Source organism: Streptomyces sp. TLI_185 (genome assembly GCF_003814765.1).
Lineage (GTDB): Bacteria > Actinomycetota > Actinomycetes > Streptomycetales > Streptomycetaceae > Streptomyces.
The window spans coordinates 9,414,195-9,526,903 of sequence record NZ_RKRB01000001.1 but is presented as its reverse complement, the minus strand read 5'-3'; the positions used below and the strand labels follow the sequence as shown (position 1 = coordinate 9,526,903).

The 112,709-nt window shown below is 70.2% G+C and carries 105 protein-coding genes and 5 pseudogenes (2 of these 110 cut by a window edge); 38 read left to right on the top strand and 72 right to left on the bottom strand.

Annotated elements, in window-relative coordinates:
* Positions 1–43 carry the final stretch of a LysR substrate-binding domain-containing protein gene (locus EDD92_RS43815; protein ID WP_311736802.1) on the top strand. The gene continues 935 nt to the left of window position 1, outside the view, so 43 of the gene's 978 nt are visible here — the last part of the coding sequence; its start codon lies off the left edge, out of view; its stop codon occupies positions 41–43.
* 334 nt (positions 44–377) lie between these two features.
* A complete protein-coding gene (locus EDD92_RS43810; RefSeq protein ID WP_260327171.1) occupies positions 378–1,433 on the top strand; it encodes a menaquinone biosynthetic enzyme MqnA/MqnD family protein in 1,056 nt (351 codons plus the stop codon).
* Positions 1,434–1,442: 9 nt separating this feature from the next.
* Here the strand turns inward: EDD92_RS43810 and EDD92_RS43805 are convergent, their stop codons facing one another.
* The 6 genes from EDD92_RS43805 to EDD92_RS43780 all read right to left on the bottom strand — a co-directional run bounded on the left by EDD92_RS43805 (position 1,443) and on the right by EDD92_RS43780 (position 8,448).
* Positions 1,443–2,213, bottom strand: coding sequence for a transposase family protein (locus EDD92_RS43805; protein ID WP_123969409.1), 771 nt, complete (start codon positions 2,211–2,213; stop codon positions 1,443–1,445).
* 216 nt (positions 2,214–2,429) lie between these two features.
* Positions 2,430–2,774, bottom strand: coding sequence for a DoxX family protein (locus tag EDD92_RS43800; RefSeq protein WP_123969408.1), 345 nt, complete (start codon positions 2,772–2,774; stop codon positions 2,430–2,432).
* Positions 2,771–4,738 (bottom strand): acetoacetate--CoA ligase, encoded by a 1,968-nt coding sequence (locus EDD92_RS43795; protein ID WP_123969407.1) that lies wholly within the window; start codon positions 4,736–4,738, stop codon positions 2,771–2,773. Before EDD92_RS43795 ends, EDD92_RS43800 begins: the two co-directional genes overlap by 4 nt.
* Positions 4,735–6,321, bottom strand: coding sequence for a bifunctional 3-(3-hydroxy-phenyl)propionate/3-hydroxycinnamic acid hydroxylase (locus tag EDD92_RS43790; RefSeq protein WP_123969406.1), 1,587 nt, complete (start codon positions 6,319–6,321; stop codon positions 4,735–4,737). The genes EDD92_RS43795 and EDD92_RS43790 overlap by 4 nt, the downstream gene beginning before the upstream one ends.
* Before the next feature lie 19 nt (positions 6,322–6,340).
* Entirely contained in the window at positions 6,341–7,279 is a 939-nt protein-coding gene (locus EDD92_RS43785) for a fumarylacetoacetate hydrolase family protein (RefSeq protein ID WP_123969405.1), read from the bottom strand.
* 26 nt (positions 7,280–7,305) lie between these two features.
* Positions 7,306–8,448, bottom strand: a complete 1,143-nt coding sequence (locus tag EDD92_RS43780; protein WP_123969404.1) for a VOC family protein — start codon at positions 8,446–8,448, stop codon at positions 7,306–7,308.
* 134 nt (positions 8,449–8,582) lie between these two features.
* On the opposite strand from EDD92_RS43780, the gene EDD92_RS43775 reads away from it, so the two are divergent.
* Positions 8,583–9,218 (top strand): TetR/AcrR family transcriptional regulator, encoded by a 636-nt coding sequence (locus tag EDD92_RS43775; protein WP_185124322.1) that lies wholly within the window; start codon positions 8,583–8,585, stop codon positions 9,216–9,218.
* Between the two features lie 5 nt (positions 9,219–9,223).
* Here EDD92_RS43775 and EDD92_RS43770 read toward each other — a convergent pair whose 3' ends face one another.
* Positions 9,224–10,006 carry a DUF2993 domain-containing protein gene (locus EDD92_RS43770; protein WP_260327170.1) on the bottom strand — a complete coding sequence of 261 codons (783 nt, stop codon included), beginning with the start codon at positions 10,004–10,006 and terminating at the stop codon, positions 9,224–9,226.
* Between the two features lie 39 nt (positions 10,007–10,045).
* Positions 10,046–10,684, bottom strand: coding sequence for a TetR/AcrR family transcriptional regulator (locus tag EDD92_RS43765; protein ID WP_123969403.1), 639 nt, complete (start codon positions 10,682–10,684; stop codon positions 10,046–10,048).
* A 186-nt stretch (positions 10,685–10,870) separates the two neighbouring features.
* Here EDD92_RS43765 and EDD92_RS43760 point away from each other — a divergent pair, with 186 nt between their 5' ends.
* The gene (locus EDD92_RS43760; protein ID WP_123969402.1) at positions 10,871–12,484 is read left to right on the top strand and encodes an MFS transporter; all 1,614 of its coding nucleotides are present in this window, start codon (positions 10,871–10,873) and stop codon (positions 12,482–12,484) included.
* A 402-nt stretch (positions 12,485–12,886) separates the two neighbouring features.
* Positions 12,887–13,387 carry a hypothetical protein gene (locus EDD92_RS43755; protein ID WP_123969401.1) on the top strand — a complete coding sequence of 167 codons (501 nt, stop codon included), beginning with the start codon at positions 12,887–12,889 and terminating at the stop codon, positions 13,385–13,387.
* 296 nt (positions 13,388–13,683) lie between these two features.
* Here the strand turns inward: EDD92_RS43755 and EDD92_RS43745 are convergent, their stop codons facing one another.
* The 4 genes from EDD92_RS43745 to EDD92_RS43730 all read right to left on the bottom strand — a co-directional run bounded on the left by EDD92_RS43745 (position 13,684) and on the right by EDD92_RS43730 (position 17,489).
* Positions 13,684–14,310 (bottom strand): TetR family transcriptional regulator, encoded by a 627-nt coding sequence (locus EDD92_RS43745; RefSeq protein ID WP_123969400.1) that lies wholly within the window; start codon positions 14,308–14,310, stop codon positions 13,684–13,686.
* A 101-nt stretch (positions 14,311–14,411) separates the two neighbouring features.
* A complete protein-coding gene (locus EDD92_RS43740) occupies positions 14,412–15,500 on the bottom strand; it encodes a catalase family protein (protein ID WP_123969399.1) in 1,089 nt (362 codons plus the stop codon).
* Positions 15,501–15,526: 26 nt separating this feature from the next.
* Positions 15,527–16,867, bottom strand: a complete 1,341-nt coding sequence (locus EDD92_RS43735; RefSeq protein WP_123969398.1) for a Dyp-type peroxidase — start codon at positions 16,865–16,867, stop codon at positions 15,527–15,529.
* Between the two features lie 13 nt (positions 16,868–16,880).
* Positions 16,881–17,489, bottom strand: a complete 609-nt coding sequence (locus EDD92_RS43730; RefSeq protein ID WP_123969397.1) for a hypothetical protein — start codon at positions 17,487–17,489, stop codon at positions 16,881–16,883.
* A gap of 275 nt (positions 17,490–17,764) precedes the next feature.
* On the opposite strand from EDD92_RS43730, the gene EDD92_RS43725 reads away from it, so the two are divergent.
* The 3 genes from EDD92_RS43725 to EDD92_RS43715 are packed head-to-tail and all read left to right on the top strand — an operon-like array spanning position 17,765 to position 20,645.
* The gene (locus EDD92_RS43725) at positions 17,765–18,937 is read left to right on the top strand and encodes a DUF4331 family protein (protein ID WP_123969396.1); all 1,173 of its coding nucleotides are present in this window, start codon (positions 17,765–17,767) and stop codon (positions 18,935–18,937) included.
* Positions 18,934–20,022, top strand: a complete 1,089-nt coding sequence (locus EDD92_RS43720) for a lipopolysaccharide assembly protein LapB (protein WP_123969395.1) — start codon at positions 18,934–18,936, stop codon at positions 20,020–20,022. The genes EDD92_RS43725 and EDD92_RS43720 overlap by 4 nt, the downstream gene beginning before the upstream one ends.
* Positions 20,023–20,051: 29 nt before the next feature.
* Positions 20,052–20,645, top strand: coding sequence for a TetR/AcrR family transcriptional regulator (locus EDD92_RS43715; RefSeq protein ID WP_123969394.1), 594 nt, complete (start codon positions 20,052–20,054; stop codon positions 20,643–20,645).
* A 504-nt stretch (positions 20,646–21,149) separates the two neighbouring features.
* Here the strand turns inward: EDD92_RS43715 and EDD92_RS43710 are convergent.
* The 8 genes from EDD92_RS43710 to EDD92_RS43675 form a co-directional block, all read right to left on the bottom strand.
* Positions 21,150–21,422 carry a hypothetical protein gene (locus EDD92_RS43710; RefSeq protein ID WP_123969393.1) on the bottom strand — a complete coding sequence of 91 codons (273 nt, stop codon included), beginning with the start codon at positions 21,420–21,422 and terminating at the stop codon, positions 21,150–21,152.
* The gene (locus EDD92_RS43705) at positions 21,419–21,784 is read right to left on the bottom strand and encodes a hypothetical protein (protein WP_123969392.1); all 366 of its coding nucleotides are present in this window, start codon (positions 21,782–21,784) and stop codon (positions 21,419–21,421) included. Before EDD92_RS43705 ends, EDD92_RS43710 begins: the two co-directional genes overlap by 4 nt.
* A 244-nt stretch (positions 21,785–22,028) precedes the next feature.
* Complete coding sequence (locus tag EDD92_RS43700) at positions 22,029–22,943, bottom strand: alpha/beta hydrolase (RefSeq protein ID WP_123969391.1); 915 nt, start codon at positions 22,941–22,943, stop codon at positions 22,029–22,031.
* Between the two features lie 21 nt (positions 22,944–22,964).
* On the bottom strand, positions 22,965–23,993 hold the full coding sequence (gene dmpG / locus EDD92_RS43695; RefSeq protein ID WP_123969390.1) for a 4-hydroxy-2-oxovalerate aldolase: 1,029 nt from the start codon (positions 23,991–23,993) through the stop codon (positions 22,965–22,967).
* A complete protein-coding gene (locus EDD92_RS43690) occupies positions 23,990–24,964 on the bottom strand; it encodes an acetaldehyde dehydrogenase (acetylating) (RefSeq protein WP_123969389.1) in 975 nt (324 codons plus the stop codon). The genes dmpG and EDD92_RS43690 overlap by 4 nt, the downstream gene beginning before the upstream one ends.
* Positions 24,961–25,758 carry a 2-keto-4-pentenoate hydratase gene (locus tag EDD92_RS43685; protein WP_123969388.1) on the bottom strand — a complete coding sequence of 266 codons (798 nt, stop codon included), beginning with the start codon at positions 25,756–25,758 and terminating at the stop codon, positions 24,961–24,963. The genes EDD92_RS43690 and EDD92_RS43685 overlap by 4 nt, the downstream gene beginning before the upstream one ends.
* Positions 25,759–25,763: 5 nt before the next feature.
* Positions 25,764–26,702 carry a 3-carboxyethylcatechol 2,3-dioxygenase gene (locus tag EDD92_RS43680; protein WP_123969387.1) on the bottom strand — a complete coding sequence of 313 codons (939 nt, stop codon included), beginning with the start codon at positions 26,700–26,702 and terminating at the stop codon, positions 25,764–25,766.
* Between the two features lie 12 nt (positions 26,703–26,714).
* Complete coding sequence (locus EDD92_RS43675; protein ID WP_123969386.1) at positions 26,715–27,698, bottom strand: zinc-binding dehydrogenase; 984 nt, start codon at positions 27,696–27,698, stop codon at positions 26,715–26,717.
* Positions 27,699–27,952: 254 nt separating this feature from the next.
* Here EDD92_RS43675 and EDD92_RS43670 point away from each other — a divergent pair, with 254 nt between their 5' ends.
* On the top strand, positions 27,953–30,319 hold the full coding sequence (locus EDD92_RS43670; RefSeq protein WP_123969385.1) for a SpoIIE family protein phosphatase: 2,367 nt from the start codon (positions 27,953–27,955) through the stop codon (positions 30,317–30,319).
* Positions 30,320–30,892: 573 nt separating this feature from the next.
* On the opposite strand, the gene EDD92_RS52590 is transcribed toward EDD92_RS43670, so the two are convergent.
* The 8 genes from EDD92_RS52590 to EDD92_RS43630 all read right to left on the bottom strand — a co-directional run bounded on the left by EDD92_RS52590 (position 30,893) and on the right by EDD92_RS43630 (position 38,838).
* Positions 30,893–31,174, bottom strand: coding sequence for a hypothetical protein (locus EDD92_RS52590; RefSeq protein WP_123969384.1), 282 nt, complete (start codon positions 31,172–31,174; stop codon positions 30,893–30,895).
* Positions 31,175–31,312: 138 nt separating this feature from the next.
* Positions 31,313–32,104, bottom strand: a complete 792-nt coding sequence (locus EDD92_RS43660; protein WP_099933277.1) for a GntR family transcriptional regulator — start codon at positions 32,102–32,104, stop codon at positions 31,313–31,315.
* Between the two features lie 82 nt (positions 32,105–32,186).
* On the bottom strand, positions 32,187–32,591 hold the full coding sequence (locus EDD92_RS43655; protein ID WP_099933276.1) for a nuclear transport factor 2 family protein: 405 nt from the start codon (positions 32,589–32,591) through the stop codon (positions 32,187–32,189).
* Between the two features lie 67 nt (positions 32,592–32,658).
* Positions 32,659–33,939, bottom strand: coding sequence for an amidohydrolase family protein (locus EDD92_RS43650; RefSeq protein WP_099933275.1), 1,281 nt, complete (start codon positions 33,937–33,939; stop codon positions 32,659–32,661).
* The gene (locus EDD92_RS43645; RefSeq protein WP_123969383.1) at positions 33,936–34,868 is read right to left on the bottom strand and encodes an alpha/beta hydrolase; all 933 of its coding nucleotides are present in this window, start codon (positions 34,866–34,868) and stop codon (positions 33,936–33,938) included. The genes EDD92_RS43650 and EDD92_RS43645 overlap by 4 nt, the downstream gene beginning before the upstream one ends.
* Before the next feature lie 2 nt (positions 34,869–34,870).
* Positions 34,871–35,752 (bottom strand): fumarylacetoacetate hydrolase family protein, encoded by an 882-nt coding sequence (locus tag EDD92_RS43640; protein ID WP_123969382.1) that lies wholly within the window; start codon positions 35,750–35,752, stop codon positions 34,871–34,873.
* Positions 35,739–37,409 (bottom strand): MFS transporter, encoded by a 1,671-nt coding sequence (locus EDD92_RS43635; protein WP_260327169.1) that lies wholly within the window; start codon positions 37,407–37,409, stop codon positions 35,739–35,741. Before EDD92_RS43635 ends, EDD92_RS43640 begins: the two co-directional genes overlap by 14 nt.
* 148 nt (positions 37,410–37,557) lie before the next feature.
* Positions 37,558–38,838, bottom strand: coding sequence for an NAD(P)/FAD-dependent oxidoreductase (locus EDD92_RS43630; RefSeq protein WP_123969380.1), 1,281 nt, complete (start codon positions 38,836–38,838; stop codon positions 37,558–37,560).
* A gap of 417 nt (positions 38,839–39,255) precedes the next feature.
* Here EDD92_RS43630 and EDD92_RS43625 point away from each other — a divergent pair, with 417 nt between their 5' ends.
* The gene (locus EDD92_RS43625) at positions 39,256–40,182 is read left to right on the top strand and encodes a fumarylacetoacetate hydrolase family protein (protein WP_099933270.1); all 927 of its coding nucleotides are present in this window, start codon (positions 39,256–39,258) and stop codon (positions 40,180–40,182) included.
* 116 nt (positions 40,183–40,298) lie between these two features.
* A pseudogene (locus EDD92_RS50230) lies at positions 40,299–41,223 on the top strand (transposase); the annotation flags it as partial.
* Between the two features lie 9 nt (positions 41,224–41,232).
* Here the strand turns inward: EDD92_RS50230 and EDD92_RS43615 are convergent.
* From EDD92_RS43615 to EDD92_RS43575, 9 genes are all read right to left on the bottom strand, one after another.
* Positions 41,233–41,733 (bottom strand): GNAT family N-acetyltransferase, encoded by a 501-nt coding sequence (locus EDD92_RS43615; RefSeq protein ID WP_123969379.1) that lies wholly within the window; start codon positions 41,731–41,733, stop codon positions 41,233–41,235.
* 7 nt (positions 41,734–41,740) lie between these two features.
* Positions 41,741–43,318, bottom strand: a complete 1,578-nt coding sequence (locus tag EDD92_RS43610) for a long-chain fatty acid--CoA ligase (RefSeq protein ID WP_123969378.1) — start codon at positions 43,316–43,318, stop codon at positions 41,741–41,743.
* 50 nt (positions 43,319–43,368) lie between these two features.
* Complete coding sequence (hcaB, locus tag EDD92_RS43605; protein ID WP_185124320.1) at positions 43,369–44,208, bottom strand: 3-(cis-5,6-dihydroxycyclohexa-1,3-dien-1-yl)propanoate dehydrogenase; 840 nt, start codon at positions 44,206–44,208, stop codon at positions 43,369–43,371.
* A gap of 3 nt (positions 44,209–44,211) precedes the next feature.
* Positions 44,212–45,078 carry an alpha/beta fold hydrolase gene (locus EDD92_RS43600; RefSeq protein ID WP_123969376.1) on the bottom strand — a complete coding sequence of 289 codons (867 nt, stop codon included), beginning with the start codon at positions 45,076–45,078 and terminating at the stop codon, positions 44,212–44,214.
* 24 nt (positions 45,079–45,102) lie between these two features.
* On the bottom strand, positions 45,103–45,666 hold the full coding sequence (locus tag EDD92_RS43595) for a 3-phenylpropionate/cinnamic acid dioxygenase subunit beta (protein ID WP_123969375.1): 564 nt from the start codon (positions 45,664–45,666) through the stop codon (positions 45,103–45,105).
* Between the two features lie 95 nt (positions 45,667–45,761).
* Positions 45,762–46,982: an NAD(P)/FAD-dependent oxidoreductase gene (locus EDD92_RS43590; RefSeq protein ID WP_123969374.1), complete on the bottom strand. Its 1,221-nt coding sequence runs from the start codon at positions 46,980–46,982 to the stop codon at positions 45,762–45,764.
* Positions 46,979–47,326, bottom strand: coding sequence for a bifunctional 3-phenylpropionate/cinnamic acid dioxygenase ferredoxin subunit (locus EDD92_RS43585; protein ID WP_099923667.1), 348 nt, complete (start codon positions 47,324–47,326; stop codon positions 46,979–46,981). The genes EDD92_RS43590 and EDD92_RS43585 overlap by 4 nt, the downstream gene beginning before the upstream one ends.
* Positions 47,323–48,693, bottom strand: coding sequence for an aromatic ring-hydroxylating dioxygenase subunit alpha (locus tag EDD92_RS43580; RefSeq protein ID WP_123969373.1), 1,371 nt, complete (start codon positions 48,691–48,693; stop codon positions 47,323–47,325). Before EDD92_RS43580 ends, EDD92_RS43585 begins: the two co-directional genes overlap by 4 nt.
* Complete coding sequence (locus tag EDD92_RS43575) at positions 48,690–49,718, bottom strand: 2-keto-4-pentenoate hydratase (protein ID WP_123969372.1); 1,029 nt, start codon at positions 49,716–49,718, stop codon at positions 48,690–48,692. The genes EDD92_RS43580 and EDD92_RS43575 overlap by 4 nt, the downstream gene beginning before the upstream one ends.
* Before the next feature lie 187 nt (positions 49,719–49,905).
* On the opposite strand from EDD92_RS43575, the gene EDD92_RS43570 reads away from it, so the two are divergent.
* Entirely contained in the window at positions 49,906–50,751 is an 846-nt protein-coding gene (locus tag EDD92_RS43570; RefSeq protein WP_123969371.1) for an IclR family transcriptional regulator, read from the top strand.
* Positions 50,752–51,147: 396 nt separating this feature from the next.
* Here EDD92_RS43570 and EDD92_RS43565 read toward each other — a convergent pair whose 3' ends face one another.
* The gene (locus EDD92_RS43565; RefSeq protein WP_095855700.1) at positions 51,148–51,768 is read right to left on the bottom strand and encodes a TetR/AcrR family transcriptional regulator; all 621 of its coding nucleotides are present in this window, start codon (positions 51,766–51,768) and stop codon (positions 51,148–51,150) included.
* 169 nt (positions 51,769–51,937) lie between these two features.
* On the opposite strand from EDD92_RS43565, the gene EDD92_RS43560 reads away from it, so the two are divergent.
* The 5 genes and pseudogenes from EDD92_RS43560 to EDD92_RS43535 all read left to right on the top strand — a co-directional run bounded on the left by EDD92_RS43560 (position 51,938) and on the right by EDD92_RS43535 (position 55,955).
* Positions 51,938–52,567 (top strand): TetR/AcrR family transcriptional regulator, encoded by a 630-nt coding sequence (locus tag EDD92_RS43560; protein ID WP_123969370.1) that lies wholly within the window; start codon positions 51,938–51,940, stop codon positions 52,565–52,567.
* 148 nt (positions 52,568–52,715) lie between these two features.
* Positions 52,716–52,868, top strand: a pseudogene (locus EDD92_RS51715) (IS256 family transposase); the annotation flags it as partial.
* Positions 52,869–52,938: 70 nt separating this feature from the next.
* The gene (locus EDD92_RS43550) at positions 52,939–53,322 is read left to right on the top strand and encodes a VOC family protein (protein WP_311736801.1); all 384 of its coding nucleotides are present in this window, start codon (positions 52,939–52,941) and stop codon (positions 53,320–53,322) included.
* 137 nt (positions 53,323–53,459) lie between these two features.
* Positions 53,460–54,521, top strand: coding sequence for an IS110 family transposase (locus EDD92_RS43545; protein ID WP_221268201.1), 1,062 nt, complete (start codon positions 53,460–53,462; stop codon positions 54,519–54,521).
* Positions 54,522–55,400: 879 nt separating this feature from the next.
* Entirely contained in the window at positions 55,401–55,955 is a 555-nt protein-coding gene (locus tag EDD92_RS43535; protein ID WP_260327168.1) for an IclR family transcriptional regulator, read from the top strand.
* Between the two features lie 338 nt (positions 55,956–56,293).
* On the opposite strand, the gene EDD92_RS43530 is transcribed toward EDD92_RS43535, so the two are convergent.
* From EDD92_RS43530 to EDD92_RS43450, 17 genes are all read right to left on the bottom strand, one after another.
* Positions 56,294–56,905, bottom strand: coding sequence for a helix-turn-helix domain-containing protein (locus EDD92_RS43530; protein WP_123969368.1), 612 nt, complete (start codon positions 56,903–56,905; stop codon positions 56,294–56,296).
* A gap of 9 nt (positions 56,906–56,914) precedes the next feature.
* Positions 56,915–57,727, bottom strand: a complete 813-nt coding sequence (locus tag EDD92_RS43525) for an alpha/beta fold hydrolase (protein WP_260327167.1) — start codon at positions 57,725–57,727, stop codon at positions 56,915–56,917.
* A gap of 20 nt (positions 57,728–57,747) precedes the next feature.
* A complete protein-coding gene (locus EDD92_RS43520; RefSeq protein ID WP_123969367.1) occupies positions 57,748–58,989 on the bottom strand; it encodes a thiolase family protein in 1,242 nt (413 codons plus the stop codon).
* 1 nt (position 58,990) lies between these two features.
* The gene (locus EDD92_RS43515) at positions 58,991–59,635 is read right to left on the bottom strand and encodes a CoA transferase subunit B (RefSeq protein ID WP_099933255.1); all 645 of its coding nucleotides are present in this window, start codon (positions 59,633–59,635) and stop codon (positions 58,991–58,993) included.
* Positions 59,636–60,391: a CoA transferase subunit A gene (locus tag EDD92_RS43510; protein ID WP_185124319.1), complete on the bottom strand. Its 756-nt coding sequence runs from the start codon at positions 60,389–60,391 to the stop codon at positions 59,636–59,638.
* A complete protein-coding gene (gene catC / locus EDD92_RS43505; RefSeq protein ID WP_123969366.1) occupies positions 60,391–60,687 on the bottom strand; it encodes a muconolactone Delta-isomerase in 297 nt (98 codons plus the stop codon). The genes EDD92_RS43510 and catC overlap by 1 nt, the downstream gene beginning before the upstream one ends.
* Positions 60,688–60,705: 18 nt before the next feature.
* Positions 60,706–61,575, bottom strand: a complete 870-nt coding sequence (catA, locus tag EDD92_RS43500; RefSeq protein WP_123969365.1) for a catechol 1,2-dioxygenase — start codon at positions 61,573–61,575, stop codon at positions 60,706–60,708.
* Positions 61,576–61,622: 47 nt separating this feature from the next.
* A complete protein-coding gene (locus tag EDD92_RS43495; protein WP_123969364.1) occupies positions 61,623–62,726 on the bottom strand; it encodes a mandelate racemase/muconate lactonizing enzyme family protein in 1,104 nt (367 codons plus the stop codon).
* Positions 62,727–62,735: 9 nt separating this feature from the next.
* Positions 62,736–63,788, bottom strand: coding sequence for an NADH:ubiquinone reductase (Na(+)-transporting) subunit F (locus EDD92_RS43490; RefSeq protein ID WP_123969363.1), 1,053 nt, complete (start codon positions 63,786–63,788; stop codon positions 62,736–62,738).
* 80 nt (positions 63,789–63,868) lie between these two features.
* Entirely contained in the window at positions 63,869–64,189 is a 321-nt protein-coding gene (locus EDD92_RS43485; protein WP_123969362.1) for a phenol hydroxylase subunit P4, read from the bottom strand.
* 1 nt (position 64,190) lies between these two features.
* Positions 64,191–65,735 (bottom strand): YHS domain-containing protein, encoded by a 1,545-nt coding sequence (locus EDD92_RS43480; protein WP_123969361.1) that lies wholly within the window; start codon positions 65,733–65,735, stop codon positions 64,191–64,193.
* 1 nt (position 65,736) lies between these two features.
* Positions 65,737–66,024, bottom strand: coding sequence for an MmoB/DmpM family protein (locus EDD92_RS43475; RefSeq protein ID WP_123969360.1), 288 nt, complete (start codon positions 66,022–66,024; stop codon positions 65,737–65,739).
* On the bottom strand, positions 66,021–67,037 hold the full coding sequence (locus EDD92_RS43470; RefSeq protein ID WP_123969359.1) for a phenol 2-monooxygenase: 1,017 nt from the start codon (positions 67,035–67,037) through the stop codon (positions 66,021–66,023). The genes EDD92_RS43475 and EDD92_RS43470 overlap by 4 nt, the downstream gene beginning before the upstream one ends.
* A gap of 51 nt (positions 67,038–67,088) precedes the next feature.
* Positions 67,089–67,487 (bottom strand): hypothetical protein, encoded by a 399-nt coding sequence (locus tag EDD92_RS43465; protein WP_123969358.1) that lies wholly within the window; start codon positions 67,485–67,487, stop codon positions 67,089–67,091.
* Between the two features lie 213 nt (positions 67,488–67,700).
* Positions 67,701–68,858 (bottom strand): acyl-CoA dehydrogenase family protein, encoded by a 1,158-nt coding sequence (locus tag EDD92_RS43460; protein WP_123969357.1) that lies wholly within the window; start codon positions 68,856–68,858, stop codon positions 67,701–67,703.
* A gap of 172 nt (positions 68,859–69,030) precedes the next feature.
* Entirely contained in the window at positions 69,031–69,936 is a 906-nt protein-coding gene (locus EDD92_RS43455) for a LysR family transcriptional regulator (RefSeq protein WP_099933247.1), read from the bottom strand.
* A gap of 50 nt (positions 69,937–69,986) precedes the next feature.
* Positions 69,987–71,153 (bottom strand): CdaR family transcriptional regulator, encoded by a 1,167-nt coding sequence (locus EDD92_RS43450; RefSeq protein WP_123969356.1) that lies wholly within the window; start codon positions 71,151–71,153, stop codon positions 69,987–69,989.
* A 153-nt stretch (positions 71,154–71,306) separates the two neighbouring features.
* Here EDD92_RS43450 and EDD92_RS43445 point away from each other — a divergent pair, with 153 nt between their 5' ends.
* Positions 71,307–72,800 (top strand): long-chain fatty acid--CoA ligase, encoded by a 1,494-nt coding sequence (locus EDD92_RS43445; RefSeq protein WP_123969355.1) that lies wholly within the window; start codon positions 71,307–71,309, stop codon positions 72,798–72,800.
* A gap of 92 nt (positions 72,801–72,892) precedes the next feature.
* Here EDD92_RS43445 and EDD92_RS43440 read toward each other — a convergent pair whose 3' ends face one another.
* From EDD92_RS43440 to EDD92_RS43430, 3 genes are all read right to left on the bottom strand, one after another.
* The gene (locus EDD92_RS43440; RefSeq protein ID WP_123969354.1) at positions 72,893–75,238 is read right to left on the bottom strand and encodes a LuxR C-terminal-related transcriptional regulator; all 2,346 of its coding nucleotides are present in this window, start codon (positions 75,236–75,238) and stop codon (positions 72,893–72,895) included.
* A gap of 589 nt (positions 75,239–75,827) precedes the next feature.
* Positions 75,828–76,583, bottom strand: coding sequence for an SDR family NAD(P)-dependent oxidoreductase (locus tag EDD92_RS43435; protein ID WP_123969353.1), 756 nt, complete (start codon positions 76,581–76,583; stop codon positions 75,828–75,830).
* 227 nt (positions 76,584–76,810) lie between these two features.
* Entirely contained in the window at positions 76,811–79,405 is a 2,595-nt protein-coding gene (locus EDD92_RS43430) for an alpha/beta hydrolase fold domain-containing protein (RefSeq protein WP_123969352.1), read from the bottom strand.
* A gap of 254 nt (positions 79,406–79,659) precedes the next feature.
* Here EDD92_RS43430 and EDD92_RS43425 point away from each other — a divergent pair, with 254 nt between their 5' ends.
* Complete coding sequence (locus EDD92_RS43425) at positions 79,660–81,681, top strand: NADPH-dependent 2,4-dienoyl-CoA reductase (RefSeq protein WP_123969351.1); 2,022 nt, start codon at positions 79,660–79,662, stop codon at positions 81,679–81,681.
* A 70-nt stretch (positions 81,682–81,751) separates the two neighbouring features.
* Here EDD92_RS43425 and EDD92_RS43420 read toward each other — a convergent pair.
* Together EDD92_RS43420 and EDD92_RS43415 are read right to left on the bottom strand one after the other, a co-directional pair.
* Positions 81,752–82,668, bottom strand: a pseudogene (locus EDD92_RS43420) (ATP-binding SpoIIE family protein phosphatase); the annotation flags it as partial.
* Between the two features lie 887 nt (positions 82,669–83,555).
* The gene (locus tag EDD92_RS43415; protein WP_123969350.1) at positions 83,556–84,521 is read right to left on the bottom strand and encodes a pirin family protein; all 966 of its coding nucleotides are present in this window, start codon (positions 84,519–84,521) and stop codon (positions 83,556–83,558) included.
* A 111-nt stretch (positions 84,522–84,632) separates the two neighbouring features.
* Here EDD92_RS43415 and EDD92_RS43410 point away from each other — a divergent pair, with 111 nt between their 5' ends.
* The 3 genes from EDD92_RS43410 to EDD92_RS43400 all read left to right on the top strand — a co-directional run bounded on the left by EDD92_RS43410 (position 84,633) and on the right by EDD92_RS43400 (position 86,022).
* Complete coding sequence (locus tag EDD92_RS43410; protein ID WP_123969349.1) at positions 84,633–85,118, top strand: MarR family winged helix-turn-helix transcriptional regulator; 486 nt, start codon at positions 84,633–84,635, stop codon at positions 85,116–85,118.
* Positions 85,119–85,120: 2 nt separating this feature from the next.
* Entirely contained in the window at positions 85,121–85,594 is a 474-nt protein-coding gene (locus EDD92_RS43405) for a MarR family winged helix-turn-helix transcriptional regulator (protein WP_123969348.1), read from the top strand.
* An 80-nt stretch (positions 85,595–85,674) separates the two neighbouring features.
* Positions 85,675–86,022 (top strand): tetratricopeptide repeat protein, encoded by a 348-nt coding sequence (locus EDD92_RS43400; protein WP_123969347.1) that lies wholly within the window; start codon positions 85,675–85,677, stop codon positions 86,020–86,022.
* Between the two features lie 84 nt (positions 86,023–86,106).
* On the opposite strand, the gene EDD92_RS43395 is transcribed toward EDD92_RS43400, so the two are convergent.
* Positions 86,107–87,519 carry a PepSY domain-containing protein gene (locus EDD92_RS43395; RefSeq protein ID WP_123969346.1) on the bottom strand — a complete coding sequence of 471 codons (1,413 nt, stop codon included), beginning with the start codon at positions 87,517–87,519 and terminating at the stop codon, positions 86,107–86,109.
* Between the two features lie 146 nt (positions 87,520–87,665).
* Here EDD92_RS43395 and EDD92_RS43390 point away from each other — a divergent pair, with 146 nt between their 5' ends.
* Together EDD92_RS43390 and EDD92_RS43385 are read left to right on the top strand one after the other, a co-directional pair.
* Positions 87,666–88,319, top strand: coding sequence for a peptide deformylase (locus EDD92_RS43390; protein WP_123969345.1), 654 nt, complete (start codon positions 87,666–87,668; stop codon positions 88,317–88,319).
* A 300-nt stretch (positions 88,320–88,619) separates the two neighbouring features.
* Positions 88,620–88,961: pseudogene (locus tag EDD92_RS43385) on the top strand (ATP-binding cassette domain-containing protein); the annotation flags it as partial.
* A gap of 18 nt (positions 88,962–88,979) precedes the next feature.
* On the opposite strand, the gene EDD92_RS43380 reads toward EDD92_RS43385, so the two are convergent.
* On the bottom strand, positions 88,980–90,413 hold the full coding sequence (locus EDD92_RS43380) for an NAD(P)/FAD-dependent oxidoreductase (RefSeq protein WP_123969344.1): 1,434 nt from the start codon (positions 90,411–90,413) through the stop codon (positions 88,980–88,982).
* Between the two features lie 121 nt (positions 90,414–90,534).
* Between EDD92_RS43380 and trxA the strand changes: the two genes are divergently transcribed.
* Positions 90,535–90,921 carry a thioredoxin gene (trxA, locus tag EDD92_RS43375; protein ID WP_030937375.1) on the top strand — a complete coding sequence of 129 codons (387 nt, stop codon included), beginning with the start codon at positions 90,535–90,537 and terminating at the stop codon, positions 90,919–90,921.
* 9 nt (positions 90,922–90,930) lie between these two features.
* Here the strand turns inward: trxA and EDD92_RS43370 are convergent, their stop codons facing one another.
* Genes EDD92_RS43370 through EDD92_RS43360 form a run of 3 tightly spaced genes read right to left on the bottom strand, consistent with a single transcriptional unit; the run spans position 90,931 to position 94,644 of the window.
* Positions 90,931–92,367 carry a benzaldehyde dehydrogenase gene (locus tag EDD92_RS43370; RefSeq protein WP_123969343.1) on the bottom strand — a complete coding sequence of 479 codons (1,437 nt, stop codon included), beginning with the start codon at positions 92,365–92,367 and terminating at the stop codon, positions 90,931–90,933.
* A 31-nt stretch (positions 92,368–92,398) separates the two neighbouring features.
* Complete coding sequence (locus tag EDD92_RS43365) at positions 92,399–93,577, bottom strand: 4-hydroxybenzoate 3-monooxygenase (protein WP_123969342.1); 1,179 nt, start codon at positions 93,575–93,577, stop codon at positions 92,399–92,401.
* 17 nt (positions 93,578–93,594) lie between these two features.
* Entirely contained in the window at positions 93,595–94,644 is a 1,050-nt protein-coding gene (locus EDD92_RS43360; RefSeq protein ID WP_123969341.1) for a LacI family DNA-binding transcriptional regulator, read from the bottom strand.
* Between the two features lie 95 nt (positions 94,645–94,739).
* On the opposite strand from EDD92_RS43360, the gene EDD92_RS43355 reads away from it, so the two are divergent.
* Entirely contained in the window at positions 94,740–95,414 is a 675-nt protein-coding gene (locus EDD92_RS43355; RefSeq protein WP_123969340.1) for a TetR/AcrR family transcriptional regulator, read from the top strand.
* Between the two features lie 16 nt (positions 95,415–95,430).
* A complete protein-coding gene (locus tag EDD92_RS43350; protein WP_123969339.1) occupies positions 95,431–96,564 on the top strand; it encodes an NAD(P)/FAD-dependent oxidoreductase in 1,134 nt (377 codons plus the stop codon).
* Positions 96,565–96,571: 7 nt separating this feature from the next.
* On the opposite strand, the gene EDD92_RS43345 is transcribed toward EDD92_RS43350, so the two are convergent.
* On the bottom strand, positions 96,572–97,252 hold the full coding sequence (locus EDD92_RS43345) for a TetR/AcrR family transcriptional regulator (RefSeq protein ID WP_185124318.1): 681 nt from the start codon (positions 97,250–97,252) through the stop codon (positions 96,572–96,574).
* Positions 97,253–97,354: 102 nt separating this feature from the next.
* On the opposite strand from EDD92_RS43345, the gene EDD92_RS43340 reads away from it, so the two are divergent.
* Positions 97,355–97,918 (top strand): NAD(P)H-dependent oxidoreductase, encoded by a 564-nt coding sequence (locus tag EDD92_RS43340; RefSeq protein ID WP_123969338.1) that lies wholly within the window; start codon positions 97,355–97,357, stop codon positions 97,916–97,918.
* Between the two features lie 80 nt (positions 97,919–97,998).
* Here the strand turns inward: EDD92_RS43340 and EDD92_RS43335 are convergent, their stop codons facing one another.
* The gene (locus EDD92_RS43335) at positions 97,999–98,931 is read right to left on the bottom strand and encodes a LysR family transcriptional regulator (RefSeq protein ID WP_123969337.1); all 933 of its coding nucleotides are present in this window, start codon (positions 98,929–98,931) and stop codon (positions 97,999–98,001) included.
* A 114-nt stretch (positions 98,932–99,045) separates the two neighbouring features.
* On the opposite strand from EDD92_RS43335, the gene EDD92_RS43330 reads away from it, so the two are divergent.
* Positions 99,046–99,264 carry a hypothetical protein gene (locus EDD92_RS43330; RefSeq protein WP_123969336.1) on the top strand — a complete coding sequence of 73 codons (219 nt, stop codon included), beginning with the start codon at positions 99,046–99,048 and terminating at the stop codon, positions 99,262–99,264.
* Here the strand turns inward: EDD92_RS43330 and EDD92_RS43325 are convergent.
* The gene (locus tag EDD92_RS43325; protein WP_123969335.1) at positions 99,240–100,121 is read right to left on the bottom strand and encodes an LLM class F420-dependent oxidoreductase; all 882 of its coding nucleotides are present in this window, start codon (positions 100,119–100,121) and stop codon (positions 99,240–99,242) included. The two genes, EDD92_RS43330 and EDD92_RS43325, sit on opposite strands and share 25 nt — an antisense overlap.
* A gap of 129 nt (positions 100,122–100,250) precedes the next feature.
* Entirely contained in the window at positions 100,251–101,246 is a 996-nt protein-coding gene (locus EDD92_RS43320) for a TerC family protein (protein WP_123969334.1), read from the bottom strand.
* 219 nt (positions 101,247–101,465) lie between these two features.
* On the opposite strand from EDD92_RS43320, the gene EDD92_RS43315 reads away from it, so the two are divergent.
* Both EDD92_RS43315 and EDD92_RS43310 read left to right on the top strand, forming a co-directional pair.
* Entirely contained in the window at positions 101,466–102,440 is a 975-nt protein-coding gene (locus EDD92_RS43315; protein WP_123969333.1) for an alpha/beta hydrolase, read from the top strand.
* Positions 102,441–103,239: 799 nt separating this feature from the next.
* A complete protein-coding gene (locus tag EDD92_RS43310) occupies positions 103,240–104,262 on the top strand; it encodes a helix-turn-helix domain-containing protein (RefSeq protein WP_123969332.1) in 1,023 nt (340 codons plus the stop codon).
* A gap of 18 nt (positions 104,263–104,280) precedes the next feature.
* Here the strand turns inward: EDD92_RS43310 and EDD92_RS43305 are convergent, their stop codons facing one another.
* Both EDD92_RS43305 and EDD92_RS43300 read right to left on the bottom strand, forming a co-directional pair.
* On the bottom strand, positions 104,281–104,634 hold the full coding sequence (locus tag EDD92_RS43305) for a hypothetical protein (RefSeq protein WP_123969331.1): 354 nt from the start codon (positions 104,632–104,634) through the stop codon (positions 104,281–104,283).
* A 125-nt stretch (positions 104,635–104,759) separates the two neighbouring features.
* Entirely contained in the window at positions 104,760–105,293 is a 534-nt protein-coding gene (locus tag EDD92_RS43300) for a 2'-5' RNA ligase family protein (RefSeq protein ID WP_030937339.1), read from the bottom strand.
* A 135-nt stretch (positions 105,294–105,428) separates the two neighbouring features.
* Here EDD92_RS43300 and EDD92_RS43295 point away from each other — a divergent pair, with 135 nt between their 5' ends.
* From EDD92_RS43295 to EDD92_RS43285, 3 genes are all read left to right on the top strand, one after another.
* A complete protein-coding gene (locus EDD92_RS43295) occupies positions 105,429–105,887 on the top strand; it encodes a MarR family winged helix-turn-helix transcriptional regulator (protein ID WP_123969330.1) in 459 nt (152 codons plus the stop codon).
* Between the two features lie 171 nt (positions 105,888–106,058).
* Positions 106,059–107,270 carry an MFS transporter gene (locus tag EDD92_RS43290; protein WP_123969329.1) on the top strand — a complete coding sequence of 404 codons (1,212 nt, stop codon included), beginning with the start codon at positions 106,059–106,061 and terminating at the stop codon, positions 107,268–107,270.
* A 29-nt stretch (positions 107,271–107,299) separates the two neighbouring features.
* Positions 107,300–108,118 (top strand): aldo/keto reductase, encoded by an 819-nt coding sequence (locus EDD92_RS43285; RefSeq protein ID WP_123969328.1) that lies wholly within the window; start codon positions 107,300–107,302, stop codon positions 108,116–108,118.
* Positions 108,119–108,178: 60 nt separating this feature from the next.
* Here the strand turns inward: EDD92_RS43285 and EDD92_RS43280 are convergent, their stop codons facing one another.
* Positions 108,179–109,099: a LysR family transcriptional regulator gene (locus EDD92_RS43280; RefSeq protein WP_123969327.1), complete on the bottom strand. Its 921-nt coding sequence runs from the start codon at positions 109,097–109,099 to the stop codon at positions 108,179–108,181.
* A gap of 142 nt (positions 109,100–109,241) precedes the next feature.
* On the opposite strand from EDD92_RS43280, the pseudogene EDD92_RS43275 reads away from it, so the two are divergent.
* From EDD92_RS43275 to EDD92_RS43260, 4 genes and pseudogenes are all read left to right on the top strand, one after another.
* Positions 109,242–110,485 (top strand): annotated as a pseudogene (locus EDD92_RS43275) (MFS transporter).
* A gap of 150 nt (positions 110,486–110,635) precedes the next feature.
* A complete protein-coding gene (locus EDD92_RS43270) occupies positions 110,636–110,932 on the top strand; it encodes a hypothetical protein (RefSeq protein ID WP_123969326.1) in 297 nt (98 codons plus the stop codon).
* Positions 110,933–111,189: 257 nt separating this feature from the next.
* Positions 111,190–112,404, top strand: a complete 1,215-nt coding sequence (locus EDD92_RS43265) for an MmgE/PrpD family protein (RefSeq protein ID WP_123969325.1) — start codon at positions 111,190–111,192, stop codon at positions 112,402–112,404.
* Positions 112,401–112,709 carry the beginning of a CaiB/BaiF CoA-transferase family protein gene (locus EDD92_RS43260; RefSeq protein WP_123969324.1) on the top strand. The gene runs 882 nt beyond the window's last position, so only the first 309 of its 1,191 coding nucleotides appear in the window; it begins with the start codon at positions 112,401–112,403; its stop codon lies off the right edge, out of view. The genes EDD92_RS43265 and EDD92_RS43260 overlap by 4 nt, the downstream gene beginning before the upstream one ends.

The window sequence follows — 112,709 nt, the reverse complement described above, 5'->3', positions numbered from 1 at the left end:
CGCAGAACTGTTCATCGAGACCGCCGGGACCCTGCGTTCCTAGACACGCGTTCCGCGGCGTGACGGCCGGCGACCGCCGCCGTCCCGCGGGGCATGCCCAGGACCCGTGGCTGCCGAGCTGCTCGGGCCGATTGCCGCACACAGTCAGAGTCGGATGAAGGAGGCCCGGGACTGTTCGAACGGCAGGTTCGTCATGCCTGCGCCCACACGGGCACGTGGTGCCTTCTCGTAGAGCGGCAGACGATCCTCTGTTCGTGGTGGCGGTCACGTGGGCGTCGGACGGATGCCTTCGCTCAACCCGGTGTGTACGCCGCAGCGAAGAGCGGCGTCGGCCAGCGTTCTTGTGACCGCCACCACGAACGAAGAAGTCGACGGTTGTGATCGCGCTGACGGCGGGCGTCGCCCTGCCCGCGGCGCTGCTGGCCCTCGCGGCGCTGCGGCCCTCGGCCACACACCGGTCCAGCACGTGCGGGGCACTGGCAGCCGGGGTGCAGGAAGACGGCCGCCGGGCGTTCGGAGCGGGACTTAAGATGATCTGCATGACGTCCTCCGGCCAGATCCGTGAACCGACGAGGCGACCGCGGGTCGGGCGCAGTGCATTCCTGGCATGCACCCCCCTGTATTGGGGCTTGGCGCGGAGCACCGCCCTGTTGGACATCGACCTTGTCCAGGACACACCGGACCGGCTGACGGGACGGTTGCTCTCCGGCGACCTGGACCTCAGCTCGATCTCATTGGTCGAGTATCTGCGGCACAGCGATGACCTCGTGATGCTGCCCGACATCGCCGTCGGAAGTGACGGGCCGATCCAGTCCTGTGCGATCGTCACGAAAGTGCCGCTGAGCGCGTTGGATTGCCGCACGGTCGCACTCGCCGGGACCAGTCCCACCTCCGCACAGATGTCCCGGCTGCTGTTGGAGCAGCACTACGGGGTCACTCCGAGGTATGTAACGCGGCCGCCTGATCTTGAGGTCATGCTGGATTCTGCCGATGCCGCCGTTCTGACCGGGGACGCCGCCCTGGCGGCGACGATGAACCGGCCCGTCTCTCCCGGCGTTCGGGCGTACGACCTGGGTGAGCTGTGGAGACGCTGGTCAGGGCTGCCTTTCGTACTGGCCGTGTGGGCGGTACGGAAGGAGACAGCGGCGCGGCGGCCGGACATCGTCGGCATGGTGCACCGCAGTCTGCTGGCCGCGCGCGGCCTCGCGCGGAGTGAGTCCCGCGAGCTTGCCGACCGGGTGGCCGTCTGGGAGCCCTTCACCGCCCCGATGCTGCAGGACTTCTTCACCCGGACCCTCGCCTTCTCCCTCGGGAAGCGGGAACGGCTGGGGCTGAGCGAATTCGCGCGCCGTTCGGGATATGTCACGCCGGCTCTCCCCTCTCAAAGCGTGTTGCAGAAGGCCGTGAACAGGCAGCCTGATCTGGACTGTTGACGCATCCGGTCATGCGGCGAGGGCGAGGTTGTGCATGCGGGCGCCGGCCTGGACGGCGTGATGGAGGCCGTCGCCGCGTTGCCGGCAGTCACGAAGGATCTTGTAGTTCTTCATCCGGCCGATCACGTGCTCTACGCGGGCGCGGACCTTGCGGTGCGCGGCGTTGTCCTCCTTCTCGCCCTTGAGCAGCGGCCGGCCGGGCCGTTTGCGGTGCGGGACGATCAGGCCGATGTTGATGCAGGCGCCGTCGCCGAGCACGGTGACGCCCTGGCACTGCTCGGCCAGACGCGAATCCCGCCAGGCTTTCGCATCCGCGGTCGTGCCCGGCACCAGCCGGGCGGCAGCCACCACCAGGCGCGTGTCCGCGTCCACGATGACCTGCACATTCGCCGAGAAGCGGTAGTTACGTGAGGACGTGCCCACCGTGCCGTCGCGGACCGGAATGAGGGTGCCGTCCACGATCCACAACCGCTCGATGGCATCCTGCGGAGCGCGGACGGGCTCAAGCGCGAGCAGCGGGCCAAGGCGCTGGATCACCCGGCAGAAGGTGGCCGGCGAGACGCCGAACAGCGGGGCCAGCTGCCGCATGGTCAGGTTCGTGCGGTAGTAGACCGCCACCAGCAGCACCCGCTCGGCCAGCGTCAGCCGCCACGGCCGCCCCCATCCACAGCCATCCCCACCACGCGCACGCACCGCCCTCAGCAACCGCCCGAACTGATCGATCCGCAGCCCCCTGGACGCTTCCACCCACACCCGCTCGGCCCTCAACACCCCAGCCATACAACGTAGATGCCCTGTTCACGGCCTTCTGCAACACACTTTAAGCACGTCCGAGGCCTGTCGAGCCCAGCGTCTCGCAGGCCCCGGACGTCGGCGCGGGCCACCCCGGCCTCGGGGGGAGGGGAAGGCCGGTGTGCGATGACAGCCCGCGCGGAGCCGGGAGGGGCGGCCGCCACCCTCACAGGGGGCCGCCCGTGCCCGGCCGTACAGGACGCGTCAGCCAGCGGTCATCGCCGTTGCCGCGTATGTCAAGGAGATCAGGGCCAGTACTGCGGCCGGGACGGCCCGGACCGGCGGGTCGCCGTGGCGCAGGTGGACCACCGCCGCGGCGGCCATCAGCAGGGCGAGACCTGTCGCGGCGGCCACGCCCAGCGGCGTCCAGGTCAGCCCCGTCAGCAGACCGGCGACGCCGGCCACCTCCAGCGCGCCGACGACGCGATAGAGCCGTACCGACATGCCGAGATGGGCCGCCGCCTGGCGCATGAACGGCGCCGAGGCGAGCTTCGCCAGCCCCAGCGGAAGGAAGACCAGGGACAGGGCGACAGCGAGCACGGTGGTCATGAGGCGGACCTGCCCTTGCGGCGCTCGGCGCCCAGCCGGACGTAGTGGTCGATGAGGTCGGGGCTGTCCACAGTGGCCGGATTGACGACCTGCTCCACCGCGGCGCCCTGGAGCAGTCGCTTGATCGGGACCTCCAGCTTCTTGCCGGTGCGGGTGTGCGGGATGCCCGGCACTTCGAGGATCTCGTCGGGGACGTGGCGGGGTGAGGCGCCGGTGCGGACGGCGTCGCGGATCTTCTCGCGCAGGGAGTCGTCCAGGGTCACCCCGGCCGCCGGGACCACGAACAGCGGCATCCAGTAGCCGCCGTCCGGCTCCTCCGCGCCGATGACGAGGGCCTCGGCGATCTCGGGGAGACGTTCGACGACATCATGGATGTCGGCGCTGCCGAGCCGTACACCGTTGCGGTTGAGCGTCGAGTCGGAGCGGCCGTGGATGATCACCGAGCCGTGCCCCGTGACCGTGATCCAGTCGCCGTGTCGCCACACCCCGGGGTACGCCGAGAAGTAGGCGTCGCGGTAGCGGGTGCCCTCCGGGTCGTTCCAGAAGTACAGCGGCATCGAGGGCATGGGGCGGGTGACGACCAGCTCGCCGACCTGGTCGATGACGGGGAAGCCCTCGGCGTCGTACGCGGCCAGCGCCACGCCCAGGTGCGGTGCGGACAACTCGCCTGCCCAGACCGGGGCGTTGGGGGCGCTGCCGGCGAAGCCGGAGACGATGTCGGTGCCGCCGCTGATGGAGGCCAGCAGAACGTGCTCGCCAACGTGCTCGCGGACCCAGGGGTAGGCGGAGGCGGGCAGGGCGGAGCCGGTGCAGCCGACTACGCGGATCGAGGACAGGTCGTGCGCGGACGGGTCGATGCCGAACTTGGCCATGCCCAGCAGGTATTGGGGGCTGGTGCCGAAGACGGTGACCCGGTGGCGGGCGGCCAGATCCCACAGGACGTCGAGCTTGGCGAAGGGCGCCGGGCTGCCGTCGTACGTACAGGTCGTCGCGCCGGTCAGGAGAGTGGAGGCGACAAGGTTCCACATCATCCAGTGGGTGGTGGTGTACCAGAGGAGGCGGTCGCCGGGGCCCAAGTCCGAGTGCAGCCCCAGGGTTTTCAGGTGCTCCAGCAGCACGCCGCCGTGGCCATGGACGATGCCCTTGGGCAGGCCGGTGGTGCCGGAGGAGAACACGACCCACAGCGGATGGTCGAACGGGACCGGTACACAGGCGAGTTCCTCGGTACGGGTGGAGGCATCCTCCCAGGGGACCACCAGCGACGGGTACGCCTGCAAGGGCCAGGGCAGGCCCATGTGGTCCACCAGCAGGGTCGCCTTCAACGTGGGGAGGGCGTGGGCGAGTTCGAGGACGGCGTCGCGGCGGTCGTGGGTAGTGCCGTTGAAGAGATAGCCGTCGGCGGCGATCAGGACGATGGGTTCGAGCTGGGCGAAGCGGTCGGCTGCGGCCTTGGGCGCGTAGTCCTGACCGCACACCGACCACACGGCGCCCAGGCTCGCGGCGGCGAGGAACGTGACGATGGCGTGCGGGGTGTTGGGCAGATAGCCGACGACCCGGTCACCCTTGCCGACGCCGAGGTCGCGCAGGGTGGCGGCCACCGACGCGACCAGGGCACGCAACCGGGCGCCGGTCACCTCGTATCCGGCACCGGTCTCGTCGAGGGCAATGATCGCCACGTCGTCGTCGGCCAGGTTGCGCAGGGCATGGTGGGCGTAGTTGAGGGTGGCGCCGGGGAACCAGCGGGCGTCCGGCATCCGCTCCTCGGCCAGCACCTGCTCGTAGGGGGTGTCGGCGTTGATGTCGAAGTACTCCCACACCGCGCCCCAGAAGCCCTCCAGGTCGGTGACCGACCACTGATGCAGGGTGGCGTAGTCCTCCGGGTCCATGCCCTGGAGCCGGGCGAAGTCCGCGATGCGACTGGCGGCCGCCGTCTCCGGTTCGGGTGTGAAGAAGGGCGTGCTCATCGCGTCGTACTCCTCAACAGGCTTTTCGGGGCCGTCCGTTCGGAAGGGACAGGGCTTCGTGTGGTGTGCAGGAGGGGTGCCCAGGCGGCGGTCGAGGTGAAGTCGCGGCCGCCTGCCGGGACGATGTCCATGACGACGCGGTCGGGCCGTAGCAGGACCGCATCTGCGTGTCCGGCGCGCAGCCAGGCGGCGAGGGTGCCGTCGTCGCCGAGGTCGGTCACCGGGACGGCGTGAACGCCGAGACTGTGGGCGAGCGCGGTCAGGGAAGGGCCGGGCTCGGTGGCGGTCAGTACGGCGAAGGAGTCGCCGAGCGCCTCGTCGAGCCGGGTGGGCCGTCCACCGACGCTCACCCATGGTTGGGGGCAGTGTGTGCCCGCCAGCCTTCGGCGGACACTGCGCCGCACCAGCGGTCCGGCGGTGAGGGGTGGGCTGAGGTCGCGGCCGGCCAGCTCGGTCAGGCCGGGTATGCGGCAGGCGGCGGCCAGGGCCCTGCGGCGGAGCGCGGCGGCGCCGTCCTGGCCGCCGGTCATGGCCCAGCCCATGGCGACCGCGAGGCGGACCACACGCCGTGCGTGCGGCCTGCGTTCGCTCTCATAGCTGTCCAGCAGCCGTTCGTCGCCGCCCTGCTGGAGGACGCGGGCGAGTTTCCAGGTGAGGTTGTAGGCGTCCCGCAGTCCCGAGCACAGTCCCTGTCCGATGAACGGCGGGGTGAGGTGGGCGGCGTCGCCGAGCAGGAAGACCCGTCCGCTGCGCCAGCGGTCGGCGACGCGGGCCCGGAAGGTGTACTGCGTCTCGCGGACCACCTCGAAGTCCCCGTCGTAGGAGGGCGGCAGCCACGGGGCGATCAGTTCGCGGACCGTCTCCTGCCCTTCTCCTTCACGGAGCCGGAACTCCCAGCGGTAGCGGGTCTCGTTCACCCGCATGAAGGTCCCCGGCTGGTCCGGGTCGCAGACCTGGTCGACGCCCTCCCAACAACGGACGGGGCCCGTGGTCTCGGCGTCGATGACGGTCCACTTCTCCTCGAAGTGCAGGTCCTCCCAGGCGCCGCCGATGGTTTCGCGGGTGAGGCTGTTGGCGCCGTCGCAGCCGAGGACTGCGTCGGCCCATAGCTCGTGATCGCCGGTGTCGTCGCGGTAGGTGACGCGTACGGGGCCGGTGGAGTCCGGGCCGACGCCGGTGACCTCCACGCCGCCGCGCAGTTCGCACTCGGGGCGCCGGGCCAGGGCGTCGCGCAGCACGCGTTCCAGCTCGGGCTGGTCGAACATGCTGGACTGCGGATACCCGTGGTGCCCTTGCGGGGAGCGCCGGAACTCGGCCATCACCCGGTGCCGGGCATCCAGCAGCCGTAGTCCGTTCGCCGGGCGGGAGATCGCGGTGAACTCCTCGCCGACTCCGGCGGCCTGGAGGATCCGGTGGATCTCGTCGTCATTGGCGACGGCGCGCGGGAGCGGATAGACATCCCGGTGGCGTTCGAGGACGACACTGCGGACTCCGCGCCGGGCCAGCAGAAGGGCGGCGGTCACGCCCACCGGTCCGGCCCCGACGATCACGACGGGCACGCGTGCGGCTTCATCGACGGTCATGTGCGGCTCACCTCGGGTATTAGTTCGCGTCCGCGACGGGCGTGCGCTGCTCGCCGAGGCAGATGCGGCCGTCGGGGGTCGCGATCGTCGCCGTGATCACGTCGCCCGGGTTCAGGTAGTGCGGGTTCTTCGCCTGGCTCTTGAAGAACGCCTTCCACTTCACAGCCGGCGGCAGCAGCGCGCCGATCTTCTCGACGGCCTTCGGCGGGGCCTTCAGGGCCGTGCCGCCGGGGGTGCCGGTGAGCAGCAGGTCGCCGGCGTCCAGGGTCTGGAAGCGGGCCAGCAGGGTGAGTGCCTGTGCCGGGCGGACGATCATGTCGGCGAGGGTGCGGTCCTGGCGCAGCTCGCCGCTGACGCTCAACTTCAGCCGCAGGTCAAGGAGATGGGCGAAGTCCTCCGGCTCCAGCAACGACAGGTACGGACCGGTCGGGGTGAAGGTGGGGTAGGACTTGCTCTCGTAGAACTGCGTCTTGGTCAGCTGCACCTCGCGGGCGCTGATGTCGTTGGTGATCACCAGTCCGGCGACGTACGACGGCAGGTCCCGCTCCTCGACGACGGTGCCGACGGGCAGGGGCGCGCCCATGACGAGCCCGAGTTCGATCTCGTAGTCGAGGAACTTCACGTGGGAGGGGCGGACGACGGCCTCGCTGGGACCGCTGACCGAGCCGGATGCCTTGCGGAAGAAGGCGGGCGGGATGTCGCCCTTGAAGCCCGAATCGCGGGCGTGGCTACGGTAGTTGACCATCTGGGCGACCACCCGGCAGGGCGTGGTGACCGGGGAGAGCGCGACCAGATCGGCGACCGGAGTGCCCGGCCCGCCGGAGGCAGCGGCCTCCCGGACGGCGTCCCGGTCGGCCAGCAGCTCGGCGGTGGTCACGGCCTTGGTCTCGACGGGGACGGCCCGGTCGCCTCGGACGACCCACCAGCCGTCGGCCGTGCGCAGGACATTGGTGCTCATGTCAGTGCCTTCTTCAGAGGGACGGGTCAGGAGTTGGCGGCCTTGAGCAGGCCGAAGAGCCGCGCTGGGTCCATCTCGTTGTCACCGCGCAGGGCCTCGATGACGTCGCGGACCCGCTGCGGCGAGGGGCTCGCGCCGAGGAAGTCGCGGGTGGCCGGCGGGCCCCACTGGGCCAGTCCGCTGGTCGACATGGGCGCCCAGCCGGGCTCGACGTCGCAGGAGAACAGGTCCCCGTCGGCGAAGTGCTCCAGCATGAAGCGGTCGGGGTCGCGCCAGTAGTCGAAGAGCTGGCTGCCCTGGATGTGCCGGCCGATGCCCCAACTGCGCTTGTATCCGCGCTCCTTGAGGTATTCGCCGCCGGCGGCGATGGAGTCGAGGTCGGTGACCTGGTAGGCGGAGTGGACATACCCCGTCCCCGGCCCCAGGTGCATCGCGAGGGTGTGGTGGTCGGCCGGCACACCGCCCAGGTCGCAGCGGATGAACGCCATCGTCGGCCCGCGCCCGCGCTGCCCGTCCAGGAACAGGAAGTCGGACACGATCATCCCGAGGGTGTCCAGGTACCAGTCCAGGGCCCGGGCGAACACGCGTGTCTCCAGCACCACATGGCCCAGCCGCTGGATGCGGGACGGCTCGCGCGGCGGACGCTGCGTGGTGTTCGTACGACGGTGATCCGTACCGAAGTTGAGGAGCAGCGGCTGCTGTTCCGGCAGTGCGGGGAGCTGTTCGCCGCAGTGCACGACCCGGACCGGGAAGCCGGACGGGTCGAGCAGGTCGACGACCTTGCCACCACCAGGAACGTCGGCGTCCCGCACGTCCCTGCCCGTCGCGCGGGCCAGCCGGTCCAGATCGCCCCGCTCGGCGGCGCGAAACGCCGGTCCGATGAAGCGGGACGTACGACCGCGCCGGATCACCATGCAGGGCGAGCCCGCGAAGGTGCCCCGCAGCCACAGCTCGCTCGCGGTGCGCCCGGCGACGCCGAAGCCGAAGTCCCGGGCGAAGATCTCGGCCCGGTCCAGGTCGGGCTTCTCGAACTCCAGCCAGGCCAGGTCCGCCACCTTGATCACGGGATTCCGGGAGCGGCCGGGATGTTCGCCGCGCAGGGCGCCCTGCTCGCTGTGGAGGTCCTGGTGGGCCGTGATGACGTCCCCGTTGACGCGTGTTTCAGACATGGTGCCCTCCGAGCAACATTGCCGTAATGAGGAAATCATCAACTGTGACAGTTCCGTCGTCAAGACGTTCGCCGCAGGAAATGATGAATTCATCAGGACTGCGATCGCCATCGTGCAACCGTTAGACTCTGCGCATGTCTACGTCAGCCCCGCCCAGCAACCGGTTCGAGCGACGTCGCGCAGAGACCCGTGGAGCTCTCGTGCGAGCGGCCCGGCAGATACTCGCCGAGAGCGGCGACACCAGCGCGAGCATCCAGGCGATCGCCGAGCGCGCGGACGTGGGCTTCGGCTCCTTCTACAACCACTTCGACTCCAAGGCGGAGTTGTTCGAGGCGGCAGTGATCGACGCCCTCGAGGAGTTCGCGCAGGAATTCGACGAGCGTCTGACCGGGATCGACGACCCGGCGGAGCGGGTCGCGGGCGGCTTCCGGCTCAGTGCCCGCATGGCCGACTCCCACCCGGAGCTGATGCAGGTCCTGCGCCGCCGTGGCCTCGCGCACATCCACTCGGGCAAGGGGCTGGCCCGACGCGCCCTGCGTGATCTCCAGGTCGGCATCGCCTCCGGCCGCTTCACGCCCGTCGACCCCATGGTCGCCCTGTCCGCACTGGGCGGCACCCTGCTGTCCCTGGTGGAGCTGCGGTTCGCCCGCCCCGAGGTGGACGGCGACGAGGCCGCGGTCAACCTCGCCGAGATGGTCCTGCGGATGCTGGGCCTGCCCGCGGACGAAGCGCACGAGGTCGCCCGACGCCCCCTGCCTGACGCCGCCTGACGACCTCACGCGGACGACGAGTCCGGGTGGAACGTGACCGAGCGGCCTGTGAAGCGGGCGTCGATTCCGTCCTCGCTGGTGGTGACCGACCGCAGCCGGAGCCCTTCCGGCACGTTCTGCAGCGGAATGGGCTCGTCCAGGGCCGTGTCGAGCAGTGATTTCAGCGGAGGGAGCAGTTCGCCCTGCTCCGCGCGTACGTCCGTGAAGGCGATGCGGTTGCCGCCGGCCGCCGAGACGGCCGCGCTCACGGTCACGTCGCCGACGAGCGGCAGACTCGCGGTCGCGTCGACCCGGCCCGCCTCGTCCCCCTGTGACACCTGCACGCCGAGCGCCCTCGACACGTCCGCGTACGACAGGAACGCGGTCGCCGTGACGCTGTCCGCGTGAGCCTCGTCGGCGCTCCCCGAGGTCTTCAGCCCGTCCATCCCGACCGTCAGCTTCGTCACCGGGAGCGGCCGGGTGGTGCCGCCGGCCGGAATGTCGTGGGCGGTCAGGTCGACATGGTCCAGGCTGCCCGCAGCCAGTTGGTTCAGTACGGGAAAGCCCCTGACGTGCACCGACGGCCGATCGGCGGTTCCCATGCCGTCCTGGAAGGCCTTGGCCGTACGGCTTTCCGCGCGGGCCGCGGCGATCCGGTCGACCACGACGCCGCCGACCAGCAGGACCACCAGGGACGAGGCAGCGATGATCATGCGTCGTCTGGTCCGGGTCGGAGGGCTCACGTACACGGAGCTGTCGCCGTAGTAGGGCTCGCCGACGTACTCCTCGTCGCGGTGGGACTGATACATGGTTCTCCTCTTCGAGTGGTGCTTGCTCGGGAAGTGCGCCTACGCGGCGTCGCCCTCGCGCCGGACAAGCCCGTCGACGCACGCCGCAGCGCTGTCTCCGGCCACGCCCATCGCGATCAGGGCGGCGGTCGCGGTGCTGGTGCCGTCGTCGCTCCAGACCCCGCTGTTCACGCAGTCGAGAAGCCCTAGCAGATGCCCCTCCAGCGCCCGGGTCAGGACGACCGGGGGGACGCCGGTCTGGAAGGCGCCCTGCCGTTGCCCGCGGCCGATGATCGCCTCCGTCATGTCCCGCGCGGGGGCCAGGACTTCAGCGAGCCGATCGGCCCCGAGGTCCTGCGGGGCGAGGCGGAGCAGGATGCGGTATCGATCTCCGACGGGCCACACCGCGAGGACGAAGCGCGCCAACTCCGTGACGGCATCCCCCACCGGTGCGCGCGGGACCGCGAGCGCCTGCCGCAAGGCCCACGTGGCCTCCTCCACCAGCCCCTCCATCAGTGCGGCCCGGCCGTTGAAGTGGCCGTAGACCGTACGGCGAACCACTCCCGCCGCCTCGGCGATGTCGCCGAGGCTGCTGTCGGGGTCACGGGCGAGTTCCTGCCGGGCCGCCTCCAGGATGCGGGCCCGCGTGAGCAGAGTGCGGCTGCGTTCCGGGGCGGCTGTCAGGTGTGCGTGGATCATGTCGAACCTCCGGTGGACGGGGGAGGGCGACTCGATAGTTGCACATCGGCGGGCAATAAACTAGTCTGCACATCAACGGGCAATTAGCTGCCCCTGGTGCCGGGCCCCTGTTGGCCCCGCGTGCACCGATCCCATCGATTCCGCACCCCGAAGCCGCCGCTTCACCTCCTGCCGAGGAGCCTGATCATGCCGCTCTTTCCGAACACACCCGTCGAGAAGATGGCGGAGCCCTACCACCGCCGCTGGTGGGCCCTGCTGGTCCTGTGCCTGAGCCTGCTGATCGTCGTCATGGCGAACACGTCACTGGTCGTGGCCGCCCCCGACATGACCAAGGACCTGGGGCTGTCCAGCAGTGACCTGCAGTGGGTCATCGACGGCTACACCGTCCCCTACGCCGCGCTGATGCTGGTGCTGGGCGCGATCGGCGACAAGTACAGCCGCCGCGGCGCCCTCGTCCTCGGCCTGCTGATCTTCGCCGGAGGTTCGGTGATGGGCGGCCTGGTCGACGAGACGAACCTCGTCATCGTCGCCCGCGCGATCATGGGCGTCGGTGCCGCCGTCGTCATGCCGGCCACCCTCTCGCTGCTGGTCGCGATCTTCCCGCGCGCCGAGCGCGCCAAGGCGATCACCGCCTGGTCCGCGACCTCCGGGCTCGCCATCGCCGCGGGCCCGCTGGCCGCCGGCTGGCTGCTGGAGAACCACGCCTGGGGCTCCACCTTCCTGATGAACGTCCCCGTCGCCGTTCTCGGCGTCGTCGGCGCGCTGCTGCTCGTGCCGCCGTCGAAGGCGGAGGGCATGGGCCGCATCGACTACGTCGGCGGTCTGCTGTCGATGGTGTCGGTCGGTTCCCTCGTCTACGCGACCATCGAGGGCCCGCACTTCGGCTGGGGCGTCGGCCCCATCACCGCGGCCGTCGTCGCCGGCGTGGGCCTGCTGGCCTTCGTCGCCTGGGAGCTGAAGCACCCCAACCCCATGCTGAACGTGCGCAAGTTCACCGAGCGTCCCTTCAGCGGCTCGATGATGGCGGTGCTGTTCTTCTTCTTCGGCACCTTCGGCTCGATCTACTACTCCACCCAGTTCCTCCAGTTCGTCCTCGGCTACGACGCCCTGGAGACCGGCATCCGCCTGCTGCCGCTGGCCGGAGCCGTGTTCGTCGGCGCCGCCGTCACCGGCAAGCTGGCTCCGAAACTGGGCGTGAAGATCGTGGTCGGCACCGGCATGGTGATCGGCACCGCGGGCGTCTTCCTGCTCACCCAGATCGAGACGGGCTCGACCTACACCGACTTCCTGACGCCCCTGCTGCTCCTCGGCTTCGCCATCGGCCTGAGCCTGTCCCCGGCCACGGACACCATCATGGGCTCCTTCCCCGAGGACGAACTGGGCGTCGGCGGCGGCGCCAACGACACCGCGCTGGAACTGGGTTGCGCCCTGGGCATCGCCATCCTCGGCTCGCTGCTGGCCACGTCCTACAAGGACAAGCTCACCGACATGGTCGGCGGCCACCTCCCGGCCGAGGCCATGGACGTCGCCAAGGACTCCGTCGGCGGGGGCATCGCGGTCGCCGAACAGGTCGCCAAGAACCCCCAGGGCGGCGCCGAGCAGGCCCAGACCCTGCTGGGCGCGGTGCACGAGTCCTTCGCCCACGCCATCGCCCACACCAGCCTCATCGGCGGCATCATCATGGCCGCCGGAACCCTGATCGTCATCGCCGTCCTGCCCGGCCGCAAGCACACCACCAAGCACGGTGAGGAAGATGCGGCACCGGCTACCGAGGAGCAGACCGAGACCGTGGGCGCCTGAGCCCCGTACACCGGAGGCCGGAACCCCGATTCCGGCCTCCTCCACCCCCATGACGGGCTGTGCCTGAGCGGCGCACGGCCCCGGGACGGTGCCAGGAGGGGACACCCGGCACCGTCCCCCTTTTTTTCGCTGTCCGTCCCGGGTGACTGGGGTGGCGTTCAGCGGACCCTCATAGGTGACCCCAACCGGGACCAGTTCCAGGAAGATTGTCGAAGATCAGGCGCTATGGGGTGGCTTCGGGGGCGGCATGGTTTGGCACCACTGGCTTGACGCCGAGTTGGGCGGTGCAGCGTCGGGGAGCTGGTGATCAAGCCGTTCGGGGAGGGGCGGGGCAGGTGCGGGGGGATCTGAGAAGAGACGCCGCGCGGTTGAGTGCCGGGTGCGGCGCTGCGGATGGTTGGCATGGCGCTGCTCGGCCTGGGCTGGTGGCGAGATCACGCGGGATTCTGGGCGGACAAGGCGTTCCTCACCAATGTCTTCTCGTCCGTGACGACCGCTTGGTTCGGCGTTCCGTTGGCCCTGGTGATCCTCAACCGGGTTGCGATGGTGCAGGCCGAGGCGGTGGAAGCGTGTGCCTGGCGGCGTCTGGCCATGCGGGTGGTCGGCCAATGTGCCGCGTCCGTGCCCTTGCAGTTCCACGGGGCTGCGGCTCGTCTTGAACATGCGTCCGCCGGGCTGCTCGCGGTGGAGCGCACTGCGCAGGCACCATTCAAGGGCTGGGAGCCCGGGCGGGACGACGGCGCTCTCGCTGAGCCCCGTCAGCAGATCACGGATGGGACGTCGGAACACGCCCTGGAGGAGTTCCGAGCCGAGGTATGTCCAGGTAGTTCGGCCGTGCCGGTGGTAGTCGCCTGTGCCCGTGGACCTGATCAGGGAACGAGAATTCGACGCGCATCTGGATGACCTCAACCACGGCAAGGCGGCGCTTGCCGTCCCGATTCCGCCGAATGTGTTCCAAGGCATGCAGGTCGGCCTCGACGAACTGCGCGGTCCGGCCAAGTGTTTCGCTAGGAGGTGCGCATCGTCGAAGATCTGGTCCTGCCCCTCGGGACCCGGTCCGGCGGGCGGAGCGGACCTACCCATATGACGTGGCGGCGCTGGCCCGGCACTACCGCATCGCCACGACGCTGGCGCGGGGGCGGACATGGAAAGACCCCGGCGCTTGGCATCGGGGTCACGTCGAACTGTGGGGGGCGAACTCACGCCTCGGTGGCGGCCATCTCGTCGACGACGATCTGCGCCCGCTTCTCCGGCACACCGGCCGCGATGAGCGTGGTGACGGCCACCCGGGTGCCGTCGTCCTCCAGCGCCCCGGTGTTGACCTCCTCCAGCAGGGCGACCGTCATCGCCTCCAGGCCGACGCTCAGCACCGGGGCCGGCAGGTGGGTGTGGAAGACGCCGTCCCGTTGTCCCTGCTCCAGGATGGCCGTGACCCTGACCCGGGCGGGCTCCAGGATCCCGGCGACACGGTCCATGCCGAGGTCCCGTCGGGCCAGCGCCAGGAGCATCCGGTACCGGTCGCCCACGGGCCAGAGCGCCAACGTGAAGTGGGCGAGCGCCCGGTCGGCCGGTTCCGTCACCCCCGCGCCGACCGCGACGGCGGCCTGAAGGGCCTCGGCGGCCTCCTCGGCCAGCGCGTCCAGGAGCGCGGCCCGGCCGGGGAAGTGCCCGAACAGCGTGCGTCGTACGACACCGGAGGCGCGGGCGAGCTCCTCCAGGGTGATGTCGGGGTTCCGGCCGAGCTCCTGGCGGGCGGTGGCCAGAATGCGGGCCCGGTTGGACCGGGCGTTGCGTCGCTGGGGCACACGGCCGACGGGCTGGGACACGAAAGCAACCTCGAAGAAACCAGGGCGGAGAATGGACTTCACCATTCTGGCACGCGGGCCCCGACCGACCCGCGGCCGCATCCGGGCCGGTCGGGACCTGGTCAGGCGGGCAGCTCCTTGATGTCGGACGGCTCCTGCGGCTCGATGCCGTTGAAGCGGTGCCGGAAGTCGCTGGAGGCGGGGTACGCGGCGCGGCGGGAGCGCATGATCGAGCCCAGCGGGCGGTGGGCCTCCAGGGCGTGCCAGGGGCTGAAGGAAAGGACGTCGTCGGCGTAGCGGCGGCGGGCGTCGCTGTAGGCGTCCTGGGCGGGCAGATGCAGCACGGCCACGGTCTGGTGCGGTGACAGTTCCTCGGGCCACAGGACCGAGGCGTCCTCCACCGGCATCCGGTCGATGTCCGTGCACAGCTGGGCCCGGATGTCGTACTCGGCACTGTTGTGCGCGAAGAAGTCAACGACGAGGTCCCTCAGCGCCGACTCGCCGGCCTTCTTGGCGACCTGGCTGCCGGTGAGGGCCCTGACGTTCGCCGAGCGGGGCGCGGCGGACATCTTCGCCACGTGGTCGCCGTAGCGCAGCGCGGCCATGGAGTGGAAGGTCTCGCCGAGGATGTGGTCGTTGGCGGCGGCCAGGGTCTCGACGGCGGGCGGAAGCGGACGTCCGACGCGCGTGAGGGCCTTGGCGGCCACTCGGGCGGCCGCGCCGGTGAGCTGGAGCTGCTGGTCGCTCTGGCCGGGCTGTTTCTCCAGGATGCCCTGGAGTTTGGCGTATTCGGCGATGTTGCCGAAGGGCAGGGTGGGGTGGTTGACGAGGAGGAAGTCCTGGGTAGTGAAGCCGTCGTCGAGGGCGCGGGCCCCAGGGGCGCCGATCACCTTCATCGCGAGGCCGCGCTGGACGGGCACCTGGTCGGAGCGCAGGTCGCCGGGGGCGGAGGAGAAGCGGACGATCACCGGGTAGGCGGCCGGTGCGGCGAAGAGGCCCTGGGCGAGGTGGGCGGGCAGGTCGGGCTGGATGCGCAGTTCGCCGACGAGGACGCCGTGGCTCTTGGCGTGAGCGTCGCGCAGGCCGTGCCGGTGTTTGTCGGCGACCTGCTGGTTGGCCTTGCCCATGGCCGCGACGACCTGGCGGACGAGTTCGTCCTCGTCCGGAAAGGGCTGTTCGAGGTCAGGGCTGTAGCGGACGTACGAGGTCATGGGGAGTGCCTCCGCGCGAGGTGGGGTCAGTTGCTGCCGAGCCAGCGGATGGCGGACAGGCTGGGCATGAAGAAGTACTCGCCGCCGAGCAGGGTGTTGAAGGACTGGATGTTCTGCACCCGGCGCGGCGGGGTCCCGGGCACGGTGAAGTAGGCGCCCTTGTCCTGGAGCGAGATCATCGGGTCCTTCTCCTTGCCCAGGCCCATGAAGTTGCCGGAACCGACCCATTCGCTCTGCAGGAACTCGACGTTGTCGATGGCCCGCGCGCCGAGGGCGATGAAGTCCAGGCCGCGCGGTGTGCCGTCGTCCTTGAGGCGGTCCGAGGGAAGCGGGGTGCCGTAGGAGGTGCCGCGCCGGATGATGCGGCGGATGTTGACGTCGGTGAGGACCGTCAGCTTGGTGTCGCGCGGGTTCATCCGGCGGATGTGGGAGCCGAGCGGGGTGCGCAGCCCGCGCGGGTCGGCGGAGTAGTCGAAGTCGTTGATCCGGTTCGGGTCCTCACCGATCGCGGGGGTGTCCCGTTCCGGGGTCAGGGCGAGCGGTGCGCCGCTGCGCCAGCGGCCGACCAGCTTGGCGGCCAGCAGTTCGCGTTCGGCCTCGGTGGAGGCGTTGTCGTGCAGCCACTTGTTGAAGGCCGCGACGTGGGAGTGGTACTTGCGGAAGACGACGTAGGTGCCGTTGCGGCCCAGGACGTCCGGAGCCGGCACCGGCAGCGGCACGCCGGTCTCGCTCGGGTAGCCGAGGACGAACTCACCGGCCTTGATGGGCCGTCCGTCGCCGGGCAGAGGTTCGGCGCCACTGCCCTCGACCACCGGCTGGCTGAAGCCGTCCCGGTAGCCGAAGACGTTGAACCCGTCGGCCGCGAAGTCCTGGTGCGACAGCAGCCGGACGCCCGGTACCTCGCCCATCTCCTTCTCATAGGCGGCGACTTCGGCCCGCCAGTCGTCCTCGCTCGCGGCGTAGACCGAGACAGCCACGTGCACCCGCGGGGTGCCGAAGGGGAACTCCCAGCGGTCCGGCGCGTTCACGCCGGTGTCCCGCAGCCGCTCGGCGCGGGCTGCCATCCCGGCGCGGAAGTTGGCCGGGAAGGAGGCCAGTGAGGTCTCAGGCAGCCCCAGTGCGACCAGTCCCTGGTAGCTCATCGCAAGGGCCAGCCAGGAAGGCTGCGGCTCGTCCCAGCGGGCCGCCGATGTCACCCGCGGGGCCAGTCGGCGCAGCAGTTCCCTGCCCGCGGCCGGTTCGGTGATCTCCAGGATCGCGTGGGTGCCGAAGTAGGGCTCGGGCCGGGCCCGCAGCAAGGTCGCCTGGATGTCGTCGAGGTCCAGGGTGGGCGGGCGGCGCAGCCGCCGGAACAGCGGGGAAGGCATGGTGCGCCTGCCTTCAGTTGAGGTCCGAAAGGAAACGCTGCACGGCGGCCTCCTGCCGCTTGAGCCGGTGGCCCTCCGCGACGGTGAGGCCCGGGTGGGCGACGAACCACGCCTCGGCCGGGATCTGGTACTTGACGATGAAGTCCTTCACGTCCGGGGCGGTGATGCCGGGCCAGCCCTCGACATTGCTGAACAGGTAGTCCATCATCTCGGGGATCTTGGTGGCGAAGTCGTCGATGTACGCGTCCCACTCGCCGTCGAAGGCGGTCGCGAACAGCAGCTTCGTGTCGTTGTCGAGGAACACGAACCGCATGTTGTGCAGGGTGCCGACCTGACCTGCGCCCGCCAGGTTCCCGCCGATCAGCCGGAAGAACTTCCGCAGGTGCGCCGCGCCGTTCGGCTTCAGCGGCAGGATCGTCGTCAGCTCGGACACCTCACCGCTCTTGGCACCGATCCGGCCCGCGGTGGTGACCGCGTGTTCGGCCATCTCTCCCTTGTCCACGAGCACCTCGGCGGCCTTGACCTTGAGAGCGATCTTCGCGTCCAACAAGGCGGTCTCGACCTTCTCGCGGACCGCATCGGGGAACTGCTGGAACTTGGCGTGCAGGTCTGTCTCGCTCATGGCGCCTCTCCTTGGGCGTGGGCGGCAATACTTCACGTATCGCCATAAATAGGCCACCACGGAGTGGCGGGCAAGCGGGACGAGCCCCACTTTCTGACCATCTCCGCAGGACTGATTACATCATCAGTTCGCCGATTCGGCTTGTCAATGCACTACTCGCAAGCAGTCGCATGGCGCTCGCCACTATGAGACAGATTGACCCACAGCATCTCTGTGAGTCATCGTGTCTCACAGGTGGTACACCTCGACCCACCCATCACTCGAAGGAGTTCCCGATGGCGGATCACTTCTCCGGACCGCGCATCCTCTTCGACCCTGCGTCCGACGTCGCCGACGTCTTCGCCTTCCCCAGCCCGGACCGCCCCGGCTGCCTGGTACTCGTCCTCGACGTGTTTCCGGCCGCCGCTCCCACCGCGCTGTTCTCCGACGCGATCACCTACCGCTTCCGGGTCCGGCCGGTCGCCCCGGCGACAGATCGGGCCGCGTTCACTGTCGGCGACACCGAGTACGGCCTCGACTTCACCTTCGCCACGCCCGGTCAGATCCCCGGCAGCGACGAATCGGTCCAGATAGGCACCTGCACGACGCCCAGCGGTGAGCAGGTCCGCTTCCAGGTCGGCGGCGACACACCCGCCGAGGCCGAAGGGCTGAGGATCTTCGCCGGACCACGACTCGACCCGTTCTTCATCGACCTCGCAGGCGTTCTGGCCGCCGACGCCACGCAGAAGCTGGCCTTCCGGCCCGGCGCGAACAACGTCCTCGAAGGGATGAACGTGCTGAGCATCGTCGTCGAGGTGGACCCCGAAGTGGTGTTCGGCCTGGACTGTGGCCCCCTGCTCGGCGTCGTCGGCGAGACCGTGACCTCCGGCGGGCGCCCGGTCCGGCTGGAACGCATGGGCCCCGAGATCAAGAATGTCGTCCTGGCGAGCAAGAGCTTCGACCCCGTCAACAGCGACCTGGAGATCCGAGACCTCTACAACGAGGAGGATGCCTTCGCTGTGCGACCGGACTACGCCGGGGCCTACCGGGCGCGATTCGACGCCAACCTGGCCTTCTTCGACCGCCTCGACGGCGAGCTCGTCTGGCCGCCGGACGACCAAGGCACCCACCCGCTGACGGAACTCCTCCTGGCTGACTTCCTTGTCGTCGACATCTCCAAGCCGTTCGCCGAGGACAGCTGCTTCGAGATCGAGACCGCGCTGCTCGCCGGACGTGAGCACACCACCTGCGGTGGCCGTGCGCCCAACGACGACATCGTGGACACCCTTTACACACTCCTGGTGGGCGGCGTCGACGGCCCGCGCATCAGCGACGGCGTCGACCAGGCCACCCGGCCGGCCACACACGACTTCCCATACCTCGTGGCCCCCAACCCGGACCCGCCGGACCTCATGACAGTGATGACCGCGCTGCTCGCCCCGCCGCAGCCGGAGGAGGAAGCGGCATGAAGAACCGGCGCGAGCCGACCGACCAGGAACCGGTCACGACCGACGGCACCCTGGCCCTGGTGAACCTGTCGGCCCAGATCGACGGCCTGGCAGCACCCGTACGCCGGGCAGACTCCACCGCACCCCTCGCCGTCGCACAACAAGCGGCCCTGGTCGACCTCGTTACACTCCGCGGACACCTCCTGGGCCGCGTCGCCGACTACGAGCAAGCCGCACAGCTCTCCGAACACATGGTGTGGAACGCACCTGACGACCGTGCCGCCCTGCTGGCCCGAGCCCGGACCCGGGCGACCCTGCACCGGTTCGCCGAGGCCATGGCCGACCTCGACGCGGCACGCCGGGCCGGCGCGGCGCAGGCCACTCTGGACGCGGAACGGGCGGCGATCCTGCAAGCGGTCGGCTGCTACACCGAAGCCCACTCCTTGCTGCGGAGCGCAGCCCTCCACCAGTCCGACTTCACGATGCTGTCGGCTCTCGCCGTGCTCCAGGCGGAACGCGGCGAGACCGCCGAGGCGGAGCACGTGTTCGACGAGGCGCGCGCCGCCTACCGGGGTGTCTCGCCCTTCCCGCTCGCCCAACTGGACTTCCGCCGCGGGGTGATGTGGCTGCGCGAAGGTGACCTGCCCACGGCTCGGTCCTGGTTCGACGCGGCCCGGCGCCGCGTGCCGGGCTACGCACCGGCGACCGGCCATCTCGCCGAGGTCGACCTGCTCCTGGGTGACCCCGAGACCGCTGTGACCCGTCTGCGCCCGCTGGCGGAGACGAGCGACGACCCCGAGTACATCGCCCACCTCGCGCTTACCCTGCGAGCGGCAGGCCGCCACCAGGAGGTCCAACCGTGGCGGGACCGGGCAGCGAGACGCTACGAGGAACTGGTGACGCGCCACCCGGAGGCGTATGCCGACCACGCCGCCGACTTCTGGCTCATGGTCGGAGGTGATGTCGACCGAGGGCTCCAACTCGCCCTGCAGACCATGGTCATGCGGCAGACAAGCCGCTCGTACGCGCTGGTCCGGCGCGCCCGCGAGGCTAGCGGCAGGCTGACAGATGCCTCCGGATCAAGAAGCCCTGCGACTAGCATGTGAGGCAACTTGTCTCACACGAAGGGCGGCGCATGCAGGAGGAACGAGTCGATCCACGCCAGGTGCGCAGCCGCGAGGCCATGGTGGCCGCGGCCACCACGCTGCTCACCGAGGGCGGCCTGGAGGCCGTCACGCACCAAGCGGTTGCCACCCGAGCCGGGGTCGGCCGGGCCACGGTGTACCGCCACTGGCCCGACGTGCTCGGTCTCCGTCTGGCGGCGCTGCAGGCTGGTATGCCACCCCTGTCACCGGCGCCCGAGGACGTGCGGGCGGCGTCAGGTGATGAGCCGCGCGCCGAGCTGGTCCATTACCTGCGCCAGCTCGGCGAGCGGCTCGACGACGCCCAGGCCGGGGCGGTTCTCGCCGCCGTACTGGGCGGGGCACAGTACGACGACGGGATGCAGCACCTCCGACAGACACTGCTGACCCAGATTGTGGACGCCCTGCGGCCCGCCATCACTGCGGCCGTCAACCGGGGGCGGCTGCGCGATGACGTCACGGCCGAGACGTTCGCCATGACGGCTGTCGGCCCACTCGTCTACCAGCGTTTTCTTGTGGGCGCCCGGCTCGGTCACGACACGGTGGATGCGGTGGTGGATGCGGCACTACGGGCGTGGGCGCCGTAGCGATTCCGGTTCGACCCCACTACATTGACGGCTCGCTCCCGTGGAATGGGCGGCGGTCGTCCTGTGCGCCGGCGGCCCCCTCGGGACAGTCGGCGCACAAGCCGTGACAGGAGGCGCGCTCCTGCTCGCGCTCGTGGCCTTCCTGGCCGACCGGGGACGAGGCGTCTGGATCGTCGACCGAGCCCACGATCCTCAGAAGCCGTATCCCAACCGAACGTGATCCCTTGATTCCTGCTGGTCAGGCATGGTTTCGCTTGGGTTGAGGGAGGCATCGCGACGTCTTGTGTCCGCTGCATGGTCGAGGGGGGCGCGGTGGCATCGGTGCTGGGAATGCTGGAGGAGCGAGAGTCGGCAGCCTGCGTTCGGGTGGAGGGCTAACGAAGTGGAGCCGGTTCTCGATGGTCCACTGCGAGCGCACGATCTTCGCGAGACGCTCGGGGGATGCCTGGTGGCTGGTGAGGTCGGTCAGCAAGTAGACCCTCTCGCGGGTGCGTCTGCCCCTCTTCACGCAGGTCCGGTGGCGGACGATCTGCGCGGCGTGCGGGAAGTCGATGCCGAGGGCGGTGACGTCAGGACCTGTACCGTCCGGGTCTCCAACCGCCCGTTGCCGTTGGACCGGTCGTAGAACTTCGCCGTCGCCTTGTCCCAGGGCAGTGTCTTGAGCTGCGCATGAGGGATCGGCTGGTTCTTCTTGACGGGGAAGGCATAGTGCGCGTCCTTCTGCTCGACGAGGAAGTGGGCGTGTGCGCGCTGGGTGTGCAGGGCGTCGGCGGTCACCTCACGCCGGTCAGGTTGTAGGGCTCTAACGGGGCCGCGAAGCAGGTGATTTCGTTGGTCTTGTCCGGCACTCGCAGCTGGGTGACGGCCGTCATGGCACAGGTCACAGCGGCCGGCAGATGTGCGGCCGGGCTGTCGCCGCTGCACGAGCCGCGGGTGCTCTTGCCGTCCACGGCCGGGGTGTCGGACCCGGCCGGGTCGGCGCCGAGCAGGTCGGCCAGGCCGCCGGGACAGGTGGTGTTGATGATCCGGCGGACGGTCGCCGGGCTCGGCGCAACGCGGACGGCGAACACGCTGGTGGTGCGGGCACCGAGCCGGGCGAGAGCCCCCTGCGGAGCGTTCTTGGCCCACTGGCCGATCACGGCGAACGAGGGGCCCGACCAGTACGGCCGAGCACGCGATCAGCAGCACGCTCACGAACGGGTGACGCTTCCCGCGCCGGTGCCGCGGATCAGCCAGTGTGGCCAGCCGCTGCGGCAGTCCCGACAGTGCGCGGTGCTGACGCGAGGGCGACTTGATCTGGCAGATCGCACCGACGTGCGTACGACACCGGCGCCGGCGAGGGAGCGGTCCCCGCCGGCGCGCCGGTGAGGGTGCGCCGCACCGTCACCGAGCGGCTGGAGCCCCGAGAGTCCGCTTGAGGAAGGCGATCTGGTCGGGAACCACCTGGTCGAAGCCCTCCCCGACGTAGGGGTCCCAATGGCCGCCGGGGTAGGCGAGCAGCTTGCCGTGCGGAGCCGCGGCCGCGAGAGCGGCAGCGGGGCCCGGCGGCGTGAGGTCGTCGTGGTCCATCACCTGGACCAGCAGGGGGCAGGTGAGCCGGGGGGCGGCCGCGACGGCGCGGAAGAAGGGCAGCGACAGGATCACGCGCGCGCTGACCTCGTTGTCGTAGGGCACTTCCGCCGGAAGGAGGCGCAGCATTCCCTCGTAGGCGTCCGGAGTGGCCAGCACGGCGCCCTGCTCACCGCGGCGGCCCACGGCCTTCACGGTGTACGGCTCACGGCCGAGGCGAGCCCCGAGGGCGTCCCGGACGCCCGCCACGCCCAGGCCCAGCACATGGGTCGCCGACCTCTTCACCATGTGCACCAGCGCGGCCCGGCCGTCGGCGAGGGGCGCCTGCGACACCACTGCGGCGATGCTCGGGTCCTCCGCGGCGACCAGCACCACGGTGCCGCCGGACATGGAGCTGCCCCACACAGCGACACGCCTGGAGTCGACCTCAGGACGGGACCTCGCCGCGGAGACGGCGGCGTGATAGTCGGCGACCAGCCGCTTGATCTCGAGCAGGTTGCGCGGACGCCCGCTGGACTCGCCGAAGGACCGGTAGTCGAAGACCAGGGCGCCGAGCCCCTCGGCGGCGAACCGCTCGGCGTAGGCTGCGAGCCGCATCTCCTTGATGCCGCCGAAACCGTGCGCCAGGACGACGCAGGGGGCGGGTCCGTCGACGCCTTCGGGGGCGTACCACCAGGCGTCCAGTTCGTCTCCGTCGATCGGGATCCGTATGGGCAGACGTTCACCCATGGGCTTCCTCCTTACTGTGTGTCAGTTCACGGGCCCGGTAGCCCGGTTGGACATCAAGTCGAGTGCGATGTCCACGATCATGTCCTCCTGGCCTCCCACCAGGCCGCGCCGGCCGACTTCCAGCAGAAGGGTGCGGGCGTCGACGCCGTAGCGCTCGGCGGCGATCTCCGCGTGGCGCAGGAAGGAGGAGTAGACGCCGCCGTAGCCGAGGGTGAGCGTCTCGCGGTCGACCTGTACGGGGCGGTCGCGCAGAGGGCGGACCAGGTCGTCGGCAGCGTCCTGGAGGGCGAACAGGTCGCAGCCGTGCTTCCAGCCCTGGATGTTCGCCACGGCGATGAACGCCTCGATCGGGCAGTTTCCGGCACCCGCTCCTTGTCCGGCCAGGGAGGCGTCGACGCGGGTGACGCCCTCCTCGACGGCGACGACACTGTTGGCGACCGATAGGGAGAGGTTCTCGTGCGCGTGGATGCCGATCTGAGTGCTCTCGTCGAGTACGTCGCGGTAGGCGCGGACCCGTTCGCGTACGCCGTCCAGGGTGAGGCGGCCGCCGGAGTCGGTGACGTAGACGCACTGGGCGCCGTAGGACTCCATCAGCTTTGCCTGCGCGGCGAGTTGGGTCGCCTCGGCCATGTGGCTCATCATCAGGAAGCCCGAGACGTCCATGCCCAGCTCTCGCGCCTTGGCGATGTGCTGGGCCGAGATGTCGGCCTCGGTGCAGTGCGTGGCGATCCGCACCGAACGGACACCGAGGGCGTGGGCGCGCTCCAGTTCGGCGATTGTGCCGATGCCGGGGAGAAGGAGCGTGGTGAGGACGGCGTTGTCGATCGCGTCCGCCGCGGCCTCGATCCACTCCCAGTCGGTGTGGCTGCCCGGGCCGTAGTTCAGGGAGCCGCCTGCCAAGCCGTCGCCGTGGGCGACCTCGATGGCGTCGACGCCGGCCGCGTCGAGGGCGGCCGCGATGCGGGCCACGTCGGCAGGATCGATGCGGTGCCGGATGGCGTGCATGCCGTCCCGCAGGGTCACGTCCTGGATGTAGAGCTGGTGAGTCATCGGCTGGCCTCCGCGGTGACGGTGGTGCTGTGCCGGGCGATCGACTCGGCGGTGCGCAGGGCGGCCGAGGTCATGATGTCGAGGTTTCCGGCGTAGGCGGGCAGGTAGTGGGCGGCGCCCTCGACTTCGAGGAACACCGAGACACGGGTGGTCACCGGGCCCGCGCCCTCGGGGAGCAGGGTGTGCACGGGCTCGCCTTCCGCGATCGGGGTGAACTGCACCTCCTGCTTGAGGCGGTAGCCCGGCACGTACTGCGCGACCCGCGCCGCCATGTCCTTGACTGAGGCACGGATGGCGTCGTGGTCCGCGTCCCCGATGAGGCAGAAGACGGTGTCTCGCATGATCAGCGGGGGTTCGGCAGGGTTGAGGACGATGATCGCCTTGCCGCGGGCCGCGCCGCCGACGTTCTCGATGGCGTGGGAGGTGGTCTCGGTGAACTCGTCGATGTTGGCCCGGGTGCCGGGGCCCGCCGACTTCGAGGCGATGGAGGCCACGATCTCGGCGTAATGGACCGGCGTCACGGCGGAGACGGCCGCGACCATGGGGATGGTGGCCTGGCCGCCGCAGGTGACCATGTTGAGGTTGTCCGCCCCGGCCTCCAGGTGCTCGTCGAGGTTGACGGGCGGGACGACGAACGGGCCGATGGCGGCGGGGGTGAGGTCGATGAGCCGCTTTCCGAAGGGCGCGAGCCGGTGGGCGTTGGCCAGGTGGGCCTTGGCCGAGGTCGCGTCGAAGACGATCTCGATGTCGTCGAAGTGCGGCATTGCGATCAGGCCCTCGACGCCCTCGTGGGTCGTCGGGACCTTCAGTCGGGCGGCGCGGGCGAGGCCGTCGGACTCCGGGTCGATGCCCACCATGGCGGCCACTTCGAGCGTGTCCGACAGGCGGAGGATCTTGATCATCAGGTCGGTGCCGATGTTGCCCGACCCGATGATGGCGACCTTGGTCTTTGACGTCTTGGGGGAAGTCATGCGTCCCTCTTCTCGGAGAATGCGGCGGTGACCTCGCCGAGCGAGCTGATCTCGGCGCGGATCCGGGTGCCGGGCGGGGCCGGGACCATCGGGCCCAGCGCGCCGGAGAGGACGACCTGTCCGGCCCGCAACGGGTCACCCAGGTCACGGGCCGTCCGGGCGAGCCAGGCCAGCGCGTTCAGGGGGTCGCCGAGGCAGGCGGCGCCGTTGCCCTCGGAGACGAGGACGTCGTCGGCGTACAGCCGCATCACGGTCTCGCGGGGCTCGAACTCGTCCAGGGTGAGGCGGCGTTCCGCCAGCACGAACAGTCCGCTGGAAGCGTTGTCGGCGACCGTGTCGGTGAGGGAGATGTCCCAGTCGGCGATACGGCTGTCGACGATCTCCAGCGCGGCGACGGCGTAGTCGACCGCAGCGCGCACCTGCGCCGGGTCCAGGTCGCCGTCGGCCAGGTCCTCCTTGAGGACGAAGGCGATCTCCGCCTCGGCCTTGGGCTGCAGCAGCCTGCCGGAGGGGACCTCGGCCTCGGCGGAGACGTCCATGTCGGCGAAGAGCACCCCGAAGTCGGGCTGGTCGACGCCGAGTTGGCGCTGGACGGCCGGGGAGGTCAGGCCGATCTTGCGGCCGACGACGACCGCACCGCTGTCCACTCTGCTGCGGGTGAGTTCCTGCTGTACGGCGTACGCGGCGTCGATGTCCTGGGTACCGAGCAGATCGCGTACCGGGGCCACCGGCCGTCCCTCGGCGAAGGCGGCGGCGAGCCGGGCGCCCGCCAGCTCGACGGGTGTGACTGCCATGCCGGTCACCGCCCTTCCGCCGTGGTCACAGCGAATCCGGCGATCCAGGCGGGGATGGCCTCGTAGAAGCGAGACGTCACCTCGTACTTGCCGGTGGCCGCGAGGGAGGCGTACGCCGCGATCCAGGTGCGGACCTCGTGGGCGGAGCCGCCGCCCTGTGCGGCCATGTCATCGACGGTCCAGGAGTCGAACTCCGCGAGGTCGCCGCGCTCCAGGTGGTCGAGGAGGAGGTTGTCCCAGGCGGGGTTGATCGGGATCATCTTCGTCGACCCGGCGGCGTAGTCGCGGCCGGCCTGGACGACACGCTCCTCGCCCTTCGCACGCTGCTGAGGGGTGGGCGGGTTTCCCTCGATGAGCGCGTCGGCGACCCGGGGCGGTGCGCCCTCGAGCACCGGCACCGGCGGGTCGTGGGACAGACCGCCGGAGGCGACGAACAGCACCCGCTTGTCCAGGGCGGCCGCGGCCTGACCGACCGCGGTGCCGAGAGCGCGGATACGGCTGACCGGGCCGAGCGGGGTCGCCACGCCGTTGACGAAGACGGGCACCACCGGCACGCGGTCGATACCGCCGAAGAGCACCTCCAGGGGCTGCGCGAAGCCGTGGTCCACGGTCATCCGGGCCGAGACGGTGAGGTCGATGCCGCGGTCGAGCACCCCCTTGGACAGCGTCCTGGCGGCCTCGGTGTCGACCGACAGCGGCCCGTCCTGGGAACCGAAGTCGCCCACCGCGTGGGCCTCGGTGGCCAGGCAGAACGGGGGCATCTCCTTGTAGAAGAAGCCGTTGTAGTGGTCGGGCGCGTAGAGGACGACGAGCTCCGGGTCGAAGCGGCGGACGAAGGCCCTGGCGCTCTCGACGGCCTCGTCGACGCGGGCCAGAACCTCGGGCTCGGGGTCGTTCCTGCCGATCAGGGGCGAGTGCGAGAGCCCGACGACAGCTGCGGTCATGGGAGAGGGTCCTTAACTCTGGGGGGCCGGCGGGTGGATGACGAGCTTCCCGGTCAGACCGCCGTCGATCATGAGCTGGAAGCCCTTGTGGATGTCCGTGAGGGGCAGGGTGCGGTCGATCACGGGGCGGACTCCGGTGGCCTCCATCAGCCGGAGCAGTGCGACGAGCTCGCCACGGGTGCAGCCGGTGGAGCCGAGGACACGTCCCTGGAGGTAGAAGATGCGGGCCAGGTCCGCGGGCGGGTTGGCGCCGCTCGTCGCTCCCGCGATCACGACCGTGCCGCCGCGCCGCAGCGACTTCAGCGAATGGGACCAGGTCGCCTCGCCGACCGTCTCGATCACGACGTCCACCCGCTCGGGCAGCCGCTCACCGGGGGCCAGCGCGGCGCGCACCCCCCAGGTGAGGGCCTCGGCACGCTTGGCCTCGCTGCGGCTGGTGGCGTAGACGACGGCCCCGGCGGCCACCGCGAGCCGGATGGCGGCGGAGGCGACCCCGCCGCCCGCGCCCTGTACGAGCACCCGGTCGCCGGCGGTGATCCGGGCCTGGGTGAAGAGCATGCGGTAGGCGGTGCCCCAGGCGACCGGCAGGCAGGCCGCCTCGTCGAAGGACAGCCACGCGGGCTTCGGCACCAGGTTGCGGGTGGGCACGGTCAGGTACTCGGCGAAGGCCCCGTCGTGCTGTTCGGACAGCAGCGCACGGTTCGGGTCGAGCGTCTCGTCGCCCCGGCCCGCGTCCGGGTCGCCGAGCACCGGATGCACGATGACCTCGTTGCCGTCCTCGTCGTAGCCGGCCGCGTCGCAGCCGAGCACGATGGGAAGGCGCTCCGGGGGATGGCCCACGCCACGCAGCGTCCACAGGTCGTGCATGTTCAGGGAAGAGGCCACGACCCGTACCCGGGACCAGCCGGGCTTCGGGTGAGGTACCGGTACGTCGCGCAGCACCAGCCCGGACAGCGGGTCGGCGGCGCTCTGGGAGATGGCGGTTGCTGCAAGCACGCAGCCACGTTCACCCGCACCCGGAGGCAGGACCTAGCCCGTGTGCCACGGTGCAGCACACGTCCGGGCTCCTGCCGGACGGCGGCCCGTGCCCGGCCCCCTGCACTCCCCTCGGACGCCCGGCACGCCGACCAGCGCGCGGCGTGGCCGCTCGGCTTGAAACCTGCCACCCTCAGGGGGATCGTGAACATGGTCAGCAAGTCCGGCGACAAGGCCACTCAGGGCACGACAACAAGGCCACCAAGGACACGACAATGACGTCCGACGAGCCGCCCGGCCGACTCCCTCCGGCGTCGACAGGGGCCTTCCTCGGCACGGCTGCGGCCATCGCGGTCACGGACCCGGACGGCCGGGTGACGCATTGGAGCAGCGGCGCCCAGACGCTGTGGGGCTATGCCCCCGAGGAGGTCCTCGGCAAGCCTCTGGCCGACCTGTTCACCGCTGACTGGGCAGCGCTGAGGCACCGGGACGGCAGGCTGTCGGATGCTCAGGTGCGCCTCTATCCGCTGCCGTCCGACAAGCGGCCGACCGGGTGCCTGGTGATGGTCGTACCCGGGACGGACTCCCCGGACGAGTGCTCACTCAAGCGATGGATGTTCCAGGAGCAGCCCCTCGCCCTTTCGATCTTTGACCGCGAGGGACGCATACTGTTCGGCAACGAGGCCACGGAGCAGGCGACGGGCCTCTCCGAGCACGACGTCCGCGGCCGGTTCCTGGCCGAGATCCTTCAGGGCCCCGCATACGAGGAAGTCGAGCAGCGGATCCGCCGGGTTGTTGAGACCGGGAAGCCCGAATTCAGCGAGCTCTTCGTGAGGCTTCCGGGCGAGCCGAGGGCGCACCCATGGGCTCTCGACATCTTCCCGCTCACGGACGAAGCCGGCCAGGTGCAGGGGGCTGGTCTGTCGGCGTACGACTACTCCCAGCAGTACGAGTCCCGGGAGCGGCTGGCCCTCGTGAGCGAGGCCCGCACCCGCATCGGCACCAGCCTGGACGTGGTGGGCACCGCACGCGAGCTCACCGAGGTCGCCGTGCCCCGCTTCGCCGACCTCGTCAGCGTGGACCTGCTCGACCCCGTCTTCCAGGGCGATGTGCCCGCACCTGTCCTGTCCGGTCCCGTCCCGCTGCGCCGGGCGGCATACAGGGCGGCGTCCGCGACGTCCGCAGAGCATCCGGCCCCGGACGAGATCAGCAACCATGTTGCTTCTTCGCCGATCGCCCGGTGTCTGGCCAGCGGCCGGGCGGCACGGCACCACGTCGACGACTCCCAGGTCGTCCGCTGGTTCGCCGACGACCCTGTCCAGGCGGCGCAGGCCCGCGCGTGCGGAGTGCATTCGCTGATCGCGGTACCCATCCGCGCCCGTGGCACCACCCTCGGAGCAGTCATGTTCGTCAGATGCTCCTCTCGCGAGCCGTTCGGCCCTGACGATCTGGCCGTCACTGAGGACCTGGTCGCGCGGGCCGCGGTCTGCCTGGACAACGCCCGCCGGTTCACCCGCGAACGCGGCATCTCGCTGGCGCTGCAACGCAACCTGCTGCCGCACGGCCCGATCACGCACCCTGCCGTGGAGACGGCTTCCCGTTATCTCCCTGCGGGCGGCGGCGTGCAGGCGGGCGGCGATTGGTACGACGTGATCCCGCTGCCCGGCGCCCGCGTCGGCCTGGTCGTCGGCGATGTCGTCGGCCACGGGATCAACGCCTCAGCCACCATGGGCCGCCTTCGTACGGCGGTGCGCACCCTCGCCGACATCGACCTCCCGCCCGACGAGCTCCTCACCCACCTCGACGACATCGTCACCTACACCGAGGACGACACCGTCGCCACCGGTGAGATCCCCGGCGCCATCGGAGCCGGTTGCCTGTACGCGGTCTACGACCCCCTCTCCGGCATCTGCTCCCTTGCCCGGGCCGGCCATCCCCCGCCGGTTCTGGTACACCCGGACGGCACCAGCACGGTCATCGACCTGCCCGCCGGCCCGCCTCTGGGGCTGGGCAGCCTGCCCTTCGAGGCGGCCGAGGTCACCGTGCCCGAAGGAAGCCTGCTCGCCCTGTTCACCGACGGCCTCCTCTCGGCCGGCAATCGCGACATCGACGAGGGACTCGACGCCCTGCGCCACACTCTGGCCCGGCCCGCGTCCTCGCTTGCAGCGCTGTGCGACACCGTCCTGGGCACCCTGAGCCCCGAAGCGCGCACCGACGACATCGCCCTGCTCCTGGTCCGCACCCGTCTCTTCGGCGAGGACCGCGTCGCCTCCTGGGACGTTCCCGTCGATCCCGCGGTCGTCGCCGAGACCCGCCGCCGCGCCTGCGACCGGTTGGTCGCATGGGGCCTGGAGGAAGCCGCGTTCGTCACGGAACTGGTCATCAGCGAGCTGGTGACGAACGCCATCCGGTACGCCAGCGGCCCGATCCGCCTCAGGCTGATCAAGGACGAGGCACTGATCTGCGAAGTCTCCGACGGCAGCAGCACCAGTCCGCACCTCCGCCGGGCCCGGGTGTTCGACGAGGGCGGCCGCGGCCTGTTCATGGTCGCCGAGCTCACCCGAAGGTGGGGTACGCGCTACACCCGCACCGGCAAGACCATCTGGGCCGAGCTTGCTCCTCTCCATCTCTCCACGCGGTGAGGCGGTGGTCAGTGCCTGTTCCTGAGGCCGACATGACATGTCGGTTGGTCGTGACGTGTCAGCGAACGGCTCGTTGGCCCGTTATGGACACGGTGGTCGAGCGGTTGCGGGGCGAAGCTCGTGCGGACGTACGGACGGTGCGATCACGCCCTGGGGTCTCATCAGAAATCCGATCCTGAGCGGTGTGTGCCGCACTTCCCGCCGAAGGCATGCAAGGTGAGGAGCGGGTGTGCCTGCATCCTGTTCCTCCCGGCCGACGAGGTCTGCGACCCGAAGGTCAGCGGGTGTGAGTAGTTGAGATACAGGGAATCCCCGCGAGAACGATCATGGGCAGGCCTCGGCGTCACTGCCGATCCCTCGGCATGCCAGGGTTCACCCGTCCGACTTTCGTCTCGCACCACGTTTGATGCCACGCCAGGTCGGCCTGGCTAGGAGAGTCGGCGCCCCCCCAAGCTGGCCTTTTGCCCGTCGGGTCAATGCGCCAACCATGACGGCACCGAGACAGTCCGCAGAACGTGCGTGCGTACCGCCTCGGCAAGCTGAACTTCGGCCTCCTGAGTCATGACACTCGGGTTAGTGACCTCCGGGCAGCCGGTCGACGATCTCGCGGGCGGCAGGGCTGAGTTCGGGGTCGAGGGTGAGGCGTTGTCCGTTGACGTCGATCGTGGCGGAGCGGGCGACGCGTAGGGTTTGGACGAGCTTCTTGATCGTGACGCCGGTGCGGTTCTGCAACAGGCGGCTGACGGCCAGGGCGGCGAACACGACGGTCAGGTGGGTTTCGATCGAGTCGCGCTGGTGGTGGAAGACCGGCCGGGCGCGCAGGTCGGACCAGTACCGCGACCTGCGCGACGCCATACGAGCGACCTCACGCCGAACCCAGCCGGAGCAGACATAGACCCACACAAGCGGAGCGCACCTTCGCGGATCAGAAAGGTACGCCCGCCTGCAGGCAACTCCATAGAGGATCGTGTCAGGAGGTTCGGTGGTCCTCGGTTACGAACCTTGCCATGACCCGACCATCTGCAAGGCGGTCCGCGTGCAGATCGCGTCTGCCTCAGGCGCGAAGTCGGCTGTCAGCACGAGGGCGGTGCGGGCCAGGTGCCGGGCCAGGCACCCGGCTGCGGCCGCCGGATCCCGCGCCACCATCGCTTCGGCGATCTTCTCGTGCTCGGAGTTCCGCGACGCCCACTCGCGAGGCTGCGAGGACAGCACGGACACCCGCCGGTAGCGCTCGGCGCGGTCCATCAGGCTCGCGATCATCTGCGCCTGCGACGGGCTCGTGAGTGCCACGATCCGACGGTGGAACTCGACGTGGGCGGCATCCCAGGCCGGCAGGTCGTCGTTCTCGACCGCCGCTGCCAGCCTGGCCACGTTGTCCGCCAGGGCCGCATGATCCGCACTCGTCATGCGCTGGGTCGTCACGGCAACCGCCGTGGATTCCAGAAGCACCCGGCTGCTGTAGACCGCGTCAAGATCCTCAATCTCGAGCGGCGGGACACGCGCACGGCGATTGCGCTCGGTTATCAGCAGCCCCTCGGCCTCGAGTAGCCGGATCGCTTCCCGGACAGGCGTGGTACTGACGCCCAGCTGCCGGGCCAGCGCGACCTGAGACAGCACCGAGCCGGGCTCAAGCGCACCCTGCAGGATCATCGTGCGGAGCCGGTTCCCGACTTCCGCGGTGGCCTGCGAGACGTTTGCGCCCGTATGCACCGGGCCGCCGGATGGCGACTGGCGCACCGCGGTCGGCTCGGCCGCGTCATCCGCCTCGCCCTGTAAAGCCCTCATGTCCAATCCTGCCTATTGAGTTGACGGCCCCTGGCACCGAGGCGGCGGAATCGGCCGACGCTAGCGCTCATGGTGACTCCGCTCACGGTACGGTGACGAACGGCGCGCGGTCGATGAACACCTGAAGACTGCTGATGACGTGCGCGTCGTGCCGGATGACCGCCATTGTGGGCACGGTCTCGACCCGGCCGTCCGGGAATGTGAACCGCTCCTGGAATTGGATCATGACGTGGCCGTGCGCATCCCAGACGTTGCGGAAGGTGTGCTGCATCGCGTGCGTCTCGTGCGCGGCCCGCAGCGCCTGGACCGCAGCCGCCTTACCGTGCAGCGGCGGAAGCGCACCGAACGTCAGGGTGAGGTCCTCGGCGAAGTCCTTGCTGTACCCCTCGAGATCGCCGGCGTCGACCAAGGCATAGTGGTCGACGAGCCAGCCGGGCACCTCGGGGCGCAGGGTCAGGATCTCGGCGACATCGGTGGTTGCGGTCATGAACTTCTCCGGGCACCTTTCCACTCTAATGCCAGCAACATCAGGAATTACGCCGGTGGATCCATGCTCAGGCATGAACGCTCTGGTGTTCCAGAGCGAGCAGGGATTCGAGTTCCTCGCGCCGAGGGCGCTTGTGGAAACGGCCGCCCTGCATGATGTGCGTGATCCTGTCGCGGTCACGCAGGATACCGATGTCCTGCAGCGGATCGCCGTCCACCAGCAGCAGGTCGGCGAGGTAGCCTTCGCGGACCAGCCCGAGTTCGTCGCCCATGCCCATCAGCTGGCCGCCGTACATCGTGGCTGCCCGCAGGGCTTCGGCAGGGCTGAAGCCGTACAGTTCCACGAAATACTGCAGGTCGCGGGCGTTGGCTCCGTTCGGGTTCCACGGAAAACCGTAGTCGCCTCCGGGCAGTACCCGGATACCGCGGCGCCGCATCTCGGGGATGACCGTACTCCACCGTTCGAGCGTTTCCAGCATGCCCTTCTCGGCAATGACCGTGGCGTCCATGCCGAACTGCGCTGCCTCGTAAGCGCCGGTGTAGACCACTCCCACCGCCGGTGCGACGAAGACGCGGTCCTTGGCTTCTTCGAGCAGGTCCAGGGCCTCCTCGTCGGCGTGCGTGCAGTGGTAGATGGCGCGGAAGCCGTTCTGCACCGCCTGCTTGACCGACGCGGCGGCGTGCGCGTGACAGGCCAGCCAGACACCGGACTCGCGGGCCTGCTCTCCGGCCGCTTTCACCTCCTCGTCGGTGTACAGCAGTTGATGGGAGCCGCCGGGCACGAATGCGTCGTCGCTGGACAGCAGGAACTTGATCGTATCGACACCGTTGGCCGCCCATTTGCGGACGTATGCCCGTACCGCCTCCGGGCCGCGGCCGTGGTCGTCCGGATCGTGTACGTCGGGCACGGCGACGTCGCCTTCCGGTGCGCGCTCGATACATGACGCGCGCAGCCGCGGACCGGGCAGCCAGCCGCCGTTGATCTCCGCGCGCAGCGCGATCTCGAACCTGCCGCCGAGCGATCCGGCCGAGTACGCGCTGGTGAACCCGGCATCCAGCAGGGTCTTGGCGTTGTGGGCGGTGACCAGCAGGTGTTCTTCCGCCGGGAGTTCCATGGTGGGGATCAGCCGGTCCACCGACGACGGCCACGACAGGTGGGCGTGCGCCTCGATGAGACCGGGCAGCAGGGTCTTGCCCGCCGCGTCGACGACCTCGGCGCCCTCCCGGTTCACCTGGCCCGAACCGGCGGCGACCTGTGTGACCCGGTCGCCCTCCACGCGCACCTCCCCGCCGAAAGGCTCGCCCCCGGCGCCGTCGAAGATCCTCGCGTTGATAAAGACAGTTGTCATTTTCCCTGCTCCTCAATTGCTCGGTCCGCAGTGCGGCACCGGGAAGCGCCGAGGCGCTTTTCTGCGAAATTCCGCACGGACGCGACGAGCGGTGCGGTGTCGTCCATGCCGAGCCATCCGTGCTCGGCGCCGGGCACGGTGATGAGCTCGACCTCGGCTCCTGCCCGGGTCAGTGCCGCGGCCAGCGCCTGGCTCTGCGTGACGGGTACCAGTGAGTCCGCGGTGCCGTGCATGATCAGGAACGGCGGCGCGTCCGGCCCGACGTGGCTGACCGGGCTCGCCGCGCGCGCCTCGGCCAGGCGCTCGCCGATCGGGCCGCCGATCAGCTGAGCCTCGCGCAGGTGCGGGTCGGCCGGGTCGCACATCGCCGGAAGGTCGGCCGGCCCGAACCAGTCCACGACGCCCGCGACCGCCGGCCGCGGTTCCGTGGCCGCGGCATGCGGTTCCCCGGCAGCATCCCGAGCGCCAAGGCCGGCCAGCGCGGCGAGATGAGCCCCGGCCGACTCACCCCAGAGCAGCACGCTGGAGGTGTCCAGGCCAAGCTCGCTCCCCCGGGCGGCCAGCCAGCTCAGGGCGGCGTAGACGTCCCTCAGCTGGGCGGGGAAGATCGCCTCGGCGCTGAGCCGGTAGTCGATGCACGCCAGCGCCAGGCCGGCCTCGGTGAACGTGGAGACGGCGAACGGGAAGCGCCGCCGTGACCCTCTCATCCAGCCGCCCCCGTGCACGTAGACGACAAGGCCGGCCGGGCCCGCTGTCGCGGGAAGGTGCACGTCCATCAGAAGGGGCCGATAGCCCTCCCACGCCGCGAACTCGATGTCGCTGTAGGAGCGGGTACCCGGATGCAGTAGCTGTGGTGCCGGAAGGGGCTGTTTGGCGGGATCCGGCTGGACCGCCTGCCGCAGCTGTGCGAGCAGCGCTGGACTGAGCATGGTCAGTTCCTCCCCGGCTGCGTGCCGTGTTCCCGCGCCGCGGTCGCGGCACCGGTCATGTCGTGGAGCATCTCGCCCAGGCCCTCGATCCGGCTGGCGAGCCGGTCGCCCGCACGTAGGTAGCGCTGCGGCGTGCGACCGATTGCCACCCCTGCCGGCGTTCCGGTGAAGATGATGTCCCCCTCCAGCAGCGGGAGGATCCGCGACAGCCTGGCCATGATCTCCCCGACGCTGAAAAGCATCGACGCCGTCCGGTCCCGCTGCATCACCTCGCCGTTGACCGAGCACTCGATCGCCAGGTCGTCCGGGTCGGGAACCTCGCGGACGTCGGCCACATACGGCCCGATCGGGCTGAACCCGGGAGAGGACTTGCTCAGGCTGAACTGCGGCTGGGAGCCCGCGAACTGGCGCGTGCGGTCAGACAGGTCCTGTCCGATCGTGAGCCCGGCCACGTACTTCCAGCCGTCTTCGGCCTCGATCTGCCAGGCGGCCCGGCCGATGACAACGACGAGCTCCACCTCCCAGTCCACCGCGGCGGACGGCAGCGCGACAGTGCCCCGGGGACCGGCGAGACTGGTGACGAACTTGGTGAAGACCATCGGCTCACGCGGAGGCTCCACCCTGGCTTCGGCCGCATGCTCAAGGTAATTGAGACCGATGGCGAAGATCTGCCGCGGCCGCGGCACTGGCGGCAGCAGTTCGCTTGCCCGGTAAGGCCGGCCGTTGCCAAGGCTGCTTCCCGCGGCCCAGTCCGAGACTTCCTGCCACCGGGCGAAAACCGCCTGGGGGTCAGCAGGGAAACGGCCATCGCTCGCCTGTGCGATATCGAAGCAGAGGCCGCCCTCGACCAGGTGCGCGCGGTGCTCGATATTAGCGACCTTCACTGGCCACGTCCCTTTCCCGTGAACCGGTGGCTCCCGCCTCCTGCCCGGCCGGCCCGACCGACGTCTCGGCAGGCGACGGGATGTCCACTGAACCGGTGGCTCCCGCCTCCCGCCCGGCCGGCCCGACCGCCGTCTCGGCACGCGACGGGAGGTCCGCGCCCGCCACCCGGCTCGCACCGCGCAGTGTCACCACGGCGAGCAAGCCGGCGATCACGGCCGCCACGCCGCACACCGCGAAGCCGAGGGAGTAGCCGGAACCGAGCGCTGCCATGGCGATGGGTGCGGCCTGGCCGGGGGGACTGTTCGGCGGCACCGAATTCACGGCAAGCGGACCGCCGGCCTGGGCGACCGCTCCGGCGGCGGCCTTGAGCCCGGGAGGCAGAGCGGAATCCTCCAGGTGCCTGCCGAACAGCGAAGACGCGCGGCTGAGCGCGACCGCGCCGACGATCGCCGGTCCCAGCGTGAGACCGAGGTCCCGCAGCATGCTGATCGCCCCGCTGGCCATGCCCGCCAGGTGCGCCGGCACGCTGTTCACCGCGACCGCGCTGATCGAGGCGATCAACAGCGCAGCGCCGACGCCCACGATGATCTGTGGCGCCAAGACCGCAACCACCGACCGGTTGGTGATACTCAGGGCCGCCATCCAGAACGCCCCGACGGCGATGAGAAGCGCGCCGCTGCAAAGAACGACGCGCGGCCTGGCTCGCTCCAGCAAGCGCGCGGTGACCGGGGCTTGCACCACCATGACGCCGTTGGCTGCCAGGAACGGAACGGCCAGGAGGATCGGGCTGAGGTGCTGGATCACACCCAGACGGAAGCTCGTTGCGTACGCGAAGCCGAGGAAGGAGAACATGCCGACCACCCCGACGACCGACACCGCCGCGAAGTCGCGGTTACGGAAAAGCCCGAGCTGGAGCAACGGCGACCGCACCCTGGACTCGGCGAACAGGAAGAGCACCAGGAACACGGCTGCCGTCACGAATGCGGTGACCACTCGAGGTGAGGACCAGCCGTCGCTCGGGCCCTGGATTACGCCGTAGAGCAACGCGGACAGCCCGATCACGATGGTGACCTGGCCGGCCCAGTCGAGCGAGCGTCCCTGCGGCGCGTTCGAGTCCTGGGCGAAGCGAGAGATGATCACGCCGATCACCGCGAGCGCCGCCACGGAGTAGAACGACAACGGCAGCGACCCGTAGGTCGCGGTGAGCCCGCCGAGAAGAGGAGCGAGGCCGCCGCCGATGGCCATGGCCGCGCCCCACACCGCGATCCCTCGCGCGCGCTCTCGCAGGGTGCTTGTTCCGGCTGCCACCATGGCGAGCGTGCTGGGGAAGATCGCGGCCGCGGCGATGCCCGACAGAAGCTGCCCGGCCAGCAGCGGGATGGAATCGTGGGCGAGCGCCGAGATCAACTCGCCGACCGCCAGCAGAGCGGCGCCGCCCGTCAGCAGGCGCTTGCGGCCGAACAGGTCGCCGAGCACGCCGAAGGTCAGCTCGAGCACCGTGATCGGAAGCAGCAAGACGTCGGTGACCCAGGTGACCTGGGATCCCGTCAAGTGGAGGTTCTGCTGCAATGCTCCGCTCAGGGTGGCGGGCATGGCGATGGCGAGCTGGGCCAGGCACACGCCGACGCAAACCGCGATGAGCGTGGCTGTGCGCATCCCTCCGGCCGAAGCCGGGGCTGCGCTCCTATCAGGGACGGACATGCTTGACTCCATTGTCAGGGTATGCAGATGCGAAAGGGGACAGTCCTCTTGCTTCGCTTCGGACACAGTCAGTCCGGGTTGTCGCCCGCGGGGCGCTGTCGCGTCACTGAAGGTCGGGCAGGAACTCCGGCACGGTGCTGGCCCGGGGATCGGACGCCGCCCTGAGGATGGGGAACACCTCGGCGCCCATTTCCGCTTCGTACGCGCCGATCGCCTCCAGCAGCGGCACCTGTCCGCGAGCCGCCTGGGTCAGGGCCCGGGCCAGGGACGCGGCATCCCGCAACGCGAGGTTGCCACCGGTACCGTAGGCGGGCGGCATGGCGTGGATGGCGTCGCCGAGCAGGGTGACCCGCGAGGCCGGCCACGGCTCGGCCTGCTCCAGGTGACGTACCGTCACTGGAATGATCGTCGCCGGATCGGCCCGCTCCACCAGCCCTGACATGACCGGATGCCAGTCGTCGACGACCGCCCGCATGACGTTGTGCCGTGCATCCGCGCTCGCGCTCCAGAGCTCCGCGTCCCCGGGGAACACATCGCTGCCGGGCGGGGTGAACAGGCCCGTCATGAGATAGGGGCCGACCGGGTCGATCTCGGCGCCGGGTGCGAGATCGGCGACCGCCTCGGCGATCGGCCGCCGGGGCCGGTACGCGCCGCAGACCAGCAGGGTTCCCTTCGGGTCGGAGATCATGGCGAACCCGTCAAAGAGACCGGCAGGCAAGGTCGCCACCATCTCGTCGGTCAACGGCGCGAGCGCATAGAGGCCGCGGAGCCCGCTGTCCACAACCGGCACGTCAGGCAGAAGCTGTCGTCGGATGACGGAGTTGATGCCGTCCGCGGCGACGAGGACATCCCCGGTCACGGACGAACCGTCTGCGAGCAGCAGCCGCACGCCGTCGCCATCGGCCGTGAACCCGGTAGCGGTGCGGCCGAGGTGCAGAACGTCCTTCAGGCCGACCATCATGATCTGCCGCAGAGTGCGCCGGTTGACCGCTGTGTGGGGGCGAACGGGGTCATTGGGCGGATCCAGGTGAGGGCGCGTGCCCACTTCGTTGCCCAGGCGGTCGAAGTGAACCATGAGCGCTCGCCGCGGGGTGGCCGTCGAGGTCTGCGCGTACAGCTCATACAAGGGCTCGGGCAGACACTGCTGCAGGGCCCGGCCGCCGTCGCTGTTCATGTGCAGGCGGTAGCCGCTGCGCACGACCTCCGGCGCGCTCTCGTAGACGGCGCAGCTGACGCCGCTTTTGCGCAGACCCTGCGCCAGGCAGAGCCCTCCGATGCCGCCGCCGACGATCAGCACGTGCAATGACTTAGCCGCGTAACCCGCGGTTCCCTTCCCGGGTGCAGTGCTCACGTCCACCTCCTCGTAGTACGTGAGGTGGATCATATAGCCTTAGAAACCAAAGTCCATAGAGTTTGGCCATCGATTACGCACGCAGGGCAACAACGGGGAGGGGACTTCGATGCTGCACCCGACCGCCTCGCTCGACCGTGACGGCGCACCCGGTAGGGAGCTGAAGGTGGCCTCACCGCGCGCCGCGACCACCTTGCCCGGAGATCGACCACAGTGCTTTCTGCGCCAAGAGTTACGCAGTGGACCTGCGCTTCCACAGGCGGCCGGGCCGGCGGGCGCGCCGGAAGAGCTGCACGGGTACGCGCGCGCCGCCCTCCCGGCGATCCTCGCCGACGGCGGCCCCGCTCCCCCGCTGAAGACGCCGGCCCCGAGGGCGCCCTCCCCGGAACTCTATAGACTTTCCCTCCCCGTGTTCGCTTTCCCCGCCGTTGTGCACATTGGAGGCACCACATGACGATCCCTCGCTACGTGCTGGCCAGCATGGAATCTGGAGGCAGCCCCGAGGCAGCCGTCGTATACGACGACACCGTGTACGGACTTCCCGGCGGTCCCTCGATGCGGACGGTGCTGGACGACTGGCCCGGGTGGACGGGACAGATCGAGTCCGCCATCGGGGCGGGCCGCCTGGGCCGGGGCGTTCCGGTGCGGGACGTGCAGCTCACAGCCCCGCTTCCGGAGCCCCGCAACCTCTACATGTGCGGCGCCAACTATGCCGATCACGCCCGCGAGATGCGCGGGCTTGCCCGCGACGCCCCGATCGCGCGCCCGCTCCACGGCCCGTTCTTCTTCCTCAAGCCGACCTCAACCGTCGTGGGTCCGGACAGCGCCGTCGCGCTGCCGCACGGCATCGAGCGCCTGGACTGGGAAGTGGAGCTCGCCGCGGTCATCGGCACCTCGGCGCGCAACCTGCCCGAGCAGCACGCCCTCGACTGCGTGGCCGGCTACACAGTGATCAACGACGTGTCCGTACGCGACCGGTTCAAGCGCGAGCCGGCTCCCGAGCCGCCGATGGCGTTCGACTGGTTCACTCAGAAGGGTTGGGCCACTACCTGCCCGATGGGGCCATGGCTCGTGCCGTCGAAGTTCTGCGCCAACCCTGGCGACCTCAAGATGACACTGATGGTCAACGGCCTCGTCAAGCAGAACTCCACGACAGCCGAGATGATCTTCGACCTGAAGGCGCAGATCGCGTTTCTCAGCCGGATCGTCCAGCTTCTGCCGGGTGACGTCATCGCGACGGGAACCCCCGCCGGCGTAGGCGCCGGCGACAAGAACTCCCGCTATCTGCAGCCCGGGGACGAGATGGTGGCCGAGGTCGAGGGCATCGGAACCTTGCGCAACCGGATCGAACGGGAACAGTTGAACGCCGCCGGCTGAGTATTCCCTCGGACGCGTTCGTGTACGGCGCGCTGCCCTAGCGCGCCGTAACGGACGTCCGCGCGAAAACGCGGCCTGCGCTCACGCCGGCTTACTGCCCGACCTGCAGGATCACCCAACTGCGCAATGTCGTCGAGCGGTTGACGCAAGCCGGGTACTGGCGGCCGGGCGACCCGGAGATCCTCATCGTGATGGACGCCGGCTACGACGTCGCCTACCTCACCCACGCCCTGGCCGACCTGCCGGTGATGCTGCTCGGGCGCCTGCGCTCGGACCGGGTCATGCTCCGTGCCCCGGGCCCGGCCCGTTCCGGCCCCAAGGGCGGGCGGCCCCGCCGGCACGGCGGAGTCCTCACCTTCGCCAAACCCGACAGCTGGCACCAGCCCGACCTCACCACAGCCACGCACACCACCCGCTACGGCACGGCCGAGGCGGGTGGCCTGGGACCGCATGCACCCCAGGCCCACCCACCGAGGCCCCTGGCTGGACCACGCCAAAGAAGAACTGCCCATCCTGCACGGCACATTGATCCGCCTCCCGGTCGAGCGCCTGCCGGGCGACCGCGACCCGAAACCGGTCTGGCTGTGGTGCTCCGCCACCGCCGCAACACCGGTGGACGTGGACCGCTGGTGGCAGTCCTTCCTCCGCAGATTCGACCTGGAGCACACCTTGAGGCTCCTGAAGCAGACGCTCGGCTGGACGGCATCGAAGATCCGCCACGCCGACAGCGCCGATCTGTGGACCTGGCTCATCATCGCCGCCCACACCCAGCTCCGCCTCGCCCGCCCCCTCGCCGAGGACCTGCGTCGTCTTTGGGAGCGACCCGCCGCACCCCGCCGCCTCACCCCCGCCCGCGTCCGCCGGGGGTTTCGCAACATCCGCGCGACGGCGGCCCGTCCGTCGGCCGCACCGAAACCGTCCAAGCCGGGCCCGGGACGACCTCCCGGCTCGAAGAACAGGCAGCGCGCCACACGTCACGACGTCGGCAAAACGGCCAAACCTGCCGAATCGATCAAGGAATGCCAAGCCCGCCGAGGATAAACGCCAAGCTCAGTGGGGCATGTCGTCGAGGGCGGTGGACATGTCGGCGAGGTCCGGCGGTTCGGCGGCGAACAGGACCACGCTGGCGTCGGGCAGGTCGGCCTCGGTGACCCGGAGGAGTCCGCCCGCCTCAAGGGCGGCCTGGGTGACGGTGTCGCTCTCGTCCGGTGCGGCGACGATGCGGCGGCAGCGGGGGTCGGCGAGGAAGAGTGCGGGGACGAGGGCGCACAGCAGTTTCGCGGCAAGCGCCGGGCCGGACGGCCCGTGGTCGGGGAGGACCAGGCCCAGGGCAAGGTCGTGGGTGCCGTACGGATAGCAGCTGTGCAGCGGGTGGTGCGCGACGCGGTGGACGCGCAGGAGCAGCGTCGGACCGCCCTGGGCCTCGGTGACGGCGTACGTGCGCGCCGTCTGCGGGGTTACCGTGGCGGGCTCGTCGAGCTGGCGCAGCGTCCAGTCGGTACCCAGGACGGGTTCGGGCGGTGCCGGTACGACGGCGGTGTGGATGCTCATGGCCGGCTCACGGTGTCTCGGCGGGCCGCTGGGTCTCGACCCAGCTCCGCAGTGCGGACTTGACCAGCTTGCCGCTGCCGTTGCGGGGCAGCTGTTCGGCGATCAGCACCTGGGTGGGCAGCTTGTAGCGGGCCAGGTGCCCGCCGGTGAAGGCGCGTACCTCCTCCAGTGTGGGCGTGGTCCCGGGCTCGCAGGTCAGCACGGCGAGCACGGTCTCGCCCCACTTCGGATGCGGGACGCCGATGACGGCCGCCTCCACGACACCCGGGTACGCGGCGAGAACGCGCTCGACCTCGGCCGGGTACACGTTCTCCCCGCCGCTGATGATCATGTCCTTGAGGCGGTCGACGATGTAGTAGAAGCCGTCCTTGTCCCGATGCGCGATGTCGCCGCTGTGGAACCAGCCCGCGTCGTCGAAGGCGGCACGGGTGGCCTCGGGGTTGTTCCAGTAGCCGGGCGTGACGTTCGGGCCGCGCACGCAGATCTCCCCGCGCGTGTCCGCGTCCTGCACGCCGGCCCCGGTGACCGGGTCGACGATGCGGACCTCCGTGTACGGCATGGGTGCGCCGGCCGATCCGGCCTTCTCCGCCGTGAGCCCGGCCGGGAGGTAGGTGGCGAAGGGCGCGGTCTCGGTCAGCCCCCACGCCTGCTGGAGCAGGATGCCACGTTCTTCGTAGTTCCTGATCAGCTGGGGCGGGACGGGGGCGCCCGCGACGATGGCGGATCGCAGGGCGGAGAGGTCGGCCGCGGCGAAGCCGGGCACGCGGGTCAGGGCGCTGTACATCGCGGGGACCGCGAACAGGGTCGTCACGCGGTGCTGGACGAGGTCCTCCAGGCACTGGGCGGGGTCGAAGCCGCGGCGCACGACGACGGTGCCGCCGCGCACGAGGGTGCGCAGGGTGAGGGCGTTGAGGCCGCCGATGTGGAAGAGCGGGGCGACGGCGAGGTTCACGTCGTCCGGGCGGGTGTCCACGACACTTTCGACGTTGACCGCGTTCCACCAGAGGTTGCCGTGGGTGAGCATGACACCCTTGGGTCGGCCGGTCGTGCCGGACGTGTACATGAGCGCCGCCAGGTCGTCGTCGTACAGCGCCACCGGCTCCGTGCCACGCCGGTCGGCTCCGAGCAGTTCCGAGAGCGGTGTCCAGACGGCGGCGGGCGCCGTCGTCGCGGGGCACCGCGGATCTGTGTCGACCAGCACGTGGATGCGGGCGGGTATGTCGCTCATCACCGACTCGACGAGTGCGCGATGGCCCTCCTCGACGACCAGGGTGTGCGCACCGCTGTCGCTGAGGATGTGGCGCACCTCCTCGGCCGCGAGCCGGAAGTTGACCGGCACGAAGACCGCCCCGAGGTGGGCCGCGGCCAGCAGCGTCTCGAAGAAGGTCACGCTGTTGAGGCCGAGGTAGGCGACCCGGTCGCCGCGCCGCAGTCCACGTTCGGCCAGCCCGGCGGCCAACTCGGCCGTCCTGCGACTGAGTTGGGCGGCAGAGATCTCATGACCCTCGTAGACGAGTGCGCAGGCGGTGGGGTACTGGGCTCTGCGATGCAGTGCCGCGGCGGGGCTGATGTCGACGGCGGCCATGCGGCGGCTCCTTCGATGGCTGTCGTGCGGAAGTGAGAAGGGGAGACGGTTCAGAGGCCGGCGCCACCGGCCGGGGAACGGAATCCGCGGACGGCGATGCCGCCGTCGGCGGGGATCACGGCGCCGGTGACGGTGCCGCTGTTGGCGCGGGAGGCGAGCAGGACGTACGGGCCGGTGAAGTCCTCCGGCTCGACGCTGGAGTCGTACAGCGGAATGAGCGGTTGCTGTTCCTGTCCGGACGCCTCGTTCTTGGCGAAGGAGGCTTCGAGCGTGCGGTTCTGCAGGCCCAGGCTCTGCGGGCCGCGCAGCTTGGTGCGCATGCCGCCGACGGCGACGCCGTTGACGCGGACGCGCGGCGCCAGCTCGTAGGCGAACTGCCGGAGCAGGCCGAGGCAGGCGTGCTTGCTGGCGGTGTACAGGGGGCCGCCACCGTCGGTGTGGAAGGAGGCGTTGGACAGGGTCATCACGATGCTGCCGCGCGTGGCGACGAGTTCCCGCCAGGCCGCCTCGACGGCGAGGACGTAGCCCTTGACGTTGATGCCGAAGATTTCGTCGAACGCCTCGGACAGCTCCTTGCCGTCGAGCTTGGTGACGCTGCGGTGGTAGTCCCAGATCCCGGCGTTGGGGACGAGGATGTCCAGCTTGCCGAACCTCTCGACGGTCGCGTCCACCGCCCGGTGCAGATCGTCCGGGGAGCGTACGTCGCCGGTGAGGGGCAGCACCCGGTCGGAGCGGTCGCCCGCCGCGGCGACGACCTCCTCCAACTGCGCGGCCCCACGGCCGAGGACGGCGACGCTCGCGCCTTCGGCGAGGTAGCGCAGGGCGACGGCGCGGCCGATGCCGGAGCCCCCGCCGGTGATCAGGGCGACTTCGCCCTCCAGCCAACCCATGATTCAGTGCTCCCCGAGGAAGTCGGTGACCAGGCGCTCGAACTCGGCCTGCCGCTCCAGCTGGACCCAGTGGCCGCAGCCGCCGAAGACGTGCAGCTGGACGTCGCGGATCTGCTTGAGCATGAGCTGGGCGCCGTCGAGGGTGATGGTGCGGTCGTCGCGGCCCCACAGCAGGAGGGTGGGCGCCTTGATCTTGTGAACGCGCTGCCACAGCGGGTCCATGCCGTGCCGCTTGGCGAAAGCGGCGTTGTAGGCGTGGTAGAAGGCGATGTGGGACTCGTCGAGGGACGCCTCGTAGCGGGCCTGCGCGGTGTCGGCCCAGCGCCCCGGCTCGGCGGTCATCACGCCGATGAAGTCCCGCATCTTCTTCAGGGTGGGGCCCTCGCCGTTGTAGTAGCGGAACATGGCCTTCTGGCCCTCGGTCGGGGTCGGTCCGAAGGGCAGCCAGCCCCCTCCCGGCGCCATCAGAACCAACTTCTCGACCCGGTCGGTCACTTCGAGTGCGGTGGCGATGGCCGCGGCCCCACCGAGGCTGTTGCCGAGCAGGTGGAAGCGGTCGATGCCGAGGGCGTCCAGGGTCTGCAGCAGGGCGTCGACGGTGATCTCGGTGATGCTGCGGGCGTCGAGGTCGGCCTCGGTGGGGCGGTAACTGCCGCCGAAGCCGGGCTGGTCGGGCAGGATCACGCGGAAGTGCTCGGTGAGTGCGGGGAGGTTGTGGCGGTAGTTGGCCACCGCGCTCGCGCCGGGGCCACCGCCGTGCAGCATCACCAGCACCGGGCCCTCGCCGGCCTCGCTGACCGCGACGGGGCCGAGCGTGGTCTGCACGGTGTGCTCGACGAGCTTCACCTCTGTGGTCTGTTCAGTGGTCACGAGCGGGCTCCGGTTCACAAGGGCTTACAGGAAGGTGCTGATGTTCTTGGCGAGAATGACGTTCTGGTCGATCAGGATGGTGCGGCGCGCGATCAGCAGCCGTCCGTCGTCCGGGTCGCGGCGCAGCTGGTCGGTGCGGCCACCGGCGTAGATGTCGACCTCACGTTCCAGGCGGTTGCGGTAGCAGAGGAAGGCGGACTCGGCGACGTACTCGCCGGGCTCGTCGGCCGGCCAGACCAGGATGTTGGTGATCAGATGCCGGGTCCGCGACGGCGGGTCCTCGGCCCAGGCCATGCCCGAGTCGAACCGGCGGATGCGCCAGGCCAGGCTCGCCTTGGTCTCGTCGAAGATGGCGACCTCGCCGGGCGAGCCGTCGGCCAGGGCCTGCTGGCGCCGCAGGCGGTTGGTGCGTACCGGCGCCCAGTAGTGCAGGTCGTCGGTGAACAGCTCCAGCCAGTCGGCGTAGCGGTGCTGGTCGAGCAGCTGTGCCTCGACGGCGTACAGGCGCTGTACCTCGAAGTGGAGCCGCATGTCCTCGTCGACGGCGGGTGCGGTCGTCCGGGGGGTCTCCGGGGGGTGGATGCTCATCGGGGGTCCTCCTGCGGGCCGCGCCGGGTGGTGCCATTCCAGCGCGGAGGGGGCGGTTCGGGGAGCGCATGTGCCACAAGGCGGCACGTGGCGGTTCAGCGCTTCAGCAGCGTGCGCAGATCCGCACTCTCGTCGGACAGGACGGCCGCGTCGACAGCGACACCGCGATCGATGATCCGCCGGGCGGCCATGATGTCGCGTGGTCGGTCGATGGCGGCCGCGGCCACCAGCCGGTCGCCCAGCAGCCCGAAGACGGTGAAGGCGCCGTCGCCCGGAGCCCCGCGCAGCACGGTGCGCTCGGCGTCTGCCATGGTGCCGACCGCCTCCAGCCGAGAGCCGTGCCGGTCGGACCAGAACCAGGAAGCGCCGAAGGACGGCAGGGGGCGGCCGAGGATGCCGTGGGCGGCGGCCTCGCCGTCGCGCTGGGCGGCCTCCCAGTGCTCATGACGGACCTTGTGCCCTTCGGGGCGGGCGACGTCGCCGACGGCGAGGACATTGGGGTGGGAGGTGCGCTGACCCGGGTGGACGACCACACCGTTGTCGACGTGCAGCCCCGCGGCCTCGGCGAGTTCCGTGGCCGGACGCATGCCGATGCCGACCACCACGGTGTCGGCGAGCACGGGTGCCCCGTAGCCGGCGAGATGCAGCAGGACTCCAAGGTTGCCTGGACGGCGCTCGATGCATTCGACGCCGGCGGTCAGGACGCCGATGCCTTCGGCGGAGTGCCTCCGATGCAGTGCGTTCGCGATGTCGTCCCCGACCGCTGCGGTCAGTGGCACCGGTAGCGGGTCGATGAGGGTGACGCGGCAGCCCAGGGCGTGGGCGACGGCCGCGGTCTCCGCGCCGATCAGCCCGGCACCGATCACCGCCACCCGGGCGCCGGGCAGCAGGCGCTCCCGCAGCCGTTCGGCGTCCTCCCAGGTGCGCAGCAGGTGTACGGCCGGGTCGTCGCCGCCCGGCACCGGCAGGGGGCGCGCGGTGCCGCCGGTGGCCAGCACGATCCGGTCGGCTGCGGCAAGCTCGCCGTCGGCCAGCTCCAGTCCGCCCTCGTGCGGGCGGATCGCCCGGACCGGGGCGCCGTCGCGGAGTTCGATGCCCTGCTCGTCGTACCACTGCTCGGGCCGCAGCAGGATGTTCTCGCGGCGGGACTTGCCGAGCAGGACGTCCTTGCTGAGTGGCGGGCGGTCGTAGGGCAGTCCGCGCTCGGCGGAGTACAGCACGAGCTCGCCGTCGTAGCCCTGGGCGCGCAGCGCGTCGCAGGTCGATACGGCGGCCAGGCCCGCGCCGACGACGGCGATGCGCCGTGGCGCGCTCATGCGTCGGCCTCCTCGCCGGGGTGCAGCCAGACCTCATCCTCGCGCACCTCGACCCGGTGGGTGCGCTGGGCGAGGGTGGCGGGCATGCACTGCGGTTCGCCGGACTTGAGGCAGAAGCGGGCGCTGTGCAGCGGGCACTCGACCTCGCCGTCCTCGATCCAGCCGTCGGCGAGCGATGCCTGACCGTGGGTGCAGGTGTCGTCGAGGGCGTAGTAGGCGCCGCCCTCGTGGAAGACGGCGATGGCGTCGGTGTGGCCGGTGGTCCCGGCGGGCACCTTCAGCGCCTCGCCCTCCTCGATGTCGCCGACGGCGGCGACCCGGATGCCGGTGCCGGTGGTGCTCATGGGGTGTCCTCGGGGTTCTTCTCGGTGTTCTTCTCGGTGTTCTTCTCGGCGTTCTTCTCGTGCCAGGCGGGCGTGTCCATCAGGTCGCGCCAGCGGGCGTAGAAGCCGCGGGCGGCGCCGTCGCTGTACAGGCGGCCGGTGGTGCCGGGGTGGACGCCGTCCTCGGACTGAAGCCCCAGTCCCATCTGGTAGTTGAGCGTCATGGAGCCGGCCACGAAGCCGTGCGCGGTGGCCTGGCACTCGCTCCAGTTCTCGCCGTCGTCCTGCTCGAAGATGCCGCTCGGCCCGAACGTGCGCAGGTTGTAGATGCGTTGGGCGTTCTTGACCTCGTCCGGCATGGACTTGTCGACGATGGTCCAGGCCCAGACCTCCATCTTGTCCGGGCCCTTGGGGTGCCACACACGGATGGAGCCGTTGACCGGCAGGTAGGAGAAGTTCGGGAAGACGGTGCCGTGCCCGGTGGTCATCGGTCCCTCGACCCGGGCGTCACCGAGCCGTTCGCGCAGCGCCTCGTAGTCGGTCCACTCGTGTACGACACGGTCGTCGAAACGGCTCTTGGGGTGGGTCGGAAAGCCGTGCCCGTGCCCCAGCGAGTCGGTGTACTGCCGGCCCGGCGTCTGCACGATGTCCGTCTTGGGGCCCTTGCCGGTGGGTGACATGACCATCAGCGCGGAGGCGTGCGAGATGTTGACGTGGTACCAGTCGGAGGCGAACTGCTCGGCGGCGAGCTTCCAGTTGCCCTCCAGCACCCACTTGTGCACCCCGCCGACGGCCTCGGTGCCCTCCGGGTCGTGGTCGAGCATCGCGTCCAGGTACCAGGCCAGTCCGCCGAGCGCCTCCACCAGGGGCGGGGCCTCGGGGTTCCAGGTCGCGAAGACGAGTCCCTTGTACGTGTCGAGTTGCGCGACCTCGATCAGTCCCCACTGGTCCTGCTCGAAGTGGGCGGGGTAGTCCCCTCCGTTGGGGACGTTGATCAGCTTCCCGGAGGTGTCGTAGGACCAGCCGTGGTAGCTGCACGTGAACGCCTTCGTCGCCCCCGCGTCGGCGCGGCACACCCGCATGCCGCGGTGGCGGCAGGCGTTGAGGAAGGCACGCAGTTTCCGGTCCTTGCCCATGGTGACGATGACCGGGTCCTCGCCCATGTAGGTGGTGAAGAAGTCACCGGGCTTCGTGAACTGGCTCTCGTGCGCGAGGAACAGCCAGCTGGGCGCGAAAACGCGGCGCAGCTCCTGCCGGTAGACGGCCTGGTCGCTGAAGATCGTGCGGTCGACCAGACCGTGGTCGAGGTCGAAGTAAGGGCTGACGTCGACGGCCGGCTCGGGTACGCGAGCCAGGCGGTCCGCCGACCGGGCGGGCGTGGTTGTCATCGCTGGGCCTCCTCGGGCCGGATCGGGCGCGCGCTGCGCCGCCATCGTGGGCTGGTGGTGCGGCGTGCGTTCATGTGCACACCCGAAGGGTCGGAGCGCTCCGGTTCACGCGGTGGCATGGCGGCTCCTCCGCATCCTTGGTGGTGGTTCATCGGACGGTCACGGCCGGTTCGGGCAGGCGGCCGGTGCCGGACCGCACGGCGAGCCGAGAGCCCGGTGTCAGGGGGACGCCGGCGTGCACAGACCCGGTGAAGCAGCAGCTCGCCCGGATGGAGAGCGCTGCCGTGCGCGTGGAGCGTCCGGGCCGGCCAGGCCACGGCCCGAAGCGGATCGCCGAGGACTTCGGCCCCCAGGCCAAGCGTGACGCGCTCCCCGTCGGCGCACAGCCCGACGCACTCGTCCCGGAGCACCGTGAGCAGGTCGTCCGTGGCGTCGACGGAACGGCCGACGGCGACGCGCGCCGAGGAGGCGTTGTCGTCGACGGTGTCGGCCTGGGAGACGCGCCAGTCGGTGATGCGGCTGTCGATGATCTCCATGGTCGGCGCCACCTGGGAGACGGCCGCCCGGACCTCCGCGTCCGTCACGCGGGGTCCGGACAGCCGCCGGCCGAGGACCAGACCGACCTCTGCCTCGGCTCGCGGGGTGATGAGCTCCCGCGTGTCGATGGTGCCGCCGTCCGGGATCACCATCGACTGGAACAGGGTCCCGAAGCTCGCTTCGGGCAGGCCGAGTTGCTCGCGCATCGGCAAGGACGTGAGGCCCACCTTGCGTCCGGCGAGGTGCTCACCCGCCGCGAGACGGATCCGTACGTTGGCCTCCTGCGCGGCGTAGGCGCCGGCCAGGTCCAGGTCCTCGTACTCCTCGGTGAGTGGTGCGACGGGAATCCTCCCCCAGCCTTCGGCCGGGAGGTGCCCCCCGGCCTCGGCACGCCGCAGCAACGCCGCCGACTCCTCGACGAGCTGTGCGTCGGGGGAAGCCGGGGCGGCGAGGACGACGGTCGTGGCCACTGTGGCGTGTCGCTGCATGGCCACAGCAGACGCTGCTCCCGGCCGCCGTGCCCAGCCACCGTGCCGAGATACGGCACGGGGTGACGATCGGATCCGTCACGCAGGGGCAAGCGGGGTCCCCGGTGTTTTACAACGACGAAACGATCTATTAAGCTGGACGTGCGTCCATTTTAATGGCCACCCTGGATCCCCATCGGAGCCCGCCATGCCACTCCCTTCCTCGCCTTCCGCGCAGCCCTCAGCCACGGCGACCGGCGAGCCCGACCAGCAGACCGCTGTCGACAAGGCGCTCTTCCTCCTGAAGTCCCTCGCCGAACTGGACGGGGAAATCGGCGTGAGCGAGCTGGCCCGGCGGACACGGCTGACCAAGTCGACCACCTTCCGACTTCTGGGCATCCTCCACCGCAACGACCTAGTGGAACGTGTCGGCAGCAACTACCGGCTGGGATCCCAGCTCTTCGACATCGGCGTACGGGTCTACGGCCCCAATCCCCCGCTCCTGCAGGAATGCCTGATGCCGCATCTGGCGGACCTGTACGAGATGACCCACGAGACCGTGCACCTGGCCGTACTGCACGACACCGACATCGTGTACGTCAACAAGATCCAGGGCCACCGAGCGACCCGCTCCCCCTCCCGGATCGGCGCCCGCCTGCCCGCCTACTGCACCGGCGTCGGCAAGGCCCTCCTTGCCTTCGACCACGACGCCATCGAGGCCGCGATCGCCGGCGGACTCGCGGCACGCACTGAGTACACCTGCACCGATCCCGACGGTTTCCGGTCCGAGCTGCGCCGCATCCGCCGGGACGGCGTCGCCTACGACCGCCAGGAAGCTGTTCCCGGCCTCACCTGCGTCGCCGTACCGATCATGGGTTCGGCCGGGCGACCCGTGGCCGCCTTCTCCGTCGCGAGCGCCGACCGCCGCTTCGAGCCCGCCCGGTTCGCGCCGGCTCTGCGACGGGTGGCCTACGAGGCGGCACGCGCGGTCAACGCGGCCACAGCAAGCCGGCAGGCGGCCCCCTCGCGGCTCGACAATCTATCTGCGGCTTGACCCTGGCACGAGAGCCCACAGGCCACCCACCTGGACGGCGACCCCGGTGTGCGGCACCGAGGTCGCCTCACGGACGGGCCGGGCCCAGCGGAGTGGCCTGATCCCGTCCAAGTTCACCGCTGTCCTTGCCAGGAGTGGTCAGCGGTGATGTCGCCCCCGACGTCCACCGGCGGCTGACGCCAGCATTCCGGGTCGGCGCCTACCGCGGCGAGAACACGTGCCGGAAGACGGCACAGCGCATCCTGATCAGCGCCGGACGCCGCCCCGCCCCGTTACCGGTAACGGCCCGTCAGGGCTGGGAGCGCGTGCGGGACGGCTAGGGCTCAGTAAGTCGAACTCACGCACGGAGCACGACGTCTAAGGGCGATCAGGCAGTCATCCCGCAGAGGGGAGCGGTCAGCCTGATCCGGCGTCTCCGACTGCGCGCAGCCCATGAAGGAACAGGTCGAGGAACCGGTCACGGACTGCGTGCGTGTTCATGCCGCGGAGGCGGGCGATGTGCGTGCTGAAGCCGCCGATCGACGCCGCGAAGGTCTCCGCGGCCACGGAGCGGTCGATGTCGCTGCGGAGTTCGCCGCGCACCTGGGCGTCGCGGAGGACGTCCTCGATGACGGCCAGCGGCTGGTCGATGCAGTCGCGCTGGAACGTCGCGTAGAGCTCGGGGTGGTCGGGGAATTCGAAGCTGCAGCGAGCTCCGATCAGCCAGCGGGGGCTGTCGAGATGCTCGGCCATGGCGTCGTAGAGAAGCCGTATGTCCTCTTCGAGGCTGCCCGTACACGGCGGGTCGAGCCGCACGGACAAGGTGGCCAGGCCGGCCAGGATGAGATCGTCGCGCTCGGGCCAGCGCGAGTAGAGGGTTCGTTTGGCGACCTTGGCACGCGCGGCGATGGAGTTGATACGGAAGCCTGCGATGCCGACCTCGGCGAGTTCGTCCACGACCGCCTGGATTATGCGCTCATCCGCACCCGGGTCGCGAGGCCGTCCGGGCTTCGCCGCCGCCGGTGACGTGCTTGCCATGCATGTCCCTTCCAGGTCTGCTCGCGGTCCAGTTTCTCAGGTGGCCCAGATCGAAAGCCAGTGCCGGGCTTCGCCCGTGTCCCTTTTCACTACCGAAACGGTTTCGTATTCATGCTTCCTCGGGATAGATTTTCCTCGCACGGAACGGTTCCGTTCGAGGGAGTCGCTGATGTTGACGGAGGCCGAGCGCAAGACGTCAGCAGCCTCGGAGGGGCCGGACCGCGCGAGGCCGCGTAGCCGGATAACGCCCGAGCGCGAGGCAGAGATATGCGAGGTCGTGCTCGATGTGCTGCGGGAATCCGGTTACGAGGCCCTGACCATGGACGCCGTGGCCACCCGGGCCCAGTGCAGCAAGGCCACCCTTTACCGCCAGTGGACGGGCAAGCCGGAGCTGGTCGCTATGGCGCTACGCCATCAAAAGCCCGCCACCCTTTCCCGTGTCGACACCGGATCCCTGCGAGGTGACTTCCGGGCGATGGTGGCGCAACTGGACGACCGGCAGATGATGAAGAACGCCTCGCTCATGCGCGGCCTCGTCCAGACCGTGCACACCCATCCCGATCTGTTCCAAGCGCTGCGTGACCTGCTCGTACACCCGGAGCTGACGGGACTCGACAAAGCGCTCGCCCGGGCGGTCGAGCGGGGTGAGATCAGCGCGGCCTCGCCGACCCTGACCTACGTGCCACACATGCTCCTCGGTGCCCTGATCGCCCGTCAGTTGATCGAGGATAAGTCGGCCGATCGAGCCTTCGTGAGCCATTACCTCGACGCCGTTGTCCTCCCCGCCCTCGGCGCCTGAGCAATGCTCAGGACTTGTGGATCAGCCCCGGGAGGGACGCGGAGGGCGTACCTTCCCGAATGATCCTGTGATGGTCACCGAGTAGGCCCGCGTTCGCGGCGCGGGTCGGGGAAGGCACGCCCGTGCTCAGCGTAGTGAACGCCGACGGATCCACCGATCTGGCTCCCTGATCGACGAGATTGTCCGCGAGGGCGCCCGACGGATGCTCGCCGCCGCGCTGGAGGCCGAAGTCAACCAGTACATAGCCGAGTTGGCCGCCGAGACGGACGCGGCCGGGCGCCGCTTGGTGGTCCGCAACGGCCGGCCTATAACTGCCCGGTCAAGCGCACCAAGCGCACGACAAGATCGTGACCATGGGGCAGGCTACTGGCATGAGATCTCGAACCGGTGGCATGTGGTGGGGAACCACGATCGAGGCGCCGGACCCCAGCGGCCTGGCGAAGTTCTACGCCGAGCTCCTTGGCTGGCACATCGGACACGAGGAGCCTGGAACAGCCATTGTCGCAGCCTCCCCGCAAGGACCGTTCTTCGTGTTCCAGCAGGCGGAGGGCTATCGGGCTCCGGTCTGGCCTCCGGTTGCCGGGGAACAGCGCCCGATGATGCACTTCGACTTCCAAGTCGGCGACCTGGACTCCGCCGTCGCCGAGGCGGTCGCCTTGGGCGCCACCGTGGCGGAGTTCCAGCCGCAGGAGAACGTCCGGGTGATGCTCGACCCTGCCGGGCACCCCTTCTGCCTGTGCTTCGACGAGGCATGACCGGCGGGACTTGACCCGGCTCACAACCGGAAGACCGGGACTGGGAACTCCGGGGAGTCACACATCACGCAATCCACAACTCTTGATGCGATGAAGGGGCGAAGTCCCGTCCCCGCCCGCCGTGGGTGCCTGGGTAGGTGCCAGTCACCCACGGCGTGACGGCGAAGGAGGCCCAGGTGAGCGAGTACGACGGGCACCAGTACGTCGGCATCGACCTGCACCGCAGGCGGTCCGTGATCGTGCGTCAGACCGATGACGGTGTCCAACTGAGCGCAGTACGCATCCTCAACGATCCGGTGGCGCTCGGTCTGCAGATCGAGCAGGCCGGGCGCGATCCCGATGTGGTCCTGGAGGCCACCTACGGCTGGTACTGGGCGGCTGATGTCCTGCAAGCTGCCGGCGCACGCGTCCACCTGGCACACCCGCTGGGGGTGAAGGGCTTCGCCTACCGGCGGGTGAAGAACGACATCCGCGACGCCGCGGACCTGGCGGACCTGCTGCGCATGGGGCGGCTGCCGGAAGCCTGGATCGCGTCACCGCAGGTCCGTGAGCTGCGGGAGCTGGTGCGCTACCGGGCCAAGCTGGTCGCGCTGCGTTCCGGGCTGAAGGCCCAGGTGCACGCCGTGCTGGCCAAGGCCGGCGTACTGATCCCGGCTTCCGACCTGTTCGGCATCGATGGCCGAGCTCAGCTGGAGCAGACCGCGCTGGCCGGCCCGTATGCCCAGCGCGTCGCGTTGTTACTGAAGCTGATCGACGAACTCGACGCCGAGGAAGCCCTCTTCAACGGCCGAATCGCGGAACGGCTTCGCGACCACGCCGGCTACCGCGCCATCCAGCAGCTGCCCGGCATCGGCACCACTCTGGCGGCGGTGTTGGTCGCGGAGATCGGTGATGTGCACCGGTTCGCTTCTGCCGACCGGCTGTGTTCCTGGGCGGGGCTGACCCCGCGGCATTACGAGTCCGACACCGTCGTCCGCCGCGGTCATGTCACCAAACAGGGCAGCAAGTTGGTGCGCTGGGCCGTGGTGGAGGCGATCCAACGCAAGACCACCCCGAAGATCACTGAGGACCGGGCCCGGATCGAGGCCCGCCGCGGCAGGAACATCGCCAAGATCGCCGCGGCACGCAAGCTGCTCACACTGGTCTACTACGGGCTGCGCGACGGACAGATCCGCGCCCTGGCCCGCCAGGCCGCGTGAGCACCTCGGACGCGGCAGGCGCGTGGTCGGGCAATTGTCTGACCCCCTGCACGGCGCGGTCGCGGTTTTGATTGACCCCGCCGCGCGTCGCATCGCTCCATGCGGCCCCGCGCCGCGAAGGAATGACCGGCAGCCGAGCACGGCCCTGCCGTCACCCCATCAAGGGCTGGAGAACAACGCCCCCCACAACCGCATGTCCGACGAGCAGTTCCATCCCACCCCGCTGTCACCATCCCACCGACGGCGAGCCGGTCAACGCTGCCCAGAACCCCCGGCCATCCACGGAAATACCCCGCTTGACACACTCCGCCCCTTCAGGAATGACAATTGCTCTCGGCGCCTGAACCGCCGCACAACGGCGTACAGCACAACAAGCGTCGTGCAGCGCCACAGCGCCCCTCTCGCCCCACCTGACGTGCGCCACTCTCGTACGGTGGGCGCTTCTGGCCGTCGTCGCCGTAATGCACTATCGCGATGCGGCCGATACCGGTTCGTATTCGGGACACCGCCGGCACAGTCGACTGAAGCGAGTCTGAGCCTGTCGGCGGTCAGGCATGCCGAGTGCGACAGCAATCTGCTCCAACGTCTGCCCATGAGCACGGGCCTGATCAATGAGCCCGGGTGGCTGCGACGTGGAGCATCGGCCCGGATGACTCGCGATCTCCCTCCACCTGGCGTTGTGCCAGGCGGCGGGCCGCCTGGATCGCGACATCGTCACTGCCCGGATCGTATCGGCGCGCGCCCGCCCGCTCTGTAGGTGTTTGCACTCCTCAGGCTTGGCGCCGCGCCGCCAACATCGGATCGTCCCCCACCGACAGGCAGGCGCCCTCGACACTCAGCCGAGACCTCTTCGCCCCGAGGCCGTTCCGTGCGACGCCGGTGCTGCTCCGCGAGCAGCTGCTGCCGCATCTCGCGGACCTGTACGAGCTGACGCACGAGACCGTGCACCTGGCGGTCCTGCGTGGCACCGACATCGTGTACGTCAACAAGATCCAGGGCCACCGGGCGACCCGCTCCCCCTCCCGGATCGGCGCCCGCCTGCCCGCCTACTGCACCGGCGTCGGCAAGGCCCTGCTCGCCTTCGACCCGACGCGGCCGAGGCTGCCCTCGGCCGGCCTCCCGGCCCGCACCCAGTACACCCTCGCCGACCCGCGACGGTTCCGGGAGGAGCTGCGGCGCATCCGCCAGGACGGCATCGCTTACGACCGGCAGGAAGCCGCCCCCGGTCTGACCTGCGTCGCAGTGCCGATCATGGGTGCCTCCGGACGTCCGGTGGCGGCGCTCTCGGTCGCCGGCGCCCACCACCGCTTCGAGCCGTCCCGATACGCCCCGGCCCTGCGCCGCGTGGCCTTCGAGGCGGCACGCGCCCTCACCGCGGCGAAGGGACGCCAAGCGGCAGCGCCGCACGACGTGAGCAGGCCGTCGGCGGCCTGAGCGGACCGTCGGCGCCCCCGGCATGCGCGGCGCCGAGGTCACCGGGCAGGCGGATCGGACACGGCGACCCGGCCGATCCGCCTGCCATGCCGTCGCGGATTATCCGGCCCCACCCCTTTTGTGGATGGATCCCGGTCTCCGACATGCCCACCCCTGGTCTGGACGCGGAGAACGGTGGCCGGCCAGGCGTGCGCGCAAGAGCACCACGGTTTATGCCCGGACACTCACGCCTGGCGGCCCCGGACCGCCCTGACGAGCGGCCAACGCCAGATTCCGCCCTGTCCCGGGGGTGGGCCAATCGATTGTGCCGAGATGCGGCACACCAGGGGCGGCGAAGCTCAGCGTCTTTCGTTCCCGTGGGTCCGCGCCAGGTTCGTACCGCCGGTGCCGGGCTGGACGCGCGGCACGCTCACCACGATGTGCACCAGGCTCTCGTCCGCCAGGGACTCGTACACGTGGGGCCGGTCGCCCGGATAGCGCGCGAAATCCCCCTCGTCGAGCTCCAGCGGGCTGTCGACAGGCCCCACGCGTACCTTGCCGCTGATGACGTAGAGGTGCTCCAGCGTGCCCACCGGGTGCGGTTCGGACGGCATGTCCGCACCGTCGCTGTGCCGGCCGATGCGCACCACGTAGTTCTCGATGACACCTGAGCCGTAGATGTGGTCGAGCGACCGTGACTCGTACCTTCCGTGCTGCTCCCAGACGACCTCGTCGCCCCGCTGCACGTTGATGACCTGTTCCCGCTCGGCGACCAGCCGGGTCACCGGCACGCCGAGGGCCGTGGCGATGGAGAACAGGGTGTCAACCGTGGGGTTGCCCGTGCCCTGTTCCAGATTCGACAGCGTCTGTTTGGCCAGCCCCGCCCGGCGGGCCAGCTCGGCCAGGGACAGGCCGCGCTGCTCCCTGAGAAGGCGCACATTGCGCGCGACTACGGCGTTTCCTTGTGACACACGGCCACTCTACGAGCTGCGGTCGGCGTCCTCCGCGCCGCCCGCCATTCGGAGATGGGCCAGCAGCGCCGCTCCGACGGCCTGTGGCTCTTCCACGGCGAGATGACCTGTATCGACCGTCACCAGCTTCGCCCCGGAAATCCCCTCGGCTAGTTCCCTGGCATGTGGCAGGGGTGTGGCGGTGTCCTGGGAGCCATTGAGCACGAGCGTGGGGGCGGTGATCCTTCTCAGGTCGCGCCGAACGTCGTAGGCGGCAAGGGCGTCGCAGCAGGCGGCGTAGCCGATCGGGTCTGCGGTGGCGAGGTCCTGCAGGAAGGTCTTCCCGAGGGAGGTCGAGGCTGTGCCGGGATCGGCGAACCAGCGGCCGGGCATGGCCTCGAGCAGCGCGCCGGTTCCCTCGCGTCGTACGAGAGCGGCGCGTTCCTGCCAGAACTGCGGCGGGCCGAAGTACGCCGAGGAACAGACCAGCGCCAGCGAGGCGATGTGGTCCGGGTGATGCAGTGCGAGGTGCACCCCCACACCGCCGCAGAGCGAGATGCCGGCGTAGTGGAACCGGTCCCGGCCCTGGTGGGCGACGAGGTCCAGGACCATGTGGGCAAGGTCGCCGACTGTCGTACGGCCGGGCTTGTGATCCCGGACGAGATCGCTCGGCGAGCCGCCGTGCCCTGGAAGGTCGTAGCACAGCACGCGGTGGCTCTCGGCAAGCACCGCCACATGGGGGTCCCATACGGTCGTCGACGTGCCGAGGGAGGGTCCCAGGACGAGCAGCGGCGCGTCGATGGGACCGAGCACCCGGTGATGTAGCAGAGGGCGGCGTTTCACTGCGGCTCCTGTGGAGGTTCTCAGCGTTCGAGGAGGAGGGCGAGGCCCTGGCCTACGCCGATGCAGAGGGTTGCGATGCCGGTGCCACTGCCCCGGCGGGCGAGTTGGTGAGCGACCGTGCCGGCGAGGCGGGCGCCAGAGGCGCCGAGGGGGTGGCCGAGGGCGATGGCGCCGCCCTGGGGGTTGAGGACCGCCGGGTCGAACTCGGGCCATTCGGCGAGGCAGCCGAGGACCTGGGCGGCGTAGGCTTCGTTGAGTTCCAGGACGTCGAGGTCGGCGAGGGTCTTGCCGGCCTTGGTCAGGGCGCGGTTGACGGCCTCGACTGGGGCAAGTCCGAAGTAGTGCGGGTCAATTGCCGATGTGCCGCTGGCGCTCACGCGGGCGAGCGGCTCGCGACCGGTGGCTTTCAGGCCCTCCTCGTCGACCAGCAGTAGGGCTGCCGCGCCGTCATTGAGGGGTGAGGCGTTGCCCGCGGTGATCGTGCCTCCCCCAGCCTCCGGCCGGGGGGACCCCCATCTCGCTTCGCTCGCGGCGCGGAAGGACGGCTTGAGCTTGGCCATCGCCTCCAGCGAGGCGCCCGGCCGGACGCCCTCGTCGCGGTCGAAGGAGACCGGGTCGCCCTTGCGTTGCGGGATGGTGACGGGGACGATCTCGGCGTCGAACAGGCCCTGTCGCTGAGCTGCGGCGGCCTTGCGGTGGCTGTGCAGGGCGAACTCGTCCTGCTGCTCGCGGCTGATCTTGTGCTTGTCGGCGATGAGCTCGGCGGACTCGCCCAGAGGGATGGTCCACTGCGGGTCCATCCTCGGGTTGACCATGCGCCAGCCGAGGGTGGTGGAGTACAGCTTGGCGTGCCCGGCCGGGAAGGGCCGGTCGGACTTGGGCAGCACGTAGGGCGCGCGGGTCATGGACTCCACCCCGCCCACCACGATGACGCTCGCGTCTCCGAGCGCGATCGCCCGGTAGCCCTGGATGACGGCTTCGAGGCCGGAGGCGCACAGCCGGTTGACGGTCACCCCCGGCACGGAGGTGGGCAGTCCGGCGAGCAGGGCGGCCATGCGGGCGACATTGCGGTTCTCCTCGCCGGCGCCGTTGGCGTTGCCGAAATACACGTCGCCTATGACGGCCGGGTCCAACTCGGGGGTTTGGCCCAGGAGTTGTCGGATGACGTGGGCGGCCAGGTCGTCGGGGCGGACGGCGGCGAGGGCGCCGTTGTAGCGGCCGATCGGGGTGCGCACCGCGTCCACGATGTAGACGGTCTTCATGTCAGGCGAGGCCCTCCGGGACGATCAGCTTGGCATCGGTCCGGGCGGTGATCTCCTCGGCGGAGATGCGCGGCGCGGTTTCGACGAGGACCAGTCCGTCGTCGGTGACGTCGAGGACGCCGAGGTCGGTGATGATCCGGTTCACGCACGCCCTGCCGGTGAGCGGCAGGGCGCATTCGGTGAGGATCTTCGGGCTGCCGTCCTTGGCGGTGTGGGTCATCACCACGATCACTTGTCGGGCGCCGTGGACCAGGTCCATCGCCCCGCCGATCCCGGTCACCAGCTTTCCCGGGATGGCCCAGTTGGCCAGGTCACCGCGCTCGGAGACCTGCATCGCGCCCAGCACGGCGACGTCGATGTGCCCGCCGCGGATCATGGCGAAGGAGAGCGCCGAGTCGAAGAAGGAGGCGCCGGGCAGGACGGTGACCGTCTCCTTGCCGGCGTTGATCAGATCCGGGTCGACCTGGTCCTCGGTGGGGTAGGGGCCGGTGCCCAGGATGCCGTTCTCCGACTCCAGCACCACCTCCACGTCATCGGGCAGGTAGTTGGGGATCAGTGTGGGCAGTCCGATGCCGAGGTTGACGTACTGCCCGTCCTTCAGGTCGCGGGCGGCGCGAGCGGCCATCTGTTCGCGAGTCCAGGCCATCTAGGGGCTCACCGTCCGCTGCTCGATCTTCTTGTCCGCCGCCTGCTGAGGGGTGAGCGCGACGATGCGCTGCACGAAGATGCCCGGCAGATGCACTGCATCGGGGTCGATCGCGCCGGGTTCGACCAGTTCCTCCACCTCGGCGATGGTGATGCGCCCGGCCATCGCCGCCAGCGGGTTGAAGTTGCGGGAGGACTTGTTGAACACCAGGTTTCCGTGCCGGTCTCCGCGGGCCGCGCGCACCAGGGCGTAGTCGGTGCGGATGCCGCGCTCCAGGACGTACTCCACGCCGTCGAACTCCCGCACCTCCTTCGGCGGCGAGGCCAGCGCGACGCCGCCGGAACCGTCGTAGCGCCAGGGCAGCCCACCCCCGGCGACCTGCGTGCCCACCCCGGCCGGGGTGTAGAAGGCGGGGATCCCGGCGCCCCCGGCACGCAGCCGCTCGGCCAGCGTGCCCTGGGGGATCAGTTCCACCTCCAGCTCCCCGGCCAGGTACTGGCGGGCGAACTCCTTGTTGGCGCCGATGTAGGAGCCGGTCACCCGGGCGATCCGGCCCGCGGCCAGCAGGACCGCGAGACCGGATTCCAGGGCGCCGCAGTTGTTCGACACCACGCTCAGCCCGCCGACCCCGCGCTCGTACAACGCCTGGATGAGCACGTTCGGCACACCGCTGAGCCCGAACCCGCCCACCGCCAGCGAGGCACCCTCCGGTAGGTCGGCCACCGCCTCGTGGGCGGTGGCCACCGTCTTGTCCATCAGGCCACTTCCACGCCGGCCGCGAGGTCGGACGGGTGCTGGGCCAACGGGATGACCTCGACGCTCATGTAGGGGAAGAGCGGCAGGTTCCACAGGATCCGGTGCAGCGTCTCGTTGTCGGCGACGTCGAAGACGCTGATGTTGGCGTACTGGCCGACGCACCGCCAGATGTGCAGCCACTCACCGGTCTTCTGCAGTTCCTGGCAGTAGGCCTTCTCCCGGGCCACCAGGTCCGCGCGTACCTCGGGGTCGAGGTCCCGCGGAATATCCACGCTCATGCGCACCGCGAACAGCATCGCGTTTCCTCCGGTCCTTCACCGTTCCGGCGCGAGCTCGAGGTCGTAGTGGACCTCGTGCCGATTGCCGTCCGCCGCCGGGCCGGGGTCAAGGACCAGCTCGGGCTTGACGGCGGAGGCGATGTCATCGGTGACGTGCTCGCCGCCGCGGAAGTACAGCTGGGTGGTGAGCGTCTGGTGGTCGGGGGCGCTGACCTTCAGGTGGAGGTGGGCGGGGCGCCACGCGTGCCACCCGGCAGCGGCGATCAGCTTGCCGCAGGAGCCGTCCGTCGGGATCTGGTACGGGGCCGGCTCGACGGTGCGGATACGGAAGGAGCCCTTCTCGTCGGCGGTGACCCGTCCGCGCAGGTTCCATTCCGGTAGGCCCGGCGCGAACTGCGCGTACAGGCCGTCGGCGTCGGCCTGCCAGATGTCGACCAGGGCGCCCGGCAGCGGGGTGCCGTCGGCGCTGCGCACCTGGCCCTGGAAGACGAGGGGGGTACCGCTCTCGCCCTCACGCATGGGCAGGGTGGCGTCCGCGGACAGGGCCGGGGCGCCCGGCACGTAGTACGGCCCTTCGATGGTGCCCTTGCTGCCGGGGCGGGCCTCGTTGTTGACCTCCTCGACCACGTGCTCCACCCACACGTCGAGGAAGAGCGGCCACTCGCCGTCGAGGCCGACCTGGATCAGCCAGGCCTTGAGGGCGTCGTACTCGGCGTAGGTGACCTTGTGACGGCGGATCACGTCGTGTACCGCGGCCAGGACTTCCGAGGCGAGCGTGCTGACCCGCTCCTTGCTGCTGGCGGCCTCGCTGCGCTCTTTGGCCTGGAAACGCTCGGTCGCCGAGGCTCCCGAGGCAGCGGCGGTGGCCTTCTGTTCCGTGCTCTGCTGTGTGGTGACATCAGTCATGTCCGGCTCTCCTTCGAGCTGGTCGTCGAGTCAGATGTATGGGCGGTTCAAATGTCCTGGCGGTAGTGCTTCAGCTTGTTGTCGTCGATATCGATGCCGAGGCCGGCGGCCGCGCGTACGCGGACCGTGCCGTTCTCGATCCGCAGCGGCTCGGCGAGCAGGTCGTCGGTCATGTCCAGGAAGTTGGACAGTTCCGCGGGGCGCCGCGCGGTGGTCTGGTAGGCGGCTCCGAACGCGGCGCTGCACAGGGAGCCGATCTGGCCGTCGATCTGGTTGCCCATCACCACGTCGACGCCCAGGCCCTCGCACTGGTGGACGATGCGCTGGGACTGGGTGAAGCCCGTGCGTGCCGTCTTCACGCTCACCCCGTGCGCCGCTCCGGCGAGGAGTTCGCGGGTGACCTCGGCGGGCCGGGTGGCGCTCTCGTCGGCGTACAGCGGGATGCTGCTGTGCTCGGCGAGCCAGCGCCGGGCGAGGACGTCGTCGGCCGGGCACAGCTCCTCGGCGAAGGTGAGGCCCACGTCCTCCAGCTCGCGCAGGGCGCGGGCCGATTCGGCCGCGGTCCAGCCCCGGTTGCCGTCGATGTAGAGCTCCACGTCCTCGCCGAGGGCTTCCCGCAGGGCGCGGGTGGCCTCGACGTCGTCCCGGTAGGGGCGGCGCCCGACCTTCACCTTGAAGGCGGTGATGCCGTACTCGGCGCGCAGCTTCTCGGCCTCGGCCACCATCTCGGCCGCCGGGGCGAAGCCGACCATGTGGGCGACCCGCATCCGGTCGGTGAACCCGCCGAGGAGCTCGGTCACCGACACGCCCAGCGACTGGCCTATGACGTCCCACAGCGCCATGTCGAGGGCGGCCTTGGCGGTGGGATTGCCGACCGTCCTGGCCAGCCGAGACCAGATCGCCTCGCGGCGCAGCGCGGACTCGCCCAGGATTTGCGGAGCGAAGACGGTGTCGATCACGGCGATGATCGACGCCTGGGTCTCGCCGTAGGTGAAGGGGCGGGGTGGCGCCTCCGCCGTGCCGGTGATCCCGTCCTCGGTGTGGACGCGGACGAGTACGTGCTCGGCCGTGCCCACCTCTCCGCTCGCGAAGCGCAGCGCCTTGCGGTAGGGGATGGCGAACGGGATCGTCTCGATCCTGGTGATCTTCACGTCTGGTCCTTATCGGCGGATGAGCGGACTGCGCACGACGTGAGTGCCGGCAGCGCGGTCGGCCGCGTCGAAGAAGTCCTCCCTGTAGATGTCACGTGGGAAGAGGCGCGCCTTCATCAGAGACTTCAGCGTGTCGGCGACCATTGCCGGACTGCCGCAGACGTAGGCCACGTGGCCGGAGGCGCGGGGATAGTCCTCGGCCAGCAGGGCGGGGACTCGCCCGCTGCGGCCCTGCCAGCTGTCGCGGGAGAGGGCGGGGCGGTAGGTGAACCAGTCGTGCTCCGCCTGAAGCGTCTCGAACCACTCCGCGTCGTAGAGGTCCTCCTGGGCGGCGACGCCGTGGTAGAGCACGACCTCGCGCTCGGTGCCGGTCTCGAGCAGGTGCCGGAGCATCGACACCATCGGAGCGAGACCGGTGCCACCGGCCAGCAGCAGAACGGGTTCATCGCGCAGCGGCCGGAAGGAGAACTGGCCGTACGGACCGGAGAGTGTGACCCGCTCCCCCGCACTCAGAGTCTGGAAGATCCAGCCGTCGGTACACACCCCGCCCTCGGAACGCTTGATGTGCAGTTCGATACGGCCGCCGTCGGCGGGGCTGCTGGCGATGGAGTACGGCCGCTGCTCGCCGCCGGGCACGTCCAGCAGGACGTACTGTCCCGGGTTGAACGCCAGCGGCTCGTCCAGCGTGATGACGACCCGCCGCACGTCCGGGGCGATGTCCTCGACGACGGTCACCTGGCCCGCCCGGTCCCGCACCGGGTGGATGTCCACGCCCTCCTCGACGTCCACCTCGCCCTCCACGACGAGATCGCCGCGGGGGCAGGCCACGCACAGCAGTGCGCAGCCCTCCTCACGTTCGCTCTCCAACAGCGCGTACGGGGAGGCGTCACCAAGGTCGGCGTCGCCCTCGAGGATCTGTGCCTTGCAGGTGCCGCAGGTGCCGTGGGTGCACGCGTGCGGCAGCCAGATGCCCTCGCGCAGAGCGGCGTCCAGCACCGTCTGGTCCTCACGGCACTCGATCTCCGCGCCGAGCGGCTCGATGCGGACGGTGTGAGTGGTCACTGCGGTTCTCCCTTGCCGGACCCGCGGGTGCGGGGCTTCTCGGGCAGCGCCTGCACCCGCGGGTGGATTGCGGTGGCCGCTCAGGCCGCGAAGCTGAGCAGAGCCTTGTGTCCGATGCCGAGGTCGGCCAGCGACTTGTCCTGCCCGCCGGTGAGCGGTTCGTCGAACAGCCGCCAGTCGGTGACTGACGCGGGGTCGAAGTCGGGGTCGGACGCGGCCCAGCCGTGCACCATCGAATCGACGAATTCCGCGAACGGCATGTTCTTCGGTACGCGGAAGCAGGCGGCCGAGCAGAACAGCGGGTTGCCACGCCAGTGCACGTAGACCAGCTGATCGTCGCCGAACACCTCGGCGCGGTCGGCCGACGGGAACTCGTAGTCGTAGAGCGCCTTGACCGTCATCTCACACCGCCTTGCCGTCGCCGTCGCTGTGCCATGCGGCCCAGGCGAGCTGGTCGGGGGAACCCGTGTACTCGCCGTTGTCGCCCTCCTGGATGCCGTACCAGGCGAGGACGTCGGGGACGGTTGGGCCACCGCAGTTGCCCTGGTAGATCTGGTGGACCGGGAGCCAGGCCTGGACGTACTTCTCCGGCTCCCGTTCGAAGATCCACTGACAGCCGTCGCTGCAGGTGTGGAAGGTCTCGTCGCGGAAGGTGCTGCGCCGGAAGGAGATCTGGGCCGAATTTCCGGGCTCGGTGAAGGCCATCGGAACTTGGCAGACCTGGCACAGCTGCGGCAGTCCTTGGAAGAACACCCGGCCGCCGTCGGCCTCGATCTTCCGGTGCTTCTCCCAGACCGGCCGGTAGACCTGGTCGAAGGAGTCCGGGTACTGCTCCGCCAGCCACGCCATGTGGGCCTCGTCGGGCGTCTTGGTGGTGAAGGCGGCGGCGAACGAGAAGTTGTGCAGGATCTTGTAGACCTGGTGCGAGAGGTGGTCCTTCTCGGCGATCGCGTCGTTCACGTGCCGGGGCGGCTGGATACCGTAGTACTCGAGGTCGGGGAAGAGCCCGCCGAGCATCTGCTCCTCGAAGTACAACTCGAATGCCTCACGCCAGCTCATCACCGGCTTGGGCAGCATGTAGTCCATCATCCCCGCGACCAGCGCGGACATCCGGTACGCCCGCCAGAACCACTTGTCGATCCAGTCCTGGATGATCGGCACGTTGCCCTCGTCCTGCTCCAGCAGGAACTTGATGGCCTCCAGGCCCAGGGTCATGTGCCGGCTCTCGTCGGACTGGGCGGAGAAGCCGAACGACATGGTCGGCATGTCGCCGTTGAAGCTGGCGCCGCTCATGAACGGCACGAACAGGAGGTTCGTCAGCAGGTACTCGAAGCTGAACGAGATGGAGATGAGGAACTCGAACGGCCCGGCGGTCATCGCGTCGTCGAAGAGGGACTTGGGCACCGACAGGTACCAGACCCGGTCGTGCATCTTCGACCAGCTGTGGAAGCCGCCGTAGTACTTGTTGTAGTTGCTGATGGTGTGGATCTGCGTCTGGCAGTGGCGCAGTTCGTCCACGCTCTGGCACAGCGCCGCGAATCGTGGGGCGGGTCCCTCGAGGTGGCGGGCCAGGTAGGCGAAGTGGCGGTGCGCGGCGTACTCCAGGGGCGTGACGCCCTGGATGAACAGCTTGATGGCGTTCAGATAGCTGGCGTCCGACAGCGACAGGTGACCCTGGCTCTGGGCGAAGCCGTCCAGCACGGCGTACAGCCGCTTGTCCTTCTCCGCCTGGTACTTGTAGTAGGCGTCCACGGTCAGCCGGAAGGGGTCCTGCCAGCCGTCCCAGTCGTGGATCTTGATGCCCTCGTAGCGGGTGTGCGGAAAGAGTTGCTCACGGTCGACGTATCCCGGCTCCCAGTCCAGGTCGCGGGTGAGCAGCGCGTAGCGCTCCTTGAGCGGCAGCTTGCGGGCCGGCTTCGAGGCGGCTTTCTTCGTGGGCACGCTCATGTCAGTGCTCCCAGCTCACAATGATCCGGTCGTCGTCCCACTCGGAGAAGTTGCCGGTGTAGGAGACGATGGCCAGCTGGAACTCGCCGGTCTCCCACTCCCGCCCGAGGCGGTTCTCGACGCTTTCGCGGTTGATGACGATCCGGCCCGCCGCCTGCAGCTTGACGAGGCCGGGAAGGTGACGGAGGGTCAGTTCGGGGTTGTCGTCCTTGATCGCCTCGATCAGGGCCCGGTTCTCCTCGGACTCCTGGAGGTCGATGGCGACCTGGCGCAGTGTTCTGGTGCTCATGCGGCGCCTCCGGTGGTCTTGGTCCATGCGGTGGCGTGGGCGTCGGCGAGCTCGCCGAGCGCCGCGGCACTCGCCGCCTGCGGGAGCGCCTGGTCGATCGCCTCGGTGAGGGCCGCGACCGCCTCGCGTGCCCGGTCGGACCAGGTGGCGGCGATCCGGGTCAGGACGGCGCGGTTGTCCTCGCCGCGTTCCGGGTCGTTCGCCCAGCAGGTGAGCAGCGCGTCCAGCCACTTGCGCTGGTCGGCGTACCACGTGGCCAGGTGCTGTGCGACCAGGCTGTACGCGCCGGCCCCGCCGAGCAGCGCGGTCTCGTCGAGGTGCTGGTACAGCAGCGGGTAGACGAGTGAGTCGACGAGGTCGACGGCCAGCAGGCCCTCCGCCCAGTCCTCGACGACCATGATCTCCTCGGTCAGGCGGCGCAGCGGCTGGAGGTGCTCGCCCTCAAGCCATTGCCGCTTGGCCTCCTTGAGCGCCTCGGCAGTACCGCCGCCGGCGGCGATCCCGGCCCGGGAGAGCATCTGCGCGTTGCCGATCCGGTCGAACGCGGCGAAGGTGCAGCACTGCTCCAGGGAGGTGCCGTAGGCGAAGCGGGCGCCGGAGACGCTCACCAGCTGGGCCCCGGACTCGTAGTGCCTGAGCGGGACGACCACCGAGGTCAGCACTGTGTGCCACGCCTCGGGCAGCTTCGCGAGCAGGTCGCGCGCCTCCAGGTAGCCCAGCGTCTTGCCGAACTCGTCGTGCAGCGCGGCTCGTTGGGTCACGTACGGCGTGTAGTAGTACTGGCGCGGATCGGTGTAGCTGTACGGATCCGTCAGCCGCAGGGCGGAGAACCGCTCGTCGTACAGCTCGCGGTCCTGCGCCCAGGTGGGCCGGTAGTGGAAGTTCTCCCTCGGCTCGACGTCGAGTGTCGCTTCGAGGTAGCGGCTCGCCGGCTGGTCGCCGAGGCGGTCGATCACGTTCTGGTAGGTCTGGCGCCTCGGTTCGAGGACCCGGTAGCGCAGTTCGTATTGCACGAGCTTCTCCTGACGGGCTTCATCGGCATCAGGGACGGTTGTCTCGCTGTTTCAGCGGCGTACGGAGGCGGCGATCAGGCCGAGCAGGAGTGCCTGAAGCTCGTCCTCGCCGGTGAGCCGGCGCGGTCCGTCGTCCGGGAGACAGGGGGCGGTGAGCCGGGCGACGGCGGTACGGCCGGACACGGCGGTCTCCACCCGGGCTTCGGCTTCGCCGCAGCCGATGGTGAATGACAGGCTTCCGGGGCCGGTCGCGTCCACCAGGGTGAAGGCGGTGCCGTGGTCCCGGAGGACCGTGTTCGCCTCGCAGATCAACTGCTCTGCGAGGGACCGGACGACGACCTGCGTGTCGGTGAGGACCGCCACCGGGCCGGCCTGGCTCGGCTCGGTCTCCGGCACGGGCGGTGGCGCCCCGTCGAGCAGGGACGTCACGGAAATCATGAACGGCGTCATCGGGCGCTCCTTGCTCCGAGCCGACGTCCGCGGGGCCGCTCGGGCGGTGCGCCACTGCCGCGGCCTGCGGTTGCTCTGAGTGTTACAGCGCCGCAATGACGTGTGAAATATCGATTACTAATGGATTGATATCCGGGGCGTCATGTTCAGAAGACGTCCTGCTCGATCTACTCGACGTCGAGCCGATCGAGCAGGGACTGGAGTGCCTGATGCCTACAGACCCATGTCCTTGGCGATGATCGTCTTCATGATCTCGTCGGTGCCGCCGACAATCCGGTTGACGCGGTTGTCCGCGTACAGGCGGGCGATCGGGTACTCGTTCATGTAGCCGTAGCCGCCGTGCAGTTGAAGGCAGCGGTCGATCACGCGGTGGGCGACCTCGGTGCAGAAGAGCTTTGTACTGGCGGCCTCGGCGGGGGTCAGCTCGCCGGCGTCGAGGGCCTCCGTGGCGCGGTCGATCACGGCCTCGGCCGCGTCCACCTCGGCCTTGCAGGCGGCCAGCTCGAACTTGGTGTTCTGGAACGTGGCGACCGGCTTGCCGAAGACGACCCGCTCCTGCGCGTACTGCTGGGTGAACCGGATGGCGGCCTTGGCCTGCGCGTACGCGCCGTAGGCGATGCCCCAGCGCTCGGAGGCGAGGTTGTGGCCGAGGTAGTGGAAGCCCTTGTTCTCCTCACCGAGGAGGTTCTCGACGGGGACCTTGACGTCGACGAAGGCCAGCTCGGCGGTGTCGGAGGTCTTCATGCCGAGCTTGTCGAGCTTGCGGCCGACCGAGTAGCCCTCGGACTTGGTGTCCACCACGAGGAGGGAGATGCCGTGGCGGCGGTCCTCGGCCGTCGGGGCGGCGGTGCGGGCGCAGACGATCACGCGGTCGGCGTGCACGCCACCGGTGATGAAGGTCTTGGCGCCGTTGAGGACGTAGTGCGTGCCGTCCTCGGAGAGCTTGGCAGTGGTCTTCATGCCCGCGAGGTCGGAGCCGGTGCCCGGCTCGGTCATCGCGATGGCCCACATCTCCTCACCGGAGACGAACTTGGGCAGGTAGCGCTTCTTCTGCTCGTCGGTGGCGAGCATCTTGATGTACGGCAGGCAGAGGTTGACGTGGACGCCGGACCCGCCGAAGGTGACACCGGCGCGGGCCGTCTCCTCGTACTGGACGGCCTCGAACTTGTGGGTGTCCACGCCCGCGCCGCCGTACTCCTCCGGCACGGCGATCCCGAACAGGCCCAGCTCGGCGAGCTTGAAGTAGAACTCGCGCGGCGCCTGGCCGGCGGCGAGCCATTCGTCGTGGACCGGAACGACCTCGGCCTCGATGAAGGCGCGGAGGGTCTCCCGGAACACCTCGTGATCTTCGTTGAATACCGTACGGCGCACGGACATGCTCCTTCGTCAAGCTCGCGACCAGCCTCGCGACCAGCGGAGACCAGCGGACGGGCGAGCACACTGAGGGGACCAAGCGACTGACTAAGCGCTTGCTTTGCGAGATTACCCGTCGGCCATCGTGGCAGTACAGAGACCCACGACACGTCAGAGCAGGTCCGAGCCGTCAGCGGGCGGCAGGTCGGCCGCCGCCCAGCAGCCACCGCAGGCGCGGCATCACCCGGGCGAGCAGCGCGGAGTCCTCGCCCGCTCGGGTCGCGACGGCCAGCTCGACCTCCTCGGTCGTGCCCGACAGGGGCCGGTATGTGGCCCCCGTGATGTGCAGGTGCCGCACCGAGGCGGGCACGAGCGCGACGCCGAGCCCGCCGGCGACAAAGGCAACGAGAGTCGAGGTCTCAGCCACCTCCTGCACTGCCGAAGGATGGAAGCCCGCTCGCTGGCAGGCATCGAAGACGGCGTCGTACACCACCGATCGATGCTGGGAGGGGTAACAGATGAACGGTTCGGTCTGCAGCTCGGCCAGCGGCACGCTCTTCCGGTCGGCGAGTTCGTGCCCCTCCGGCAGCACGGCGATGAGCGGTTCCCGACGGAACACCAGGACGTTCAGCTCGGGGTCGCGTACCGGGGGGCGCAGGAAGGCGATGTCCAGGGACCGGTCGTGCAGCGCTTCCACCTGGCGTGGTGTCAGCATCTCCCCCTTGAGCTCCAGCTCGATCCCCGGGAACTCCTCGCGCAGCGCTCGGGCCACCGCCGGCAGCAGCTCGTACGTCGCCGAACCAGTGAAACCGATGGCTAGCTTGCCGACCAGGCCGGAGGCGACGAGCCCTGTCTCGTCCGCGGCGGCGTCCACCGCGGCGAGGATGCCGCGCGCCCGCTCCAGGAACCGGGCACCGGCGGGTGTGAGTTCGACCCGGCGGGTCGACCGGGTCAGAAGTTGTACGCCGAGTTCCGTCTCCAGCTGTTTGATCTGCTGCGACAGCGGAGGCTGGGCGATGTGCAGACGTTCCGCGGCGCGCCCGAAGTGACACTCCTCGGCAACGGCGACGAAGTACCGGATGTGCCGTAGCTCCATGCTGGGGAGCATAAGGTGGCCGGTCGCGGCTCCCGGCCCGTACAGCCTGATCAGTGGGGAAGGACGCGCAGAGCCTCCAGCGCCACCCCGAGATCGGCCAGGGTGCGGGGATCGGACAGGGAGCGACCGGTCAGTTCCTCGATCCGGCGCAGCCGGTAACGGATCGTGTTCGGATGCAGGAACATCCGCTCGGCGGTGTCCTGTGCCCGGCCACCTGCGGCGAACCAGTGGCGGAGAGTCTCCAGGAGGCGCGTCCGGTCCTGCGGGGGCAGAACGAGCACAGGTTTCAGGATGACGTGCACGAGGCGTGTCGCCTCCTCGGGCGCCGCCGCGACGACCATGGCCAGCGGATGGTCGTCGAAGCAGGCCACGCCCGCCGACTCCCGGGCCAGCCCGGCGAGCGCCAGCCGTGCGAAGCGCAGTGCCCGGGGGGTGTCGCCGAGCGAGTCGAACAGCGGGCTGATCCCCATCCGGGCGCGGCGCCGCCGCAGGGTCCGGAGGCTCAGCGTCTCGGCGTCCGGTGCGGCGAGGGACAGAACACCGATCTGCTGGTCCAGCAGCAGTCTCCAGGCCGAGGGCACGTGAGCCTCGCGCAACGCCGCCTCGATCCCGGGCAACGGTTCCTCTCCCGCCCCGAGGCCCGCGGCCACCACCACCGCATACGGTCCGTCCTTGGGCAGCCCGAGGTGGCGCGCCGCGTCGTCGAGACCGGCAGGGTCCGTGATGTCGCCCCTGCACACTGCCTCGACCAGTGCTGAGCGTCTCGCCTCGCGCTGCCGGCTCAACTCGGTGGAGGTCTCCCGGTATGCGGTGGCGAGCACCTCCGCGTACCGGCCGAACAGCATCCAGATCTCCGAGGATCCGGCTGCGAGCTGGGCCTCAGCCACCTCGGGGTAGTGCCGAGCCTCGTCGAGGATGAGCGCCCAGAGCGAGTCGAACGCGATCCGGTAGGCGTGCAGGGCGTCCACCAGCGGGACGCCCTGCTCAGCGCGGATCCGTCCGGTCTCGCGCGCCGGGCGGGAGTCGGGCTCGCTGCCCTCGGCGAAATACGCCAGGACGACCCGGGCATTGCGCTCCACGGAAAGCCGCAGCGATTCCCCGGGAACAACCGAATCATCGGCGTAGGAATCAACCTCGGCACGAATGCGCACCGCCAACGCCTCACTGATTTCGTGAAGGCGCTCCTGCAGTACCGAAGCGACACCGGAGAGGTCCATCTCCGCAGCTTATGGCGGGGTCCTTGTTTCTGGGAACAAGCAGTCCACAGCGATGCTGTATGTGCTGCCATAGACGCTCCTCATTACGGGCGGCAGCATGCCGCCAAGCATCGCTGGGACGCGCGATGCACGTAGTCGCAAGAGGAGACAGGCATGCCCAATCTCGCGGAGTTCCTGGTGGCGACGGCCGCCCGACAGCCGGAGCGCCCCGCGCTGCGGCTGGGAACGGCGACCATCAGCTACGCGGAGCTGGACGAGGCGAGCGCCCGAGCCGCCGCACTGCTGCGCGCCGAGGGGGTCCGGCCCGGCGACCGGGTCGCCCTGATGCTGCCCAGCTCACCCGAGTTCATCATCCTCTACTACGGCATCCTGCGCGCCGGCGGCATAGTCCTGCCGCTGAACCCGCTGCTCAAGGAGCGGGAGGTCGCCTACCACCTGGGCGACTGCGGTGCCGTGCTGCTCTTCGAGTGGCACGAGGCGCCAGGTGAGGGCGACAAGGGTGCTGCCGCCGCCGGCGTGCGGCACCTGGTCGTCGAGCCCGCCGACTTCGCCGAGCGTCTCGGGCGGCACGAGCCCCATCGACAGGTCACCGCGGTCGACGGGGACGACATCGCGGTCCTGCTCTACACCTCCGGCACCACCGGCCGCCCCAAGGGCGCCTCGCTGACCCATGCGAACCTGCGCCACAACACCGAGATCATCGTCACCGACCTGGCCAGGATGGTCTCGGACGACGTGGTGGTGGGCTGCCTGCCGCTCTTCCACATCTTCGGCCAGACCGCCACCCTCAACGCCGCGGTGAAGAGCGGCGCTCTGCTCGTGATCGTCCCCCGGTTCGACGCGGAGACCGTGCTCGACATCCTCGCTCGCGAGGGCGCCACCGTGTTCGAGGGCGTCCCCACCATGTACGCAGCGCTGCTGCAGCACCCGGCTGCCGCGAACGTGGATGTGTCCGCCCTGCGCACCTGCATCTCGGGCGGGGCCGCGCTGCCGGTGGAGATCCTGCACGGCTTCGAGCGCCACTTCGGCTGCATGGTGTTGGAGGCCTACGGCCTGTCCGAGACGAGCCCCGCCGTCTCCTTCTGCCGCCCCGACCGCATGCGCAAGCCCGGTTCGGTGGGGACGCCCGTCCGCGACGTCGAGGTACGGCTGCTGGACGCCGACGGACAGGAAGTGGCCACGGGCGAGGTGGGCGAGCTGGTCGTGCGCGGCCCGAACGTGATGAAGGGCTACTGGAACCGCCCCGAGGAGACGGCGGCGGCCATTTCCGACGGTTGGTTTCACACCGGTGACATGGCCCGGCGGGACGAGGACGGTGACCTGTACATCGTCGACCGCAAGAAGGACCTGATCATCCGGGGCGGCTACAACGTCTATCCGCGCGAGATCGAAGAGGTCCTGCACGAGCACCCCGCCGTCGCCCTGGCCGCCGTCGTGGGTGTGCCGGACGACAAGCTCGGTGAGGAGGTGGCCGCCGCGGTCGTCCTGCGCCCCGGTGCGCAGGCCACGCCGGGGGAACTACAGAAGTTCGTCAAGGAGCGGGTGGCGGCGTACAAGTACCCGCGCCGCGTGTGGCTGACCGACTCCCTGCCGACCGGGCCCACCGGCAAGATCCTCAAGCGGGAGATCACCGCATCCAGCGTCTGAGGACAAGGGTTGAGGGCCTTCGAGCAGCTGTGGCGGCTCGGAGGCCCTTACGTCTGCCTGGCGACAGCGGTCGGAGCCGGGTGCGGTCGGCGCTATCCGATCCCGCCCGTACGCCCGGCGAACTGTGCGCGTCGGCGGGCCATCCACGCGGCGATCTGGGCCCGCGAGGTGAACCCGAGCTTGGCGAGGATCCGCTCGACGTGACCGTCGGCGGTGCGCTTCGCGATCACCAGCCGATGGGCGATCTCCCGGTTGGACAAGCCGGATTCGATCAGGGCGGCGACCTCCAGCTCCCGCTTGGTGAGCGGCTCGGTGGCATCGGCGCGCCGGGCCACGGCCGTACTCCCCTCGGCGCCCAGGGCCAGATCGATCACATCCCGCAGGCGCCACAGCGGAACGGAGGGCTCGCCACCCCCGGAACTCGGCAGATCGAGCTGGTGGGCGCAGTGGCGTTCCGCGAACTCCGACACCTGCGGCCCGAAGGCGGCGATCGACGTGCCGAGGGAACGCCACACTCGCCGTGCCGCCTCGCACAGGGCGGCCGCGCGGTCCACCTCACCACGGTCGTAGGCCACCCAGGCCAGCAGGTCGGTGCACAGAGCGACGCCGATCCCTTCGGACGGGAGTTGAACCCGCAGTGCCGCACGGGCCGATCGCTCCGCCTCCTCCAGGCGGCCCAACGTCCACTCGGCCAGGCCCGCAGCCCAGAGGGAGAAGGCGCGGCCGGACCTGTCTCGGTACGTCTCGCACAACGCCACCGTGCTGCGGCTGATCTCCACGGCCTCGGCTGCCCGGCCGGCGCAGGCGAGCGCGGTGGCTAGCATATAGAGAGCGGCGAGTTCCAACTCACTATCACCGCGGTCGCGGTGTCCGTCGACAGCGGTCCGCAAGCCCTGCACCGCGGTGTCTGCGTCTCCGGTGAAGAGCGCCCACAGCGCCCCCCAGTGGGTGACACGCAGCTTCACGCCGGGGTCGTCCAGTTCCTCCGCGAGGTCCGCAAGTGTGCTGAGCCACCGTGCGGCACTGTGGTGGTCCCCCTGGATCAACGCGATCCAGATCATCACCCACACGCCCTCGGCCCGCTCCGGCGACGGCGCGGTGACCGCGGCGAGCGCTGCCTCCATCCGCGTCCGGCCGTCGGCGAGGAACCCTCCGGACAGCCAGTGGTAGCGCAGCCGTGCCATCAGGCGCAGAGCGGCTCGTTCCTCCCCCGGAGTGAAGAGGCTCCACTGCACCGCTGCGACATGGTCCGCGTGCTCCAGGCGCATCCGCTCCAGCAGGGCCTCCTGCTGGGGACCGCACCACTGGTCGAGGACCCACTGGGCCCGGCGCAGCATCACGTCGCGATGTCTGCGCCGCAACTCGTCAGCTTCGCCGGCCTGTTCGGCGTGTTCGGCCGCGATCTCACGGACGGGAGCGAGCAGGCGGTACCGCATGGTGCCGACGTCGCGCTCGGCCAGCAGGATCGACTGCCCGACCAGACGCTCGATGGAATCGACGACGTCGTCGGGGTGCAGTTCGCCAAAAGCACAGACCTCTTCAGCGAGCTCAAGATCGAAGGTTGCGGGAAACACCGACAAACGGCGCCAGAGGATCTGCGCGGTCCGCGGGCAAAGCTGGTAGCTCCAATCCACCATCGCCCGCAGTGATCCGTGCCGCGACCGGGACTCGGCAACCGGCGCGGTCAACGACGCCAGTCGTCGGCCAAACCGTTCCACCACCTGCTCGACGGTCAGCGCTCGCAGCTTCGCTGCTGCCAGCTCGATAGCCAGCGGTATGCCTTCCAGCAGCCGGCACAGCTCGACCACGGCCTCAGCGTTGTCTTCGGTGACATCGAACTCGGGATCGACGGCACGCGCCCGCTCCACCAGCAGGCTCACCGACCCGTCCGCGATCAGCTGCGCAGCCGGGGTGGCCGGTTCGGGCACGCTCAGTGGCAGCACCGGCCGCAGCACCTCCCCCTCGACACCGAGGGGTTCCCGGCTCGTGGCCACCACGCGCAGCTGCGGAGCCTCGCGCAGCATGACCGGCACCGCCGCCCGCACAGAGTCCAGCACGTGCTCGCAGTTGTCCAGAAGCAGCAGCAGTTTGCGGCTGCTCAAGAAGGACAGCAGCTTCTCACGCGGCTGCGTGGCGGACTGATCGTTGATGTCCAGGGCGCTGACCACCGCGGACTCCACCTCCGCGCCCCCTGCACCGATGCTCAGATCGGCCAGTCGGACCAGCCACGCGCCGTCGGGGAAGCCGTTGCGAGCTCGATAGGCCAATTCCAGGGCCAGCCGCGTCTTACCCACACCGCCTGCCCCGACGAAGGTCAGCAGCCTGGATTCCGAAAGTGTCCGCTGTGCGACGTCGAGATCGCTCCTTCGCGCGATCAAGCGATTCAGAGATGGACCGACCCGGTTCCCTCCTCGTTGAGAGGCCTGGGCGCTAGTCATGCAGAGATCCTAGGCGAGTCCAACCCGAACACCACACCCTCGCGGGGCCGATCAATTCTCGCGACCACCCCCAGCAAGCAAAAGCCTGCTCGCAGGAGCACGGCGCACCGGCTGCTGATCATGCTGTGGAGCCGCGGCCTCGCGGAAGAGAAGCGGCCACCCGCCAGGCGAAGCGGCGCCGGCCCCCGCACTGCTCCAGCGCCGGCAAGCGATCGCAGCCTTCGACCCTGCCCTTGCGGCGGCCCGCAGGGCCGCCCGATTCCCGCCCCGCACGGACACCACCACCTGCACCGCCTCGGACTTCGAGCAGGCGCCGGCCCAGTGCGCCGCACCGGTTACGCCACCACCCTCGGTAAGGCGATCGTCGGCGGCGCCGCAGTGGCTGCCCGCGCCGCTGGACCGGTCGGGCAGGGCCTGTGCCGCCGTCGCTCTCGTGACGTGAACGTCGGGCTCACCAGGGACGTGGGCCGCCCCGGTCCGATGGGTGATGGTCGCCGCCCGCAAGGTCGCCAAGGGCTCCGGCGCCTCACGCCGCCGGTGAGCACGTTTGCCCCGAGTAGGTGCGCCGGTGGTCAGCAGATCAGCCCTCTCACACTCGCTGCACGTTCATCCCTCCGTCGATCACGGTGGCGGTGCCGTTGACGAACGAGGCGCCCTCCGAGGCCAGGTAGGTGGCCAGCGAAGCCACTTCCCCGGGTGTGCCGAGCCGTCCCTGCCCCCGAGTGATCAGATCCTTCAGCGGCGTTCCGGTGGCGGCCTCGAACTCTGTGAAGGCGCGCTCGATCATGGGGGTTTCGATGAAGCCGGGACAGATCGCGTTGGCGCGCACGCCAAGGTCGCGCAGCTCAAGCGCCATCACCTCGGTCATGCGCACGACACCGGCCTTGACCGCCGCGTAGGCGCCGAGCAGGGGGAACCCGACGACGCCGGCCAGCGAGGCGATGTTGACGATCGCGCCGCCGCCGTCCGTCAGCGCGGGAACCGCGTGCTTGTAGACCAGCCAGGTACCCCGCAGGTTGACCGAGTACATCCGATCGAACTCGTCCTCGGTCAGTTCGTGGAGGGGACCGAAGCACTCGACACCGGCGTTGTTGACCAGCACGTCGAGTCCGCCCAGGGCACGCGTGGCCTCGGCGACCGCCGCGGCCACGCTGTCGCCGGAGCGGACGTCGCAGGTGACGCCGACGGTGTCGTGGCCGATCTCCAGAGCTGCCTTGTCGGCCCCCTCGATGTCGGCGATCACGACGCGGGCGCCGGCGGCGACGAACGCTTCGGCGACCGCCCGGCCGATGCCCCGGTGCGCGCCGGTCAGCAGCGCACGCTTGCCCTCCAGAATTCCGGTCATGCTGTTTTCCTCTCCGGTCTGCGTAATGGTGATCGTGCTGTGGTGCCGCGCCATCGCACGCCGGACGGTGGCAGGTATCCCTGGCGTGCGCTGAGCGAGCGTCAGAAGCGGTGCCCCGTGGGCATCAAGCCATCGATGCCGCGCGGGGCCCAGGCCCGGCCAGGCACCGGGCAAGCAATCGGCACCCGTCGCTCACGGCTCGTGCGCCGTGAACTCGCCGGGCCTGCTCAGCCGAGGAGCGCTTCGGCCTTCTCCGTCCCGGCCTCGGCCGACAGCAGCGGCGCGAGGAAGTCGCGGATGGCGTCCTGGATCTCGGCGGCGCGCGGAATCGCACCGGAGAGCACGAACGTGGTGTGGATCAGACCGTCGAGGCGTCGGCAGACGGTCGGCACACCGGCTTCCGTCAGCGCTCGCGCGTAGTGCTCGCCCTCGTCGCGTAGCGGATCGATCTCCATGGTGATCACCAGTGCGGGCGGCAGGTTCGACAGGTCCTGCGCGTGTGCCGGGGCGGCCCAGGACGACGTCACGTGGGCAGGGTCGCCGAGATACCAGGCCGCCATGCGCCCGCCCAGCTCGGTGGAGATGACCGGGCCGCGCGCGAAGGTCTTGCGGGACTCGGTGTCGGCGGTGAAATCGGTCGGCGGAGTGACGAGGACCTGGGCGGCAAGGCGCGGTCCGCCCTCGTCCCGGGTGCGCAGCGCGGCCACCGCGGCGAGGTTCGCACCGGCGCTCTCGCCGCCCACCGCGATCCGCTCCGGGTCGCCGCCGTACTCGGCGATGTTCTCCGCCGCCCAGCGCAGCGCCGCCATCGTGTCGTCGACCGCCGCCGGGAACGGGTGCTCGGGGGCGAGCCGGTAGTCCGGGGACACGACGAGAGCGCCGAGGCGCCGGGCGAGGGACGCGCAGGGCTCGTCGTACGCATCGAGACTGCCCGCGATCCAGCCGCCGCCATGCAGGAAGACGACCACGGGCAGCGGGCCCTCGAGGGGCGGCCGGTACAGGCGCACCGTCCGCTCACCACCGTCCGTCGGGTACTGCGTGTCGGTGATGCCGACATCCGAGGGAACGGGCAGCTGCATGTTCTTGAAGCCCTCGATGGCAGCTCGGATCTCCTCCAGGGAGGACTCCTCGAGCGGCTTGGCGCCCATGTTCATCAGGCCGGCGAGGAGGAAGACCGCCGCACCGTCGATCTTGATCGAGTTCGGCAGGTCTCGCGCGTCCCCGTCGAGCGAGAAACCGGCGTACTCGGTCGCCTGAACCTCCGCGCAGATGGCGCGGTACATCGGCGCACCGGTGAACAGCGAGAGCGGCCTCCGCGGCTTGCCCGGAATGTTGTCGCCCATGTACCAGGTGACCGCCTTGGGGAACAGCGTCACCTCGGCGACCTCCGCGACCACCTCGTTGTACCGGTCCTCGGCCGCGGCCGTCACCTCGGCCGTCCGGTGACGGTGCGCGTCCGTATAGGCGATGAGGTCGCCGATGAAGTCGACACTGTCCTCGATGGCGATCGGGTTGTTGAAGAGGGCCGCCGCGCTCTGCGGACCGTTGACGTGGAACAGGTTCGGGAAGCCGTGGTTGGCCATTCCGATGTACGCGCGCTGCCCGTCCGCCCAGTGGTCGGTCAGTTTCCGGCCGCCGCGGCCCACCACACCCATCCGCATCAGGGCGCCCGCGCCCACGTCGAAGCCCGTGGCGAGCACGATCACGTCGAACTCGTACTCCTCTGCCGTGGTGGCGATGCCCTTCTCGGTGATCCGCTCGATCGGGGTCGTCCTGGCGTCGACGAGACGCACGTGCGGCAGGTTGAACGTCTCGTAGTAGTTCGTCTCGAACGTGGCGCGCTTGGCGCCGTACGGGTGTCCCTTCGGACACAGCAGTTCCGCAGTCTTCGGGTCCTTGACCCGCTCCCGGATCCGGTCGCGGATGTACTCCGCGGCCGTCTCGTTGGCCGCCGGGTTGTAGATCAGGTCGAAGTAGGTGGACGCGAGCATCCGGAAGCCGCCGCCGTTGTAGTACGTGTCGTACGTCTTGCGGCGTTCCTCGGGGCTGTCCGCCAGCGCGGGGCGCGTGGCGCGCGGGTACGCGGCGCCGGCCAGGCTGTTGCGCGACTCCTCCCGCAGCCTCGGGTAGTCGGCGACGGTCTGCTCGAACTCCTCGTCGGTGAGCGGACGGTTCCCGAGGGGGCAGGCGAAGTTCGCGGTCCGCTGGAACACGGTCAGTTCGGAGACCTGCGGGGCGATCGTCTGGATGACCTGGATGCCGGTCGAGCCGGTGCCGATCACGGCGACACGCTTGCCGGCCAGATCGACGCCGTCGGCAGGCCACCGGCTGGTGTGGACGACTGTGCCTCGGAACGTCTCCTGGCCCGGGAAGTCGTTCGGCTTGTTCACCGAGAAGGCGCCAGCCGCGTTGATGAAGAACCGCGCGAAGGTGACGCCGCCGTCGTCCGTGCCGACAACCCAGCGCTGAGCGGCGTCGTCCCAGACCGCAGACGTGACGCGCGTGCTGAAGCGGTAGCTGCGGCGCAGGTCGAACCGGTCGGCCACATGCTCCAGGTAGGCCAGGATCTCCGGCTGCGCGGCGTACCGCTCTTTCCAGCGCCACTCCCGCTGCAGGTCCTCGTCGAAGGAGAAGGAGTAGAAGATGCTCTCGAAGTCGCAGCGCGCGCCGGGGTACTGGTTCCAGTGCCAGACGCCGCCGGGTCCCGAGGCCGCCTCGAAGGACTGAACCGACAGGCCCTGCTGGTTGCGGAGGCGGTGGGTGGCGTAGAGGCCGGAGAAGCCGGCACCCACGATGACTGCGTCGACATGTGTTTCGTCCATGTACCGACTCTGGGTTCAGCACGTTGCGAGGGCTACGGGTAGGGATACCTGATGGCATACCTGATCCCCTACCTGTCTTCTGCCGGGACGGTCGGCTGCGGCGACCCGGTTCAGATGCGAAACCGCTGGTGAATGGGGTGAACAGCCTGATTCGCGAGACTTCGGCGATCTTTTGCAACTGATTGCACAAACGTCCTCCGGGTCATACAACTGCTCGCATGTCGCAGCACGACTCAGGAGCAGGAGCCCTGCCGATGTCCCCCTACCCTCACCTGCTGAGCCCCCTCGATCTGGGGTTCACGACCCTGCCGAACCGTGTCCTGATGGGCTCGATGCATCTGAGCCTGGAAGAGGCCGAGCGAGGTTTCGAGCGGATGGCCGCCTTCTACGCCGAGCGGGCCCGCGGCGGCGTCGGGCTCATCGTCACGGGTGGGATCGCCCCGGACGACCGAGGTCGGGCCTTTCCCGGCAGCGCCAAGCTCACCACCGAGGCGGAGGCCGAGCAGCACGCGCTCGTCACCGAGGCGGTGCACCGCGAGGGGGGCCGGATCGCGATGCAGATCCTGCACACCGGCCGGTACGCCTACCACCCCGATCTGGTCGCCCCCAGCGCACTCCAGGCGCCGATCAGCAGATACGTGCCGCATGCGCTGACCGATGACGAGATCGAGGAGACGATCGAGGCGTTCGTCCGTGCGGCCGCGCTCGCCAGGACGGCCGGCTACGACGGCGTCGAAATCATGGGGTCCGAGGGCTACCTGATCAACGAGTTCATCGCCCCGGCCACCAACCACCGCACCGACCGCTGGGGCGGCACCTACGAGAACCGGGTCCGATTCCCCCTGGAGATCGTCCGCCGTGTGCGCGAACGGGTCGGCCCCGACTTCATCCTCATCTACCGCCTGTCCATGCTCGACCTCGTCCCGGACGGCAGCACCCTGGACGAGGTGGTCACGCTCGCCAAGGCGGTGGAGGCGGCCGGCGCCACGATCATCAACACGGGGATCGGCTGGCACGAGGCACGCGTCCCCACCATCGCGACCTCAGTGCCGCGCGGCGCGTTCTCATGGATCACTCAGCGCCTGAAGGGAGTCGTTTCCGCCCCCCTAGTGGCCAGCAACCGCATCAACACCCCAGAGGTCGCGGAGGAACTGCTGGCGGAAGGCAGAGCGGACATGGTCTCGATGGCCCGTCCGTTCCTCGCCGACCCGGACTTCGTCGCCAAGGCACGCGCCGGACGCCCTGACACGATCAACACGTGCATCGGCTGCAACCAGGCGTGCCTGGACCACGGCTTCAGCGAGAAGACGATCTCCTGTCTGGTCAACCCGCGGGCCGGCTATGAGACGGAGCTGGTGCTGTCTCCGACGCGCCGCCCCAAGCGCCTGGCCGTGGTCGGGGCAGGTCCGGCCGGGCTGGCGGTGTCGGTGACGGCCGCCCAACGCGGCCACGATGTCACGTTGTTCGACGCCGACGACAAGATCGGCGGCCAGCTCAACATCGCCCGGCGGGTCCCGGGCAAGGACGAGTTCGAGGAGACCCTGCGCTACTTCCGCGTCCAGCTCGACGAGCACGGCGTGGACGTCCGCCTCGGCACAAAGGTCACCGCTGAGGCGCTGGCAGAGGGCGCCTATGACGAGGTCGTCGTCGCGACGGGCGTCACCCCCCGCACTCCCAACATCCCGGGCAGGGATCGCCCGAATGTCGTCAGCTACCTGGACGTGCTGCGCAACCAGGTGCCGGTGGGCGAGCGGGTGGCGGTCCTCGGGGCGGGCGGTATCGGGTTCGACACCGCGCTCTACCTAACCGACCCGGGCGACGAGGCCAGCCGCCGTCCGGACGTCTACTTCCGGCACTGGGGCGTCGACACCGAATACCGCACGCGTGGCGGACTGTGCCGCCCTGAGCGGCCCACGGTGGCGCGAACCGTTCACCTCCTCCAGCGCAAGACCAGCAAGGTCGGCGCCAATCTGGGCGCGACCACCGGGTGGATCCACCGGGCCGAGCTGAAGCACCGCGGGGTCACCATGGTCGCGGGAGTGACGTACCGGCGCATCGACGATGAGGGTCTGCACGTCACGCTCGACGGCGAGGAGCGAGTGATCCCGGTCGACACGGTCGTCCTGTGCACGGGCCAGGAACCCAACCGAAGCCTCTACGAGGAACTGCGCGAGGACGGGCTGTCGGCCCACCTCATCGGTGGCGCGGACCTCGCCGCGGAACTCGACGCCAAGCGGGCGATCCGCCAGGGCACGGAACTGGGGGCGACGCTCTGACGCCAAGCCGTCTCGGTACTCCGGCAGGTCCGCGCTGCATCTTCGGCGACTTCGCACCTCGACGACCGCGTCATGGGACCAGTTCGTCAAGCTGCTGTTCCGCCCAGATCGTCTTGCCGGTCATGGAGTAGCGGGTGCCCCAGCGGCGAGCGAGCTGGGCGACCATGAAGAGCCCACGGCCGCCTTCGTCGAAGGTGCGGGCCCGGCGCAGGTGAGGGCTGGTGCTGCTGCCGTCGGAGACCTCGCAGATCAGACCCCGATCCCTGATCAGCTGGAGCCGGATCGGCTCCGCGCCATAGCGAATCGCATTGGTCACCAGCTCGCTGACCGCGAGTTCGGCGACGAAGGCGGCGGCCTCCAGATGCCACGCGGCCAGCCGGTCCACAACTCCTCTGCGGATCGTGGCCGCAGCTGCGGGATCAGGAGGCACCGCCCAGTCGGCCACCTGATCCTCGCTGAGCCTCTTGGTGCGGGCCAGCAGCAGGGCCACGTCGTCGGTGCGCGGCTGCGTGCACATGGACGCCAGGACGCTGTCGCACAGCGCGTCCAGTGACCGGGCGGGCTGGGCCAGAGCCCGTTGGAGGTCGGAGAGGTCTTCGTCGAAGTCGCATTCCCGGGATGTGACGAGACCGTCGGTGAACAGAGCCAGCACGCTCCCGTCGGGAATGTCGAGGAACACGGCCTCGAAGAGCAGGCTGCCGAGTCCCAGCAGCGGCCCCGTGGGCAGGTCGTCGGTGTGGGTCACGATGTCATCAAGATGCGTGAGGAGTTCGTCGGGCGACAGATCGATGTCGGCGAGCGTGCGCACCGCGGTACGCAGCCTCCATGGTGACTGAGGCGGCAATGCCGTGTCCCACAACATCACCGATCACGAGGCCGACCCGCGCGAACCGGGAAGGGGGATCACGTCGAACCAGCCCCGCCGGTCCGAGACCCGTTGCCAGCAGGCAGATACCGGCTGACCGTCTCGACGGCCGCAAGAGCGGGGGCGATACAAAAATATCGTCCGAGGCGTCTGGCTGTCGGATGCTTTTTTCGCTGGTCACAGCGCTTTTGTCGATTGGCGCCTCAGGCGGCGAACGTCGCTCCGCACTCGCACAGCGAAATTCGACCCGGATTCGACTCCGTCTGCCGACTTCCGCTTGCCACACATGCTCTGACCTGAGCTTATGCCGGGTGGGAACGATACTCGGATGCTACGCCGGGTTCAGCCCGAGTTGGGCCCTTGGGGCCGCGCGCCAGGGAAGTCGCGTTCCAGGCTGCCCCAGCGGACGAGACGGCCACCACGACGTCACCATCAGGAACTGACGCACCTCCGCCCTCTCGAACCAAGATCTAAACCCTACGCCGGCCGGCGCCCACCAACAGCCCTACAAGCGCACGCACTCGCACTGGTTAGCACCGCGCGTCTGAGGTACCACCAGCAGACGAAGAACCTGCCGGTGTCTATCCAGCCCAGCGCACGTCGCATCAGACGAAAAGTGCAGTACGAGGTGAGCAGTGACAACATCTGGCCTTGTCAACTCTCCACAAGGCGACAGTGCGAGCCCCGTGGGTGCGCACCGGTGCCCGCCTCAACCACGCGTCACGTCAGCATTCACCCGGTGGCCACCGGTCCCGCAAAGCCCTGCGCTAGCGACTGGGCTTCGATAGAACCCTTCAACATCGTCTGACGAGGCATCAGGAAAGTCAGCAAAAGTCAGCAAGAGCTCTGCCACAGCCGCCCACAGACGGCCACACCGTGGAATCGCCGCCAGCGCCGGCCCAGATGGCAACCTGGTCGACCGCCCTCCAGCAAGCGGTCGACCGGAGAAGCCATTGCCCGGCCACACCTCACTCGGCAACGCCGCCGACACGCAAGGCATTTTCGCTGGTCAGCGCACCCTTCCTCGCGGCTTCAACGGCACGGGCGGCAGCTCCGGAGCGAGCAGCGGAGCGCCGTCGTACCCCTTCACCTCCCCGAACCGCGTCCCTTCCATCCAGTCCCGGCGGGCCTGTACGATCTCCTCTTGGGACCGTCCGATCCAGTTCCAGAACATGATGAGCTCCTCCTCGAAGGGCTCCCCGCCCAGGAGCATCAGGCCTGCGTCCGACTCGGCACGCAGCGGGAGTTCGGTGCGGCCGCAGCCGAGGTAGAGCATCGAACCCGGCAGGACCGGAACGCCGTCGACGTGGGCCTCGCCGGACATGGACAGTACGGCGTACTCGAAGTCCGGCTCCAGCGGCAGGCGCACGGCCGCGCCGCGGGCGAGGGTCAGGTCGGCGCCGACGATCGGGGTGTACGTCGTTCCGGGCGAGGTCGCGCCGTCGAGGGTGCCGAGGATGAGAGTGGCCTTGAGGCCCGGAGCCGTGACGCGCGGCAGTTCGGCGTGGTGCTCGAAGTGGGGGTCGGTGTGGCGGTGGCCGTCCGGGAGGGCGACCCACAACTGCGCCCCGTGCAGGAAACGGGCGTGCGGCCGGGGGCTCTCCTCGGAGTGGCTGATGGCCCGGCCGGAGGTCATGAGTCCCAGTTCGCGGGGGCGGATCGTCTGCAGGCTGCCGGTGGAGTCGCGGTGCAGCACCTCGCCCTCGTGCAGCCAGCTCACCGTCTGCAGGCCCATGTGCGGGTGCGGCGGCACCTGCATGCCGGGCTCATCGGCGATGTCGTCGGGGCCGTAGTGATCGACGAAACACCAGGCGCCGACCATGCGGCGGCCCAGGTTGGGCAGCAGACGGCGCACTTCGGTCGACTCGCCGAGCTTGACGCGGCGAGGGCTGAGGAGTTCTCGAACGGGCTCCGCCACCACGAATCCACGGCCGCCGCACACAGCAGGAACCGGCTCGCGATCAAGATTGCTCATGGCGCCAACCTAGCCCCGCCGAGGGTGTCCCGTCAGTCCGTCAGTCGGGCGTTCTCGCCTGCCCTCCCCGAATAGTAGCCATGGACATAGTAGCCATGTACTGTATTTGGCATGAGCACTGGTTCCGAGAAGGCCACGCCCGGCTTCCTGGTGTGGCGTCTGTCGATGAAGTGGCGGGTGGCCGTCGACCGGGCGGTGGCCCCGCTCGGGCTCACCCACGCGCAGTACTCGCTGGTGGCCTCGCTGTACGGCATGCAGCGCAGCGGGGAGCGTCCCAGTCAGCGCCGCCTCGCCGACGTGACGGGCCTCGAGCCGCTGTACGTGTCCAAACTGGCCCGCGCCCTGGAGACGGCCGGCCTGATCGAGCGCACCCGGGACCCCAAGGATCCGCGCGCGGTGCAGCTGGCCCTCACCGAGCAGGGCCGCGAGGTCACCGGGCGCGCGATCAAGGTCGTACAGGGGCTTCTGCAGCAGTTGCTGCAGCCGCTCGGCGGCCTCGACAGCCCCCGCACGCGGGAGTTCAGCCGGGATCTGGCGACCCTGCTCGATGCACCTCTTGATCCGTTCGGCGAGAACACCGAGAGCAAGAAGGAGTAGTCATGACCACCACGACCACCACCGCACCCACCACCACATACAACAGTGCACCGCCCGCCGGCCCTCGCGTCATCGCCCTGGCCCACTACGCCGGCCGCGCCGTCCTGGAGCACGTACTGGCCCGTCACGGCGCCACCTTCCAGCAGCAGATCACCCTGCGGCCTCTCGCCGCCGAAGGGCCCCTCGAGCGTGAGGAGCTCGTCGGACAGATCGCCGGTGCGCTCAAGGTCGACGCGGCCGAAGTGGAGGGCGTCATAGCGGAGCTGATCGCCAAGGGGCTGGTGGCCACCGAGGCGACCGGCGTCCACGCCACCGATGCCGGGCGGGCGTTCCACGCCGAAGTGAGCAGTGAGACCGCGGTGATCTCCGCGCGGATCTATGCCGGCATCCCGGCGGAGGATCTGGCGGCGGCCGGGCGTGTGCTGGCCCTGGTGGCCGAGCGGGCCAACGCGGAGCTGGCCGCCCTGGCGGCCTGAGCGCCCCTCGCCGACGTACCGCACGCGTAGTGGAATGTTCAACGACCTCGTTCGGTTGGAGTGCACGAAGGAGGTCACGAGTGGAGATGACGTACTACGACCACGGGACACCGGCGGAGCGCTGGGAGCGCGCGCAGATGTTCTTCGACGCCAAGGACTACGCCGCCGCGGCGCGCGTGCTGGGCGGGCTGGTCGAGGAGGTGCCGGAGCAGACCGGACCGCGGCTGCTGCTGGCGCGGGCCTACTACCACTCGGCCCAACTGCGGCGTGCGGAGAGCGAGTTGCGTGTCATCGTCGAGCGCGATCCGGTGGAGCACTACGCCCGGCTGATGCTCGGCCGCACGCTCCAGCGGCAGGGGCGGCACGAGGAGGCCGAGTCGCACATGCGGATCGCCTCGGCGCTCGCGGGCGACTTCGAACAGGTCTGAGCCACGCCGTACGGTTCTGCGGCACTGCGGCCGGGGCCCGGTTCCACGAAGGAACCGGGCCCCGGCCCTGTCTCCGCCTCCGTGCTACTTCACGGCCGGGTCCGGTGCAGGTGCGGACCGCCCCCTCCGGTGGGCGATCTCGCCCAGCAGGACGTCCACGACGATGAACGCGGCCAGCGGAATGCCGAGCAGCGGCACGAAGTAGCCGAGGACGGCGATGACGGCGACCGCCGGGACGAGGATCTGCGGGGGCACCTGCTGCCAGGCGCCGCGCGGGATCGGCCGGCCGAAGGCGGAGCCGCGGCCACGCTGCCACCACATCCGGTAGCCCCAGACGATCAGCAGGACGAGGGAGAGCGCGAGCAGCATCAGGGCGATCTGGTTGACCAGGCCGAACAGGATGCCGGTGTGCAGGTCGATGCCCCAGCGGGTCAGTTTGGCGAGCAGCGGGTAGTCGGCGAAGCGCAGTTCGTCGGTGACCTTGCCGGTGGCGGGGTCGACCGCGGCCGAGTCCTGCTTCTCGGGCCAGCTGCGCTGCACCTGCTTGACGACGTACGCGGAGTTCGCATCGGCGGGCGGCACGATCTCCACCGGGTCGGTGAGGCCCTTGGCCCGGGCGGCCGCCAGCACCGTGTCGAGGCCGACGCCGTGTTCGCCGGACCCGGTGGTGGCGGAGGTGCCGTGCCCCGCGTGCTCGCCGCCCGCCGCCGCCGAGACCGAAGGGGTGGCCTGGCCGAGCGAGGTACGCAGCGTGTCGATGTTCGCCCCGGCGTAGGTCGACCAGGTCAGACCGGTCGCCGACAGGAAGATGAACCCGGCGGCGGCCCAGACGCCGACGGTGCCGTGCAGACCGAGCGTGCGACGCCGCCCGCTGGTGCCGCGCACCTTGCGCAGGGCCCGGCGGCGGGAGAACCACAGCACGAGGCCGCCGCCCGCGATCACCCACAGCCAGCTAGCGGCGAACTCGCTGTAGAGCCGGCCGGTGTCGCCGAGGTGCAGGTCGCGGTGGAGCTCGTCGATCCAGGTGCGCAGCGGCAACGCGCCCGTCGAGCCGTACTGTTCGAGGCCGCCGCGCACCTTGCCGGTGTACGGGTCCACGAAGACGGCAAAGGTGTGGTCGGGGTCGACGCCCTTGACGCCGGACAGCATCACGCGGGTGGTGGCGTCGGCCTCCGGGGAGGGTCGTACGGCCGAGACCGTGCCCTCGGGGTGCGCCTTGCGCGCCGCGGTGACCTGCTCGGATATCGGCAGCTTGGTGTCGCCGACCTTCGCGACGGTCATCTCGTGGGCGTACACGAGCTTCTCGGCCTGGAACGCGCCGGCGTAGAGGAAACCGGTGACGGCGGCGACGAGCAGGAACGGCGCGACGAGCACTCCGGCGTAGAAGTGCAGTCGCAGGATCAGCGGGCGCAGCGGTGCCAGGCGGTTGGGGGACGGCGCCGGGGCGGCGGCCGGTTGCGGGGCCCCGTCCTTGGTGGTCGAGGGAGCGGTGGACATCGGCGGGCTTCTCCGGGGGACGGGGACGTGTTGGGGCGTAGCGGTTCAGTAGTCGGGGGTGGAGGACGCCGAGTTCCCGGAGGCGGAAGTGGCGTGCGTCACAACGTGAGACGTCTGTCGCCGACCGTTCATGGCATGCTGGCCGAATGGCAACTGCCCGTGATCACGCATCTCTTGCCGAGCACGTCGAGGAACTCCTCGCCGTCGGCGGCCCGTTGCCCATCGTCGCGGCCGGTGCCCCGGTCCTGAGGCGGGGCACCGAGCGATTCGACGGCCAGCTCGACTCCGCCCTGCTCGCCCGCTTCGTCGAGGCGCTGCGCGTCACGATGCACGAGGCGCCGGGCGTGGGCCTGGCCGCACCGCAGGTCGGTGTGCCGCTGCGGATTGCGGTGATCGAGGATCCGGCTCCGGTGCCGGAGGAGGTCCGGTTGGCCCGCGGCCGTGTGCCGCAGCCGTTCCGGGTGCTGGTCAATCCGACGTACGAGCCCGTCGGTGCGGCTCGGGCCGCCTTCTTCGAGGGCTGTCTGAGTGTGCCGGGCTGGCAGGCGGTCGTGGCGCGGAACGCACAAGTGCGGCTGACGGGCGAGGACGAGCACGGACGCACGGTGGACGAGGTGTTCTCGGGCTGGCCCGCGCGGATCGTGCAGCACGAGACGGACCATCTCGACGGCGTTCTGTACCTCGACCGGGCGGAGCTGCGCTCACTGTCCTCCAACCAGGCGATGGCGGAGCGGTGGACTCAGGCGACGCCGGAGCAGGCGGCGCAGGCCCTGGATTTCGATCTGCCGTCACAGCCGTGAAGAACGTGTCCGCAGGTACGGCCGGCCACCGCCGCCTCGTGCCTCAGCGAAGGCACTTGACCTGCCGATTTCGAACTACCGAACGGCGATCTGGCCCTCATCGGCTCAGAAGCACCCAGCGAACTGCACGACCCGCTCCCGCACGGCACCGGCGTAGGGCAGGGCGAACGCCGTGCGGTGGTCCCCCGCAGCGTCGCCCTCGCAGCAGGATGGCAACCTGACCCGTCCGCCCGATGACGCTGGTAGGCCGGTTCGAGCAGCAGATGCGCGCCGACGCGTACGGTGCCGACGAACCACGTGGACGGCGAAGTCCGGCGCGTGCCGGGCTCTTTCCTGTTCAAGAAGGACGACGCCGAAAAGCGCGTCGGGGTGCTGTCCGGCGGGCAGAAGACCCGCCTCGCCCTGGCGGGTCCGGTCCACTCCGGAGCGAACGTGCTGCTCCTGGACGAGCCCACCAACAACCCGGATCCGGCCTCCCACGCCGAGGTCCTGGCGGCGGTGGGCACGTATCCGGGCGCGATCGTCATGGTGACCCACGACGAGGGCGCCGTCACGGCGCTGCGCCCGGACCGGGTGCCACCGCCGGAGTCCGAGGAGGATCTGTGGAGCGAGGACTATCCGGAGCTGGTGATGCCCGCTTGAAGACCCCTGCCACGGAGGTCAGTTGTCGCGGTACGCCTCCAGCAGCCGCAGCCACACCTCGCTGATCGTCGGGAACGACGGAACCGCGTGCCAGAGCCTGCTGATCGGGACCTGGCCGGCGACCGCGATGGTCGCCGAGTGGATGAGTTCGCCGACGCCGGGGCCGACGAAGGTGACTCCGCGCAGGATCTCCTCGTTCAGGTCGACGACCATGCGGGCGCGGCCGCGGTAGCCGTCGGCGTACAGGCCCGCGCCGGCGGCGGAGGACATCTCGACATCCACAGCTCGTACCCGGTACCCGGCCTGTTCCGCCTCCGCGAGGGACAGGCCGACGGCCGCCGCCTCCGGGTCGGTGAAGACGACCTGGGGGACGGCGTCGTGGTCGGCGGTGGCGGCGTGGGCGCCCCAGGGGTCCGACTCCAGGATCGGTACGCCGGAGGCGCGGGCGGCGATGGCGGCGCCCGCGATGCGGGCCTGGTACTTGCCCTGGTGGGTCAGGAGTGCGCGGTGGTTGACGTCGCCGACCGCGTAGAGCCAGTCGCTGCCGGTCACGCGGAGGCTGTCGTCGACGGGGAGCCAGCTGCCCGGCTCCAAGCCGATGGTTTCCAGGCCGATGTCGCCGGTCTTCGGGCGGCGGCCGGTGGCGAAGAGGATCTCGTCGGCCTCGATGCGCTCGCCCTGGTCGGTGACGACCACGACGGTGCCGTTCTCGCGGGTGACCGACTCGACCGAGGTGCCGGTGCGGACGTCGGCGCCGGCCTCGGTGAGGGCCTCGGCGACCAGCTCGCCGGCGAAGGGTTCCATGCGGTTGAGCAGGCCCTTGCCGCGGACGAGGACGGTGACCTGTGCGCCGAGGGCCTGCCAGGCAGTGGCCATCTCGGTGGCGACCACTCCCCCGCCGACAACGACGAGACGGCCCGGCACCTCCTGCGCGCTGGTGGCGTTCCTACTGGTCCACGGCTTGACGTCGGCCAGGCCCGGCAGGTCGGGCAGTACGGCGTCGGTGCCGGTGCACACGGCGACGGCGTGCCGGGCGGTGAGCACCTTCTGTGCGCCGTCGGAGCCGGTGACCGTGACCGTACGCGGGCCGGTCAGGCGGCCGTGGCCGCGGTGGAGGTCGGCGCCGATGCCGTCCAGCCATCCGGCGGCGCCGTCGTCGTGCCAGTCGGAGGTGTAGTAGTTGCGGTGGGCGAGGACCGCGGCGGCGTCGAGGGGGCCCTGCACCGACTGGCGCAGGCCGGGCACGCGGCGGGCGTCCGCGCGGGCGATCACCGGGCGCAGCAGGGCCTTGCTGGGGATGCAGGCCCAGTACGAGCACTCGCCGCCGACCAGCTCGCTCTCCACGACCGCGGTGGACAGGCCGGCCGCACGGGTGCGGTCGGCGACGTTCTCCCCCACGGGCCCGGCCCCGAGCACCACGACGTCGTACGCGATGGTTTCCGTTTCCGTCATGGGGTCAGTCTGGTGGGTGGTGTGGCCTCAGGCCACACGGGTAGGGGCGCGGAATACGTGACCGGCCGGCCGCGTTGTGCCGACGGCTTCGCCCCGACAGCAGGAAGAGGGATTTCAGGTCATGAGCAGCACCGTGGAGCTCACCAAGGAGAACTTCGACCAGACGGTCACGGACAACGAGTTCGTCCTGATCGACTTCTGGGCGTCGTGGTGCGGGCCGTGCCGTCAGTTCGCGCCGGTCTACGAGAAGGCGGCCGAGGACAACCCGGACCTGGTGTTCGGCAAGATCGACACCGAGGCGCAGCCGGAGCTGGCCGCCGCCTTCGGTATCCAGTCGATCCCGACGCTGATGATCGTCCGCGACCAGGTCGCGGTGTTCGCGCAGCCTGGCGCGCTGCCCGAGGCCGCCCTGACGGACGTCATCGGCCAGGCCCGCAAGCTGGACATGGACGAGGTCCGCAAGGCGGTCGCGGAGCAGCAGGCGCAGGCCGAGCAGAACGGCCAGTAGCCGCCCGGATCAGAACGGGTACGGTGCCACGTCCCCGCGCACCGTCGTCCAGCGCACGTCGGTGAAGGCCTCCAGGTTGGCCTCGCCGCCGAAGCGGGCGCCGGTGCCGGACGCGGCGATGCCGCCGAAGGGGGCCACGGCCTCGTCGTTCACCGTCTGGTCGTTGATGTGGACGATGCCGGTCGGGATGCGCTCGGCCAGGTCGAGGCCGCGGGCCGCGTCGCGGGTGACGATGCCCAGCGAGAGACCGTACTCCCCCGCCGAGGCGAGGGCTGCTGCCTCGTCGACGGTGGCGAAGGACCGTACCGGCGCGACCGGGCCGAAGACCTCTTCGGCGTATGCGGGGCTCTGGTCGTCGACGCCGGCAAGGACGGTCGGCCGGTAGAAGAGGCGGTCGTGGGTGCCGCCCGCGGCCAGTTTGGCGCCGCGGGAGGTGCTGGCCTCGACCAGGCCGTGCACCTTGGTCAGCTGGCCGTCGTCGATGATGGGGCCGAGGTGGACCTGTTCGCGGTGCGGGTCGCCGACGGCGAGTGAGTCGGCCTTGGCGGCAAGGCGCTCGACGTACTCCTCGTAGAGGGACTGGTGCACCAGGTGGCGGCCGGTCGTCATGCAGATCTGGCCCTGGTGGAAGAACGAGCCCCAGGCGGCCGTGGAGATCACCGCGTCGAGGTCGGCGTCCTCCAGGACGACCATGGCGGAGTTGCCGCCGAGTTCCAGGTGGACGCGCTTGAGGTGGCGGCCGCCCGCCTCGCCGACCGCGCGGCCGGCGGCCGTGGAGCCGGTGAAGGAGATGACGGGGATCTTCGGGTCGGCGACCAGGGCCTGGCCGACGTCCGCGCCGCCCGGCAGCACGTGCAGCAGGTTCTCGGGCAGGCCGGCCTCGGCGAAGACCGCGGCGAGGGAGAGCCCGCCGCAGACCGCCGTGCGCGGGTCCGGCTTGAGCACGACCGCGTTGCCCAGCGCGAGGGCCGGGGCGACCGAGCGGATCGAGAGGATCAGCGGGGCGTTGAACGGGGAGATCACGCCGACCACGCCGACCGGGATGCGTCGCGTGTACGACAGGCGGGGCGCCTCGCTGGGCAGGATCTGTCCGGCCGGGCGGGAGGCGAGGGCGGCGGCCTCGTAGCACTCCTGGGCGGCGACGTGCAGCTCGAACTCCGCCTTGCCGGGGATGGAGCCGGACTCGCGGACGAGCCATTCGCGCAGCTCCTCGGCGTGCGCGGCGAACAGGTCGCCGGCCTTGCGCAGGACGCCTGCGCGGACGAAGTGCGGGACGCGCGCCCACTCGGTCTGGGTGGTGCGGGCGGCTTCGGCGGCCGGGCCGACGTCCGCGGCCGAGGCGAGGGTGACGGTGGCGAGGGTGTCCCCGGTGGCGGGCTCCGTCACGGCGTACTCCGGTCCCGACAGGGGTCGGGACTGCCAGGTCTTCGGGTCGAGCAACGGCATGACGGCTCTCCGTTTCGTCACCGGCGGGACCTCAGGTCATCAGCGGAAGTCCCGTGTAGTTGGCGGCCAGTTCGGCAGCCGCGTGGCGGGATGCAGCGATCCGGCGCAGACGTGTCAACTGCAGGCGGTTTTCGAACACATCCCCATCTGGTTGAGCATGCAACATCTTAGTCATGTCGTACGAGAAACGCGTGGCCTGCCACACCCGCGCGAGGCATATCTCCGAATAGGTGTCGAGGAGTTGCTCGGATCCGCTGCGGTGCAGCTCGGCGAAGGCGCGCGCGAGGACGCGGACGTCGGAGACGGCGAGGTTGAGGCCCTTGGCCCCGGTCGGCGGCACGATGTGGGCGGCGTCGCCTGCCAGCAGCAGCCGGCCGTGGCGCATGGGTTCGTGGACGTAGCTGCGCATCGAGGTCACGGACTTGGCCGTGATGGGGCCGCGGTGCAGGGTCCAGTCGGCGTCGACGGCGAAGCGGGCGGCGAGTTCGTCCCAGATGCGGTCGTCGGGCCAGTCCTCGGGGTCGGTGTGGTTCGGGACCTGGAGGTAGAGGCGGGAGAGGTGCGGGGAACGCATGCTGTGCAGGGCGAAGCCGCTCTCGCCGCGCGCGTAGATCAGCTCGTCGCAGGAGGGTGCCACGTCGGCGAGGATGCCGAGCCAGGAGTACGGGTAGTCGTGCGCGTACGAGCAGCTGCTCGCGGCGGGGAAGGTGTCGCGGGAGATGCCGTGGAAGCCGTCGCAGCCGATCACCCAGTCGCAGCTCAGCCTCTGCTCGCGGCCCTCGTGCAGGAAGCGCACCACGGGCGAGGTGCTCTCCGGCTTCTCGATCGCGAGGGCCTCTGCCTCGAACAACAGCGGTGGCCCGTCGGCCAGTTGGAGGGCGACGAGGTCCTTCACGATCTCGGTCTGGGCGTAGATGGTGACGGTGCGGCCGCCGGTGAGGGCCGGGAAGTCGATGTGGTGGCGTTCGCGGTCGAAGCGCAGCTCGATGCCCTGGTGGACCAGGCCCTCGGCGTTCAGGCGCTCGGCGGCGCCGGCCTCGCGCAGGGCGTCGACGGTGCCCTGTTCCAGCATCCCGGCGCGCTGACGGTGCTCGACGTATTCGCGGGTCCTGGCCTCCAGGACGACGCAGTCGATGCCCGTGCGGTGCAGCAGCCGGGCCAGGAGCAGCCCGGCGGGGCCACCGCCGATGATGCCGACCGTCGTGCGCATGGGCGCCTCCCCAGGGTTCAGCTGGACTCGCGGTGCACCACCGTGGCTCCCAGCACCTTGTGCGTCTCGGGCGCGGCGCCGGGGTTGCGCACCGCGCGGTCGACGAGTTCGGCGAGGTCGCGGCCGGACGGCAGCTCGATGTGGACCGTGCTCAGCCGCGGCCTGAGCAGCCGGCCGAGCATGAGGTCGTCGGCACCGATCACGGCCGTGTCCTCCGGAACGCGCACTCCCGCGTCCTGCAGGGCACGCATCAGCAGCATCGCGTACTCGTCGTTGTACGCGAACACGGCGTCGAGGTCGAGGCCGCGCCAGCGGGCGGCGAGGCGCGCGGCGGATTCCTCCTCGTAGCCGAGGGGCAGTTCGGTGACGGTGGCGTCGGTGCCGTGCAGGGCGCGTCGCACGCCTTCGAGGCGAGGCAGGGAGAAGGACTCCAGGCCCGTTTCCTCGGGTATGACGACGCCGATGCGGCGCCGGCCGCGGTCGAAGAGGTGGCTGCCGGCGCAGTGGCCGACGGCCTCGTGGTCCATCAGCAGGGCGTGGGCGCCGTCGACGGCGTCGGGGCCGAGGGTGACGACGGCCCGGGCGCCGGAGCGCTTGAGCACCGTCACGCCCTGCGGGCCGAGGGAGCCGGGGCCGGGCACCAGGACCGCGACCGGGCGCAGTTCGGCCCAGGCGCGGGCGGCCTCGTCGCCGTGCACGCCCACGGAGCCGTACTGCACGACCGTGTAGTCGAGACGGCCCAGCGCCCATTGCAGTTCGCTGATGAACTGGCTGTAGAGGGGGCCGACGGGGAAGCTCGGCGCGGGCATCAGGACCATGCGGCTGTGTCCGGCGCGCAGGCTGCGGGCGGCCGCGTGCGGCACGTACCCGAGTTCCTTGGCGGCCTCGTGGACGCGGCGGCGCGTGGGCTCGCTGATCCGTACGGCGCTGGCGTTGTTGAGGACGTAGGAGACGGTCGCGCGCGAGACGCCGGCCAGGCGGGCCACATCGGCGCTCGTGGGCACGGAGCGCGGTGCGGGTGACGAGGGCGCGGGTGTTTTCGGTATCTGCACCATGACGTACGGCATCTTTGCAGAACCTGTGGCCGGGGCCACAGGCGGGCGGGCACGAACATGTTCGTGACGAACTTGTTCGCACCGAACATGTTCGTTATTGTGGAGGCATGACAGACCGCCCCGACACCCCGCGCAGTCGCCGCGAGCGCCCCGCCAAGCCCGCTCTGACCAGGGCGGGAATCGTGGCCGCGGCCGTCGCGGTCCTGCGCGCCGAAGGCCTGCAGAAGGTGACCATGCGGCGCCTGGCGCAGGAGCTCGACACCGGTCCGGCTTCGCTTTACGTCTATGTACGCAACACCGCGGAGCTGCACGCGGCCGTTCTGGACGAACTGCTGGGGACGGTCGGGCCGGCCCCGGCCGAGGGCTCCTGGCGCGAGCGGCTGGAGCATGTGCTGACGGCGTACACCGCGATGCTCTTCGAGCATCCGAGCCTGGCCCGCTCCGCGCTCACCGCCCGGCCCAGCGGCCCGCACTACCTGAACCTGATCGAAACGCTGCTGTCCCTGCTCGACGAGGGTGGCGTCCCGCCCGCGCAGGCCGCGTGGGGCGTCGACCTGCTACTGCAGCACGCCACCGCAACGGCCGCCGAGCACGGTGCCGACGCGGCGTCGGAGGAGGACTGGGACGCTCTGCGCCGCGCCCTGCACGACATCTCCGGCCGCACCCACCCGCGCATCGCCGCGCTCGGCGGCGCACTGCTGTCCGGAGTGCCCGAGGACCGCCTGTCGTGGGGGTTGCGCGCGCTGATCGCCGGCATCGAGCGGACCGCCGTACCCGACTGACGTCAAGGAGAACGACATGACCACGCATCACCCCATAGCGATCATCGGCGCCGGTCTCGGCGGTCTCGTTCTCGCCCGCGTTCTGCATGTGCGCGGGATCGGTGCCGTCGTCTACGAGCTGGACGCCTCCCCCGCCGACCGCACCCAGGGCGGCATGCTCGACATCCACGAGGAATCCGGCCAGCAGGCGCTGCGCGCGGCCGGCCTGTACGAGGAGTTCCGGGCGCTCGTCCATCCGGGCGGCGAGGCCATGCGCATCCTCGACAAGGACGCCACGGTCCGCCTGGAGGAGGAAGACGACGGCACCGGCGGCCGCCCCGAGATCGACCGCGGCGACCTGCGCGGCCTGCTCCTCGGTGCACTGCCCGAAGGCACCGTCCGCTGGGGCGCCAAGGTGACCGGCGCGCGGCCGCTGGGCGGCGGCCGGCACGAGGTGACGCTCGCCGACGGCAGTGCCTTCACCACGGATCTGCTGGTGGGCGCCGACGGCGCCTGGTCGCGCATCCGGCCGCTGCTCTCCGACGCCGAGCCCGCCTACACCGGCGTCTCGTTCGTCGAGGCGGATCTGCGGGACGCGGATCTGCGACACCCGGTGAGCGCAGAGGTCGTCGGCGGCGGCATGCTGTTCGCGCTCGGGGCCGGGCGGGGCTTTCTCGCCCACCGCGAGACCGACGGCAGCCTGCACGTCTACGTGGCGCTGGAGGCACCCGAGGAGTGGCTCGACGGCATCGACTGCACCGACACCGAGGCGGCCAAGGCGGCCGTACTGAAGCACTTCGCGGACTGGGACAAAAGTCTGCGGGCGCTCATCGCGGACGCCGACGGCTCCCTGATCCCGCGGCGCATCCACGCCCTGCCGGTCGGGCACCGCTGGGAGCGCGTCCCCGGCGTGACGCTTCTCGGCGACGCCGCGCACCTGATGTCCCCGTTCGCGGGCGAGGGTGCCAATCTCGCCATGCTCGACGGCGCCGAGCTGGGCCTGGCGCTCGCCGCGCACCCGCGCGCCACCGAGGCCGCGCTGGCCGCCTACGAGGAGACGCTGTTCCCGCGCAGCGAGCACTCCGCCGCCGAATCGGCCCGCAACGGAGTCCTGCTGTTCCGCGCCGACGCGCCGCAGGGGCTCGTCGACGCGTTCACGGCCTGGCGCTGAGCAGGGCTCAGCCGGGCGGCTCGGTGCCCGTCATCCGGGCGACCAGGTCGACCCAGCCCTTCTCCAGGCGCTCCAGGGGCATCCCGCACTGCTCGGTGAGGTGGTGGATCAGGGCGGGGTCGAGATACGCCATCAGCGTCCGGGCCAGCAGATCGCAGTCGGCGTCCGGCACGATCTGCCGCAGCAGGATCGTGACGTGCAGGGTGAGTGCCCGAACCGACGGGTGGGTGAACCGGCGGGTCGGCTCCGGCTGGGCCGCCAGCTGCAGGTCCAGCTGCTCGGCCGAGCGGTAGAGCAGCGCCACCCCGAAGGCCCGCAGCCGCTCCAGGGGCGGCGCTCCGGGGCCCAGCGGCGGCGGTCCACCGAGGAAGTCGGACTGCAGCTTCCTCGACGAATGGTCGAGCAACGCCATCAGCAGCCCGGTGCGGTCGCCGAAGCGCCGGAAGACGGTCCCCTTGCCCACCTGGGCGGCCGCGGCCACCGCCTCCATCGTGACCCCGGCCGCGCCGTGCTCGGCGATCAGCCGGGACGCGGCCTCCAGCAGCCGAGCTCGGTTGCGGGCGGCGTCGGCGCGCAGGCACGGCTCGTCCTCGGCGGAGCCGAGTTGCAGCAACTCGGGCTCGCCGGTGGGCTCTTGAGGCCTCGGGAAGGGCGGCAGCGTGGCGGACATGAAGACAGCGTAAAGCATCGGGAACAAAACTGGACCGCGGTCCGGTTAGGGTGCTACAACAATAAACGGACCTCGGTCCGGATCGTAACGGCAATGTTTCAGCACCCCCTGGAGTACTCCATGTCTGTTCGCATCCTTGCTCTCGTCGGCAGCCTTCGCGCCGGTTCGCACAACCGCCAGCTCGCCGAGGCGGCCGTCAAGCTCGCCCCCGAGGGCGCGGATGTCGTGCTGTTCGAGGGCCTGGCCGAGATCCCCTTCTACAACGAGGACATCGACGTCGAGGGCAGCGTCCCGGCCGCCGCCGCCAAGCTGCGCGAGGCCGCTCAGGCTGCCGACGCGTTCCTGTTCTTCTCCCCCGAGTACAACGGCACCATCCCGGCCGTCCTGAAGAACGCCATCGACTGGCTGTCCCGCCCCTACGGCGCCGGCGCCTTCGGCGGCAAGCCGGTCGCCGTGGTCGGTACCGCCTTCGGCCAGTTCGGCGGCGTGTGGGCGCAGGACGAGACCCGCAAGGCCGTGGGCATCGCGGGCGGCAAGGTGCTGGAGGACGTCAAGCTGTCCATCCCCGGCTCCGTGGTCCGCTTCGCCGAGACCCACCCGGCCGACGACGCCGAGGTCGCTGCGCAGCTGACCGAGGTCATCGCCCGCGTTCACGGCCACGCGGACGAGGCCGCTGCCGCCTGACGGCGACAGCACAGCCGACAGCAGAACCCTGAGGGGCCGGAGCGGATCAGCTCCGGCCCCTCGGCGTGCCGGCACGTGTGTCATGTCCGTGCAATCGGGTCCGTGCGCCAGGCCACGGCCGTCGGCGCCAGTTCGCCGAGTTCCTGGAGTGCGGCCGCGACCGCGGGCCGCTCCCGCGCGCCGCGGCGGGTGCAGGTGAGCAGCTTGCGGTGCGGGTTGCCCGTGCACGGCACCCGAGTGATGGGCAGGTGCGGGGTGAGCTGGGCCAGCCGCGGGATGAGCGCGACGCCGAGCCGATGGGCGACGAGATGGGCGGTGACGTTCCAGTCCACGGCCTGGTGGACCACCGCGGGGCTGAACCCGGCCTCCCCGCAGGCGGACATGACATGCGTACGACAGGGACTCTCCGGCATGGGCGCGATCCAGTCCTCGTGCGCCGCGTCCGACAGGTCGACGCGCTCCCTGTCGGCCAGCGAGTGACCGGCGGGGACGACGAGGTCGAACGGGTCGTCCAGGAGCGGCCGTTGATCGAAGCGGGCGTCGCTCAGCGGCGGGTTGTACGGGGTCGCCTCGACGATCGCCAGGTCGATCTCGCCCTCGAAGAGCAGGTCGAAGCTCTCCGGCACACCCGCCTCCTGGATGCGTACGGCCAGCCGCGGATGCCGCTCCTGGAGCCGGACCGCCATCGGTGCCAGCAGCACCGAGATCGCCACCGGATACCCGCTCACCCGCAACGGCCCCGCCGGTGCGCCCTGTTCGGCGCGCAGGTCGAGCTCGGCCTGTTCCCAGCGGGCCTGGATCGCGTCCGCGTGGGCGAGCAGGCTCTCGGCGGCGGGGGTGAGCCGCACCCCGCGGCCCTGCGGTTCCAGGAGGTCGACGCCGAGGTCGCGGGCGAGCTGGCGGATCTGCTGGGAGGCAGCGGACGTGGTGAAGTGCAGGGCGCGGGCGGCCGCGGTGACGGTGCCGTAATGGGCCACCGCCCGCAGGACGTGCAGTCGGCGCAGATCAATCATGAAGCCCAGGCTTCAAGGTCGGATCCACAAAGTCAACCTGGACGTGTACGGACGCTGCGCTGCACCCTGGCTGTGTCGCGACGGTCCACCAGTCAGGACGTACGAGGAGTTGCCATGATCAGCACGACCGACGCCGGCTGCCCGCACTGCGGTTGGCCGGACGGCGCCGAGCCCTTCCAGGTGGTGTCGACGCACAGCACCGCGGCGGGCCGCACGGTGTGGACGCGTTGCGGCTGCGGCTCGCTGCAGGTCCGGGTGGTCGACGGCTGCGGGATGCGCGTCGTCTCGCGCAGCGGCCCCGCGGAGCCTCAGTCCAACCCGGCCAGCCGCTGAACGGCCGGGGCCGCGAAGCTCTCGATCCACGCCGCGGGCTCCCCGAGGCGCGGCACGAGGATCACGGTGTCGAGGCCGAGCTTGGTGTAGCCGGAGATGTCCCGCGTGAAGGCGTCGAGGTCTCCGGCTGTGGCCGGCTCACCCATGTAGGCGACCGTCTTGCGGATGCGGTCGTAGTCGCGTCCCTCGGCTTCGCAGTGTCCGCGCAGCACGTCTAGCTTGTGGCGGACCTCCTCCGGCGAGGTCGCGAACAGGTTGCAGGCGTCGCCGTACCGGGCGACCAGGCGCAGGGTCTTCTTCTCGCCCCCGCCGCCGATCATGATCTCGGGGTGGGGGCTGCTGACCGGCGCCGGGACGCACAGGGTCTCGGCCAGCCGGTAGTGCTTGCCCTCGAAGGAGCCGTTCGCCTCCGGGTCCCACATCTGCAGACAGATCCGCAGGGTCTCCTCCAGCCGTTCGAAGCGCTCGGCGACCGGCGGGAACGATACGCCGAGGCCCTCGTGCTCGCGGTCGTACCAGGCCGCGCCGATGCCGAGGGTGGCGCGGCCGCCGGACAGGACGTCCAGCGTGGTGGCTATCTTGGCGAGCAGGCCGGGGTGTCGGTAGGTCACACCGGTCACCAGCGCACCCAGTTGCACCGTGGAGGTGTGGCCGGCGAGATAGCCGAGGGTCGTGTAGGCCTCCAGCATGGGGTCCTCGGCACCGCCGTTGAACTCCATCTGGAAGTAGTGGTCCATGACCGACAGCCGGCTGATCCCGGCCGCCTCGGCGGCGGCGCCCGTCGCGGCGAGTTCCGCGCCGAGAGCGGCGCCTTGGCCACTGTGGTTGAACCGGTTGATGTGTACGCCCACCCGCATGACCGTCTCCGTCCGCCCGGGCCCTTGCCGTCCCTGGCGACGCTAGAACTTCGAGCGCTCTCGAAGTCAACCAGGCCCGGCGCCGCCTCAGGGGGCGGGGCGTACCGCGGCGGCCTTCACCCGGCCTTCTCAGAGGGCGCGGCCCGCATCGGCCGCATCGCCACGCTCCTGCGCCGCCTGCCTCTCCTGCTTCTTCGAAGCGCGCAGGCTGGTGATCGTCGTGACCGCCAGGACGAGCACGATGAAGCCGAGCGAGAAGGGGATGCTGATCTCCGGGACGTGGACGCCGGACTCGTGCAGCGCATGCAGCACCAGCTTGACGCCGATGAAGCCGAGGATGATCGACAGGCCGTAGCTGAGGTGGACCAGCTTCTTCAGCAGGCCGCCGATCAGGAAGTACAGCTGCCTCAGGCCCATCAGTGCGAAGGCGTTGGCGGTGAAGACGATGTAGGGGTCCTGGGTCAGGCCGTAGATGGCGGGGATGGAGTCCAGGGCGAACAGGACGTCGGTGGAGCCGATCGCCAGCATCACGACCAGCATCGGCGTCATGACACGCTTGCCGTTCTGCTCGATCCACAGTTTGGTGCCGTGGTAGCGGTCGGCGACGCCGAAACGCTTCTCCGCCATCTTGAGCAGCTTGTTCTCCTGGTACTCCTCCTCGTGCTCCTCCTTGCGGGCGTCCTGGATCAGCTTCCAGGCGGTCCAGATCAGGAAGGCGCCGAAGAGGTAGAACACCCAGGAGAAGGCGGAGATGATCGCCGCTCCGGCGGCGATGAAGCCCGCGCGCAGCACCAGGGCCACCAGGACGCCGACCATCAGCACCCGCTGCTGGTATTGCGAGGGCACCGCGAACTTCCCCATGATCAGGACGAAGACGAAGAGGTTGTCCACGCTCAGCGACTTCTCGGTGATGTATCCGGCGAAGAACTCGCCGGTGGGCCCGCCGCCGCCGTAGAAATACACCCCGAGCCCGAAGAGACAGGCCAGCACCACCCAGACGATCGTCCAGGTCCCAGCTTCCTTGAGGGACACGTCATGAGGCTTGCGTCCGATGAAGAAGTCGACGGCGACGAGCGCGCACAGGGCGGCGACGGTCAGCAGCCAGACGGTGAGCGATACGTTCACGGATGGTGCTCCTGGTGCAGGTGGGGGAGGTGACAGCGTTGTCGGCGATCGAGGGCTTTTCCACCCCTCACGGGTGAACAAACGGTCATGAGCAGGTATCGGGCGGCCACCCACCCGCCGTTCGGCGGGCAGGTTCCGCCGGACGGCGGCGGTCCGCACGGCGGTCGGTGTGTGAATCATGTCGGCCAGAGCCGCCGCGCTGTGCGTGAGGAGAGAGTCATGACCCTGGTCCCGCCCCCGTTCGATCCCGAACTTGCCGCAGCACTCGAACTGATCAAGGACGTGGTGCAACCCGGTCTCACCCTCGACGAGATCGACCTGGTGCGCCAGGGGCCGGGCATCGAGATGCTCGCCCAGCTCGACCTGACCGCGGGCGGGTTCTTCGAGGTCGAGGACCGCATCGTGCCCGGCCCCGAGAACGCGCCCGACATCTCCCTGCTGATCTGCCGCCCCGCCACCCAGGCGGCCGCCGGTCCGCGGCCCGTCGTCTACCACGTCCACGGCGGCGGACTGATCCTCGGCAACAACCGGGTCGGTGTGGACGTACCCCTGGCGTGGGCGCAGCAGCTGGACGCGGTCGTGGTGTCGGTGGAGTACCGGCTGGCACCGGAGCATCCGTATCCGGCGCAGATCGAGGACGTGTACGCCGGTCTGCTGTGGACGGCGGCGCACGCCGAAGAGCTCGGCGCCGATCCGGAGCGGATCGTGATCGCGGGTGCCAGTGCGGGCGGCGGGCTGAGTGCGGCGCTGGCTCTGCTGACCCGGGACCGCAAGGGCCCGCGGCCGTTCGGGCAGGTGCTGATGTGCCCGATGCTGGACGACCGCAACGACACCCCGTCCACGTACCAGATGGCGGGCCTCGGCGTCTGGGACCGCACGGCCAACGACACCGGCTGGACGGCGCTGCTGGGCGAGGAGCGCGGCGGCCCGGACGTGCCGCCGTATGCCGCGCCCGCTCGCGCCGAGGACCTGACCGGTCTGCCTCCGGCCTTCCTGGACGTCGGTTCCGCGGAGACCTTCCGCGACGAGACCGTGGCCTACGCCTCCCGGATCTGGCAGGCCGGCGGGGTGGCCGAACTGCACGTGTGGCCGGGCGGCTTCCACGGCTTCGACGGCTTCGCCCCGCAGGCGACGCTGTCCCAGGCGGCCCGGGCGGCACATCTGGACTGGCTGCGCCGGCTGCTGGCGCAGTAACGGGGTGCGGGCGGTGGTCAGGAGGGTTCCTCGACCGCCGCTCCGGCGCGAGGTTTCCGAGCGGTCGCAGGCCCAGCGGGTTACCGCCGCGCAGAACGTACTTGCCGTCGCGGCGGCTGGTGAAGAGGCCGGCCTCGCGCAGCACACCGAGTTGCCGGCTCGCGCAGGGCACGGACACGACGACCGGGCCGGACGGAGCGGCGGCGGAGGCGAAACCTCGCGCGGCGATCTCGTAGAGCAGCAGGTCTCGGTCGACCCGGACAGTCGACCCCCATGGCGGGCCTGCCAGCCGGTCATCGGGCGGAACGTGTCCGGCAACGCCCTGGCCCCCTCGCCGCAGGCGCCTCGCGCGGCACACCGAGTTGCCGGCTCGCGCAGGGCACGGACACGACGACCGGGCCGGACGGAGCGGCGGCGTAGGCGAAACCTCGCGCGGCGATCTCGTAGAGCAGCAGGTCTCGGTCGACCCGGACAGTCGACCCCCATGGCGGGCCTGCCAGCCGGTCATCGGGGGGAGCGTGTCCGGCAACGCCCTGCCTCCCTAGGCCGCAGGCGCTCCCGGGCGCCAGGCGGCGTCGGCCGCCACGGCGGTCTCGATGCGCTGCCACGGCGGTGCCATGAACACCTCTTGGCAGGTGCGCAGAGCGCTGCCCTGCCGCTCCAGCGCGCGGCGAGTGCGTCTCCTGCGGCAGGCGCCCCGGCGTGGATCGTCAGCGGAGCCCGGCCGCCCGCTCGAATGGAGCGGCCGGACCTTCGCGGGCACTCCTCACCGAGTGCGCCATGGCGCATGATGGCCCGTATGAAAGAGCTGGCCGGGCGCCTGACCGCGCTGGATCCCGACGCCGGTGCCGCCGTGCGGGTCATCGCCTACTTCGACCGACTGGCCGAGACCAGGGCCGGTCTGGAGGCGCTGGTGCGCGGGGCGGCCGTGCTGGCCGGATGTCCGGCGCGGCTCGTCTGCGCCGGGCGGCGCGTGCGGGTGCGGGTCGAGCCCGACGGCACCCGCAAGGACACCGAATCGCCGCCGGAGCCGGACTGGCCGTGCGCGGCACTGGAGCCCGGCGGCGCCCCGGCCCTGTGGCTGGAGCGGGCGGGTACCGGACCGAGCGTCGTCGACGCGGTGATCCTGGAGCGTGCCGCCGGTGCGATACGGCTGGTGCTGGACCGCACCCGGGGCCGCGCCCCGGTCTCCCCCGCCGACGACCCGGCACTGATCGAGACCCTCCTCGATGCCACGGTGCCCGAGCCGGCTCGGCTGCACGCGGCCCGCCGTCTCGGCATCGACCCCGCCGACCCGGCCGTACGGATCCGCGCCCTTGCCCCCGGCGACGGCCCGCCCCGCATCCTGACGGCCCGTGCGGGCGTCCGCCCGAGCGACGCCGAGCTGCCCGCCGGTCGCCTCGGCGTGGGTCCCGCCGTCCCCGTGCTCGACCTGCCGGGCTCCTGGGCGGCGGCCCGCACCGCCCTGCGGTTCACGGCCGACGGCACGGCACGGGATCCCGGCCCGCGTGTGGTGTACGCCGACGAGCTGGGCGGCATCGCGCTGCTCGCGGATCTCGTCGTGCCGGGCGCCGAGCAACCGCCCGACGTGCGGGCGCTGGAAGCGGCGGCGGGCGCTCTGCCCGGGCTGCTGGCCACGCTGCAAGCCGTGGCCGCCACGGCGAGCCAGCGGGCGGCGGCCGCCGAGATCAACGTGCACCACTCCACGCTCCAGGACCGCCTGACCCAGGCCGAGCACCTGCTCGGCTGGCCGCTGCGCACGCCGCAGGGCCGGCTCAGGCTGCAACTGGCGCTGACAATGCGGCACTTGGCGCGGCCGTAGGTCCTCGACGCACGGGGTTCAGCGGAACTCGTGGACCACCTGGATCTCGCCGGCGATGTGGGCGTTGAACTCGTCGAGCTCCTCGGCCGGAACCCACAGCTCGAGGATGGTCTCGCCGCCGGCCTGCTGCACGGGGTACCGGCTCAGGAACTCCGTGTCGACCTCGAAGCGGGTGACGAAGCCGGCGCCGTCGTGCTTGACGTTCCAGTCCCGCGCGATCTTGATGGCGTAGTCCTCGTTGAGCACCGGATAGAAGATCGGCTGCTCGGGAAGGCGGGGCGGCCACGCGCGCCACTCCAGCTCACGGACCAGGTCCAGCTCCTTGGGGCCGGTGGGGCGCCACAGGGTTGTCGTCGGTCGCGGGCTGGTCATGGTGTTCGCTTTCCGGAGGGATCGGCCGCCGGTGCGTGCCGGTCGGGAGCCCGGACGATACCGGCGGGGCCGGTGTGGCGGCCAAGGGGTTTCGGGCGACGATCGCGTGGCTTCGTTCCGGGCGGCTACCGGAGGGCGAACGACGCCCGGTGCAGCCAGTCGGTGCCGTCGTAGGCCACGAGGTCGACCGTGGGCACGCGAGCCGTGAAGGGCAGGGCGGGGCGCAGGCCGGCCTCGATCTCGTCCAGCACGGCGTCGTCCTGGCCCTGGGCGACCGTCAGATGCGGATGGGGCTCGTACTTCCCGCCGTACGGCGGGGCTTCCGGCCAGCGCTCGACGACGGCCTCGGTGAGCCGGCGGAACGGAGCTTCGGGGGTGGGCGCGAGGTAGAGCACCCCGGGAAACCGTCCGGATTCTTCGAACCGCACCTCGAAGGAGCGGTGGCGTCCGAAGATCTCGTCCAGGGCGGCGCAGGTCGCTGCGTCGACGAGGGAGGCGGGCAGGAAGGGGAAGACCACGGTTACGTGGGCCGGGACACCGGCTGGGGCGGCTGGGTCGAAGCGGTCCCGCCAGGGCCGGACCACCGCTTCCGCCTCGGGTACGGGTACGACGAGCGCCGTCTGCCCCGCTACGAAACGACCGGATTCCTCGTCTGCCATGGCAAGGGTGTATCAGGCGGACGCCCGCGACCGCGACCCGACACCCTTGCATACGCGCCATATCAGCTCTCGCCGACAATTTCACAGATGCCCTATCCTAGGCCGCAGGCACTTCGGGACGGAGGACCCAGACCCATGACTGCGACGGATCCGGCGCTCACCGCGCTCGCCTCGGGCTGGTCCGCCCTGTCGCTGCTGCACGGCAGGATCGAGGCCCACATCGAGCGCGCCCTGCAGGCCGGGCACGATCTGAGCGTGCGCGAGTACTCCCTGCTGGACGTGCTCAGCCGGCAGCACGACGGGGAGGGTGGGCACCTGCAGATGAAGCAGGTCGCCGACGCGGTCGTCCTCAGCCAGAGCGCCACGACCCGGCTGGTCACGCGCCTGGAGGACCGCGGGCTTCTGACCCGGTACCTGTGCCCCACGGACCGGCGCGGCATCTACACCAACGTCACCGAGGCCGGCCTCGGACTCCTGGAGCGGGCCCGCCCGACCAACGAGGCAGCCCTGCGCGAGGCCCTGGACGAGGCCGCCCGGAGCCCGGAGCTCGCCCCGCTGGTCGAAGCGGTCGAGACGCTCCGCGTTCCTGCCTGACCCGAGACCCCCGCCGCCGGAAGTCGTCGCCGCGGGGGTTTTCACTTGAACAGATACTTGCAGACACCTGCTACCCGCTCCGATCATTCAATGCGCTTGCAGTTATCGCGCGTCTGCAACTATTGTCGACGCCTGTAAGCGTTACACGCAATCGCCTGGAAGGTACTTCCCATGCCTCTCGCCCTCCTGGCCCTGGCCATCGGGGCCTTCGGGATCGGCACCACGGAATTCGTGATCATGGGCGTACTGCCCGAGGTCGCGGGTGACTTCGGCGTCTCCATCCCCACCGCCGGCTGGCTCGTCTCCGGCTACGCCCTGGGGGTCGTCCTCGGCGCGCCCCTGCTGACGGTCCTGGGCACCAAGGTCTCCCGCAAGAAGATGCTCATGTTCCTCATGGGCCTGTTCGTGGTGGGCAACACCCTGTCCGCGTTCGCCCCCGCCTTCGGCGTCATGCTCGCCGGCCGGGTGATCGCCTCCCTCGCCCACGGCGCGTTCTTCGGCATCGGCTCCGTGGTCGCGGCCGGTCTGGTCGCGCCGGAGAAGAAGGCCTCCGCGATCTCCCTGATGTTCACGGGCCTGACCGTCGCCAACGTGGTGGGTGTCCCGCTGGGCACGTACATCGGCCAGGCGGCCGGGTGGCGGGTCACCTTCACCGCCGTCGCCGCGCTCGGCATCGCGGGGCTCGTCGGGGTGGCGAAGCTGGTGCCCGAGCTGGGCCGCCCGGAGTCCGGCACCATCCGTACCGAGTTCGCCGCCTTCCGCAACGTGCAGGTGTGGATCGCGATGGCGATGACGGTCCTCGGCTTCGGCGGGGTGTTCGCCGCGATCACCTACATCACGCCGATGATGACCGAGGTCACCGGCTACTCGGCCGGTGCGGTGACCTGGCTGCTGGTGCTGTTCGGGGCCGGGATGTTCCTGGGCAACCTGGTCGGCGGCCGGTTCGCCGACCGTGCCCTCATGCCCATGCTGTTCACCGCGCTCGGATCCCTGTCCCTGGCGCTGCTGCTGTTCACGGCGACCGCCCACAACAAGGTCCTCGCCGCGCTCACCCTGACGCTGATCGGTGCACTGGGCTTCGCCACCGTGCCCCCGCTGCAGAAGTGGGTGCTCGACCAGGCCTCGGCCGCCCCGACGCTGGCCTCCGCCGCCAACATCGGTGCCTTCAACCTCGGCAACGCGCTGTCCGCCTGGCTCGGCGGTCTCGTCATCTCGGCCGGGCTCGGCTACACGGCCCCGAGTTGGGTCGGCGCCCTGCTCGCCGGCAGCGCGCTGCTCCTGTCCTTCCTGGCGGCCTTCCTCGACCGTCGCACCCGCCCGGCCGGCCGTGTCGTGACCGCGTCCGCGCCGGCCGAGCACGTCCCGGCCGCCGCGCGGAACTGATCCACCAACTCGCAAGGAACGCACCGCACATGATCCCCACCGTCACCCTCAACACCGGCGTCGAGATCCCCCAGCTCGGCTTCGGCGTCTTCCAGGTCCGCGACGCCGAGACCACCGCTGCGGTGAGCGCCGCGCTGGAGGCCGGATACCGCAGCATCGACACGGCCGCCGTCTACGGCAACGAGACCGGCGTCGGCGCCGCCCTCGCCTCTTCCGGCATCGACCGCCGGGAGCTGTGCGTCACCACCAAGCTGTGGAACGCCGACCAGGGGTACGACGCCACACTCCGCGCGTTCGAAGCGAGCCTGGCCAAGCTGGGTCTGGAGTACGTCGACCTGTACCTCATCCACTGGCCCACTCCGGCCCGCAACCTGTACCGGGAGTCCTGGCAGGCCATCGAGAAGCTGGCGGCCGACGGGCGGATCCGCGCGGCCGGTGTCTCCAACTTCCAGCCCGCCCAGCTGCGCCGGCTGCTGGAGGGCAGCGCGCTGGTGCCGGCCGTCAACCAGATCGAACTGCACCCCGGCCTCCAGCAGCGCGAACTGCGCGCCCTGCACGCCGAGTTGGGCATCGCCACGGAGGCCTGGAGTCCGCTGGCGCAGGGCGCGGTGCTGGACGAGTCGGCGCTGACGGAGATCGCCGAGCGACACGGCAAGTCACCGGCGCAGGTGGTGCTGCGCTGGCACCTTCAGCTCGGGAACATCATGATCCCCAAGTCCGTCACCCCCGCCCGCATCCGCGAGAACATCGACGTCTTCGACTTCGCCCTCGGCGAAGAGGAGATGACCGCGATCGCCGCCCTGGACCGGGGGCTGCGCACCGGCCCCGACCCGGACACCCTCAACTGAACGCCGCACGCTGCCGGTTCATGAGGCGCGGGCGGCGCTGCGGCCGCCGCTTCGTGGCGGTCACTGGGCCCATTTCGGGGTCCAGGTGTCCGCGCCCCGCCGGGCAGTACCGAGGTGGGCACGGAGCGACGCCAGAGCCGGATGCGGGTTGTCGCCGCGCCAGATCAGCGAATGCGGATAGACGGGCGTGGGGTCGCGCACGGGAATGCGGCGCAGGTCGTGGTCGGCCGGCCAGACCATGCGGGTCTGTACGCCGACGAAGGTCGCGAGCAGCGAGGAGTCGGCGATGGTGTCGAGTAGGGGTTCGGTGCCGAAGTCGGGGCCGGTGACCTCGATCGTGAAGCCGAAGGCCGCGGCCAGGTCGTCGTAGAAGGCGGCCCACTCGGTGCCGGCGACGTTGCCGGGCATCCAGATCCGGTGCCCGGCCAGCTGGGCCGGGGTGACCGCGCGGGCCGAGGCGAGCGCGTGCCGGGGGCCGGTGAGGAGTTCGAGGGGCTCGTCGTGGACTCGGGCAGCCTCGATGCCCTCGGGCAGCTGCCGCGCGGGGAGGGTGAGGGCGCGGAAGGACGCGTCGATGGTGCCGGAGCGCACCGCGGAGATCGCCGCGTCGGCGTCGAAGAGCGTCACGACGTCCAGGGCCGAGTCGGGATGCGCGCGGTGGAAGTCCCGTATCAGGTCCGCCGGGGCGAGCCGACGGCCGATCACGTCGACGCGCAGCGCACGGCGGCCGGGCCGTACGGAGGCTGCGGCGCGCTCCTCGGCCTGCAGGAGTTCGCGGGCGTGGGGCAGGAAGACCTGGCCGTCGACGGTGAGCTGGGCGCCACGCGCAGTTCGGGTGAACAGCCGCGCGCCGAGGTCCTTCTCCAGCGCGGCGACCCGCTTGGAGACGGCCTGCTGGGTGACGTCCAGGCCCAGGGCGGCTTCCCGGAACTGCCCGGCATCCGCGACGGCCACGAAAGTGCGCACTGCGTCGATGTCCACGGGCCCCTTTCTACAACGTCCGATTGGCGGTCGCCCTACAACTTCTGCTTGTCGGAAGACCAGCGCGTCGGTTGTTTGCCCCCGCCCCGTGCGACCGGCTTTGATGTCGCCGGTCGGGATTCGGGCGGGCGGGGAGGCCGGCATGCGGGGCGGGCAGGCGCTGGGGCGGCAGTTCGGATGGCTGTGGGGGGCGTACGCCGTCAGCGCGGTCGGAACATGGCTCGCCTTCGACTCGTTCTCGCTGATCGCGGTGATAGTGCTGCATGCCGGGGCGACCGAGGTGGCGGTGCTGTCGGCGGCCGGGGCTCGCGGTGGGGGCGGCGGTAGCGGCGCCGCTCGGGCCATGGATGGAGTTCCGTCGCAAGCGGCCCGTGATGATGTCCATGGATCTGGTCCGCTGTGGGGTGTTGCTGACCATTCCGGTCGCGTTTGCGCTCGGTGCGCTCACCTTCGTACAACTTCTGGTTGTGTCGATCGTCGTCGGCGCGGCCGACATCAGTTTCACCGCGGCAAGCGGGGCCTTCGTCAAGTCTTTGCTGCCGCCGGAGGACCTGCTCGCCGCGAACGCACGGTTCGAGGCGACCCAGTGGACCGCGACCATCCTGGGTCCGCCTCTGGGCGGGGCCGCAATGGGCGTGTTCGGGGCCGGTGATGACCGTAGTCGCCAATGCGGTGAGCTTCCTGCTGTCGGCCGTCGGGATCCGCGTGATCGGCGGGACCGAGACGCATCCCGTACGGACGGGGCCGGCGCCCCCGGGCAGCCTGCTCGAAGGATGGCGGTACATCCTGGCCCATCCGACGCTGCGACCGATGTTCTTCAACACGGTGCTGTACAACGCCCTGATCATGGTGTCGGTTCCGCTGCTCGCCGTGCTGATGGTCGGCGATCTCGGCTTCGCGGCCTGGCAGTACGGCCTGGCCTTCTCCGTGCCCGGCATCGGCGGCCTGATCGGCTCGCGGCTGGCACGCCGGCTCGTGCCGCGGTTCGGAGAGCGCCGGGTGCTGCTCGTCTCGGGGACGCTGCGCGCGTGTTGGCCGATCGGCCTCGCCTTCGTGGGGCCCGGCACGGCGGGGCTGGTGCTCGTCATGGCCGTGGAACTGGGGGTGATCGTGTCCTGTGCCGTCTTCAACCCGGTGTACTCCACCATTCGGCTGCGGCAGACCGACGCGGGCCGCGTGGCGCGCACGCTCTCCGCGTGGTCGGTGACCAACAAGGCGACGACCGCCGCGATGACCGCCTTGTGGGGCCTGCTGGCCGGCCTGACCGGCCCCCGCACGGCGATCGCCCTCGCCGGTGTCCTAGTCCTGGTCACCCCGCTGCTGCTGCCCCGCCGAATCGCAGGCCCCGCAGAGATGCCGCAGCCCAGCGTCGACGAAGCAGCCTGAGCCGCCACAAGGACCTGGGTTCAAGGACCCCGATCCGTGGGATTCCGTGAGGAGTTGCCGCTCAACGCCACGGGCAAGTGATGAAGGACCAACTGCGACGAGGACGGACGGGGCCGCGATCCGGCTCCCGCCGGCGAACGGAGATCCCTTGTGACGACGAACCACGCGGCCGGACTGACGGCGGACCTGTCACCCGACCAGATCGGGCGCCTCGACGACGAGATCATCGCGCTCCTCGCACGCCGCCGCGCGCTGGCCCGGGAGCTCCCGGCACCGGCCCGCGCCCGCGTCGCAGATCCGGCCTTCGCCGAGACGGTACGAGGCACAACAGGCCGCTACCGGAGGGAACTCGGCGGCGCGGGCGAACTCGTCGCCCGCGCGGTCATGGTGCTGTGCGATCCCAGCCGGGAAACGACTGACGGCCGGGAGAACGGCCGGGAGAACTGAAGAAAGCTTCCCTCAGTCGAAGCCCACGTCCGCGTCGGCGTGGGCTTCGTCGCGATGGCTCGCGGCCCGGGCACATTGCTGTGCACAAAGTCTCCTCTTGTTGTGTACAAAGTCTCGTCATTGTCCGGGTGTCTGCTCCGACACATCAAGAGAGTGCACTAAGGCACAGGTCATGGCGCTGAAGGTGGCGTTGACAGGGCCGCGGATTTGGCCGTACAAATCGGAGCAGAGGCAGGCACCGAACCCCGGGGGGACCGTTGACAGTCGCCCGCGCCCTCGCCCGGTGGGCCCACGCGTACCGCGCGACGCCGGACGACCTGGCGCTCGCCGAGCGAGCCCTCGCCGACACCGTGGCCGTCGCGCTGGCCGCCCGTGCCCATCCCCTGCGCAGCCTCACCGCTCCGCTGCCGGACGCAGCGCGCTGGGCGGCCATGGCGCACGTGCTCGACTTCGACGATCTGCACACCGACACGACCACTCACATCTCCGTGGTCACGGTCCCGGCGGTGCTCGCGGCCGGCGGCGACGCCCGGGCGTATCTCGCCGGTGCGGGAGTCATGGCACGGCTCGGGGCGATGCTCGGCTGGGGCCACTACGCGGCCGGCTGGCACGCGACCTGTACGGCGGGTGCCCCGGCAGCCGCGGTCGCGGCCGGGCTTGCCCTCGGCCTGGACGTGACGGGGCTGGCCACCGCGATGGCGCTCGCCGTGCCCGCCGCCGGTGGCGGGCAGGAGGCCTTCGGGACGCACGGCAAGTCGCTTCAGGCCGGGTTCGCGGCCGACGCGGGCGTACGCGCCGCACGGCTGGCGCGGGCGGGTGCCACCGCCGATCCGCGGGTCCTGGAGGCCTGGCTGGAGCGGGTCGGCGGCAAGCCCACCGCGGACTGCCCCGCGGCCCCGGCCGTCCCCGGAGGCCTGGCCGTCAAGCTCTTCCCCTGCTGCTATGCCATGCAGCGGCCCATCGCCGCCCTGCGCGAGGTGCGCGACCGGGTCGGCGGTGAGGTCACCGCCGTCACCGTGAGCACACCGGCGGGAACCGTCCACCCGCTCATCCACGACCGCCCGGCGACCGGCCTGGAAGGCAAGTTCTCGCTGCCGTACGCGGTGGCCGCGGCGCTGCTGGACGACTACCCCGGCTTCGACAGCTTCACGGACGACGCGGTGCGGCGTCCGTCGGCGCAAAGGCTCGTCGATCGCGTCCACGCCGACCTGCTGCCGGGCGAGACCAGTTCCCTCCTCGACGGCCGGGTCTCGCTGCGCATCGACCTCGCCGACGGCAGCGAGGTGCACACCGAGCTGGCGCTGCCGCCCGGAGCGCCCGGGCGTCCGCCGTCCGAAACCGACCTGCGGGCCAAGGCCGCCGCCTGCGGTACGGACGTACCGGCGCTGCTGGACGGACTGACATGGACGGACGCGGCCGAGGTGCTCCGGAAGCACTTCCCGTACATCCCTTACGAGGACCAGGAGGCATGACGGTGCACCAGCTTCCCCTGGCCGGCATCACGGTGGTCAGCCTGGAGCAGGCCGTGGCCGCTCCCTACGCCACCCGGCAGCTCGCCGATCTCGGCGCCCGGGTCATCAAGGTGGAGCGGCCGGGCGAAGGGGACTTCGCGCGCCGTTACGACACGACGGTGCACGGCCACTCCAGTTATTTCGTCTGGCTCAACCGCTCCAAGGAGTCCCTCACTCTGGACCTGAAGGATCCACGGGGCATGGAGATCCTGCACCAACTCCTCGACGACGCCGACGTGTTCGTACAGAATCTCGCGCCCGGCGCC

Coding starts and splice junctions, on each gene's coding strand:
- EDD92_RS43805 (WP_123969409.1), bottom strand. CDS start 2,213: ATGGCTGGGGTGTTGAGGGCCGAGCGGGTGTGGGTGGAAGCGTCCAGG.
- EDD92_RS43800 (WP_123969408.1), bottom strand. CDS start 2,774: ATGACCACCGTGCTCGCTGTCGCCCTGTCCCTGGTCTTCCTTCCGCTG.
- EDD92_RS43795 (WP_123969407.1), bottom strand. CDS start 4,738: ATGAGCACGCCCTTCTTCACACCCGAACCGGAGACGGCGGCCGCCAGT.
- EDD92_RS43790 (WP_123969406.1), bottom strand. CDS start 6,321: ATGACCGTCGATGAAGCCGCACGCGTGCCCGTCGTGATCGTCGGGGCC.
- EDD92_RS43785 (WP_123969405.1), bottom strand. CDS start 7,279: ATGAGCACCAATGTCCTGCGCACGGCCGACGGCTGGTGGGTCGTCCGA.
- EDD92_RS43780 (WP_123969404.1), bottom strand. CDS start 8,448: ATGTCTGAAACACGCGTCAACGGGGACGTCATCACGGCCCACCAGGAC.
- EDD92_RS43775 (WP_185124322.1), top strand. CDS start 8,583: ATGTCTACGTCAGCCCCGCCCAGCAACCGGTTCGAGCGACGTCGCGCA.
- EDD92_RS43770 (WP_260327170.1), bottom strand. CDS start 10,006: ATGTATCAGTCCCACCGCGACGAGGAGTACGTCGGCGAGCCCTACTAC.
- EDD92_RS43765 (WP_123969403.1), bottom strand. CDS start 10,684: ATGATCCACGCACACCTGACAGCCGCCCCGGAACGCAGCCGCACTCTG.
- EDD92_RS43760 (WP_123969402.1), top strand. CDS start 10,871: ATGCCGCTCTTTCCGAACACACCCGTCGAGAAGATGGCGGAGCCCTAC.
- EDD92_RS43755 (WP_123969401.1), top strand. CDS start 12,887: ATGGCGCTGCTCGGCCTGGGCTGGTGGCGAGATCACGCGGGATTCTGG.
- EDD92_RS43740 (WP_123969399.1), bottom strand. CDS start 15,500: ATGACCTCGTACGTCCGCTACAGCCCTGACCTCGAACAGCCCTTTCCG.
- EDD92_RS43735 (WP_123969398.1), bottom strand. CDS start 16,867: ATGCCTTCCCCGCTGTTCCGGCGGCTGCGCCGCCCGCCCACCCTGGAC.
- EDD92_RS43730 (WP_123969397.1), bottom strand. CDS start 17,489: ATGAGCGAGACAGACCTGCACGCCAAGTTCCAGCAGTTCCCCGATGCG.
- EDD92_RS43725 (WP_123969396.1), top strand. CDS start 17,765: ATGGCGGATCACTTCTCCGGACCGCGCATCCTCTTCGACCCTGCGTCC.
- EDD92_RS43720 (WP_123969395.1), top strand. CDS start 18,934: ATGAAGAACCGGCGCGAGCCGACCGACCAGGAACCGGTCACGACCGAC.
- EDD92_RS43715 (WP_123969394.1), top strand. CDS start 20,052: ATGCAGGAGGAACGAGTCGATCCACGCCAGGTGCGCAGCCGCGAGGCC.
- EDD92_RS43700 (WP_123969391.1), bottom strand. CDS start 22,943: ATGGGTGAACGTCTGCCCATACGGATCCCGATCGACGGAGACGAACTG.
- dmpG (WP_123969390.1), bottom strand. CDS start 23,993: ATGACTCACCAGCTCTACATCCAGGACGTGACCCTGCGGGACGGCATG.
- EDD92_RS43690 (WP_123969389.1), bottom strand. CDS start 24,964: ATGACTTCCCCCAAGACGTCAAAGACCAAGGTCGCCATCATCGGGTCG.
- EDD92_RS43685 (WP_123969388.1), bottom strand. CDS start 25,758: ATGGCAGTCACACCCGTCGAGCTGGCGGGCGCCCGGCTCGCCGCCGCC.
- EDD92_RS43680 (WP_123969387.1), bottom strand. CDS start 26,702: ATGACCGCAGCTGTCGTCGGGCTCTCGCACTCGCCCCTGATCGGCAGG.
- EDD92_RS43670 (WP_123969385.1), top strand. CDS start 27,953: ATGACGTCCGACGAGCCGCCCGGCCGACTCCCTCCGGCGTCGACAGGG.
- EDD92_RS52590 (WP_123969384.1), bottom strand. CDS start 31,174: ATGGCGTCGCGCAGGTCGCGGTACTGGTCCGACCTGCGCGCCCGGCCG.
- EDD92_RS43660 (WP_099933277.1), bottom strand. CDS start 32,104: ATGAGGGCTTTACAGGGCGAGGCGGATGACGCGGCCGAGCCGACCGCG.
- EDD92_RS43655 (WP_099933276.1), bottom strand. CDS start 32,591: ATGACCGCAACCACCGATGTCGCCGAGATCCTGACCCTGCGCCCCGAG.
- EDD92_RS43650 (WP_099933275.1), bottom strand. CDS start 33,939: ATGACAACTGTCTTTATCAACGCGAGGATCTTCGACGGCGCCGGGGGC.
- EDD92_RS43645 (WP_123969383.1), bottom strand. CDS start 34,868: ATGCTCAGTCCAGCGCTGCTCGCACAGCTGCGGCAGGCGGTCCAGCCG.
- EDD92_RS43635 (WP_260327169.1), bottom strand. CDS start 37,409: ATGCGCACAGCCACGCTCATCGCGGTTTGCGTCGGCGTGTGCCTGGCC.
- EDD92_RS43630 (WP_123969380.1), bottom strand. CDS start 38,838: ATGATCCACCTCACGTACTACGAGGAGGTGGACGTGAGCACTGCACCC.
- EDD92_RS43625 (WP_099933270.1), top strand. CDS start 39,256: ATGACGATCCCTCGCTACGTGCTGGCCAGCATGGAATCTGGAGGCAGC.
- EDD92_RS43615 (WP_123969379.1), bottom strand. CDS start 41,733: ATGAGCATCCACACCGCCGTCGTACCGGCACCGCCCGAACCCGTCCTG.
- EDD92_RS43610 (WP_123969378.1), bottom strand. CDS start 43,318: ATGGCCGCCGTCGACATCAGCCCCGCCGCGGCACTGCATCGCAGAGCC.
- hcaB (WP_185124320.1), bottom strand. CDS start 44,208: ATGGGTTGGCTGGAGGGCGAAGTCGCCCTGATCACCGGCGGGGGCTCC.
- EDD92_RS43595 (WP_123969375.1), bottom strand. CDS start 45,666: ATGAGCATCCACCCCCCGGAGACCCCCCGGACGACCGCACCCGCCGTC.
- EDD92_RS43590 (WP_123969374.1), bottom strand. CDS start 46,982: ATGAGCGCGCCACGGCGCATCGCCGTCGTCGGCGCGGGCCTGGCCGCC.
- EDD92_RS43585 (WP_099923667.1), bottom strand. CDS start 47,326: ATGAGCACCACCGGCACCGGCATCCGGGTCGCCGCCGTCGGCGACATC.
- EDD92_RS43580 (WP_123969373.1), bottom strand. CDS start 48,693: ATGACAACCACGCCCGCCCGGTCGGCGGACCGCCTGGCTCGCGTACCC.
- EDD92_RS43575 (WP_123969372.1), bottom strand. CDS start 49,718: ATGCAGCGACACGCCACAGTGGCCACGACCGTCGTCCTCGCCGCCCCG.
- EDD92_RS43570 (WP_123969371.1), top strand. CDS start 49,906: ATGCCACTCCCTTCCTCGCCTTCCGCGCAGCCCTCAGCCACGGCGACC.
- EDD92_RS43565 (WP_095855700.1), bottom strand. CDS start 51,768: ATGGCAAGCACGTCACCGGCGGCGGCGAAGCCCGGACGGCCTCGCGAC.
- EDD92_RS43560 (WP_123969370.1), top strand. CDS start 51,938: ATGTTGACGGAGGCCGAGCGCAAGACGTCAGCAGCCTCGGAGGGGCCG.
- EDD92_RS43550 (WP_311736801.1), top strand. CDS start 52,939: ATGAGATCTCGAACCGGTGGCATGTGGTGGGGAACCACGATCGAGGCG.
- EDD92_RS43520 (WP_123969367.1), bottom strand. CDS start 58,989: ATGAAGACCGTCTACATCGTGGACGCGGTGCGCACCCCGATCGGCCGC.
- EDD92_RS43515 (WP_099933255.1), bottom strand. CDS start 59,635: ATGGCCTGGACTCGCGAACAGATGGCCGCTCGCGCCGCCCGCGACCTG.
- EDD92_RS43510 (WP_185124319.1), bottom strand. CDS start 60,391: ATGGACAAGACGGTGGCCACCGCCCACGAGGCGGTGGCCGACCTACCG.
- catC (WP_123969366.1), bottom strand. CDS start 60,687: ATGCTGTTCGCGGTGCGCATGAGCGTGGATATTCCGCGGGACCTCGAC.
- catA (WP_123969365.1), bottom strand. CDS start 61,575: ATGACTGATGTCACCACACAGCAGAGCACGGAACAGAAGGCCACCGCC.
- EDD92_RS43485 (WP_123969362.1), bottom strand. CDS start 64,189: ATGACGGTCAAGGCGCTCTACGACTACGAGTTCCCGTCGGCCGACCGC.
- EDD92_RS43480 (WP_123969361.1), bottom strand. CDS start 65,735: ATGAGCGTGCCCACGAAGAAAGCCGCCTCGAAGCCGGCCCGCAAGCTG.
- EDD92_RS43475 (WP_123969360.1), bottom strand. CDS start 66,024: ATGAGCACCAGAACACTGCGCCAGGTCGCCATCGACCTCCAGGAGTCC.
- EDD92_RS43465 (WP_123969358.1), bottom strand. CDS start 67,487: ATGACGCCGTTCATGATTTCCGTGACGTCCCTGCTCGACGGGGCGCCA.
- EDD92_RS43455 (WP_099933247.1), bottom strand. CDS start 69,936: ATGGAGCTACGGCACATCCGGTACTTCGTCGCCGTTGCCGAGGAGTGT.
- EDD92_RS43450 (WP_123969356.1), bottom strand. CDS start 71,153: ATGGACCTCTCCGGTGTCGCTTCGGTACTGCAGGAGCGCCTTCACGAA.
- EDD92_RS43445 (WP_123969355.1), top strand. CDS start 71,307: ATGCCCAATCTCGCGGAGTTCCTGGTGGCGACGGCCGCCCGACAGCCG.
- EDD92_RS43440 (WP_123969354.1), bottom strand. CDS start 75,238: ATGACTAGCGCCCAGGCCTCTCAACGAGGAGGGAACCGGGTCGGTCCA.
- EDD92_RS43435 (WP_123969353.1), bottom strand. CDS start 76,583: ATGACCGGAATTCTGGAGGGCAAGCGTGCGCTGCTGACCGGCGCGCAC.
- EDD92_RS43430 (WP_123969352.1), bottom strand. CDS start 79,405: ATGGACGAAACACATGTCGACGCAGTCATCGTGGGTGCCGGCTTCTCC.
- EDD92_RS43425 (WP_123969351.1), top strand. CDS start 79,660: ATGTCCCCCTACCCTCACCTGCTGAGCCCCCTCGATCTGGGGTTCACG.
- EDD92_RS43415 (WP_123969350.1), bottom strand. CDS start 84,521: ATGAGCAATCTTGATCGCGAGCCGGTTCCTGCTGTGTGCGGCGGCCGT.
- EDD92_RS43410 (WP_123969349.1), top strand. CDS start 84,633: ATGAGCACTGGTTCCGAGAAGGCCACGCCCGGCTTCCTGGTGTGGCGT.
- EDD92_RS43405 (WP_123969348.1), top strand. CDS start 85,121: ATGACCACCACGACCACCACCGCACCCACCACCACATACAACAGTGCA.
- EDD92_RS43395 (WP_123969346.1), bottom strand. CDS start 87,519: ATGTCCACCGCTCCCTCGACCACCAAGGACGGGGCCCCGCAACCGGCC.
- EDD92_RS43390 (WP_123969345.1), top strand. CDS start 87,666: ATGGCAACTGCCCGTGATCACGCATCTCTTGCCGAGCACGTCGAGGAA.
- EDD92_RS43380 (WP_123969344.1), bottom strand. CDS start 90,413: ATGACGGAAACGGAAACCATCGCGTACGACGTCGTGGTGCTCGGGGCC.
- trxA (WP_030937375.1), top strand. CDS start 90,535: ATGAGCAGCACCGTGGAGCTCACCAAGGAGAACTTCGACCAGACGGTC.
- EDD92_RS43370 (WP_123969343.1), bottom strand. CDS start 92,367: ATGCCGTTGCTCGACCCGAAGACCTGGCAGTCCCGACCCCTGTCGGGA.
- EDD92_RS43365 (WP_123969342.1), bottom strand. CDS start 93,577: ATGCGCACGACGGTCGGCATCATCGGCGGTGGCCCCGCCGGGCTGCTC.
- EDD92_RS43360 (WP_123969341.1), bottom strand. CDS start 94,644: ATGCCGTACGTCATGGTGCAGATACCGAAAACACCCGCGCCCTCGTCA.
- EDD92_RS43355 (WP_123969340.1), top strand. CDS start 94,740: ATGACAGACCGCCCCGACACCCCGCGCAGTCGCCGCGAGCGCCCCGCC.
- EDD92_RS43350 (WP_123969339.1), top strand. CDS start 95,431: ATGACCACGCATCACCCCATAGCGATCATCGGCGCCGGTCTCGGCGGT.
- EDD92_RS43345 (WP_185124318.1), bottom strand. CDS start 97,252: ATGCTTTACGCTGTCTTCATGTCCGCCACGCTGCCGCCCTTCCCGAGG.
- EDD92_RS43340 (WP_123969338.1), top strand. CDS start 97,355: ATGTCTGTTCGCATCCTTGCTCTCGTCGGCAGCCTTCGCGCCGGTTCG.
- EDD92_RS43335 (WP_123969337.1), bottom strand. CDS start 98,931: ATGATTGATCTGCGCCGACTGCACGTCCTGCGGGCGGTGGCCCATTAC.
- EDD92_RS43330 (WP_123969336.1), top strand. CDS start 99,046: ATGATCAGCACGACCGACGCCGGCTGCCCGCACTGCGGTTGGCCGGAC.
- EDD92_RS43325 (WP_123969335.1), bottom strand. CDS start 100,121: ATGCGGGTGGGCGTACACATCAACCGGTTCAACCACAGTGGCCAAGGC.
- EDD92_RS43315 (WP_123969333.1), top strand. CDS start 101,466: ATGACCCTGGTCCCGCCCCCGTTCGATCCCGAACTTGCCGCAGCACTC.
- EDD92_RS43310 (WP_123969332.1), top strand. CDS start 103,240: ATGAAAGAGCTGGCCGGGCGCCTGACCGCGCTGGATCCCGACGCCGGT.
- EDD92_RS43305 (WP_123969331.1), bottom strand. CDS start 104,634: ATGACCAGCCCGCGACCGACGACAACCCTGTGGCGCCCCACCGGCCCC.
- EDD92_RS43300 (WP_030937339.1), bottom strand. CDS start 105,293: ATGGCAGACGAGGAATCCGGTCGTTTCGTAGCGGGGCAGACGGCGCTC.
- EDD92_RS43295 (WP_123969330.1), top strand. CDS start 105,429: ATGACTGCGACGGATCCGGCGCTCACCGCGCTCGCCTCGGGCTGGTCC.
- EDD92_RS43290 (WP_123969329.1), top strand. CDS start 106,059: ATGCCTCTCGCCCTCCTGGCCCTGGCCATCGGGGCCTTCGGGATCGGC.
- EDD92_RS43285 (WP_123969328.1), top strand. CDS start 107,300: ATGATCCCCACCGTCACCCTCAACACCGGCGTCGAGATCCCCCAGCTC.